Here is a 113,372-nt window from a genome sequence, read left to right on the forward strand (position 1 = left end):
GGTGCGCTCTAATGGACTCGAACCATCGACCCCCACCATGTCAAGGTGGTGCTCTAACCAACTGAGCTAAGAGCGCATACTAAATATTGGTGCGTCCGAGTGGACTCGAACCACCGACCCCCACCATGTCAAGGTGGTGCTCTAACCAACTGAGCTACGGACGCACTTGGTGCGCTCTAATGGACTCGAACCATCGACCCCCACCATGTCAAGGTGGTGCTCTAACCAACTGAGCTAAGAGCGCAACATGCTGTCAGGGCGACAGCGGGGACGAATATTAACGGCAGTGTGTAAGCCTGGCAAGGGGAAAATAGTTTTTTCGCCATGACTGAGCAGCAACTGTGCTAACCGTCGTTTTTTTCGACATTGCGGGCCACGAATGACCCGCGTTTAAAGCTATCGCGCTGCACGCGTCAGGATGATGTCCGCCGGTAACTGCTGTAACCGTCTGATACGCCAGAGCATCATCAGCGCCGCTGAAGTCAGACCGATAATAAAACCGCACCAGAAACCCGCCGGACCCATCCGCGGCACAATCCAGTCGGTCAGTGCCAGCAGGTAGCCCGCGGGCAGTCCCAGCAGCCAGTAAGCAATAAAGGTAATAAAGAAAATCGACCGCGTATCTTTATAGCCGCGCAGGATCCCGCTGCCAATCACCTGAATCGAGTCCGAAAACTGATAAATGGCCGCCAGCAGCATCAGCTGTGCCGCCAGTGTCACCACCTCGGGATTATCGTTATAGAGCAGGGCGATCTGATGACGAAACGTGACGGTAAAAATCGCGGTCAGCGCGGCCATGCTGATGCCCACACCCTGGGCGGTCCAGGCCGCGACCCGTGCCTGCTCGGTGGATCCCTGACCCAAACGATAACCGACGCGAATGGTGGTCGCGACACCCAGCGACAGCGGCAACACAAACATCAGTGAACTGAAGTTCAGCGCAATCTGGTGACCCGCCACATTGACGATACCCAGTGGCGAGACCAGCAGAGCAACAACGGCAAACAAGGTGACCTCAAAAAAGAGTGCCAATGCCACCGGCAATCCCAGCGTCATCAGGCGGCTCAGAATCGGACGCGAAGGAGGCGACCAGCGGCTCTCAAGCCGGATATCACGCATGCTGCCCATCCGGCGTACCCAGAAGCGCATACAGATAAACATCACCCAGTAAACAGAGGCGGTCGCTACACCACAGCCGACACCACCCAGGGCAGGCATGCCGAAGTGCCCATAAATAAAGACATAGTTGAGCGGGATGTTGAACATCAAGCCCAGAAAGCCCAGCACCATGCCGGGTTTGGTTTTCGACAGCCCCTCGCACTGATTGCGCAGCACCTGAAAGAAGAGATAGCCAGGCGCGCCAAACAGCAGGGCATGCAGATAGCCTTCTGCTTTCAGCGCCAGCGCAGGATCGATGTCATGCATCGCCCGGATGAGATAGCCTGCATGCCATAACAGCACCATAATCAGCAGCGAGACGAAGAAAGCGAGCCAGTATCCCTGGCGAATCTGTTCGCCGATGCGTTCGCGGCGACCTGAACCGTTGAGTTGCGCAACGGTGGGCGTCAATGCAAGCAGAAGACCATGACCAAACAGGATGGCCGGAAGCCAGACAGAGGTGCCGACAGCAACGGCGGCCATATCCGTGGCGCTGACTGCACCGGCCATAATGGTATCCACAAATCCCATTGCGGTTTGCGCCACCTGAGCAAGGATGACTGGAATCGCAAGGGCCAGCAATTGACGCGCTTCTGTTAAATACTTCTGCACGTTAACACCTGACTTGTTGAAAGAATTAAAAGGGCAGAAAAGCCCAGGAAATTGTGCGGGCTAGTGTAACTGGCGCAATAGCATTCGCCAATCTTTGTCACACAATGCGTTTTACGCCGTCATTAAAAAGAGGGCGTCGGCTGAAATCTAACACCTGACCTGAGCTGTGATAAACTAGCGCAAACTTCGCAGAGGCAAAGACTATGTTTACCGGTATTGTGCAGGGCACCGCAGAAATCGTGTCCATTGAAGAGAAAGAACTGTTTCGTACTCACACTGTCCGACTGCCGGAAGCGCTTTTACCGGGTCTGGCGCTGGGCGCATCTGTCGCGCACAACGGTTGCTGTTTAACCGTGACGGCAATTGACGGCGACTGCGTCAGTTTTGATTTAATTAAAGAGACCTTGCGGGTAACTAACCTGGGTGATTTACGTCAGGGTGATGTGGTCAATATTGAGCGTGCAGCCCGATTCAGCGATGAAATAGGCGGTCATCTGATGTCAGGTCATATTATGACCACCGCTGAGATCTGCAGGATTATCCAGTCAGAACATAACCGCGAAGTCTGGTTTAAAATCCAGGACCCGACGCAGATGAAATATATTCTGCATAAAGGTTTTGTCGGCATCGACGGTATCAGCCTGACAGTCGGCGATGTGACGAAAACCAAATTCTGCGTCTATCTGATCCCGGAAACGCTGGAGCGCACCACGCTGGGCGCGAAGACGTTTGGCGATCGGGTTAATATTGAGATCGATCCACACACGCAGGCAATCGTAGAGACCGTTGAGCGGGTATTAGCACAGCGCGATGCCGCAGCAGCGATGAGCATGCTGACCGGCCAGACTGACGCCGAGAGCTAATAAGCGGCAAAGATTGCTGGAGAGCCCATCCGGGTGAATCTGGCAGCGATATAATAGCCTGAAGCACAGGGAACACAGTCAGAAGAGGAAAGCGTCCCCCGCCACGGATAACGGGTTTGTCTCTTTCAAATCTTTCTGTGTTCCTGTGCTGTTACACGCTCAAAACTGAACGGGCCCCTTTTTAAAGCCCCTGGCGCGGCAGAGTCTTCTTAACATGCCCCTACCGCGCCACCCGTAATCCGCCCTCAACACCGCGACTGAACACAATCTGCCACAGCTGAATATCACGCGCCCGGAAGGCACCGGCACAGGCATTGAGATAATAAGAGAACATCCGCTTAAAGCGTTCACCATATTTATCAGCCAGTTCTGGCCAGGCCTGCACAAAGCGTTCATGCCAGGCCATCAATGTTTTGTCGTAATCAGCACCAAAGTTATGCCAGTCTTCCAGAATAAAGTGGGGCTCGCTGGCATCCGCCACATGACGCACTGACGGCAGACAACCATTGGGGAAGATATATTTATCGATCCAGGGATCGACGCTCATATCGGTCTTAATTGCACCAATAGTGTGAAGCAGGAAAATACCGTCAGGTTTTAAATTACGATCGACCACATCAAAATAGGTGGCGTAATTTTTTGGCCCGACATGTTCGAACATTCCCACTGAAACAATACGATCAAACTGCTCATTCAGATCGCGATAATCCTGCAACAGAATCGTGACGTCTAATCCGTTACAGCGCTGCTGCGCCAGTTTTTGCTGTTCGGCGGAAATCGTCACGCCCTGCACTTTGACGCCGTAATGACGTGCAGCAAATTCCGCGAGTCCGCCCCAGCCACAGCCAATATCCAGCAGCGACATCCCGGGTTCCAGCGCTAATTTCCGGCAGATCATATCCAGCTTGGCTTCCTGTGCTGTCGCCAGCGTCGTGGCCTCTTTCCAGTAGCCACAGGAATATTGCATATAAGGATCAAGCATCAGTGAAAAAAGATCGTTGCCGAGATCGTAATGTTCTTTACCGACAATCCAGGCCCGTTTTTTTGATTGCAGATTCGTTAAGCGAGCGGCGGCAATGCGCAACGTATCTTTAAAGTGGTGAGGCAATTGCTGATCGAGTTTATGTTTAAGTACGTGGTGAAAGAACATATCCAGCCGGTCACACTCCCACCATCCATCCATATAGCTCTCACCGAGCCCAAGTGAACCCTCCTGCAGAACACGTTTAAAAAAACCTGGATGCGTAACATGAATATCCCATGGACGTGAACCATTGATTTCGACATCCGCTGATTCCAGCAGTTCATGAACGATGCGATACCAATGGTTCTCTTCCGGGCTCACTACTTCAGCATAAGATGAACTCATAGCTTTTCCACCACCTGTCCAATCTGAACCTGAACAAAGAGTAGCCAATTTCGTCAGGCATTGAGAAACGTTACGGATGACTCCGCACACCGGTTATTGTGTGATACAGAGGACTGGAATAGCCTGCAGCTGGACGGGCAAGATGAGAATAACGCGCGCGAATACCGTCCCGGCAACAGGGTGCCAATCAGATTATTACGTTATTATATTGTTGATTTATTACAGATTTGTTGACCCGAATGAGTATATTCTCACGCGGGTCAATATTCAATGACTTATTGTTAGGATGCTAACTAAGAAGTCAGTGTGTCAGTGATTATCCTGGCAGGCAGGTTGCGCTGAGGCAACAACACTTTGTGCGCTGTCGGCACGCTGCATGGCGAAGCCGAACAGCGCGAGCACAATGGTCGCCGTCATCGTGAGTGTGGTGGTAAACAGCGCCTGAGTTAATCCGGCTGATACCGCCAGGCTTGCGGCGAAGCACAGACCTAACTGCAGTGTGTTCTGCAATGCGGCCGCTTTGCCGGTAGCATTCGGGAAGGGCATTAATGCACTGGAGACCACAATCGGATAGATCGCGCCGTTCGCCAGCGCCATGCCGCAGAATGGAACCATCAGGCTAACCAGCGTGCTGTTGCCGGCAAGCGCAACAGCAAACAGCGCCAGAATGCTCAGGCTGTAGATACCCAGTAACCAGGGCAGCAACTGTGAACCGTTAAAGCGGTTGAGCAGGGCGCGACAGCCGAAGCCACCTATCAAAAAGGCGAGGGTCTGTGGCACATAACTCAGGCCGATGTCGGCAGGCGAGAGACCTAAATCTGCCAGAATAAACGGCGAACCCGTCAGCCAGGCAAAGAAGCTGGCAGAACAGGCTGAGTAGATCAGCACGTTGCCGCTATAAACCCGCGATTTGAGCAGGGTAAAGAAACCCGGCTGTGCCTTTTTTTCACCTGCGACTTTGCGAACAGTGGGCAGACGCAGCGTGGTCAGAATCAGCGCTACCGCAATCAGGGTCAGCACCAGGAAGATTGAACGCCAGTGGAAATGACCAATCAGCCAGGCGCCCAGCAACGGGGCCAGTGCCGGAGAGAGTGCAACCAGCGGCATAATGGTGGCGAAAACTTTGTTGGCACGTGCGGCAGGGTAGCGATCCACGACCAGTGCCTGCCAGCTAACGGCAGCAGCACAGACGCCAATCGCCTGAACAAAACGTAGCGCCAGCATCAGATAGATATCATTGACCCACAGCATGCCTGCACAACCGATCCCAAACATGGCCAGCCCGGTCAGCAGCACAGGTTTACGGCCAATGCGATCGGAAAGGGGTCCCCAGAAGAGCTGACCCACAGCGAAGCCTCCCAGAAAAAGACTCATACTGGCGCTGATCAGGCCGGGTGAGGTGTTAAACGTTTGCTGCATCGCGCCGAAGGCGGGCAGGTACATATCGGTGGCTAAAAAGCCGAGCATGCTCAGCAGGGCAAGGTAAGGCATAAATCCTTTATTCGACAACATCTCATTCTCATTTTTGCAGGATAAACGCGGCAGAGTGTAAAAGGTGCGTTTGCTGCTGTGAAACGGTAATATTTGCCGCTTGCTGTTAAAAATTTTGAAGGCAGATTATGTGGTCAGAATATGCATTAGAAGTGGTTGACGCAGTCGCCCGTGGCGGCAGCTTTAGCGCTGCTGCGCAGGAGTTACATCGGGTGCCCTCTGCCATCAGTTACACGGTGCGGCAGCTGGAGAGCTGGCTGGCGGTGCCGCTGTTTGAGCGTCAGCACCGTGAAGTGGTACTGACTCCGGCAGGCGAGCATTTTGTCCGTGAAGGGCGCAGCGTCATCAAAAAAATGCTAGCCACACGACGACAGTGTCAGCAGCTGGCCAACGGCTGGCGCGGTCAGCTCAGCATCGCGGTTGACCGTATCGCTAAACCTCAGCGCACCCGGCAACTGGTTAAAGATTTCTATCGCCATTTCCCCGACATGGAGCTGATCATCAGTTATGAAGTTTTTAACGGCGTCTGGGATGCGCTGGCCGATGGCCGGGTAGAAGTGGCCATTGGGGCCACCCAGGCGATTCCGGTGGGCGGACGTTTTGCGTTTCGCGATATGGGCACACTCAACTGGCGCTGCGTGGTCGCGCCCGATCATCCCCTGACGCAGGCGAGCCAGATCGATGACGACACGCTGCGTAGCTGGCCGTCACTGGTGCTGGAAGATACTTCACGCGCACTGCCGCGCCGAATGACATGGACGCTGGATAACCAGCGCAGGCTGGTGGTGCCGGAATGGCAAACCGGGCTGGAGTGCGTGCAGGCGGGATTGTGTGTGGCGATGGTGCCCGGTCATCTTGCCAGGCCACTGCTCGACAGCGGCGATCTGGTTGAACTGACTCTGCCGGTGGCGTTTCCGGACAGTCCCTGCTGTGTCAGCTGGGCTGAGGATCGCGCATCACCGGCGACTGGCTGGTTGCTCAGCTACCTGGGTGATGCGCAAACGCTTAATCAGGAGTGGTTAAGCGAGGATTAACGGCGATAGTCGCGGAATGGACCGTCGGCCACCGAGCGGCGCTCAATCAGCGTAGGGTGTACTTCAATCGTCTGTGACACTTCACGCTTACTGGTGATGCGGTCCAGCAGCATATCCAGCGCTTTTTCACCTAACTGAGCTTTAGGCTGATGCACGGTGGTCAGGGCCGGTGCGAAATAGCGGGCGTTGCGCACATTATCATAACCGATCACCGAAATATCCTGCGGTACGCGCAAACCCATTTCGTCGGCGGCGCAAATTGCACCCATTGCCATGATATCACCACCGCAGAACACCGCCGTCGGGCGCTGTTTCTGTGACAGGATCTGCTGCATCGCCTGATAGCCCGACTCCGGCTCAAAGTCACCCTGGACAATCCACTCGGCGCGCGGCTGAATGCTGGCTTCTTCCAGCGCCTTCAGGAAACCGGCATGACGTCCGCCACCGGTATTACGCTCCATCTGACCGGGGATAGCACCAATGTCGCGGTGACCGCGTTCAATCAGATAGCGTCCTGCCAGATAGCCGCCCTGGAACGCGTTATCCAGAACCGTGTCGGTGAAGTCGGCGCGCGATTCGCCCCAGTCCATTACCACCATCGGGATGTTACGGTTCTCTTCCAGCATCTGCAGCAGGTCGTCTGGATATTCTGAGCACATCACCAGCAGACCATCGACACGCTTCTGCGCCATCATGCTGAGATAGGCGCGCTGTTTTTGCAGATCGTTATGCGAATTCCCCAGAATCAGCGTATAGCCTTTGTCAAAACAGTGATTCTCAATCGCTTCAATAATCTCTGCGAAATAGGGGGCTTCGCTGGAGGTCGCCAGCAGGCCCAGCGTTCTGGTGTGATTCACTTTCAGGCTGCGCGCCACGGCGCTTGGCGAATAGTGCAGTTCTTTTATCGCCTGCCAGACCGCGTTACGCGTCTCTTCTGCGACAAAGCGGGTTTTATTGATGACGTGCGAAACCGTCGTCGTTGAGACGCCAGCGCGTTTCGCCACATCTTTAATTGTTGCCATGAAAATCGGACTCCAGTGCTTATCTAACTCTATGATAAGCGTAGTGTTAAACGTTTGCGTCTGCTCAGGGTTTTTTCCGCAAAAATGCCGCGTTTTTGGCCGGTTTACAGGCCGCTGGCGAAAATAAAACGCCTGAAAACCGGCGCAAACGGAATCAGGATTGCGCGCGTTGCGCAACAAAGGCGGGATTCTAACAAGGCTGAACGGATAAAACGAGATTTTTACCGGGCCCTGTGGGAAAATGCGATATCCCCACAAATTGTGTGACTAAGGAGCAAACAATGAGTACCGATCTTAAACTGGCTTTAATGACGACTGCGGGCTGTCTGCTGATGATTGTAGCCTTTAGTTTTACCGCCATTCTGCACTAAAAAAAAGCCGGGAATCTCCCGGCTTTTTACGACTGTTTTCTGGTTAGCGTATGGTTTTCGGCGTCATCACACGACGGGCACCAATGTAATGACGCTGCCAGTAATCTTCCCCTAATGCGCTAATCTGAATGTCTTTTCCGGTACGCGGTGACTGGATAAACTTGCCATCTCCCAGGTACACGCCAACGTGATCCGCTGTACCGCGACCATTAATACGGAAGAAGACCAGATCGCCTTTCTCCAGCGACTCACGCTTGATGGGTGCGGCGTCACGCAGGTGATACATCTCATTAGCGGTACGCGGAATCTTAAACTTCACCAGATCTTTATAGGCGTACCAGACCAGGCCGCTGCAATCGAAGCCGGTATGCGGCGAAGTGCCGCCCCACTGGTAGGGTTTACCCAGCTGGCCCATCAGTTTGGTCATCGCGGTTTCGCGAGCCTTCTGATAACGCTGACGGTGGGATTTGCTCATTTTAATCGTGCCCGGCTCGCTGGTGGTGACCTCAGCGGTTTTTAGCAGGCGCTGATGGCCATAGCGTTTCTTCTCTTTGTTCTTTTGCTGGCTTTTGCTTATACGGGCGGTTTTAAGCGAGGTCTTCTTAGCAGGCGTCTGTTTGGCAGTGAGTTCGACTTTTTTCTGTTTTTTCGTTTTAAGTTTTTGAACAGGGCTGAGGCGAGTCTTTTTCGTCACCGTTTTTACCTGGCGACGTTTGCGGCGTTCATCGTCGCGCGCACTCTTTTTTTCTGCTTTATGCGTACTGACGTTCACCGGCGTGTGCGGTGAAGCAGCAGCGACGTTGAAAAACAGTTGCGCAATGGCCAGCATGAAAAGCGTAATGATTAAACGCATAGTCCGTTGATTAGTTAAGTTGTCAGGGCCACTACGCACCGCGACAAAGTTGAGATTAATCTGATCCAGGATCAGGGCCGAGGCCATTCTAGTCCAGTTCGTTTAAAAACTGTAATGCCTTTTAATATTAATCTGTGCAACCCACGTAATCGCGCTGAAAATGAACATTTTCAGCGTCTTATATCAGCGAAATTATTACGAATTATTAAACTGTTACCCGCTGTTAATAATCAGAGGGTCGTGCATCCCGCTGCAGGACTTAACAATGATGGCGGTATAATCGGTAGCGGACAAAATCTCGTTTTCAGTCACGCTGCGAAGTCGCTACAATAAACAAACACGAAGTCACGATTTAAGGAAGGCAATTATGAGTACTGTAGAAAAAATTCAGCGCCAGATCGCAGAAAATCCGATCCTGCTGTACATGAAAGGTTCCCCGAAACTGCCTAGCTGCGGTTTCTCTGCACAGGCGGTACAGGCGCTGTCAGCCTGTGGTGAGCGTTTTGCTTACGTGGATATTCTGCAGAACCCGGACATTCGTGCCGAGATGCCGAAATTCGCTAACTGGCCAACCTTCCCGCAGTTGTGGGTTGATGGCGAGCTGGTCGGTGGCTGCGACATCATCGTTGAGATGTTACAGCGTGGTGAACTGCAGACGCTGATCAAAGAGACTGCAGAAAAATTTAAAGAAGCAGAATAAAAAAAGGCCGACATCACGTCGGCCTTTTCCATTGCAGCATCCCTTATGCGGATGCACTGGCTTCTGCATCGCCTTCCGCGAAAGGCAGTGGCCAGCCGCCTAAGCGTTTCCAGCGGTTCACCAGCTCGCAGAACAGTGTTGCTGTCTGCTGCGTGTCATAAAGCGCCGAATGCGCCTGGGTACTGTCAAACTCCATTCCCGCCGCAATACAGGCTTTCGCCAGAACCGTCTGACCCAGCACCAGTCCGCTGAGTGCCGCGGTGTCAAAGGTGGCAAAGGGGTGAAACGGATTGCGCTTCAGGCTGGCACGCTCTGCCGCTGCTGACATAAAGTTCAGGTCAAAAGTGGCATTGTGCGCCACCATAATGGCGCGATTGCAGCCACTGTCCTTAATCCCCTTGCGCACCATTTTGAAAATGGCATGCAGCGCTTCATATTCACTGACTGCTCCGCGCAGCGGATTGCTGGGATCGATACCGGTAAACGCCAGCGCTTCAGGATGCAGCAGCGACCCGACAAAAGGTTCGACATTGAAATGCAGCGTCTGGTCAATCTGAATCCAGCCCTCTTCATCCATTTTCAGCGTGATGGCAGCAATCTCCAGTAACGCATCGGTTTGCGCGTTGAAACCTGCGGTTTCAACGTCGATCACCACCGGATAGAAGCCACGGAAACGTTGATTGAGTGCATTAGGGGAATTCGATTCAGACATCAGGATCTCGTTGCAGAAAAAGGGCAGCGCGTATTATGGCAAAAAACGGGGCCGGGTGCAGCAGATGAAGCGCAGAGAAGGGGATTCAGCCCACCCGAACGGGCAGGCTGAGGGGCAGGTTTAGTTGCCCAGGCCGTTGCCGGCATCTTTGTTTTCGATCAGCTCGATTTTGTAACCATCGGGATCTTCAACAAAGGCAATAATGGTAGAGCCGCCTTTGACCGGGCCAGCCTCACGCGTCACGTTGCCGCCATCTTTACGGATGCGTTCGCAGGCAGCTGCCGCGTCATCCACGCCCAGTGCAATGTGACCATACGCATTACCGAGGTCATACTTATCGACGCCCCAGTTATAGGTCAGTTCGATTACCGCACCTTCGCTCTCGTCGGTGTAGCCCACAAAGGCCAGGGTATATTTATATTCGGTGTTTTCGCTCTGACGCAGCACGCGCATGCCGAGCACACGAGTGTAGAAATCGATTGAACGTTGCAGATCGCCAACGCGCAGCATGGTATGAAGTAAACGCATAACATCCTCTTTTAAATAAAACGCCATCGCCGGATGACCCAGGCGATAAGTATAGCGATGAAAATCGCCATTGAATAATGGCTGCCGTCATCGTCCCGGACGGCAGCCCAAAACGATTACAGCGTCGGGTAGTCGATATACCCTTCAGCGCCGCCGCCGTAGAAGCTTTCCGGGCGCTGTGGATTGAGCGGCGCATCCTGCTGCAGACGCTCAACCAGGTCCGGGTTAGCTATGTAATCGCGACCAAAGGCAACGGCATCGATCAGACCACGACCAATCAGGTCATCGGCTTTCTCAACGGTGTAGGCACCCGCACCGATGATGGCACCCGGGAAGAGATCACGCACTTTCTGGCGGAAAGCGTCGGTGTAAGGCTGACCACCGGCCCAGTCTGGCTCAGAGAGGTGCAGATAGGCGATATTGCGTTTTGCCAGCTCGCCGATGTACCACAACGCCGCTTCTTCTTCGTCCGGACCGTTATCCAGATTCTGGAAGCTGCCGATAGGTGATACGCGAATACCAATGCGATCGGCAGACCAGTTAGCAATGACCGCATCAACTACTTCAAGCGCAAAGCGACCGCGTTTTTCAATGCTGCCACCGTATTCATCGGTACGCTGGTTGGAGTCTGGTGCCAGGAACTGGTGAATCAGATAACCGTGCGCCGAGTGCAGCTCAAGCAGATCAAAGTCCGCTTCACGTGCGTTGGCCGCAGCCTGACCGAAATCGGCCACGATCTGCTTGATCTCCGGCACGGTCAGTTCACGCGGTGTTGAGGTATCTTCGCGATAAACGCTGCCATCTTCCGCACGCAGTGAAGTACGGGTGCCTGCAGCAATCGCCGAGGGAGCCACCGGTGCTTTACCTTCCGGCTGCACGCTGTTATGAGAGATACGACCGGTATGCCAAAGCTGCACGGCGGTGTGGCCGCCAGCCTGATGCACGCCTTCGTTAATCGCTTTCCACGCTGCAATCTGTGGCTGCGTATGTAAGCCTGGTGCACCAGCATAGCCTTTCGCCTGGAAAGAGATCTGGGTTGCTTCAGTGATGATCAGACCGGCGCTGGCGCGCTGACGGTAATATTCCGCCATCATCGGGGTAGGGATGTCGCCAGGCTCGATGCTGCGCAGACGGGTCAGCGGTGCCATGAATACGCGGTTTGGGACGGTAATTGCGCCGACTTTCAGCGGATTAAACAGCTGGGTACTCGCCATAATAGCTCCTGATTAGTAGACCAGTCGTCTACAAATGCGTTTTTTAAAAATTAGTGGCTCTTAAGCCACTGTTCGATGGTACTCAATGCCAGGCGCAGTGGCTGCGCCTCACGGGAAATTTTGCTCTGCAGGCTGGCGCCAAGCCACAGCAACGACAGTAATTCCGCCATCTGCGCGGGAGGCTGTGGCAGGTTCATCGACTCCTGCTGTTCTGCAGCGATCAGCGTCCGGGCGTAGAGGGCCGTGATTTTCGCTGCGCCCTGCTGCAGTGCGTCACGCATTGGCTCAGAAAGATCGCATACCTCAGCGGAGACCTTAACGCCCAGACAACCCATAATGTGACCCTGCTGCACAAACAGCTCAACGGCCGCACGAAAGTGGTTCAGCAGACGCTCACGCGGGGTGCCGCTGGTCTGGTTGAGCTGCAGCTCGACATCCTGCAGGAAACGCGCAAAGTAACGTTCCAGTAACGCCACGCCAAACGCTTCTTTAGAGCGGAAATAGTAGTAGAAGGAGCCTTTCGGCACCGCCGCCTGCGTCAGCAGCTCACTGAGGCCCATTCCGGCAAAGCCGCGCTGAAGACAGAGTGTCTCCCCTGTCTGGAGCAGGTGTTCACGGGTTTCATTACGTTGCAGCGTCTTATTCATGGCTCTGAGATTAGTAGACCAGTCGGTCTAACGCAACTCAGTCTGTTGCATTTGGCACAGAGTGTTCACCCCAGAGAGAAAGAAAAGGATAATTCTGACCGGTCAGGATTTTCTTCCTGCGCAACCAGGCTACGCTTTTGAGTGGACTGATTTTGCTTTTTATTTAATGAATCTGGAGTCGTGGTGGCCGAGCAGCTTGAGTTTTTTCCGGTTCCCAGCCCCTGTCGCGGCATCTGCCAGACGGATGCACGCGGTTACTGCCTGGGATGTTTACGCAGCCGCGATGAGCGGTTCAACTGGCTGCGCTTTAGTGATGCGCAAAAGCGTGAGGTGATACGCCTTTGTCAGCAGCGTCGACAGCGTCTGCAGCGTCAACAGAAAGGCGACGAGCCACCCGAGCCACAACAGCCAGAGTTATTCTGACGACTTTGCGCTTTCCGTTATACTCTCTGACACATTAATTACAGCCCACGCGCAACAGGGAGAACGTCATGTTAGAACCGCAAGCCATCGCTTCACAGGGGCCAGAATTTTCACCGCTGGTTATGGGGTACTGGCGCCTGATGGAGTGGGGCATGTCACCTCAGGAGCGCGTCGCGTTTATTGAGCACCATCTGCGGCTTGGCATTACCACCGTTGACCATGCCGACATCTACGGTGACTACCAGTGTGAAGCGGCATTTGGCGAGGCGCTGAAACTGGCACCCGGACTGCGCGACCAGCTGCAGATTGTGACCAAATGCGGTATTGCTACCCGCGCCCGGCCTGAGCATCAGATTGGCCACTACATCACCGATAAAAACCATATCCTGCAGAGCGCTGAAAACTCGCTGCGCCATCTCCACACCGATCGCCTTGATTTGCTCCTGATCCATCGCCCCGATCCGCTGATGGCGGCTGACGACGTGGCTGAAGCCTTTATGGCATTGCATCAGAGCGGCAAGGTTCTGCATTTTGGCGTCTCAAACTTCACACCCTCTCAGTTCTCCCTGCTGCAATCCCGCTTGCCGTTCTCGCTGGTCACCAATCAGCTGGAGATTTCACCGGTTCAGCAAAGCGTGCTGCTGGATGGATCGCTGGATCAATGCCAGCAACTGCGCATTCGTCCGATGGCCTGGTCCTGTCTGGGAGGAGGCCGCCTGTTTAACGATCCGCACTATCAGCCACTGCGTAACGAACTGGAAGCTGTGCGGCAGGAAACCGGCGCCACCAGCCTGGATCAGGTCGTTTATGCCTGGATACTGATGCTGCCGTCGCGCCCACTGCCCATTATCGGTTCAGGTAAAACATCCCGGGTCAGCGAAGCCGCTGGTGCACTGAATGTCATGCTGACACGTCAGCAGTGGTTCCGCATTCGTAAGGCGGCGCTGGGTTTTGATGTGCCCTGAAGCGTAAAAGTGCGTCAATCTTCAGCAAAATAGCGCAACAGCGACCAGACTTACCTCAATCCCTGGGATGAAAAAGGAGTCATCATGAAAATGAAAGCTGTTGCGCTATTCGCCCTGATCGCCTGCGGTGCAGCACAGGCTGCCAGCGAGCAGGTTACGATCCATCAGGTTACCGCTGAAGGCATCGGAAAATCGGTTGGCACGGTAAAAATTGACGAGACACAGTATGGTCTGCAGTTCACGCCCGATCTGAAAGGCCTTCAGCCAGGCATTCATGGTTTCCATGTCCATGCTAAAGGCAGCTGTGAGCCGGGCGAGTCTGAAGGCAAAGTGGTCGCCGCCGGTGCTGCGGGCGGTCACCTTGATCCTGCCAACAGTGGCAAACATCTGGGGCCTTACGCTGAGGGACATCTCGGGGATTTGCCTGCGATTTATGTCGATGACAAAGGCAATGCAACCTATCCGGTGCTGGCACCTCGTCTGAAATCCTTAAACGAGATCAAAGGAAAAGCGCTGATGGTGCATGCTGGCGGGGATAACCACGCCGATCATCCTAAACCGCTGGGCGGCGGCGGGGCGCGTTATGCCTGCGGTGTAATCTGAGTGTCAGGGCGGCAGATAATGGCCGCCCGATTTTCTCCTGACTGTTTATGAAATGTTGTACCATCCCTGACATTTCCCCCCTATGATGTTGATTCAGGTAAGAAAGCGTGATGGGGAAAGGAGCAGGATAATGAAATTCAAGGGCGCATTACTGCTATGTCTGCTGCTGGTGGGATGCGATAAACCCAATGATACGCAGCTGGTGACCGAAACCGGTCGGGAACTTCAGCGCACCATTGATACCAGCCCGATGCGTGCCACCTGTGAAAAGATTGCTCAGGGTCGTGAATGGCTGAGTCGCAGCAGGGTGCGTAAGCTGGAGGCACAGGGTTGTGATCAGGTTTTTCGTAGCGCAACCGAAACCAATTTCACGGATACCACCATCTATCGTCGCACCATGACGATGGTGTGTGGTGGCATCCACGGTCAAAGTTTTACCGGCACTGAACTGACACGCCGGTTCATCTTTTCACCCGACGAGAAAGCGCTGGTCATTGAACCGATGACCGAGATGGATAAAACCCGCTTTGAAGGTCATAAAACGCTGCAGCAGTTGCAGGAAGATTTTAACCGGCAGCAACAGCAATATTGCCAGTAATCACGCCGGCACCGCCTGTTTCAGTTGTGCGAGCGAACAGCGCAGACGCCAGATAATGCCAGCCAGTTCGCTGGCTTCGTTGTTTTCCAGCGCCAGTAATGCGGTGATACTCTCCTCCAGTTCCCTTAGCATCTGATCCAGCGAGGTGTGGCGCACGCCACGGCTGCTGATGATCTGCTGCAGATTGTGCAGACTGCTATCACGAAACCTTGTCAGGGCCGCCGAACCGGCGCGCCATTCACGCAGTTGCCAGACAATATGTGAGCAGTTGAGTAGCACTACGCCCCAGCGAAGTAGCCAGGTGCGCGCCTGCTCATCCCGGCTATGGCTGAGCTGGCTGATGCGGTGGTAAATCTGCGATTCGAAGCGACTCTCACTGAGTCGGGGCCGCTGCCGCAGCTGATCGAGAAATGCCAGCCGCAGCGCGCGGATATGGCGTCGGCTGCGCCGCGCATCAGAGCTGGGCCGCAGAATCTGGAACGCCAGCCAGGCGAGCAGCACCCCGCAGACTTTGGCAATGTTATCGTTGAAAAAGTCCTGGTAATCCCAGGTCGGTGGGTTCGTCACCGCGATAAACGAGCCCATAAAGACGATGAACTGTCCCCACATCCCGGCGCGCTGTTTCTGCTGCAGCTTGAAGAGTTGTAACGTCACCAGCAGCGGAAAGAGAAACAGTAAAAACGGCCACAGCTGACTGATCTGCACCATCAGGCCAAACTTCATCACAAAACTGAACGCAAACAGCCACAGCAGGGTTTTCAGCAGCAAGGTGACGCTGCCGCCGGGTGAGGGCACGGAGGCGTAAAGCACGCAGGCAATAGCGGTCAGGGTGAGCGCGGAAGCGCCTGAAGACCATTGCGTATTGATCCAGAAGGCGCAGCCCAGCACGATCACACAGAAGGTGCGCAGGGCGCTCCAGCCCGCTTCGGCACTGTCACTGTCGCGCGCCAGCGCCGGAACCGGCGGGGGTTGAAAGCGGGTATCGGCATCGGCACGATCCAGCAGACGAATCCAGCGCAGTACGTTGAGGTACATCCAGCAGAAGTAGCGCAGCCGCTGACAAAACGCGCGCTGCCGGTAGTCGCCGTCTGCGCCAGGCGTCACGCTGCGCAGGATTTGCGCAAGACGATATTTATCACACGCCGGTTTCGCCAGCTCAGCCAGCAGGCGCTGCAAGGCTTCAAACAGCGGCTCTGGCGCATCGGGCCAGTTCAGCAACATGCGCCGCAGGCTCGAAAGCACGCTGGTGAGTCGCAGCTGCTGATGCAGCACATAGTTCAGGACGTTGTTCTGTCGGCGAAAGCGGTAGTGGCTCCAGAACGCCTGAATCCGCAGCAGATTCATGGTCAGGATCTGGCTGATGACGTTTTCATGCGCGACACGAATGGTATCACTGGCCGAGGGCTGCAGCAGTAACACCGCATGCTCCAGCAAACGGGCATGCATCTGCTTCAGTGAGGTAATCAGCGCCTCGCCATCCGAGGTACTCGGCAGCACCATCATCATCAATCCGGCGCAGAGAATGCCGGAGATCACCTCGCAGACGCGTGCCTGCGCAATCGTCCACAGCGTGGTGATATCGGTGATATTCACGCTGCTGAAAGCGATGATGGCAGCGGTGTAACCCGCCAGTGAAAACGCGTAAGCGACGTTGTTCTGGTAGTGGTTCGAAATGCCGGTGCAGAGCGCCAGCCAGCCGGCAATGGCAAAGGTAAACAGCCAGGGCTCGTTCAGGGTGTGGCCGGCGATCAGCAGTGCGGCGGTGGCCCCCAGCAGGCTGCCGACAATGCGGCCAAGACTTTTGCTGATCGCGCCGCCAACGGTGGGAAAGCTGATCACGGCGGCAGAGGTCATCGCCCAGTAGGGTTCATCGAGATCCAGTCCATAGGCGATGCTCAGTGCCAGACACATGGCGATCGCGTTACGTAACGCATAGCGCCACTGGCCTCTGTTCGCTTTAATCCAGGGCAGTTGATCCCAGGCCAGCCACTGAATATTCATGGCTGGATGGTGATGGTGCAGCTGGTGCCGGCCACCAGATCAGCATTGGCCGGAAGCGAATCGAGACGAATGCGTACCGGTACCCGCTGCGCCAGCCGCACCCAGGGCACGTTTGGCTTGATATCGGGCACCAGGCCGCTGTCAGTCTCAATGCTCTGGTCATAGATGGCGCGGCCAATGCTGTCTACCTTGCCCTGCAGCCGCATGCTACTGCTGTAGAGCACCACCTGTGCCGTTGCGCCTGGATGAATATGGCGCAGCTTGGTCTCTTCGAAATAGCCCATGACGTAGTAAGAGTGGCTGTCGACCAGGGCAAACAGAGGCGAACCCGCAGTGGCATAGCTGCCGGGCCGAAGCGTGAGATTAGTGATCCAGCCATCCGCCGGTGCGGTCAGCGTTGTCTGTTGCAGATTCCAGCGCGCCCGTTCCCACTCCGCCTGCGCGGCTTTAGTGCTGGCAGCCGCAGCTCCGGCGCTTAAGCGTGCCGCATCGAGATCCTCGGCAGAGATGATGTTGCGCGGCAGGCTGCTGCGCCGGTTAAACTCGTGCTGCGCTTTCGCCAGGTCCGCTTGCGCTTTGCTGAGCTGAGCGGCGGCGTTGTCGAGCGCAATCTGCCACGGCACCGTGTCCAGCGTGACCAGCAGCTCGCCCTTGTGCACAAATTGATTGTCTTTGACCTTCAGTTCCGTAACCCGGCCCGAGACCTGAGGCGTGATATCCACCAGCTCTGCCCGCACTTTCCCGTCACGGGTCCAGGGCGACTGCATGTAGTAGTTCCACAGCCAGCCGCCGGCCAGTAACGCCAGTGCAAAGACAATGAGCGTTGAAAAATATTTTACCGCGTTAAATTTCATATCGATTATCCATGACCGATGAGCCAGAGAGCGGCGGTGACGCACAGCACAAACAGCGAGAGATCAAACAGGGTGGGATGCCAGATATCACCGGAGTAGATCCAGCCGCGCACCAGCGGGTGAATCAGCAGCCAGAAAAAGAAACCGAGGATCACCGCCTTGAACATCGGCGGGAAAAAGAGTGAGGCGCCAACCACCAGATCGGTCAGCGGGTTCTCACCTGAAAAAGCAGGAGTGAGCACGTGATAACATCCTTCGTTAACCCAAACAGCAGACGGGATGCGCTGCCGCGTTATCGTGGCCTGGCCCGGGATTTGTAATTTGTCCTGTAAACTCGCAGAATAGTGTAAAATCTGGCTTGATAGCTAGCAAGCTAATTATAAGGAGATGAAATGGATACGCCCCTCGGAACGGATTTATCTCGCCTGGTGCGCATCTGGCGCGCGTTGATTGATCAGCGGCTGAAACCGCTTGAGCTGACTCAGACACACTGGGTGACGTTGCACAATATTCATCAACTGCCGCCAGAACAGTCGCAGATTCAGTTAGCCAAAGCAATTGGGATTGAACAACCTTCGCTGGTGCGCACGCTGGATCAGCTGGAAGAGAAAGGACTTATAACCCGTTCGACCTGCGCTAACGATCGTCGTGCCAAGCGAATTAAGCTGACGCAGCAGGCTGAGCCAATTATCGAACAGGTTGAGACGGTAATTGATGAGACGCGGGATGACATTCTTTCCGGCATCAGCCAGGAAGAGATCCGTCAGATGGTGACGCTGATCGCCCGGCTTGAGAAAAATATTCTCGAACTTCAGAACAAAGAGAAATAAAAAAACCGACGCACAGGCGTCGGTTTTTTGTTTCACAACATCAGCGAGGTGAAACCGTCACCTGGCTGCCGTTGGATGCCATTGCAACACGCTGGCCAACAGAATAGCGCGAGGCGGCCTGCTTCTGAACCACCATGATGGTGTTGCCATCATCCTTACGGATTTCCAGCTCTACGCCATCCGTTTTATTCACTGCGCCCTGAACGCCCTGACCCGCAACGCCACCCAGAACGGCACCACCGGCTGTCGCCAGGCTACGTCCGGTGCCGCCACCAATGGTATTACCCAGGAAGCCACCTAACACCGCACCACCAATGGCACCGATGACGTTGCTCTCATCGCCGCCCTGGATCTTCACAGGACGAACGGAGACTAAGGTACCGTACGAAACGCTCTGGATTTGCTTTGCTTCACTGGCACTGTAGGTATCACCCGACAGCGTACTGGTATTGCTACAACCTGCGAGCATAGCACCGGTCAGAGCGACCACAATTACACGCTTAATCATTTGAAACTCCTTTAGTCGAGAAGGCGCCACGTTTACCGCTGTATCCTGCACACAGTATAAGACACAAACCTGGCAAATTAATCCCTGTCCGAATAAAACACGGTTGAACGAAGCATAGACTATGCAGGATTAACAATAATTCAATCGTGGTCTAAAAATAGTCCCATAACGTTATCAGTGAGCACGATTGGATAAAAACAATTTAATCATAGAATTAGCGATCATTATTTGTCAGGCTAGCCGCAGACGAATTGCACTTCCTGCCGGAAGTAAGGAATAGCTATGAAATCAAGACGCTATATCGGTGTGATGTCAGGCACCAGCCTGGATGGGGTGGATGTGGTGCTGGCTGCCATTGATGAAAATATGGTGGCACAGCAGGCAAGCTACTGCCATCCGATGCCAGCCGCGCTGCGTCAGGCGATTCTGGGAGTGTGTCAGGGGCAAACTCTGACGCTGTCGCAGCTTGGCCAGCTTGATACCCGCCTCGGCCAGCTCTTTGCTGAAGCCGTGGTGACATTGATGAAGCGTGAAGCGCTGGAGGCCAGTGACATCACGGCGATTGGCTGTCATGGTCAGACCGTCTGGCATGAGCCCCAGAGTGACGCACCTAATACGCTGCAGATAGGTGACAATAATCAGATTGTCGCGGCGACCGGCGTGACGGTGGTGGGTGACTTCCGCCGCCGTGACATGGCGCTGGGTGGGCAGGGTGCGCCGCTGGTGCCTGCCTTTCATCAGGCGCTGCTGATGGATGCCACTGAACGCCGCATGGTGCTGAATATTGGTGGCATTGCCAATCTCTCGCTGCTCATCCCGGGTCAGCCAGTGCGCGGCTTTGATACCGGCCCTGGGAATATGCTGCTGGATGCCTGGATCTGGCGCAATCAGGGGCAGCCGTATGACAAAGATGCACAGTGGGCGCGCAGCGGAACCGTGATTCAGCCACTGCTGGAGGCGCTGTTGCGTGAGCCATGGTTTGCGTTGCCGCCGCCGAAAAGCACCGGGCGCGAACACTTCAATCTTGGCTGGCTTGAACAGCATCTGCGCTATTTCCCGGGGCTGGCCCCACAGGATGTGCAGGCCACACTGGTTGAGCTGAGCGCCATCACTATCACGCAGCAGGTGTTACTCAATGATGGCTGCGACCGTCTGCTGGTGTGTGGCGGCGGGAGTCGTAATCCCCAGCTGATGGCGCGCCTGGCGGCGCATCTTCCTGGAACGGAAGTCACCCCTACTGATGCGGCGGGAATCAGTGGCGATGACATGGAAGCGCTGGCATTTGCGTGGCTGGCGTTTCGCACACTCTCCGGCCTGCCGGGCAATCTGCCTGCGGTAACGGGCGCACGGGAAAAGAGTGTGATTGGCGCAATCTATCCGGCCAATTCTCTCTATCGCCGTTAAGCGGGGATGGCGGGGGCACTTTGCCCCCGCGCTATGACAAGCGGCCGTCAGGCGGCGCCGGAGAGGTGCGTCAGATTGCGGACTCCGGTAATGACCGTAGCAACCATGGTTTCGCGTCGGGTAATCACCTCAACCTGGTAAAACCGGCTGCGGTAGGCGATAGAATAGATAATGGGATGGTACTTATTACCTTCTCCGTAGCGTGAGTAGTGCGCTTCAAGCGCACGGGTCGCTGCCAGGATATGGGAGGGCTCTTTATCACCGCGGATGATTTGCTTCATTCAGTTCCTCAAATGCTGTCCCTGGAGTCACGTCGCACGCATGGCGCGTAGCGCTGGCCTAAACACTGAACATCTGACTGCTAAACATTTAATCACTGACTGGGTAAGGTCTGACTGTGACGCGGGAAGATGACAGAAAGATGATCCCCCGGCGCTGTTAATTATTTAGCAGCCGCCGGGAAATCCAGCAAGGCAGGGGATTGAAAATTCATCCAAATCGCAGTGGAATTAAACCAGCTCGGGCCAGGCGACGGCTGCAAGGCCATTAAGTTGCGGTTGTGAGAACAGGAAACCCTGGAACTGAGTCACGCCTGCCGCTTCAAGCCACATCCACTCTTCTGGCTTTTCAATGCCCTCGGCGATAACGCCGATCTCCAGCGAGGAGCAGCATTTCAGAATGGCATGAATGATCGCCTGCTTGGGCCCGCTTTTATGCACATCCGAAATGATGGCACGATCAATCTTAATCTTGTCGGGCTGAATGCGGGTCAGCAGCGAAAGCCCGGCAAAGCCGGCACCAAAATCATCCAGCGCCAGGCTGATGCCGGCGGCTTTCAGCTGCCTGATAGCGGCTTCAAATGCCTCAGGTTGCGAGATGATTTCATTCTCGGTGAATTCCACCATAATCTGCTCCGGTACCAGCCCCTGGGCAGCAATCTCAGCCAGCAAAAACGGCACCGCGTCGGGCATTTCCACCAGAGTCATCGGCAGCAGATTGATCGACAAGGTCATCCCCTCGATCCCCAACTGCTTTGCCTGGGCAAACGCGACCTTTTTAGAGGTCAGATCAACCTGATAGAGCTGCTCCCGAGACAATCGGGAAAAATAGGCCAGCGGGGATTCACCCTGTGGGCCACGCAGCAGGGCCTCCAGCGAGACAATTTCGCAGGCAAAAGGATCGACGATAGGCTGAAAAGCAAAGCTGACGGCATTCTCAGCCAACAGTGCCGCGTCGCCTTCGCGCTGTTCTGATTCGTTACGGATAAACGTCCAGCCGCTGGCGGCTGGAATTTCAAAATAGTTCTCTTTTTCCCGCGCTTCGACAAAAGTTCGCAGGAACTGCAGGGCACGATCAGCGTAGGTCAGCTGATATTTCGTGGTGCATTTTGCCAGCACCGCTTCCAGCACCGTCTCTTTATCATGCAGCCGCAGATCGAACAGCTCCATTCCGACGTGACCAAAACGACGCGCTGGGGCGTAGTCACGCAGCAGTTCGACCAGATTATGATGGCGCGGGTCCTGGCAAATCCGGCTGTAGACCGCCTTAACCGCCGCCTCTGGACCTTCGAGCAGTTGGAAAAAGTGCGTGCCATTGAACAGCAAAATTCCGGTGACATTGGATGATTTATTGATTTTATTCGCTTTTAACGCCAGATCATTCAGGGTTTTCAGCGGCACATTCTCTGTAATGTGGCTGCGATAAATGATTGTCGACAACATAAAGTTTTCCGGAATTTTTAATTTTTGTTAACACACTTTACCAGAAGGTTCTCTACGGGAGAACGTGGGGCCGTGTGCCTTTCTCGCCAGCGCAATATTTAGTCTTTACTCGGTAACGCTGAATCGCCCAGTCCCAGAGTACGCTGCATAAAAACGGTATCCAGCCAGCGGCCCTGTTTAAAACCCACCGATCGCAGAATGCCGGTCATTTCAAAGCCCGCGGCGCGATGCAGGGCAATCGAACCCTGATTCTCGCTGTCACCAATGTTAGCGATCAACTGGCGATATCCTGCCTGCTCAGCCCACCTGATGGCATGTGCTAACAGATGTGAACCGGCTCCACGCTTTTGAAATCCGGGATCGATATAAATAGAGTCTTCCAGCGTATGCCTGTAGGCATGCCGTGGACGATAGGGGGCCAGATAGCAAAATCCACGGACGTCACCTTCACTGACAGCGACGAACCACGGCAGGCCCGCCTGCTGAACTTTACCTATCCGCTCGCCAATCGCGTCAGCGTCGGGCGGCACGGTCTCAAAGGAGCCGGTTCCGTTAATGACATGCCAGGCGTAGATTTGCTGAATCGCTGTGATGTGGCGCTCATCAGCCTCAAAAATTTCCATTATCTGGTTTTACCCCAAAAATCTGCACCTGGTGAAAAAACAACGGTATAGCGAGAGGTAAGAGGTCGCAATATAAATATTTCGCCTTTCAATGATTTTTTATAGCGCCGTTCTCCAGGAAAAGTCCTGGCAGGTATAGTTAAATAAAACAGGTGGATTTAGTGCCACGACTCAATGGCGGTTAAGCCTATTCTGAAAACGGTGTTCGTCAGATGATCCGGGCCAGAGTTAACGTTATTATCTTTGCAATCAGGGCAGGGGCGATTATTTATCTGGAGGCGTGGCGTGATGCGATTTGTGGATTTTCTGAACAGTAAGCAGGGGCTGCATGCAGCCAGAAATCACTGCTTTGAATTAAATGGCGTGGTGCTGGGCCATTTCACGGCGCTATTTCTGCACGACAATCAGATTATTTTCACTAAAGACGGTAAGCAGTGCGCTGTGCCTTATTACCTGGGTCCTGAAGACGATTTACTCCAGCAGCAAATTAATCCTCGCATTAAAAATATCCGCGCTATCTGATTCGCGCGGGTGATTGTTATCACGCGATAGAGTCCGCCACGTAAAATTATTACGCCTCATTCTCCGGATACCTATTTTCGGGCTGTCTGGCATGGCACGTTAGCGACTATTAATTACGTTTGCCGGCGATTTTATTTCTTTCATCTCCGCCTGTTTATTTAACCGCCTCACCGCTGTTCTCTGCCGGTAAAACAAACAGCAACAGCAGAGCAACGATCGCAAAGAGCGTTAAGGCCGTAGTGGCACCCCAGCAGGCGTAGAGCTGGCCAAACAGCAGCGATCCCACAACCTGACCTACCGCCAGCATAAAAAACAGGATGCCGACGCCAGTCGCCGGGTCTTCGGCGGTGGCGCGAGCGCCCCAGACCAACAGCACGCCCGACAGGGTAACGTAACCTGCGCCGCAACAGGCAACCGCGATACCTAAGCCGATAGATTCACCATGACTCAGGGCCAGCACCAGCAGCGGCAGTGCCATACCACACAATGACAGCCGGTAAACGCCATTTAGCCCTATACGGGCAGCGACCAGGCCGGTTGCCGCACCCACAATGCCTGCACTTCCCGCAATCAGCCAGAGTAAGCGGGCGGTATCTGCATCAACACCAACATGCTGACGCAGAAGCGCCGACCCAAAGCTCCATCAGGCTGCACTGACCAGGCCCGACGTCAGCGCGATACCCATCAGCTGACGCATAGCGCGGCGATACAATCGCTGCTGCCAGTGACGCACTCTGGAGGTACGTTCCGCCGCTTGATCCTTTAACACGCGTATTACCGGCAGCACACAGAACAGTGATAGCAGGGCAAACAGCAGGCAGGCCGCGCGCCAGCCGCCTGGCAGCATGCTCAGGATCACTACCGTCAGGATAATGCCCGCGCTGGTACCTGTATTAATCAGCGTATTTATGCGCGGCTGACGTGCTGCAGGAATTCTGTGACTGACTGCCGCGGCCAGTGCGGGTGAAGCCAGACCAGAACTCAATCCGGCGATAAACAGTCCGGCCGCCAGCATCAGTACTGACGAGGCACTGGCGAGCAGAAGCAGACCTGCCGTTGCACTGAGTGAGGCCAGCAGCGCGGTCACGCGTGTGCCATAGCGATCTGTCAGCGCGGCTGAAGTGAGAATAGTGAAGCAGTAAGCCGCAAAGCTGCATGCCGACAGCAGCCCCGCCTGCTGTGGGGTAAACGGGATATCTGACGAGATAGCGGGCAGCATCAATCCCCATGAGAAGCGGGCCATGCCATAAGTCGCGGCGATCAGACTGAAGCCGGTGAGTGCCAGGGCGGTAGACGATCTCATCCGGTCACGCCGTTTTGACGCAGTAGCTGACGGGCGACCTGAGCCGCCTGTCGGGCTGCGGCGGGACCGGTGAGCAGCGCCGTAGTAATCGCGCCTTCGAAGAGTATCCAGATGGCATCACTCAGTTGCCGATCTTCAGCACCGTACAGATGCGTCACACACTGTGTTATGTAGTGGCGCATTGTGGCACGGAAGGCCAGTGCCTGAGCGGCCAGCTCACTGTCACGCTCAGCGTATTCCCCCCAGGCTTTCAGGAAGAAGCAGCCGTGGGCACCGTTCGCCCTGGTCCAGTCGCCCAGCACCACAAACAGCTGCTCTATCGCCTCTGGCTGTTGCGGTGGCAGCAGTTCAGCCATAAAACGCTGCTCGCGCGCACTCAGCACGGCAGAGGTCAGTGCTTCGCGTGAAGCGAAATGATGATAAAACGTACGCGTAGAGACGCCGGCTTCCCGACAGAGTTGATCGGTGCTGGTGGCGTGAAAGCCATGTGTGTAGAAGAGCCGCTCGGCAGCCTGAATGATATCGTTTCTCTTTTTCATGACTCAAAAGTAAACCGATCGTTTTACTTTTTCAAGCCCATTCCTATTCTTTGCACACGGCGGTATTGATAAATCCCCGACGGCGGGCACACTGGCGCTTCGCTTAAAGGGGCGCTGGAGGCTGCTTTTTTTTCTTTTTCAGTCTCTGTTTATCAATACTCATACTTACCCCGGCGGGGGTTAATTTTGTTAGTTGTGACTCTAATCATAACGGAGGGTACTTACAGGGAATGCTTGCCGGTTTAATCATTAGACTGTTGTTTTTAATGCATTATTTTAAGTTTTGCTGATTTATTGATGCATTAGCATTACAAATACAATCGGGGGTGTAAAACGGGTGGGAATGTTTCAGTGCGTCGAATGCCTGAAGCGATTTAAACGGCAAAAAAGGGTATATTCTCAAAGTCAGTTTGAGTTACGCAATAAAGTGGTTTTAGGGATAATTCTCAGTTAGTTTAGTAACACTTCAGATTACAACAAAAACCTCTTGCGAATTTTGGTTCGTTTTTTAAGATACATACAGCAACTATCAGGATGACTACCATGCTTAAAGCCAGCTATTATTATCTGTGCCCGCGCCCCATGGGTGGATGGATTTTACACAAAGAAGGTTGCGTTAATCTGTCAAAGAACGACAAACGCATTTTTATTGGTTCACTTTATACCCGCCAGCAGGCGCTGGCCGTGGCAAAAGTTCATCACACAAATGCTATGCTCTGTAATGCCTGCCTTAGCACGTTTATTTGCCCGACCAGTAGCAGTACGGCAATTAAAACGGCGCGTGCGGCAACGCCAACCCGTCATACGCCAAGACATTAATGTTTTCACATTAATTTGCTGTATAAAAAAGAGAATAAAGCGAATTAATCAGGACAGGTGCTCAGAATATACAGGCAGCGTAATAACGCTGCCCTGATATTTATGCCTGCTTAGGCTGACCATTTGATGCGGTAATTCCGCCATCGACCGGCAAATTAACACCTGTAATATAACTGGCTTCTTCGCTGGCAATAAACAGAATGGCATGGGCGATATCATCGGCTTTCCCGGCGCGCTGCAGCGGAATACGATCGTAAAAGCGCTCCATCAACTCCTGGTCCTGACTGGCATCTTCAGTCAGATCGGTTAAGGTAAAGCCAGGACAGATTGCATTGACCCTTACGCCATCTGCGCCGTAGTCCATAGCCAGCGCACGGGTGAAGTTGGTAATCGCCCCTTTGGCTGCATTATAAATGCTCATGCCCCAGTCGCCGCCTAAGCCGGAAACGGAAGAGATGTTGACCACGTTGCCTTTGCTTTTTAGCAGGGCAGGCATGAAATAGTGCACACCATGGAAAACGCCATCAAGGTCGGTTTTCATCAGGGTTTTCCATGCGTCGAGTCCGACTTCATGAACGCGGCCCTGCACGATAACACCTGCATTATTCACCAGCACGTCAACACGGCCATATTTCTTCAGCACGGTTTCTGACAACTGCTTAACCTGTTCGGCTTCTGAGACGTCGCATGCTGCCACCAGGTGGTCGCCCGGTGTCATCCCAGCCAGCGTCTCTTCCAGTTTCTGTGCGGTACGTCCCACCAGCACCACTGATGCCCCTTCTTCAGCGAAGCGCTTCGCGCTGGCTTCGCCAATGCCGGACCCGGCACCTGTCACAACCACAACTTTCTGCGTAAATCTGGACATCATGCCTCCTTATCAGCATCAATTCTTACTATTAACAACCGGTTAAGCCTGGCACCCATTGGCAGAAACACAAGCGCAGCGCGAAATGCGCTGCGCCAGATGACGGCTTTTTAACCGGAGTTAACGGCTAGGGACGTCTGAAAAGGGCGAAACTGCGTCCTTCCAGTTCGAAATCCTTCTCTTTGGTGATCACCAGACCGCGCTTCGCGGTGTCGCTGGTGGTCAGCTCCAGCACCCAGCCACCTTCACCGAACTGCGGAATGCGGAACGGCACATTGCCTTCAAACGGGTTAAGCAGCATCAGTACGTCATGCCAGATGCCTTCCTCGGTCTGCAGATCCGGCCGGCCGATATAAACCCCCAGCGTTGAGCCTTCATCCCACTGCTCAGACTGCTGGAAGCCGCCACCGGCGTTGAACCATTTGATATCCATACCGTCGCGCCAGTTTTCGCGGCGCAGCAACGGCTGTTGAGCACGCAGCGTCAGGATCTGACGAGTGAACTCGCGCAGTGCCTCAGCAGACTCGGGCAGGTTATCCCAGTGTACCCAGGAGATTTCGCTGTCCTGACAGTAGCCGTTGTTGTTGCCCATCTGGCTGCGGCCAAATTCGTCGCCTGCCAGCAGCATCGGCGTGCCGTGAGAGAAGATCAGCGTTGCAAGGAAGTTACGTTTCTGACGCTCACGCACCGCGTTAATGCCTTCGTCATCGGTCGGGCCTTCAACGCCGTAGTTGTATGAGCGGTTGTCGTTGTGACCGTCGTTATTATCTTCGCCATTCTCATCGTTATGTTTGTCGTTGTACGACACCAGATCGTTGAGGGTGAAGCCATCGTGTGCGGTAATGAAATTGACGCTGGCCCACGGACGACGGCCGTGCTGATCGTAAAGGTCGCCAGATCCCAGCAGGCGGGCGGCAAAGTCGGTAGAGACGTTGTTGCCTTTCCAGTAATCACGCACGGTATCGCGGTACTGATCGTTCCATTCTGCCCAGCCAGGCGGGAAGCTGCCCACCTGGTAGCCGCCCGGACCGATATCCCAGGGTTCGCCAATCAGCTTTTTCTGCGACAGGATTGGGTCCTGCATGATGGCATCGAAGAAGCCGCCGCGCGGGTCGAATCCATCGGGCTCACGACCGAGAATGGTGCCGAGGTCAAAACGGAAACCGTCGATATGCATCGACTCTGACCAGTAACGCAGGGAGTCGAGCACCATCTGCAGCACGCGCGGATGTGAGGTGTTGACGGTATTGCCGGTGCCGGTGTCGTTGATGTAGTAACGATGCTGGTCTGGCATCGTACGGTAATAGGAGAAGTTATCGATGCCCTTAAACGACAGCGTCGGGCCCAGCTCATTGCCCTCGGCGGTGTGGTTGTAGACCACGTCGAGGATCACTTCGATACCGGCATCATGGAAGGCGCGCACCATGTCACGGAAGCCCTGAATGCCGCGCGGCCCGAAATAGCGGGTCGCGGGCGCAAAGAAGCCCAGCGTGTTGTAACCCCAGAAGTTTTTCAGCCCTTTATCCAGCAGATGCTGATCATCCGGGAACCAGTGCACTGGCAGCAGTTCAACCGAGGTAATGCCCAGGCTTTTAATGTAGTTGACGGTCGATTTATGGCTCATGCCGTCAAAGGTGCCGCGCATCTCCGGTGGCAGTGCCGTGTTGAGCTGCGTGAAGCCTTTGACGTGGGTTTCATAGATGACGGTTTTCGGCCATGGCACGTTCGGGCGGTTTTGATCGTGCCAGTCGAATTCATTAGGATCGATAACCCGGCACTTTGGTGTAAACGGTGCGCTGTCGCGGGTGTCGAACGTCAGATCTTTATCGTCGTGGTAGAGATCGTACGCGAAGTGTGCCTCGTTCCAGGCGATATCACCTGCCAGTTCACGCGCGTACGGGTCGAGCAGTAACTTGTTCGGGTTAAAGCGATGACCATTTTCCGGATCATAAGGGCCATAGACGCGATAGCCATAGAGCGCGCCGGGTTTCAGCCCCGGAATGTAGCCGTGCCACACTTCATGGGTATATTCCGGCAGTTCCAGACGGGCAATTTCCGTTTTGCCGCTGGGATCGTACAGACAGAGTTCAACCCGCTCGGCGTGGGCGCTGAACAGGGCGAAGTTCACGCCCTGACCATCAAAGTTGGCCCCCAGTAAATGGCTGTAACCCGCCGTAATTTCAAAACGCTGACTGTTTGACATTTATGCCTCGTTATTCAATGAACAGATTGACGCGTATAAAACATTAATGCCGGTTTTCATTTTGCGACCAGCACAGCGCACCACTGTGCCGCCAGCGCTGTAAGCGGCAACTGGTCGCCTGCATCAAGCGTTTTACCGCTCAGGACATCCTGATACTCACGCTGGCCCAGTGCTGCAGGCAGGGCGATAACCGTATCAGCCCAGCGCGCGGCGGGTGGCTGATCGAGATTCTCTGGCAGCGCGTTAAACACCCGGCGTGACACAATCACAATCACCGCCTGATCCTGAAGCGTGCGGGCAAAAGCCAGCACCTTATCCTGCTGCTCGCCCTCCGCCGACAGCGCCAGATAGTCGCCGCGACGGAACAGCTCAGGCTGCTGCTGACGCAACGCCAGCAGCTTCACAATTGCCTGCTGATTGACCTGACCATGCAGCCAGTGCGCTTCGCTGCCGTCGTGCTGTGGCGCCGTAAGCATCGCCGCCAGGGCATCGAAATCAGGCTCGCGGCGGTTATCGGGATCGACCAGGCTGAAGTCCAGCGCCTCGCTGCCCTGGTAAATATCGGGTACGCCAGGTGCGGTAAGTTTCACCACGGTCTGGGTCAGACTGTTAACCAGTCCGGCACGCATAAAGGGTTGCAGCGACTGGCAGAAGTCATTGAGGAATGCGCTGTTAGCGGGCGCGAGCAGGTGACGGGCATAACCCAGCACCGCCTCTTCATAGGCGTCGTTGTTGTCGGCCCAGTCGGTGCGGAGTTTGGCTTCACGCAGCGCTTTCTCCACATAGACCACAAAGCGGGCTTCCAGCGCCGCCAGGCCGTCGGCATCCTGCGGCTGAAGCGTCGTGGGCCAGACCCCGGCCAGTGCTTCATACAGCATCCACTCGACGGCCGGCTCCGGTGCCGGACCATCTTTCAGCCGAACGACATGGTCCTGATTCATCTCCCGCCAGCGGCTGACGCACTCCGCCCAGCGCTGCGGCGCTTCGGTCAGCGTATAGAGACGCGCACGGGCATCTTCACCGCGCTTGGTATCGTGCGTTGAGGTGCCTGACAGCGCATCGGGCTGATGTTCGCGCCGCGCCTGCATCTCGGCATGAAACTGATCCAGCGAGAAGTGACGTGCCAGCGGTTCAGCGCCGACTTCATTCAGCGCCAGCGCCATATGCTGACGGAAGAAGAGGGTGTCCTCGACTGATTTCGCCATCAACGGCCCGGTCAGCTGCTGGAAGCGGGTGCGGAACTGCGTGGCATCGTCGCGAGCAGCGTCGGCAACGTCAGCGCGCAGAATACGCGTCAGGAAGTCGAGCGCCTGGGTGTCTGGCGCGTGGTCGCTGGCTTTGACCTCGCTGACCACCTGTTGCAGCAGCGCGGTGTCGGCGGGTGTCAGGCCTTCTGGCGTGCCATAGGTGCGATAAACCGGAAAGGCAACCAGCAGTTCCCGCAGCGCATTTTTCAGTTCCGCCTCCGGCTGTGGTTTGCCGTCTGCATCGGCAATCTTCAGTGCCAGTTGTTGTAACCGGTTAAATTCACCGGCGAAATTGCGGTTCGCCATCAGTAGTTTGGCGGCACGCAGCTCTGCTTTCATGTCAACGGTTTTGCCGATAACGGCCTGATACGCCTTGCGCAGGCCGCTCAGGCGGTCGCTGTCGACCAGCAGATTGGCGAGAGCAGCCATAAACTCATACCCGGTGGTGCCGGAAACCGGCCACTCGTCAGGCAGCTGTTCATTGTCGCCGAGGATTTTCTCCACGGTAAGATAGCAGTCGGGACCGGCAGCCTGGCGTAACTGCTCCAGATAGCCGCGCGGGTCGGCCAGACCATCCACGTGGTCAACGCGCAATCCCTGCACCGCGCCGCTGTGGACCAGTTCGAGGATCAGCTGATGTGCGGCATCAAAGACCGTTTTATCTTCCACACGCACGCCCACCAGACCGGTCACTTCGAAGAAGCGACGGTAGGAGAGATTGTTGGGCGCATCGCGCCAGGAGATCAGTTGCCACGGCTGCTGGTCATGCAGTTCAGCAATCTGTGCGGCATCACGCAGGGCCAGTACGGCCTCTTCCCGATCCTGCCAGGTCTCCGGCTTCAGCGGATAGAAATTATCGAAGTAGGCCAGCGCCGGCTTGCCGGTTTGCGGATCCCGCTGCACGCTGATTTCACCTTTTTCCAGCACCGCCTCAAAAGTGTCACCGAGGAACGGCAGCGTCAGGCGGCGTGACCAGTCGATATCGAAATAATGGGCATAGCGACTCTGTTCGCCATGCTCAATAACGTCGCGCCACCAGGTGTTCTCCAGCGAGGCGGCCATATGGTTAGGGACGATATCGAGAATCAGCCCCAGACCGGCGGCTTTCAGTGCGCCAGCCATGCGATCAAAGCCTTCACGGCCGCCAATCGACGGCTCGATCTGGTTAACGTCGGTCACGTCATAGCCGTGAGTCGACTCTGCGGTCGCGCTGAAGATCGGCGACGCATAGAGATGGCTGATACCCAGCTGTTTCAGGTAGGGCACCAGCGCCGCCGCACGGTCAAAGGTCATGCCGTTGCGGAACTGAATGCGGTACGTTGCGGTTGGAATATTCATTCTGCTTCTCTCTTTTCCAGACGCACGACAATCGCGTTGGGAATCAGTTCGGTGGCGGTCTGCGGCCAGGCAAACAGGGTTTCGCCCGGTAAATCCGGGATCGGCTGCGTGCTGTCGCCGACGTTCAGCGCCAGTGACAGTGTGCCCAGCGGGAAGTCCCAGCGAACGGCCAGGAAACCTTCTGACGTTTTCACTATCTGACCGGCATCACCCCCGGCCGTCTGCAGCAGCGGCACAATATGTTCCTGACGCAGTGCCAGCAGATGACGCGTCAGCGCCAGCCACTGCTGACCTTCCGGCGTTTCTGTGCGCGGCCAGTTAAGCTTCGACTGTTCAAAGGTGGTGACATCATTGGGATCCGGCACCGTTTCACCGTGACCGGCATGGCCTTCAAACTCGCGGGCGCGACCTTCACGCACAGCTTTCGCCAGATCGCCGTGGAAATCGGTAAAGAACAGGAACGGCCGGGTTTCACCATACTCTTCACCCATAAACAGCAGCGGGATGTGCGGCGAGACCAGTAACATGGCCAGCAGCACCTGCGTCCGCTCTGCACCTGCCAGCGAGACCAGCCTTTCGCCCTGTGCACGGTTACCCGTCTGATCATGGTTCTGGATAAAGTCGACAAAGGCGACAGGTGGCTGACGGCTGCTTTTCACGCCGCGTGGCTCACCCGACTGCGGTGAAACCTCGCCCTGATAGACAAAGCCTTCGGCCAGCGCCCGCGCGACCCGCTGTTCCGGCTGGTCGGCGAAATCCTGGTAATAAGCGTGCGTTTCACCGGTTGCCAGCACATGCACGGCGTTATGGAAGTCATCGTTCCATTCGCCGGTGAACAGCGGCGCTTCTCCGTTTTCATCACGCGGATGCAGGAAGGTGACGTTACGGCAGTCTTCGGTAGTGAGATGAACAGGGCGGTCGGTAATGGTGGCGCGGATGCGCTCAGCAATCTCAATCAGCACATGTTTTTCGCTCGGATCATCAATCTGATCGATGGCGTCAAAGCGCAGGCCATCCAGATTGAACTCCTGCAGCCAGTAGAGCGGCGCTTCCACGATATAGCGGCGTACCGCATCCACGTCATAGGCGATACCCGCGCCCCACGGCGTCTGGCGCTCTTTGTGGAAGAAGTCTGGCGCCAGCAGCGGCAGATAGTTGCCCTCCGGGCCGAAGTGGTTCAGCACGATATCCAGCACAACAGACAGACCATGGCCGTGCGCCGCATCGATAAAGGCTTTGAAATCATCGGGCGAACCGTAGGCAGCATGGGGTGCATAGAGCAGCACGCCATCGTAGCCCCACCCGCGATTACCGCCAAACTGCGACACCGGCAGCACTTCAATCATGGTGATGCCGGTTTCAGCCAGCATCGGCAGTTTTTCAATTGCCGCCCGGAAGGTGCCTTCAGGCGTAAAGGTGCCGATGTGCAGTTCATACACTACCGACTCCTGCCACGGACGGCCCTTCCAGCCTGTGTTTTGCCACTGATACGCATCAGGATCGATCACCAGCGACGGGCCGTTAACCTCCGCTTTCTGAGCACGGGCGGCGGGATCGGGCACGGCCGTGCCATCCGCCAGCACAAAATCATATTCGGCATTTGCTGCCACACCCGCGACCTGGGTTTCAAACCAGCCATCTGCCTGCGGTGTCATTTCAATGTCTTTGCCGGAGAGCCGCAGCGTCACGCGTTGCTGACCGGTTGCCCAGAGGCGGAAACGCACCTCATCACTGGCAACCCGTTCAGCGCCCCAACTTTTAAAAAAAGATTTGGATTCCATTCAGTTGCCTCATTTAGCCTGGAAATACGCGATGGCGGCCACCGCGTGAAAAGGATGTCGATGACGTAAGCGTCAGAAATCATAAACCGTGCAGCGAGACCAGGATGCCAGGTGGGCTGGCGCGTCTCTTCAGCCAGAACGCAGGACTGATGTTCAGCGTTATGCGGCGGGAAGGGGGGAGTGAGACCGCTTCCACGCGGCATACAGAAAGTAATCATAGACTAAGATGTTGCAATCGCAGGGCGGCGAGGTGTCTGGTGGCATTAATTTGCGTTAATTACCCTGAATCGGCCTCTGCCTGGGGAAAGGAGACGGTGCAGGCGCAGAAAACCCTGCCGGATAGCGAGGATTCGCTATAAGCTTAAGCGCGATCGCGCAGGTCGTACTGGATGACCTGCGGCGCTGAACACTTCAAAAGGATGTTACGTGAGGAAATGCGTTCTGTTAGCCACGCTTTTACTGCTCGCCGCCTGTTCTAATCGGGTCGGACATCGGCTGGACAACAGTAATCTGCAGCAGATTCATGCCGGTCAGACCACCAAAGCTCAGTTGATTGCGCTGTTTGGTCAGCCTGACAGTGAAACGCCTTACCCGGACGGGCAGCGGCTGCTGAAATGGACCTACAGCGAGGCGCGCACCCTGAACACCACCGAGGGGCAGACGCTGACCGTGCAGATGAAAAATGACAAAGTGCTGAACTATGCGCTCAGCAAGAGCTAAGGCTTAGCTAAGTTTACTACGGCGGTGGCAGGAGATTGCCACCGCGCATCATCGGTTACTGTATGCCGCTCTGCTGCGCATCCCGGCTCTCGGGCCGTGGCTGAGCCAGTCGGGCGAAATCGGAACCTGCCGGATGCTGGTAGATTTGCAGTTCAAACACGCGGGCTATTGCATAGATATACTCAAAAATCGCCGCCTGGGTATTTTCATAATCCGCCCAGAAAATTGATGAGGTGAAGCAGTAGATCTCCACCGGCAGCCCATCCGGCGACGGCTTCAGCGGTCGTACCACGATATACATCTCTTTCATAATGTCATCGCGTTGGGCCAGCCAGGCAGACAGGTATTTGCGGAACACCATCAGATTGGTGATGCCGTTCTCCATAAACCAGCGTTCGCCGACGGCATTGATATCGCGTCCATCCAGCAGTTCAGTGATCGTTTCGCCTGCAAGGCGGATCTGGCTCATCGATTGCAGCATCTCCTGATTCACAAAGGTGATCGACTTCTGATCCAGATGAAAGCTGCGCATGATGCGGCGCGCACCCGACGAGAACATCGCCTGCCAGTTGGTGTAGGTTTCGGTCAGGAAGTTCTTGGTCGGAATACGTGAAATAGTGTTATCCCAGTTGCGGATGGTGATGGTATGCAGCGCAATGTCGATCACCTCACCGCTGATGTTTCTGTCCGGCATCTCAATCCAGTCGCCCAGTTGCAGGACATCGTTGGAGGAGAGCTGAATGTTCGCCACCAGCGACAGGAGCGTATGCTGGAAGATCAGCATCAACACCGCGGCAACCGCACCCAGCGAGGAGATAATAATGGCAGGTGACTTATTGGACATAATCGCCAGAATCATGATTGCGGCGATGATATGCACCAGGATTTTGCCAATCTGGATATAGCCCTTGATCGAGTGATTCTTGCGCTTGGATTTGCGCGTATAGGAGTTGTTAACAATCTCCAGCACTTCGTTGAAGAAGATCGACAGATAGACAAAAAACAGGATGCCGCAGATGGTCTGAATCGCCACTTTCAGGTTTTCAGGCAGGCCTGGCATAAATTGCAGAAAGTTGTAGACCACAATTACCGGCACAAAATTTGACAGCTTCTGAGAGAGGCGAATGTCCTTATCCAGTGGCACACCCTTTTTATGGCTGCTGAAAAAGACCTTCCTGATCACTTTGACGATGAAGAATTTGCAGATCAGGTGAGTGACCAGCCCGGCCACGATCAGCAGCAACAGGCTAAAGCTGATCGACAGCACTCTGTTTCCCTCTATAAAACTCATCAGACTCTGAATGTAATGCATGTTAACCACGTGCGAAAAAGTAAGGGGCGAATTCAACCACAGCACAGGGTCGGTTGTTAAGCGTCAAATGCGTTCAGGCAGAGCCGCAACTTTATTCTGTCCTGAGCGGCGCGCTGGCTGCGCCCGGCAGGTGGCGTCTTGTTAACTTCTTTGTTCGCAGACTCAGATAAATCTCAAGCCAGCCGATAACCACTCTAACTTCTCTGATATGAGCCTGCAGACATGCTTAAAAATCTTAAAATAACCCACGGTATTCTGGCGGTGCTTGCCGTCTTTATTACGTTACTGACCCTGACCGGATTTCTGTTTTACAACGGCGTCTCAAACGCCGACAAAAACTTCGTGGCAGCAGAACAGCTGACCCTGCAGCAGCAGCACCTGAGCGATGCGGTGAAAACCCTGATTAAAACCCGCGTTACCATCAACCGCGTCGCTATCCGTTTCCTGAAAAACCAGCAGGATCCTAAATCACTGGCCGCCATCGCCACGCTGCTGGAGCAGGCGGGCCAGTCTGCGGACAGAGCCGATGCCGACTTTAAAGCCTGGCAGGCGATGCCACGCAAAGAGGGGCAGAGCGAAGCGCAGTCGGCGCAGGTTCAGACCGCCTATCAGCAGATGCATGAGACCATGCTGGCCTCAATTACCTTTTTAAAGCAGGGTAATTACGCGGCCTATGGCAACCTCGAAGCACAGGCGGCGCAGGACCAGCTCGACAGTGCCTATGAGGCCTGGCGTGCGGTGAACATCCAGCTGATGAAAGATACTTCAGAACATAACCAGCGCAGTCTGACAGATGCGCTCTGGGCGCTGCTGACGATTGGCCTGATCACTGGCGTGATTGGCGTGGCGGTCTGGATGGGACTGCAAAAATTGCTGATTAGTCCGCTGGCCAGGCTGACAGGGCATATGCGCACCATTTCGGCAGGTGATTTAACCTCTGATATTCAGCACGAAGGCCGCAATGAGATGGGCCTGCTGATTCAGGAACTGCAACAGATGCGCGATGCGCTGGTGGTGACCATTACTTCGGTCGATGACGCGACCCGCTCTATTTTTACCGGTGCCGCGGAAATTTCTGCTGGCAGCACCGATCTCTCTTCCCGTACTGAACAGCAGGCTGCTGCACTGGAACAGACCGCCGCCAGCATGGAGCAGCTCACCTCAACGGTGAAGCTCAACGCAGACAATGCGCAGCAGGCGACAACGGTGTCGAAAGAGGCGTCAGCCACCGCCCTGCAGGGCGGCGAAACCGTTGCCCGCGTTATCGCCAACATGGATCAGATCAGCGAAAGCTCGAATCAGATCGCCGGTATTATCGCCATTATCGACAGCATCGCCTTCCAGACCAATATTCTGGCGCTGAACGCTGCGGTTGAAGCCGCGCGTGCCGGTGAGCAGGGGCGTGGATTCGCCGTTGTCGCAGGTGAAGTACGCTCGCTGGCCGGACGCAGCGCCAGTGCCGCGCAGGAGATTCGTGGATTGATTGACCGCTCAGCCGAGCGCATTAAAACCGGTGCCGGTCACGCTTCCCAGGCGGGCATCGCCATGGAGAGCATCGTGAAGTCGGTGAGCCGGGTGACGCAGCTGATCGAAGAGATCGCTGCCTCCTCCACTGAACAGACCCGCGGCATTGAGCAGGTCTGCATTGCGGTTTCTGAGATGGATGGTGTAACGCAGCAGAACGCCGCGCTGGTAGAGGAGTCCGCGACTGCTGCTGCCTCACTGGAAGAGCAGGCGAGCTACCTGCGTAAAACAGTATCGGTCTTTAAAACCGGCAGCATGCACGCCGCGTTCTCCGCCGCACCGGTTGCGAAGGCGATTGCCGTGCCCAAACGTCAGCCTGTCGCCGTGACAGACAATGAGAACTGGCAGACTTTCTGATAACGGAATATCTGACGGATCACTGCGCACGCGGCCGTGCTACAGTTTCAGCATAAAAAAACCGCCCCCAGGGGCGGTTTTTTATTCACTTAACGCATCAGGCAGGAACGGACTGTGCCTTCTGGCTGCGTGACCAGACGCGGTGCGCTTTCATCGCCTGCGTAAAATCAGACATCAGTGCGTCCTCCGCCGCGTCGCCCTGCACAATGCCTTCTTCCTGATCGGCATCTTCCAGACCGAACTGCGCTTTAAAGCGACGCGCGTCGCCCACCAGACCAATCACCTTGAGGTGTTTGTAGGCTTCCAGCAGGAAGTAGCGGGCATCGCCGCTTAACAGCAGGGCATCAATATTACCATTCGGCACCATCACCGCATCAAAAGTCAGAGACGGCAGGCCGGCAAAGGTGGCATCGATCGGCAGCACAGAACCGTCATCCGCGCGCACCTGGCCCATATGCGGCGCCAGCAGTTTTGTGTGCACACCTTCCGCTTTCAGCGCCTGCAGAATCGCCAGCACATCCGCCGCCTTCACACCATCGCTCAACAGCAGCGCCACCTGACGGCCTTTAATCTCACCATCCGGGATAGCGTAGAGGCTCAGGCTGTCATCTTTCGTCAGGCCATTCACCGCCGCAGGAGGCTGGATATTGCGCTGCTCATCGGTCAGGGCGAGGCCCAGATTATCCGCTACGCCCTGTGCCAGTTTAGTATCGATACGCGCCAGAAGATCCACCACGCGCTCACGGATGTAGGCACGGCCCACTTTACTCAGTTCAAATGAGTAGGCACCAATGATGTGCTGCTGTTCGACTTCTGTCTGGCTGTTCCAGAACAGGCGCGGCTGGGAATAATATTCACCGAATGACGGGCTGCGCTCGCGCACTTTGTGACCCTCAACCCGCTCCTGATAGCTCTCGAAACCGCCGCCTTTCGCAGCCGGTGGCGTTTCGCGCGGCCAGTTGTCGTTGATCGAGTTCGGCTCGTAGTTCGCCGGGTTGGTGTCGATGTCCTGGCGATGCATGCCCTGACGCTGGAAGTTATGGTACGGGCAGGTCGGACGGTTAATCGGGATCTCATGGAAGTTCGGTCCGCCCAGACGACTGATCTGCGTGTCGGTATAGGAGAACAGACGGCCCTGCAGCAGTGGATCGTTGGAGAAATCCAGGCCCGGCACGATATGGCCCGGGTGGAACGCCACCTGCTCGGTTTCCGCAAAGAAGTTATCCGGGTTACGGTTCAGCACCATCTTGCCGACAATTTCCACCGGCACCAGCGCTTCCGGGATCAGCTTGGTGGCATCCAGAATATCGAAGTCGAATTTGAATTCATCCTCTTCCGGGATTAGCTGCAGACCCAGTTCATATTCCGGGAAATCACCGGCTTCAATCGCTTCCCACAGATCGCGGCGATGGAAGTCGGGATCGCGACCGGTCAGTTTCTGCGACTCATCCCACAGCAGCGAAGCTTTACCGGCCACCGGCTTCCAGTGGAAGCGGACAAAGGTCGCTTTGCCTTCGGCGTTGATCAGGCGGAAGGTGTGAATGCCAAAACCTTCCATGGTGCGATAGCTGCGCGGAATACCCCGGTCAGACATCGCCCAGATGACGTTGTGCATGGTTTCCGGCTGAAGAGAGACGTAATCCCAGAAGGTGTCATGGGCACTCTGACCCTGCGGGATTTCATTGTGCGGCTCCGGCTTAACGGCGTGCACAAAGTCAGGGAATTTATGGGCATCCTGAATAAAGAATACCGGCGTGTTGTTACCGACCAGGTCAAAGACACCTTCTTCGGTGTAGAACTTGGCGGCGAAACCGCGGATATCACGTACGGTATCCGCAGAGCCAGCGCCACCCTGAACCGTGGAGAAACGCACGAACACCGGCGTGGTCTGCTCGGGGTCGCTCAGGAACTGCGCTTTGGTCAGATCTTTCAGTGAGCGGTAAGGCTGAAAATAGCCGTGTGCGGCAGAACCACGGGCGTGAACGATACGCTCCGGGATACGCTCATGGTCAAAATGCGTGATTTTCTCACGCAGTATAAAGTCTTCCAGCAGCGTCGGACCTCGCGAACCCGCGAGCAGTGAGCTTTGGTCATTGGCGATGCGCGTGCCCTGATTCGTGGTGAGAGCCTGATGGGTGCCGTTTTTACGGCTGGCTTCAAGCTGGTCAAGTTTGGCGCTGTGTGTCTGCGGCGCTTTCAGACTGCCCGGGGCGGTGGGCTGTTTGCCTGGCGGGGTCGGTTCGGCTGGGGGCTGATGCGAACCATCTTTCGGTGCCAGCGATCCCAGACCCGGTTCTGATGATTCCGGACCGGTGGTGGGGGCGTGTTCGCTCAGGGGTTTCTTCTCTGTTTCTTTCGACATGAATCTATGCTCCAGCTGTTATTTTACTTTCGACGACACTAAATATAGAACAACCTGAACAATACTGAGGGTAAACCGGCCATTTAACCGCTGTCACTGTCCCTTTTTTGTCCGGCAGAAAAACCAGGCTTACGTCTGAATGCCTGTTATCGCTTCGCTTATCCACGCCTTGTGCCGTCTGGCTTAGCGGCGTGTCAGCCCGCACCCACTATGCTGGCTACCTGCTTTGTAACCCTGTCAGATTCGCCTCTCGCCGGACTGCGTGATATTCCGCGAGAGGGTGAAAATCTATAAATAAAATTAATAAGGAGAGGTGTCATTCCTGATTGAGTTTGGAAATGTTATATCATAACATTTCATTTTGTAATGTTGACTGAGGATCAGGCTTTGACGAATCATGCAGGTAAATGGATGGGGATCATGGGCGCGCTGCTCATCAGCCAGCAGGCGCTGGCACATGGCACGCATACACATGGCAAATCGCTATCAGTAATGGAGCAGAAAGCAGCCGAAGGGGTTTTTGCTGACAGCGACGTGAAAGATCGCCCACTCTCTGACTGGGACGGGCTGTGGCAGTCAGTTTATCCGCTGCTGCAAAGCGGCGAGCTGGATCCGGTCTGGCAGAAGAAAGCGCAGCAGGACAAGAGCAAAACGTCAGAGGAGATTAAAGCTTATTATCGCAAAGGCTACGCCACCGACGTCGATACTATCGGTATTGAAAACGGGGTAATGGAGTTCCATGTCGGTGATCGGGTCAGCGCCTGCCACTATCGCTATGCAGGCCACAAAATCCTGACCTATACCTCGGGTAAAAAAGGGGTGCGTTACCTGTTTGAGTGTCAGGACGCCAGCAGCAACGCCCCGAAATATGTGCAGTTCAGCGATCATACCATCGGCCCACGCAAGTCTGCTCACTTCCACATCTTTATGGGTAATCAGTCTCAGCAGACGTTGCTGGCTGAAATGGACAACTGGCCAACTTATTACCCTTACCAGATGACAAATCCACAGGTCGTGGAAGAGATGCTGCACCATTAAGTGAAGGGCCGGGATCGGATGGCCCGCTGATGACAGCGGGGTTTCTGTGACGCGCTGTCACTGCCTTTATCCCACCCAGGCCGGACGGCGTGAGGCGGGGATGCCGCGCACTACTCGCTGATACGACCCTTCAACCAGTTGCTGAATCAGGCCGGGAGAGAGGCCGTCACCCGGATACACCGTGATCCAGTGACGTTTATTCATATGATAACCGGCGGTGATCGAGGGATAGATCACCCGGTGCAGCTCTGCCTGCTGCGGTTCACACTTCAGGGTGATAATCGGCACGCCCCGCAGTTCCGTCAGCAGTAAAAACACTTTTCCACACACTTTATAAACCTGATGTTCCGGCCCGAAAGGATAGCCTGATTCGGCGGCGGGCAGCCGTTCAGCCGCGTCGATAGCGGTGCGCTGGATCTGGTGACCCTGCATGGTGATTCTCCCTGTCATGGTTAACCCCCGATCTCTGTGGCCCGCGACTGGCTGGTCGCCAGAGGCCTGTTACACTTCTGATAAGCATAAATCAGGAGCAGACATGAAATTAGGTTTTGCATGTAAGTATCTCAATAGCGACGGTAAACAGTTTTTCCCGTTTCGCGCCACCACCCGTAAACGATTTCTGAGTTTACCTCAGGCTGAACGTCATCAGCTGATTCATGAGATTACCGTTACTAACCTTAATAATCTCTACCTGACACTGGAGCATCTGGCTACGTTACCGGCGCCACTCAGAATGATGCGCATCGGCAGCGACCTGCTGCCGCTCTATACGGTTCCCGAAGCCACGCCGCTCTTTGCGGAATTTCTGCCTGAGCTTTATCCACTCTTTGCCCGCTGTGGCGAGCTGGCGCGGACGCATCAAATCCGGCTCTCATTCCATCCGGGACAATATACGGTGCTGGCTTCCGATAATCCGGATGTGGTGACGCGCGCACTGGAAGATGTGGAGTATCACGCGCTTTGCGCCTGTCTCATGGGCTACGGTAAGACCTTCCAGGATTTTAAAATCAACATTCATATGAATGGCAGGGCGGGATTCGACGGTTTTAAACACGCGTTTAATCAGCTCAGCCCGGAAGCGCGGCGGATGCTGACAGTTGAAAATGATGAGATTTCCTGCTCGCTGGATGATGTGCTGCAGGCAGCACCCCTCTGTCCGGTGGTGCTGGATATTCACCATCACTGGGTAAAAGAGAGTGAGTTTATTCAGCCGGATGACGCGCGTGTTGCCAGCGTCATTGACTCATGGCGGGGTGTGCGGCCGGTGCTGCACTATTCGATTTCTCAGGAGGGGATTATTCCGCAGGAGGGCTGGCCCGATCAGCAGCAGCTGGGTGTGAGCAAAAGCAAACTGCGGGCGCACTCCGACTACTTCTTTAATCCGACGCTGAATGCGTGGGCACTGTCGTTCCAGGATTTCGATATCATGTGCGAAGTGAAAATGAAGAATCTGGCGCGGGAACCGCTTTATCAGTGGGGGATCGCGCAGAAACTGATAGGAAATTCCCTGGCCGAAGAGACCAGGGAAGCGGCGAACGTTAAATAATAGCCACGCCGCCCGTAACGGCGATAGTCGCGCCGGAAATGTAGCTGGCTTCGTCACTGGCCAGCATCACGTAGGTGGGTGCCAGCTCAGCAGGTTGACCGGCACGCTGCAGCGGCACTTCACTGCCAAAGTTTTTCACCTGTTCAACCGGCATGGTCGAGGGGATTAGCGGTGTCCAGATAGGACCGGGCGCGACCACATTAGCTCGGATACCTTTCTCTGCCAGCAGGGCAGCCAGGCCTCCGGAGAAGTTAATAATGGCGGCTTTAGTCGCGGAGTAGGCGAGCAGCTTCGGTTTCGGCTGGTCGGCATTGATCGAGGCGGTGTTGATGATCGATCCGCCCGCTGGCATGTGCTTTGTGGCCGCTTTAGTGATGTAGAACATCGCGTAAAGATTCGTTTTCATGGTGCGATCAAACTCGTCGTCGCTGATCTCCTCCAGCGACTCGCGTGTCATCTGATATGCCGCATTATTGACCACAATGTTAATCTCACCAAAGGCTTCAACGGCTTTATCAACCAGCGCATTACAGTGTGAGGCATCGGTGATGTCGCCTGGCACCAGCAGCGCTTTCTGACCGGCGGCCTCGACAAGCCGGGCGGTGTCCTGCGCATCCTCATGCTCATCAAGATAAGAGATCAGCACATCGGCACCTTCCCGGGCAAAGGCAATGGCCACGGCCCGGCCAATGCCAGAATCCCCGCCGGTAATAATCGCTTTTTTACCCGCCAGACGGCCGGAACCCTGATAGCTCTCTTCACCGTGATCGGGCTGCGGCTGCATCGCGGCAGTACTGCCTGGCCACGTCTGCTGCTGCGCGGCAAAAGGGGGGAGTGGACGCTGAGTGGATGACATGACTTTTCCTCCGTAAAAAGGGATCAACCCTGTCAGGGCATTGGACCCTGACAGGCGAGGGATTAAGGTTTTGGTGGGGTGACGCCGTCGATCTGTTCTGACTGTGCACCGGAACCGGGACGGGCATTGCCCAGCACCGGCTCATCGCCCAGAATGTCGGGCTGCTGTTTCGCGCTGAACTGACCATGACCATCGTAAGCTGGACCACTGCTCCAGCGACCTTCCGGCAGCGGTTTATCCAGCGAGGTATTCAGACAGTAGTAAGAATGCTCCTGCGCCTCATGTTCCTGCGGGAAGCTGTTCGGGATTGGCAGCGACGCGTTCAGTCCGCCCATCTCTTCGATCACTGCCAGCCACTGCTGCTGGTGCATGGTGTCACGAGCAATCAGGAAGGAGAGGAAATCCTTCATGCCTTTGTCTTCGGTCATGTTGTAGAGGCGGGTAGCCAGCACACGGCCCGTGGCTTCTGCGGTGACGTTAGCCAGCATATCGGCGGCCACGTTGCCGGATGCGTAGATGTGGCTCATGTCGAAAGGCATGCCGTTGGCATTTACCGGCATCGCTGCCAGACCGGAAGAGAGGATATGGCGTGGGTTCATGCCGCCCAGAATGGCATTGACCACCGGATCTTTCGCTGACGCTTCCTGGTAAGAGAGCGGTGCACCTTCAAGGTTCAGCGCCACAGCGTAGCCCAGCATTTCGATATGACTCAGCTCTTCGGTGGCGGTGGAGATCAGCAGATCCCGAATCCGCGCATCACCTCGCGCGCCCATCGCCTGGAAAAAGTATTGCATCGCTACACGAATCTCACCTTCGACGCCGCCGATGGCTTGCTGTAACAGCATGGCAAACTCTGGGTCGGGCTTCTCTACACGAACCGGGAATTGAAGTTTTGATGAATGATGAAACATAGCTATTTTCCTCGCCTGTGTTTGCAGTAGATGCAGGAAAAGCCTGGACACAGATATCGGATAAATAAAGCGAAACGAGAGCAATTAATCGGAATTTACGGTAAAAAAAGCGGGGAAATAGGTCATTTTCGGAGCTATATCTGGTACGACAGGACAGGCAATATCAACGATGAGAAAGTGACATATGACTCAGTGCAGAAGAGATAAAAAAGCCCCCATTAAAAGGGGCTGATTCAGTACGGGAAAGCATCCTCACTTCCGCTATAGCTGTTTAACAATTCAGCTTTCACTGGTGGCCGTTGCACGTTGCAAAACGTGTTCCAGAGCCTGACGGTAAATATCCTGCTTAACTACGTCACGCTCGCTCTCCAGGCGATGAATCAGGCCCAGCACAATGTCTTTATCTGAGACATGGGCTTTTGAATGGGCGAGTTCAGCGTGAACCGCAGCGATAACCTGTTTTTCTGTCGTCATCGCGGCGCCAGAGTTCATAAAGTAATCAGAAATCTGAGACTCTGTATTCATTGTTGTTTGCATGTCAGGCCTCATAAAGAATTGGGGAGTGTGCGTCGGTTGATAGCCGGTTGCCGGCTGACGCAAAAAAATTGCATCTGAAGGTGGAAATCCACAACACCTTCAGATGCGGTGCAAAGCACCTCGTTACAAGTGATTTAACATCACGAGATAAAGTTATACAGGAATTTAAAAGTTGTACAAGAAACTTTGACAGAATATTTCATTTTTTTAGCCTGGTATAAGCCGTGGTAAAGTGCGCTGAATGCGATTTTTTTATTTAATTCAACTAATACAATAAGTTATGATTTTTTTGTCAGGCGGTTTTTTTTGAGGCGGCCGTTTCTGCGTTTTTTACCCGGATTGTCTGACGGGGTGAAAACGGTTTTTCAGGAGAATTTTAGCAAAAGCTGTACAGCTTTTTACACCACAAATGGAGAGCAGTGTCAGAGTGCGGTGGCAGGCTGCTGCAATCTTGTGCTTCTGACGGCACAGGCTGCATAATTCACTTCCCACGCCTGATGCAGAAAGCTAAGGTGGCCTCTTATTCATCACAAGGAAATGATCATGGTTCACGACTATTTCGCGATTCCGCCTGCGGGCGTGACTCAGGAACAACATAAACGTTCAGTCGCTGTGGCGGCCGCGCTGTCAGTGGCAAAGGAGTCCGTCAGCGCTTCTACGTCGGCAACCGGCTCAAAAACCTCCTGGGACCTGCAGGCTGTGGCGAATGAAATTGGTAATCTGGCCGATGCGATTCAGGATGCGCTGGAGAGTGACAGCCAGCCTTAATCTTTGACCGCTTCGCCTGAAACGGCTGCTGAAGCAGGCCGATCAGGGAAGGGCAGCGTTCAGGAGCCGATAACGTCGTCGGCAAGCGGACGTTGCCCAGCGTTTGCTTATTCCATTGCGGGCGGTTCATATTTAATATATTCACGCAGGGCATCATGGATGGCCTGATTATTACCTTCCTCCAGACCGCGTTCGGCATATTCTTTCGCCAGCGCCGCCAGTACATCGTCAAACTTCCCTTTGTAATTGAGATTATTCAGTGCAATTTGCTGACCGAGTATCGCTTTTAATACCGTCGTCTCAACGGTTAACTGTGCGACTGCCTCTTCCAGATGTTTGATGCGATCGTCGTCTGCCATAACCCCTCCATGCTTTAAAAAGGCAGAATAACCAGCCCGCGCTAAATATTCAAACCTCACCCCATGCCAGAGAGTCGTTGTCGGATTTTCCTTAAGTCAAAATAATCGGCGGATTAATTTATAAGAGGCGTGACTGTAAGTAAAAAGCGAGACTATTACCGCAGTGCGGCGAAAGTAACCTGTTTCCGTTTATTCTCACACCAGTAAGAGAAAAACGGTTAAAAAAAAGTGCATTACCATCAATCTCTTCGCGTAAAAGGGGTCCACGTCACTTGATTAAAAGGGGGATTAGCTATTACTGTATTTATATACAGTAATCTGAAAAAGGAGTGTAATTGTGGAATTCATTAAACCTGCGGACGTCCGCGCCGTCATGTCTTTACCGCTTTATATCGAACGTGTGCCGTGTGGATTTCCCTCACCGGCGCAGGATTATGTCGAACAACGTATCGATCTCAATGCGCTCATGGTTCAGCATCCCAGCGCCACCTATTTTGTGCGGGTCAGCGGTGAATCAATGATTGAGGCGGGCATCAATGATGGTGACATGCTGGTCGTCGACAGCTCGCTCACCGCCTCACACGGCGATATCGTGGTCGCTGCCGTCGACGGTGAATTCACCGTTAAACGTCTTCAGCTTCATCCCTGCCTGCAACTGATGCCGATGAACACCAAATTTAAACCGATCGCTATCCAGACCGAAGATGCGCTGGAGGTGTTTGGCGTAGTGACGTTTGTGATTAAAGCGACACATTGAGCATGTTCGCGCTGGTGGATGTGAACTGCTTTTATGCGTCGTGCGAAACTGTTTTCCGGCCTGACCTTAAAGGCAAGCCCGTCGTCGTGCTATCGAACAATGACGGCTGTGTGATTGCGCGCAGCGCCGAGGCGAAGAAAGCCGGCATCAAAATGGGCGCGCCCTATTTCAAAATGCGCGAAGCGCTGACCCATCACAATGTACAGGTTTTCAGCTCAAATTACGCGCTTTACGCCGACATGAGCCTTCGGGTGATGACGATTCTGGAAGAGATGGCGCCGTCGGTGGAGATCTACTCGATCGATGAGGCCTTTATGGATCTCACCGGCGTGCAGAACTGTATGGCGCTGGAGAGCTTTGGTCACCAGGTCAGAGAGCGGATACGCAAAGAGACGCATCTGACGGTGGGCGTTGGCATTGCACAGACCAAAACGCTGGCCAAACTGGCGAATTTTGCGGCCAAAAAGTGGAGCAAAACCGGCGGCATTGTCGATCTGTCGGATCCCGAACGGCAGAAAAAGCTACTGGCACTCGTCGATGTGGCTGAGGTCTGGGGTGTCGGTCACCGTATCGGCAAGCGGCTCAACGCCATGGGCATTACGACGGCGAAAGATCTGGCCTGCCAAAGCACCGAGTCTATTCGCAAACAGTTCAGCGTAGTGCTGGAACGTACCGTCAGAGAGCTGCGTGGTGAATCCTGCCTGGAGCTGGAGTCGGTGATACCGGATAAACAGCAAATCATGTGTTCGCGTTCGTTCGGCAGCCGTATTTCCAGCTACGATCAGATGCGCGAAGCCGTCTGCGCCTATGCTGAACGTGCGGCAGAGAAACTACGCCGTGACAATCAATATTGCCGTCAGGTAGGGGTCTTTGTGCGTACCAGCCCCCATGCTACGGATGAACCCTTTTATGGTAATCAGTCTACCGGTCAGTTGCTGATCCCGACGCAGGACACGCGCGACATTGTCGGCGTTGCGATGGCGTGTCTGGATAACATCTGGATTGAGGGGCATCGCTACATGAAAGCGGGCATCGTACTGGGAGATTTTTTCAGCCATGGCGTGGCCCAGCTTGATCTGTTTGACGAACATCAGCCACGCCGCAATAGCGAAGAGCTGATGACGCTGATCGATAAGATTAACAAAAGCGGCAGCGGCAAACTCTGGTTTGCCGGGCAGGGGATCAACAAGGCCTGGGCGATGAAGCGCGAGATGCTGTCACCTGCCTATACCACGCGGGTAACGGATTTGCCGGTGGCGGCGGTTAAGTAGGTTGGGTGGTTTTCCTCAGCTACTGAAACCGCAAGGTCTGCTAAATTTCTTTTAACCTGGTTTCTTCCGCAAAGCACTGCTCCAGCGCCGTAATCACTGCCCTGATACGTGCGACTTTTTGCAGATCCGGATGGAGCACCAGCCAGATATCAACCGGGTCGCGCTTTTCAGGAAATACCGGGATTAATTGCGGATCGCAGTTAGCTAAAAATGTCGAAAGCAGGCCGATGCCAATCCCGCGTTTAATAGCGGATTGCATCAGCAGTTGTGTATTACATTCCAGCACGACTTGCTGGCTGTTTACTGCAAAGCCACACAGGTTTTGTCGATGACGAGGCACCATGTCTGCCGGAAACATGACCAGTTGATGATCAGTCAATCCGCTTTCTTGCTGCGGTTCTCCGAGCCGATCAAAATAACGCTGGCTGGCGTAAAGCCCCATATCAATGGTCGCTAGTCGTTTAACTATTAATTCTTCAGAATCGGGTCGGGCACCACGAATGGCTATATCCACACTACGGTAAGAGATATCGGAGAAGCCTATTCCGGTCAATAAGGTTACGGTGATATCCGGGTATTGTTCGCGCAGGCGCTGAATGGCAGGTATGACAAACACAGTGGCGAGTGTGTCTGTGCTGGCGATGCGAACGTTACCTGCAGGGATGCTATCGCCGCAGGCGGCTTTACGACTCATCGCCTGCATAGCGCTTTCCATAGCACTGGCTTCTGCCATCACCTGTTCGCCAAACTCGCTCAGCATAAAAGCGCGGGGCGTACGTATAAATAACCGGGAACTGAGCGCGCTTTCGAACGCGGTGATACGGCGCCCGACTGTCGCCTGATCGACGTTCAACGATTTTGAGGCACCCCGCAACGTTTTTTGTCTCGCTAATGCGAGGAAAAAGCGAACATCATCCCAGTTCATCCACTGCTCCATGTTATTTTTAATTAAACGGATATCTTCAACGTGGCTAAAAAATTATCAAAACTCATAAGCCATATCATAAACAGCACCATAAAATTATAAGTATTTCTGCATTGTTGTGAAGCATTAATGCAACTTTAAAAATTTCGAATTGTGACTATGATGGGCCGTTTTTTGGATATAGGCGCGATGTGTTTTGTTATGTGAAGCCTTTCATATAACGCACATTTTTTCCTCATTACTTCTGATTATCTTTATTTTTATTCTAATGGATTTAGAAAATGAAATTTTTTGAAGATGATTTTTTTAACACTACCTGCCCGGCGTTTACCTCAGATAAAGTTGTTGGAAGAGAAACTATCAAAGCAGATGTTGCTTTGAATTATGCCGAGGCCCTTATTGCTCAATTACAGAATAAGCAAATCAGTCACATTTATACGAGTGGTTATCTATCCTTCCATATGTTTGAGCTTATGGGGATCGAAAAGCGGTAGTTATAAATGATTAATAGCAGCGCTAATTAATCATTTTTTTATGGGCAGGCCTTATTAGCGATTTGCATTGCTATAACCCGTATCCAGCGTAACACGACACATTCAGTGCGGATTATCAAGCTGCATAAATGAATGCTTGTGATGCAATCTTGTCTCTACCATAGGGAATAAGCAGGTTTTATCATCACTTTGTTTGCTGCTCTGTGGTATTCGCATTCGCTGCACAGAGTTGATTTATCTACAGCTCAGGAAATAAAAATGTCAGAAGTGTTAACTATTGATAGTCGTCCGACAGACAAAAAGAATTCTGCTTCCAAAAAGAGCGTTTTATTCTTTCTTGCACTGGCGCTAGTCGCTGCCTTATTGAACAGCAGTGCACCAACGCCGCTTTATCCCCTCTATCAACAGCAGTTGGGCTTAACCGCCGTCAGCCTGACAATCATTTATGGCGCGTATGCGGCAGGTGTTTTGATTGCGTTGTTCAGTGTAGGAAATCTTGCAGGGAAAGTTGCTGACCTGCGCAGCCTGATGATGCCTGCACTACTGGCCGTCTTCGCAGGTGCATTGCTGTTTTCACTCGCCGATTCGTTTGCCTGTCTGTTTATGGCACGCCTGCTGGCGGGCGTAGGAACCGGGGCATTAACCGGCGCAGCTAATATTGCCCTTTTGCGTTTTGGCCCTAAAGATGGCGGTAAAGCTGCAGCTCTGCTCGCAACGCTTTCTTTCACCACCGGTCTGGCACTGGGGCCAGTTTTTAGCGGCGTGGCGATTCAGACAAATTTCCACAGCCAGACGTTGCCGTTTCTGCTGATTATGATCACGGCTGCGATTGCCCTGATCGGATTACGTTTTAGCTGGCCAGCGCGTCATCACGACCAACCCAAGGCTGCGCCATCCTCGTCTGCCATTTCAGCGGGTACGACACTTAAAGCCGGACTGAAAGCGACTGGCATACGTTTTTTCCTGTGCGCTGGCGCTCTGTTTATGAGCTGGGCGTTTGCCGCCAGTATTTTGTCGATTGGACCGGCAGTATCGGAGCATCTGCTCGGCATTCATAGTCAGGGCGTTTATGGCTATGTGATTGCGGTATACTTAATGGTGGCCGGTATCAGTCAGATTTTGAGCCGCCGGATTAGCGCTCGCACATCTCTTGCTGCCGGCTGTCTTACTCAGGCCATTTCGATTGTGTTTTTTACCTGGGCTATTAGCACCCACTCTTTAGTATGGGCATGCACAGGACTGCTTGTGGCTGGATATTCCTATGGCGCCATCTTTGTGGGAAGTGCGACCCTGCTAAATATGATCTCTCCTGCAGCCAGTCACGCAAAACTGATTTCATTGTTCTACGTCATTGCCTATATCGCTAACTGGGTGCCCGTGCTGTTAGGTGCGGTGGTGGATCATGCCAGCCTGAATCTGGCTGTTGATTTGCTGTTCAGCGTCGGTGCTGTTATCTGTCTACTGCTGAGCATCGCGGTATTTTGGATAAAGATGGAAAAACGCGACTAATTCAGAATCAGACCGTGCCTGATTCCTCCCAGGCCGGTCTGAGGACCGTCGAATGGACGCTTAAAATCACATCAACTGACTGTCTCGATCAGCAAAGCCGTGCTTCACATCATTTTGCTATTGAGGAATACACCACTCATCGTCTGATGCCGCTGATTAATAAAATTAACAAACCTGGCAGCGTAAAACTCTGGTTTGCCGGGCAGGGGATCAACAAGGCCTGGGCGATGAAGCGCGAGATGCTGTCACCTGCCTATACCACGCGGGTAATGGATTTGCCGGTGGTTGTGCTGAAGTAGGTGCTGGCCCGCCATCATCATGAATATGAGCTTTACGCGGTCGACGATAACAGCGATATAAAAAACCGACTCTTTTTATATTTTGCTGACAATGAGAACCACGCCAGGCTGTTAATTAAGCCGCTCAGATTATGGCTGACCATAATAAACACACAGCAACGGGCTGATTGCCGCAAAAAAAACGCGTTACTACCTGAGTGAATCATGAGCGGTTTGTCCTGTAACCTGAGCCGGATTGCAGGTCACAACCGGTTACACCCCCTCTGCCATTCAGCGACAGGAACAGAGATCTGTCCGAATGTATGCTGCGGGCTGATCGCCGCCAGCTATACTTGTTACCCGAGCCTGGGATAGAATCCCTGTTGATTCTGACAGGAACGCACTTCTTCAGGCCGGTAATTAATGAGCACGACAGCGACAGCGCATAAAAACAAAGAGCGGGGACGGCCCAGGGAGTTCGACATTGAACAGGCTCTGGATCGTGCCATGATCGTTTTCCGGCAAAAAGGCTATCACGCGGCATCAATAGGCGATCTGGGGGAGGCGATGAACCTCTCCGCAGGCAGCATCTATAAAGCGTTTAAAGACAAACGCTCCCTCTTTCTGCTGGTGTTCGAACGTTATCTGTTGCTGAGAAATACCGAACTGCGCCGCCGTCTGGCACCCTGTGTCAGCGGACGGGATAAAATCACGGAGTTGTTACAGTTCTACCTGGATTCGGCGCGTGCCATTGAGGGGCGATGCGGCTGTCTGGTGGTGTCCAGCGCCATTGCGCTGCAGACGATGGATGAAGACCTTGCGCAGCGCATTGATGATGTCATCAAGCGTAGTCAGCGCTTCCTGGTTTCATTGCTGGAGTTGGGACAACAGGATGGCTCTATCAATCGCACGCTGGACAGTGAAGCCGCAGCCGGTTTAATTCTCTGCATCGCATACGGTATGCGCGTGTCGGGCAAAGTCAGTGATGTGATCCATGAAGAGCAGACGCTGGCGCTGGCATTGAAAATACTGGGATAAGTGTTCTGAGTGGGGACCGCAGCATCCGTAAACAGGCGCTTCTCTGATATACGCTTTCCGGACAGAGAAATTCTTCCGCTTCCTTTCCCCGGGTCTGATTATGTGCCAGGCTTTTACGCTTTATTCTATTGCGTGGAAAATTAAGGCCCGTTTCGTGAAAACTTCAATCTTACTGACACTCGTGGCAGCCATTGGCTGTTCTGTTTTTGCCGCCCGTGGTGGGTTTGAAACCCAGACAGCGAAACATCCTCAGGCACAGCGGGTGACGGAGAGTGGGGAGCCACTGACGCGCTGACCGGGGCGAAGCGTGGCGATGATTAACGACCAAACAGCAGGCTGATGAGCGCGCGATAGTGGCGCTCTTCTTCCTCAGTGGACGCTGTTTCGAGGCGACGCAGGAGTTTGGTACAGATCGACTTACGGTTCACATTCCCGCCGGCATGCAAAATTTCCACGACTACCTGTCCCAGTGTCTCCTGCTGTGAGGGCAGGCTTGCCGCATTGAAATAACGGGCGATATCGTCTGCCGTCCGCGGCAGTCTCGGGTTCGGGTACATGGTGCGTTTCCTGGCTGTTGATGTAAAAACGATCGAATAGCCGCGAAGTTATACGCAAAAAGGGAATCTGTACAGTTATTTCAGCGTAATGATGAATGACGTTTTTTGGTCAGGATGCCCGGCAGCGAGAGAGCGGCCGTAAAGAGAAGCAAAGGGACAGCAGTATGAAGCGCATGAGAGCCAGAAGGGCGTCCGGCTCTCATGAGAAATGAACGTCGAAGCCTTATGAATACCGATAATCTTTCAGGGAAACCGGTGCCTGCCCGGTCTCGACCAGCCAGTTTAATTCGGCGCGGTCACGAGGCGAATCTTCAATGAAACCTTTGAGCCAGTGTCGTGCATCAGCAATCTGCTCTACACGTTCATCGCTGCACTCCTTTTCGGCCATTTCGCCCAACTGACGAATCAGCGATACCAGCGTAATATCCTGTTCTTCAAATGCCAGATTAATTGCTGCTTCACCAAGAATCATATGACCAGTCGTTGTATCGTGATAAATCATTTATAGCCTCCTGATTGATAGCGATATAAATAGTCTAGTTAAAGAGGCGCTGGACTAAAAGGTCATAAGTTACAGACGGCACCAGATAATTTTTTTAAAAATAAAGGGAACCTTTGTGTCATGATATAACTTCATGATAGTAAATAATAAAAAACAATAGATTATTTTTGAAGTGAACAGGTTGAACTATTGTTCTGGTTAAAGAAGCAGACGTTTGCCTGAAATTCAGATAAGTGAAGTGGCCTGTGCGCAACAGCATTTTCCAGTCGGTTTTTTACGCCTGTATAAACGATAAATTGCACAGTTCCTTATAATGCTCTGCAATATTATTGCCATATCGCATCGGATATTTCTGATTTAAAAAAGCCCGCTCTGAGAGGGGGGCTATATCAGGTAAAAGGCGAAAAAAGGCAAAAATAAAGCCGCTCTTAAGCGGCTTTATTAACGCGAGAACAGCATTGCGATTATTTGTGCGGAACTTCAGAGACGGCTTTAACGTCTGCTTTATTAATCTGCTGCTTCACACCATTGGCATCGGTATAGGCCAGCAGGCCAGCGTCCGATTCAGAAGGCTTGCCATCACTAATAATGGTGCGTCCATCGTTAGTCTGAATCGCATAACTGGTACGGGTGCAGCCAGTTAATACGGTCATACCAATCAATGCGGCGAGAGGTAAAATCAGCGCTTTTTTCATCGTCTTCACCTTATATTAGTTGTCGAGTTCGCTCATATTACTGATTTCATTACGATTGATCTGCTCAGTTTTTCCTGTCTGAGCATCACGGTAAGAAACAAGACCGGTATCTGAATCAATCTGCGGTTTGCCGTCAGTCACAATCGTGCGGCCATCGGTCGTCTTAATAGACTGATTCGAGGCGCAACCTGCAAGCGTACCTAAAGAGAGTGCCAGCAGCGCGATGGCTGACAGGGTTTTCATTTTCATTTTTCTGCTCCATGAAGTATATCCAGACGTTTACAGCATAGACGGCTTTATAAATTTTGCTGGCTCTGTCACGCGCCGATGCCTGTTTTTTATACAAAAACAGAGTGTATTGCGTTAATTAGCTGGCATGGCGCCGGCGAATAGCATTTATTGCAAATGCATACGGCTGTTTATACGTTTCAGCTGAGCCCTGACCGCATCGAAATAAAAAACGGAGCAAAAGCGGGAAATAGAGAGCGCAGATAATTCCGTTAACGCGGAAGAATCGCATGCAGGATGCCACATCGATGGCGGCACCTGGCGCTATTCGCGGGTCCGACGCCTGAAGGGCTATCGGACCCGTGAAAAAAGGATCAGAGAATAGAGTCTTCGCCCGCTTTGGCGGCCGCTTTTTCCGCTTTCATGGCGCTGACCGGGTCAGATGCGCTCAGCCAGCGGTCAAACTTCTGGTAGGTGTCGATAAAGGTTTTAAAGTAGCTGCTGGCGATGGTGGCATTCTCTTTATGGTTCATAAACGCCACGGCCAGCTTAAATGCATCTTCGTTATCAAATTTCATGTTTGTCTTCCTCGCTTAAGATCTATAGAGCGTAGCCTGATAACACGGCCTGTGCATTCAGACAACCGTCTGAAAAGGCGCAATAATTCAGCCTGGCTGACAGCATCCTCCAGATTGGCGCGGATTCCCACTTACTTCGCGACAAATCCTTCTTATAATGCCAGCTTCACTCGTGAAGGAGACCCGCTTATGTTGAAAGGATTAACCGTTGTCGCGGTGCTGCTATTGTCAGGCTGTAGCCTGATGCATAAACAGCCGGCATCGCCACAGACCCTGCATTATCGCTGCGGAACAATGCCCCTGACCGTGACGCTGGACGAGGCGCAGGAGCAGGTAAGTTTCATTATGGATGGCAAGCCTTTAACGTTGAAGCAGACCGTCTCCGCCTCCGGCGCGCGCTACAGCGATGACACCTATGTTTTCTGGTCCAAAGGAAACGGCGCATTTATCGAACGTGACGATAAAATTGTCGTGAATGATTGTGAGCTGCAACCTGCCAGCTGACTTTATCTCTGAATAGGCGAGCATTAATGAGCGACAGCGAAACGCTACACACCATTGCCCATCTGCGGCGTGAATATACCCGCGGCGGATTGCGTCGCAAGGATCTGCCGGACAATCCGATCGCGCTGTTTGAACAGTGGCTGAGCCAGGCCTGTGAGGCAAAACTGCCCGATCCTACTGCCATGACCGTGGCCACCGTGGATGAGCAGGGTCAGCCGTGGCAGCGTATTGTGCTGCTGAAACACTTTGATGCGCAGGGCATGGTGTTTTACACCAACCTCGGCAGCCGTAAGGCGTTACAGCTGGCGCACAATCCGCGCATTTGCCTGCACTTCCCGTGGCAATTTCTGGAACGTCAGGTGATGGTGCTGGGCGAAGTGGAAAAACTGTCGCCGCTGGAGGTGCTGAAATATTTCCACAGCCGCCCGCGTGACAGTCAGATTGGTGCCTGGGTATCGAAGCAGTCGAGCCGGATTTCGGCGCGCGGGATTCTGGAAGGGAAGTTCCTTGAGCTTAAACAGAAGTTTCAGCAGGGCGAGGTGCCGCTGCCCAGCTTCTGGGGCGGTTACCGGGTGAAATTTCACACAATGGAGTTCTGGCAGGGGGGCGAACATCGTCTGCACGATCGTTTCATCTACCAGCGCGACAATGACGGCTGGAAAATCGACCGTCTGGCTCCCTGAATCTGCACGATTTCTCCCTATCAGCGCTGGCACAGAAAGCGCCAGCGCTTTATGCTATAGCCCTGATTTTTTTCGATTCCGCAAGTCAGCGGAAAGCTGTGTACCAGCATAGGTGCAGTCTGATCAATTTGGAGTCAGTAATGACCAGCAGTAACCTGATACAACAATTGCAGGAGAGGGGCCTTATCGCCCAGGTGACGGATGAAGCCGCGTTAACAGAGAAACTGGCACAGGGGCCAATTTCGCTCTATTGCGGCTTCGACCCCACTGCTGACAGCTTGCATTTGGGTCATCTGGTACCGCTGCTCTGCCTGAAGCGTTTTCAGGATGCCGGCCACAAGCCGGTAGCCCTGGTCGGGGGTGCAACCGGCCTGATTGGCGATCCAAGCTTTAAAGCCGCAGAGCGTAAACTTAATACCAGTGACACCGTCAACGAATGGGTTGAAAAGATCCGCCAGCAGGTGGCGCCATTCCTCGACTTCGATTGCGGCAGCAACAGCGCCATCGCCGCCAACAACTACGACTGGTTCGGCAGCATGAACGTGCTGACCTTCCTGCGTGATATCGGCAAGCACTTCTCTGTTAACCAGATGATTAACAAAGAAGCAGTGAAGCAGCGTCTGAACCGTGACGATCAGGGCATCTCCTTTACCGAGTTCTCCTACAATCTGCTGCAGGGTTATGACTTTGCCTGCCTGAATGAACTGCACGGCGTATCGCTGCAGATCGGCGGCTCCGATCAGTGGGGTAACATCACCTCTGGTATCGATCTGACCCGTCGTCTGCATCAGAACCAGGTCTTTGGCCTGACCGTTCCGCTGATCACCAAGTCTGACGGCACCAAATTCGGTAAAACGGAAGGCGGCGCAGTCTGGCTGGATGCGAAGAAAACCAGTCCGTACAAGTTCTATCAGTTCTGGATCAACACCGCGGATGCTGACGTCTATCGTTTCCTGAAGTTCTTCACCTTCCTGAGCATAGAAGAGATCAACGCGCTGGAAGAAGAGGACAAAAACAGCGGTACCGCGCCACGCGCGCAGTATGTGCTGGCTGAGCAGGTCACGCGTCTGGTGCATGGCGAAGCGGGCCTGACGGCGGCGAAACGCATCACCGCCAGCCTCTTCTCCGGTTCTGTAAGCGAAATGACGGAAGCTGACTTTGAGCAACTGGCGCAGGATGGTATGCCAACTATCGCGCTGGGCGCAGACGATGACCTGCAGCAGGCGCTGGTGAAAGCGGAGCTCGTGCCGTCTCGCGGCCAGGCTCGCACCATGATCGGTTCGAATGCCGTCTCACTGAACGGTGAAAAACAGTCCGATGCGGAATACCGCTTCAGCGACAGCGACAAACTGTTTAACCGCTACACGCTGCTGCGTCGCGGTAAGAAACATTACTGCCTGATTAACTGGCAGTAAGATTTAGGGCCGGTTTCCGGCCCTTTTTTATGGCAAGGCAGGACAGGGCAAACTAGTGAAAAATATCTTAGCGATTCAGTCGCACGTTGTATTTGGTCATGCAGGTAACGCGGCAGCTGAATTTCCGATGCGTCGCCTGGGTGCAAACGTCTGGCCGCTGAACACCGTGCAGTTTTCCAACCATACGCAGTATGGGCACTGGACCGGCACGGTCATGCCTGCAACGCATTTAACCGACATCGTTAAAGGCATTGCGGATATCGACCGCCTGAAGACCTGTGACGCGGTGCTGAGCGGTTATCTGGGCTCGGCGGAGCAGGGCGAGCAGATTCTGCAGATTGTTCGTCAGGTCAAAGCGGCTAACCCACAGGCCTGGTATTTCTGCGACCCGGTGATGGGTCATCCGGAAAAAGGCTGCATCGTGGCACCGGGTGTGGCGGAGTTCCACTGCAAGATGGCGATGCCAGCCAGCGACATTATCGCCCCGAACCTGCTTGAGCTGGAAATGCTAAGTGAACGTACAATCACTGACGTCGACGCGGCGGTAGACGCTGCGCGGGCACTGATTGCCCAGGGACCACGTGTGGTACTGGTGAAGCATCTGGCACGCGCAGGGCGTCGCAGCGACCGTTTTGAGATGCTGCTGGTAACAGCAGAAGACGCGTGGCACATCAGCCGTCCGCTGGTCGATTTCGGTGTCCGTCAGCCCGTCGGCGTGGGCGATCTTACCAGTGGTTTGCTGCTGGTTAATCTGCTGCACGGCAAATCACTGCAGGATGCGCTGGAGCACGTCACTGCCGCGGTGTATGAGGTGATGCTGAAAACTCATGAGATGGGCGAGTATGAGCTGCAGCTGGTGGCGGCACAGGATGCCATTGCCCGTCCGACGCAGCACTTCACGGCAGAAAAGCTGTAACGCATCAGGGCCGGTTAACCGGCCCTGTTCTCTCAGGCTAAGCCTTCCGCTTTCAGCGCCGCCTGCACCGCAGGACGTTCCGCGACACGATCAAACCATGCCCCAAGTGCCGTAAAGCCGGACAAATCCAGCCCCAGCGCTTTTGCCCAGCGCGTCACCACAAACAGATAAGCATCCGCGACGCTGAAATGCATCCCCATCAGCCACTGCCTGTCACGTAATGACTCATCGACATAGCGGAATTTCGCTTCCAGCTGGTTGCGGGTCTGCGCTTTCACCTCATCGGAGTATCCGGGGCGAAACAGCGGCCCAAAGCTTTTGTGCAGCTCGCTGCCGATGTAGCTCAGCCACTCCAGAGTGTGATAACGCGTCAGGCTGCCAACCGGCGCCAGAAGATGGCGATCGGGTTTGAGGTCTGCCAGATACTGTACAATCGCGGCGCCTTCCGTCAGCACGGTACCATCGCTGAGCTGCAGCGCGGGCACCTGACCTTTAGGGTTGATTTGGCGAAAATCGTCGCCCCGTTCGGTGAGTTTGGTTGCCAGATCAACATTCACCTGCGTGAAGTCCAGCCCGCATTCGCGCATAACAATGTGGGGAGAGAGAGAGCAGGCTCCTGCTTTGCAAAACAGTTTCATGACCATGTACTCCTTGTTGCAGTGGGATCACAGCATAGTAAAGACTCAGGATGGAATTACCAGTGATAAGGATCAGGGATCTGTTAAGGGGGAGTGTGAGGCATAAAAAAGCCGGGCAGAGCCCGGCTGATTTGTCACGTGGCAGCGATTACGCTTTCACATCGTTTGATCTGGCGTCGCTATCCTGCGCCTGTGTCATGCGGTTCAGCAACGGCGCCGTAATCAGCATCAGCAGAGCAATCACCGCCGTCACGATACCAATCTGCTGGAATACGCGACTGTAGGTTGCCAGCGAAATCAGCGGATCGGTTACGTTTTCAGGCACGGCCATCAGGTTTGCTACTTTACCTGCAATCACAGCTGCACCTGCCGTGGTCAGGAACCAGGAACCCATAATGAAGCCCATCAGGCGCTGTGGCACGAGCTGCGCGACCATCGCCAGGCCGAGGCCGGAGATCATCAGCTCACCAATACTCTGCAGCGCATAGCTCAGGATCAGCCAGTTTACAGAAACGATGCCTGCATCACTGGCGAACTTTGCACCCACCGGCAGCACCAGGAACGCAGCGGAGCAGAGCACCATACCAAAGGCAAACTTGTGCGGCATGGGCAGTTTATCGCCCAGCTTGTTATAGAGCGCCGCCAGCAGCGGACTGGCCAGCATGATCCAGAACGGGTTCAGTGCCTGGAACTGCTCTGGCGCAAACGTAATACCAAGAATGGTGTGTTCAACGTTACGGATAGCAAAGAAGTTGAGCGATGTTGGCATCTGCATATAGAGGACGAAGAACAGAATCGCTTCGACCATCAGCAGGAAGGCCACAATCATCTTACGACGCGCCGCGCCGTGCAGCGCAAAGGCTTCTTTGGCAAACACCAGCAAAATACCCAGCGCAATCACCGCCAGCACCAGTCGTGCAATAACCTGATGATGCAGCATCCAGTTGGCCAGCGCGATCAGCACAACGACGCCCATAAGAGTCATCAGCAGTTTACCGACCTGCAACGGCGCAAAGTCTGGCTTAGAGCCGTAATCCTTGACCATATGTTTACAGAACAGGAAGTTAAACAGGGTAATAACCAGGCCAATGACGCACAGTGAGAAGGCGACGCTGTAGCCATATTTCGCGGCTAACCACGGTGTCAGCATCATCGAAAACAGGGAACCGATGTTGATCGACATATAGAACATGGTGAACGCACCGTCGAGACGCGGATCATCTTTGTCGTAACAGGTCGAGAGCAGCGAAGAGGGGTTTGCCTTGAACAGGCCGCTACCGACCGCGATGGTCGCCATGCCAATATAGACAATGCTGACGTTATGACCGGAGAACGCGACCAGCGCATAACCCAATGCCAGCACCAGCACGCCCAACACGATGACGCGTTTGGTGCCCAGCACTTTATCACCGAGCCAGCCGCCAATCGCGACCAGCCCATAAACCAGCGCACTGAATGAAGAGAACAGGGTAATGGAGTCTGATTCAGACAATCCCAGTTGCTTCACCAGGTAAACCGCCATAATGGCCTGCAGGCCATAGAATCCAAAACGTTCCCATAATTCGATCGAGAAGATTAAATAGAACGCCTTCGGCTGTTTAAACGCATTGAGACTGACAGCCTCATCAGTGTGTTTGTTTGCAGTTGACACATGTACCTCAGTTTTTTCATACCCTGTTTCGGGACAGGAATTAAGTCCGCGTCATGTGAGTTTTCCATGCGCAAATTGTTATTAGAAGGGAAAAGCGGCGACTAATTTGGCTGATTACGGGCGTCAGGGCAAGAATTTTCTGGCAACCCGTTGAATCCAGGGATGTTGGGTTAAAAAACTTATAACAAATCGTTAATTGGTTTTAAATGTTGAAGCAGCAAAAAATATTAGTACAGATACTCTGAATGAGCACCTTGCACTAGCGAGTAATGATATTAACTGCTAAATCGAAGCTAACCAGATAAATCGGTTGTTGAATAATAATCAGACAGTGCTAATGACAGGTTACTGGCTGAATCGCAGTCAATCTGACGAATTATCAGACATTACCTGCCCGGCATTGGCGAAAAAAGAGTCAAAGGGCGATCCGGCGCACAATCAGATGATTTATTTCAGAAAGCAAAAAAAGAAACCGATTGCGTCGTGAGATCGGGAGGGGAAGTGGAGGTCATGGGGCGGCCAGCAGGAAGTTAAAATGACCTCAGACCGCCGGTGAAAAACCGCGCAGTCATATTAAAATCTTATCAATACGCGGAAGCGCAATGTCACCCTCGACAGAAAATTAACATTACTGTAACCTCTCAATTTCTCCAGGAAGGATCAGTTCATGTCGTCTCCACTGCATTTATCTCTCGTCGGTGACTACCGCGCCGATGCGGTTGCCCATCAGGCTATCCCCCTTGCTATTGAACGTGCTTCACGTCGGCTAAATCTTATCGTTGAAACGAACTGGATCGCTACTGACCACCTCGAACAGACAGACCTGACGCGCAGTGATGCGGTCTGGGTTGTTCCTGGCAGTCCTTACCGCAACGATAATGGCGTATTTGAAACCCTACGCTGGGCGCGGGAGAGCGGTAAACCTTTCCTGGGTTCCTGTGGGGGATTCCAGTATGCGGTGATCGAGTATGCGCGCAACGTCCTGGGCTGGCACGATGCCCGTCATGCTGAAACGGATACCGGCGGACGGATGGTCATTGCCCCGCTGAGTTGCTCTTTGGTGGAGCAGCGTGGCAAGGTGAGGTTTGAAGCGGGTTCCCGTATTGCTCTGGCTTACGGGACGCTGGAGAGCGACGAGGGCTACCACTGTAACTTTGGCGTTAACCCGGAATTCAGTGACGCGCTGGGCGATAATACGCTGCGCATTACCGCCTGGGATGATGCCGGTGACGTTCGCGGCGTGGAGTTACCGGATCATCCTTTCTATGTGGCTACGCTGTTCCAGTCTGAGCGCGCGGCACTGCAGGAAAAAGACTCTCCGCTGGTGATTGCATGGATGCAGGCGGCACTGGCGCAACGCTAAACAAAGCCATCCTGTGACACTGTCACAGGATGGCGGTCATCAGCGCAACAGGGCCGGTCGTTTCGCGTTGAACGTCCAGTTATCAATCAGAAACTGCATGCCCAACGCGTCGTTTCGGTTTTTATCAGGTAGCGAATGGTAGAGTTCATGGGCAGCTTCGACCCGCGCCATGTCCAGGGTAATACCCAATCCTGGCCCCTCAGGCAGTTCCAGAAAGCCATCCCGAATCTGCGGCGCATGCTGCGTCAGCTGCTGACCATCCTGCCAGATCCAGTGGGTATCAAACGCAGTCAGTCTGTCGCCCGGTGCCGCGGCTCCCAGATGCGCCACCATTGCCAGTGATACATCAAAATGGTTGTTTGAGTGGCAGCCGGTTGTCAGGCCCCATTCATGGCACAACTGCGCCACGGTATGTGCATTACGCATCGTCCAGAAATGCGGGTCGGCCAGGGGGATGTCGATGGCATTAAGCTGTAAGGCATGCTGCAACTGTCGCCAGTCATTGGCGATCATATTGGTGGCGACCGGAATACCCGTGGCTCGCTTAAACTCCGCCAGCGTTTCCCTGCCGGAATAGCCCTGCTCCGCGCCGCAGGGATCTTCCAGATAGGGAATCCGGCCCGCCAGCTGTTTACCATAATAAATGGCCTCATCCAGCGACCAGCTGGCATTGGGATCAACCGTTACCCGTGCCTGAGGAAAACGTGTCAGCAGGGCGTTAACCGTTTCCACTTCCACTTCGGCATGATGAACGCCGCCCTTCAGTTTAAAATCCCGGAAGCCATAGCGATCGGCTGCCGCCTCCGCCAGCCGCACCACGCTATCCGCATCCATCGCTTTCTCATGACGCAATTGCAGCCAGGCATCACCGCCAGCGTGGCCCGCCTGATAGTCCATACTGGTCAGGTTACGGTCGGCGATATAGAACAGATAGCCAAGTACCGGCACGCGATCGCGCTGCTTGCCGCTGGCAAGTAACTCGGCAACCGGCAAATTCAGGTGCTGGCCCAGCAGGTCAAGCAGCGCAGCTTCAATGGCCGCGGTGGCGTTGTAAAACTTCTCCGGATTCATCTGCGGAATATGAATGTCGTCGGTGTGCGCGGTCTGCTGGTGTCGTGCGTCGCTGGCAAACAGCGTCGCGACGGTGGCATTCAGCCGCAGCAGATCGCTGCCCTCAATCTGCGGACGAAAGCGCGCCAGCAGCGCCAGTGTTGAGGCGTGGCAGGGACTTTCGCCGACGCCGGTACGGCCAGCGGAATCGGTCAGGATCACCAGAATGCGGGTAAAATAGCAGTTGTGCGCGCCGCCAATGTTCAGCAGCATGCTGTCATATCCGGCGACAGGCACCACCCGCATTGTTTTAATGACTGGACTGTCTGACATTGTGATTCTCCATAGGATCAAGGGAAGGCGGGGAGGGCTTGCGGCGCAGCAGCAGCCACAGCCCGGTCAGCAGCGAGACGCTGGTCAGGGCATAGAGACCGCCGGTGGTGGAGCCTGTCTTCATCTCCAGATAGCCAAACACTGTCGGTGCGAAGAAGCCGCCAAGGTTGCCAACAGAGTTCACCAGCGCAATCCCAGGCGCAACAATTGAGGCAGGCAGTTCTCCCTGCGGCATCGGCCAGAAAAAGGTGGCGCTGACTTTCGAGCCGATACAGGCCACGATCATCGCCAGGAAGCCAAACCATGGAGAACCCAGCGTAGCCATAAAGGTGCCGCAGGCCGCGACCAGCATGGCGACGCCCAGCGCTTTATCGAGTTTGTCGCGGTGGCGGTCTGAAAAGCGACTCAGCAGGTTGATGGCAATAATGGCGCAAAGCCAGGGTACGGCGGTGAGAATGCCGATGCCAAAACTGCTGAAGCCCTGAATACGCTGAATAATCTGCGGCAGCCAGAACACCAGGGTATAGCCTGTCATGGTCATGGTGAAGAAGATCGCGCAGAAGAACAGCAGGCTGCGATTACGTAACAGCGACATTTTACCGGGCGCGCGGTTAAGCTCGTCACGCTGTGCCTCTTCACTATTCAGCTGCTGTATCAGGGCCTGTTTCTCCGCATCGCTCAGCCAGCGTGCGTCGCCGGGGCGTGACACCAGTACCCATGCGGCGAGAATACCGACCAGCACGGAAGCACCGCCTTCAAGAAACATCACCCATTTCCAGCCGGCAATGCCTGAAAAATCGTGCATCATCAGAATGGCGCCAGTGATTGGCCCGGAGAAGAGGAAGGCGCCCGCAGTTGCACTCAGCACCATCGCAGTGGCCCGGCCGCGCCAGGCATTCGGGACCCACTGACGGAAATAGAACAGTACGCCGGGAAAGAAACCTGCTTCAGCCACGCCGAGTAAAAAACGCAGCAGGTAAAACTGGATGGGTGAGGTGACGAAACCCGTCATGACCACCACCAGTCCCCAGGTAATCATAATGCGTGTCAGCCAGACGCGGGCGCCAAAGCGCTTCATCATCAGATTACTGGGAACTTCAAACAGCGCATAGCCGATAAAAAACAGGCCCGCACCCAGACCAAAAGCCGCCGCGCTGATCCCGGCATCGGTACGCAGTTCCGCCTTGATAAAGCCAATATTGGCGCGATCGATCTGGTTAATGATCAGCATCACCACCAGCATGGGGATGATATGGGTGAAGAATTTTTTGATGGCGGAGGCGATCAGCTCATCTTGCTGGGGGGACAAGGCGCTATCCATCGGTCTTCCTCGTAAGAAACGTAAAGAAGAGCAAAGTGTAGGGCGCGCAAAAGGGCAGCTCTATGGGCATTCGCCCAGGACCCGATGGGCGTCCGGCCTGGGTGGCTGTGTTATCAATATGTTATTGGATATAGCTGGCGCAGCGGCTAAGCAAAAGTGTGGCAGCGATCAATGTCGGCATCCCCGCCTCCGCAAGGAGAAAAGCGGAGGACCGACAGCCACAACAGGCAGGTTTCAGCCGTTAACCTGACGGCGTCCGGCAATCTCTTCGGCTCGTAGCAGCAATTCCTGCAGATCGTCTTCATCAATATCCAGCAGTTCACCGCCCTGTAAAGCCTGATGCAGATCGGCGCGCGTCAGCGAGACCGGCATCGCGATCGGCTCCGGTTTAACCTCCTGCGGCGCCAGTGGGTGGGGATAGCGGCGACCGGCCAGATTATTAAACAGCAATGCAAGCAGCGCCAGTGTCAGTGAGTTAAGCATGATCGGCGTCAGGACAAACTGAGAACCCAATTGATCCACGGAAGGTCCGCCCAGAATAGCGGTTAGCGCGACTGCGCCGCCGGGTGGATGCAGACAGCGCAGTTGAAACATCAACAGGATCGCCACGCAGGCCGCGACGCCGCAGGCCATCGCCGGATCGGGGATGAGCTGGCTGACGGTGACGCCCGCCAGCGCGGACAGGGTGTTGCCGCCGACGATGGCCCACGGCTGCGCCAGCGGACTGGCGGGCAGACCAAAGAGTAAAACGGCCGAAGCACCCACCGGGGCAACAAACCACAGATTCAGCTCCCCCAGCATCCAGTGACTCAGCAGACTGGTGAGTACCAGGCCAATGCCCGCACCCAGTCCGGCAATCACCACATGCTTTTTACTGACTGTCAGCGGATGTGGCCAGAATCGTGCCAGAAACAGGCGCAGCGGATGTCTCTCCGCAGAAGAACCTTTGATCATTACTTTACTCACCGTGTCATAACATTTTCTTATCGTCAGGGGCGGCGATTTTCCATCATCAACATCAATGTAACAACCCGACAAACAGTGGAGGTATTCAGACGAGCCAGAGCGTGCGGCGAAAAGGGGGAACCGGACTGGAAAGATGGTTGCAGAGGGTTTAACCAGACAATAAAAAACCCGCCGCAGCGGGTTAGTCAGGCGAATCACTCAACTTTGTCGGGATACTCGCAGAGGTCTTCAATCAGGCATGAGCCGCAACGGGGCTTGCGCGCCACGCAGGTGTAACGGCCATGCAGAATCAGCCAGTGGTGGCAGTCAACCTTATAGGCGGCCGGAACCACCTTCAGCAGCTTCTGCTCCACCTCTTCCACATTCTTACCCGGCGCAAATTTTGTCCGGTTGCTGACGCGGAAGATGTGAGTATCAACGGCAATTGTTGGCCAGCCAAAGGCGGTATTCAGCACTACATTGGCCGTTTTACGGCCAACACCAGGCAGGGCTTCCAGCGCCGCACGATCTTCCGGCACTTCTCCGTTGTGCTGCTCAAGCAGAATGCGGCAGGTCTTAATCACATTTTCCGCTTTGCTGTTAAACAGGCCGATAGTCTTGATGTATTCCTTTACGCCATCCACGCCTAGCGCCAGCATCGCGGCAGGCGTATTCGCCACCGGATAGAGCTTTGCGGTGGCTTTGTTGACGCTGACATCGGTCGCCTGCGCCGACAGCAGTACCGCAATCAGCAGCTCAAACGGCGAGCTGAAGTTCAGCTCGGTGGTGGGATGCGGATTGTTCTGCTGCAGGCGATGAAGAATCTCGGTGCGTTTAGTCTGGTTCACACCGGCTTCCCGACGGCGTTCTGAGGTGCCGCGTTTTCAGCAGCCTGAGCACGCAGAGCTGCCCGCTGTTTCATCTTCTGATCGATCAGGTATTTACCCGCCAGCATCATGCCCAGGCCGATAAACGCGCCCGGCGGCAGCATTGCCAGCAGCATCGGTGAATCGAAATGCACCACTTCGATACGCAGCGATTTCGCCCACGGGCCGAGCAGCTGATCGGCACCGTTAAACAGTGTGCCACTGCCGATAATTTCACGCAGCGAACCCAGCACCACCATGGCGCAGGTCGCGCCCATGCCGATGGCAAAGCCATCCAGCGCGGCAAGCGGGATGCTGCTTTTGGAGGCGACCGCTTCAGCACGACCGACCACAATGCAGTTGGTGACAATGAGCGGGATAAAAATCCCCAGCGACTGATAGAGACCATAGGCGTAGGCGTTGATCAGCATCTGCACGCAGCTCACCACGGAGGCGATGATCATCACATAAATCGGGATACGAATTTCAGACGGCACCCAACGGCGCGAGGCCGAAATAAAACTGTTGGTCAGGGTCAGCACCAGCGTGGTGGCCAGCCCTAAACCCAGCGCATTCGTTGCCGTCGCCGTAACCGCCAGCAGTGGGCACAGGCCCAGTAACTGCACCAGTGCCGAGTTGTTTTTCCACAGTCCACCCACCAGCAGACTTTTAGCTTCACTCATTTGCGTCTCCACATGCCGGTAACGAAGAGAGTTTCTCCGGAAGCGTTTTCATCAACAGCGCGGTGCGTTTGGTCGCATTGACCACCGCGCGTGGGGTAATGGTGGCGCCGGTGAACTGATCGAAGTCGCCGCCATCTTTCTTAACCGCAAACGCTTTATCCGCCGGACCATGAACCACTTTGCCATTAAAGCTGTTGATCCAGTCAGAAATGCGTAATTCAATCTTATCGCCCAGACCAGGCGTCTCATGGTGTTCGATCACCCGCACGCCCAGTACTTTACCCTGGAAATCAGCACCGACCAGCATCTGTATCGCACCAGAGTAGCCGTCAGGCGCAGTTGTCTCCAGTGCGGCAGCGACCGGCTGGCCGCCTTTACGCGCCAGGAAGAGGTGGTGCGGGGCGCTATTCCCCAGTGCAGCATCTGTGACAACGTAACAATCCTGCTGAATATTGTTGTCATAAAGGTCTTCAGGCACCACCTGATCCAGCAAATTTTTCTGCTGCAGCAGGGTCTGATGCTCTACGGTCGGTTTAGTGACCGTATTAACTACTGCAGTAGCAGCCGTGGTAATTGCGGCAAAAATCGCCAGCGTCACACCATTTTTGCGAATCGTCTCCAGCATCGCTTAATCCTTCTGATGGCCGTAAACGCGCGGCTGGGTGTAGTAATCGATGAGCGGCACGCAGATGTTTGCCAGCAGCACAGCAAATGCCACGCCATCAGGATAGCCGCCAAAGCTGCGAATCAGCCAGACCAGCAATCCAATCAGCGCACCATAGATCAGGCGACCCCGATTGGTGGTGGAGGCGGTCACCGGATCGGTGGCAATAAAGAACGCCCCCAGCATGGTGGCACCGGAAAACAGGTGAATCAGCGGACTGTTGAGTGATTCCGGTGAGAAGAACCAGCCCAGCGTGGCGCAGAACGCCAGTGACAGCAGCATGGCTGCAGGGATATGCCAGCGAATCGCACTTTTCCACAGCAGGAACAGGCCGCCCACCAGATATCCGACATTGACCCACTGCCAGCCCAGGCCCGCCAGCACGCCGCTGTAAATCGGCTGGGCCAGCAAATGCTCTGCGCTGTGACCGGCGCGTAAACCGGTTTTAAAGGTATCAAGCGGCGTCGCCTGGCTGATGCCATCCACACCCATCTGCAACTGCTGCATGGTTTCGCCCGCCAGCGTATGGCCACTGAACACCATGCTAAGACTGTCCATCAGCCCCGGTTTGATCGCCTGAAGGGTGTCAGGCGGCAGCCAGCTGGTCATTTGCACCGGGAAGGAGATCAGCAGCACCACATAGCCGACCATCGCTGGATTAAACGGGTTCTGTCCCAGACCGCCATAAAGCTGTTTAGCAATGACCACAGCAAACAGCGTACCGATCACCACCAGCCACCAGGGCGCCAGCGGCGGCAGGCTGATACCAATCAGAACAGCGGTCAGTAACGCGGAGTTATCCGCCAGGGTGCTGCCAACGGGCGCTTTACGCAGCCGCAGAATGGCCGCCTCGGTCAGCCAGGCGGTGAGCGTCGCAAGCAGGACCTGCAAAAAGGTGCCGTAACCAAAGAAATAACATTGTGCAGCAAAACCCGGCACTGCAGCCAGCACCACCAGCAGCATGATGTTGCCTGTGCTGCGGCGGTTATGGGTGTAAGGAGAACTTGCGATACGAAAAGCCATTTAATCCTCAAGCGTCTTAGACGACTGCGCTTTACGCGCTTTGGCACGGGCGATGGCGGCAGCAATAGCGGCCTTGCGCGCATCATCGGGTTGATTCAGTTCAGGTGCCTGTTCAGGTTCAGCATTCGCATTGTTTGCCTGCTCCTGCACCTCTTCAGCTTTCTCCACCGCAAAATGCGCGGCAGTAGCGACTGCTGCGGCATCGCGTGAAGCTGTCTCCGCGTCATTTTCAGCCTGCGCGGCTTTCTTCGCTTTGGCACGGGCAATCGCCGCCTGAATGGCAGCTTTGCGCGGGTCGGTTTCGGCAGGAGCGTCTGGCGCGGCTTCAGTAACGCTCACCGTGTCAGCCAGAGTCGTCGCATCCGCGCCTTCAGCCTGTGCGGCTTTCTTCGCTTTGGCGCGGGCAATCGCGGCCTGCACCGCAGCTTTACGCGGGTCGGTTTCGGCAGCGGCGTCTGGCGCGGCTTCAGAAACGCTCGCCGTGTCAGCCGGAGCCGCGGCTTCAGCCTGCGCGGCTTTCTTCGCTTTGGCGCGGGCAATCGCGGCCTGCACCGCAGCTTTGCGCGGGTCGGTTTCGGCAGCGGCGTCTGGCGCGACTTCACTAACGTTCGCCGTGTCAGCCGGAGTCGCGGCTTCAGCCTGCGCGGCTTTCTTCGCTTTGGCGCGGGCAATGGCGGCCTGCACCGCAGCTTTGCGCGGGTCAGTTTCAGCAGCGGCGTCTGGCGCGGCGTCAGAAACGTTCGCCGTGTCAGCCGGAGCCGCGGCTTCAGCCTGTGCAGCTTTCTTCGCCTTAGCGCGGGCTACCGCCGCTTCGACAGCGGCTTTGCGCGGATCGACGCTGGCTTCAGCCACGGTCTCCACCGCATCAACCGGTGACACTTTCTTCACCTTAGCTCGGGCAATGGCCGCTTCAACCGCGGCTTTGCGCGGATCGACAGTCTGACGCGTTACTGGTTGGGTTTCCGCCTGAGCCTCGGCCTGACGCAGACGCGCCTGCGCATGACGGGCTTCACGTTGCGCTTCAAGCGTCGCTTCATCCGGTTCAGCGGCCTGGCGGGCTTTCACCCGCGCTTTCGCAGCCGCCAGCTCACTGGTATCGGTACGGGCTACACGCTGTTTTGCCTCCTCATGACGCGCTTCACGGGCCTGTTTCTCGCGCTCCAGCCTTGCCTGACGGGCTTCGAAGCGAGCTTTGGCTTCCAGCGTGCGTTTCGCTTCCAGATCGATGGCGCGCAGCTCCGCTTTTTCCTGGCGATAATATTGCACCAGCGGAATATTGCTCGGGCAGACATAGGCGCAGGCGCCACATTCAATACAGTCATCAATGTGGTGTGAGCGCGCTTTATCATGATCGCCGCCCTGGCTGAACCAGTAAAGCTGCTGAGGCAGCAGCTTAGCCGGACAGGCATCGGCGCAGGCGGAACAGCGAATGCAGGACTGCTCTTCATCGTTGTTACCCATCTCACTGGGAGAGGGGGCGAGAATACAGTTGGTGATCTTCACCACCGGCACATCCAGCGACGGCAGGGTAAAGCCCATCAGCGGGCCGCCCATGATCACCATCTGACGCGGTGCTGGTGTAAAACCGACATGGTGCAAGAGATGGCTGATTGGGGTGCCGAGACGACTCCAGACGTTACGCGGCTGGGCAATTGACTCGCCAGTCAGCGTCACGACACGTTCGGTAATCGGCTCACCATTAATTATGGCGCGTTTAACCGCCCAGGCGGTGCCAACGTTTTGCATCAGCACACCGATATCGGTGGAACGTCCGCCGTGTGGCACTTCCATGCCGGTCAGAATACGGGTCAGCTGCTTTGCGCCGCCAGAAGGGTATTTAGTCGGGATGACGCGAATGTGCAGATCGCGTTCGTTACCCAATGCCTGTTTCAGCGCGGCAATCGCCTCTGGTTTATTATCTTCAATACCAATCAAAACCCGCTCAGCCTGCAACACCCATGCGAGAATGCGACTGCCTTCCAGCACTTCGGCGGCGTAATCCTGCATCAGACGATCGTCCGCAGTGATGTAGGGCTCGCACTCGGCCGCATTAATAATCAGGGTTTTCACCCCGCGCAGGCCGCCTTTGAGTTTGGTGGCGGTAGGGAAGCCCGCGCCACCCAGGCCCGCAACGCCGGCGTCGTGAATACGTTGCACAATGTCGGCGCGCGGATGCTGACGGTAGTCAGGCAGAGGATCAAGCGGTATCCAGCGGTCGTCGCCGTCGGGCGTCAGAAAAATACACAGTTCTGACAAACCCGAAGGATGCGCGGTCATATGCTGACCAATATCATCAATGACACCAGAAGTGGGTGCATGGACCGGCAGCATACGGCCCGTGCCAAACGTCAGGGGCTGACCGCGCAACACCTTGTCGCCAGGTGCAACGCAGATCTCACCTTCATGTCCGATATGCTGTTTCAGCGGGATAATAAAACGGTGTGGCAACGGCAGTTCGCTGAGTGGCGTACCGTTAGACTGGGTTTTCATTTCCGGCGGATGAATACCGCCCTGAAAATCCCAGACCTTCTCTTTTTTCAGGAAGTTAAACAGATTAAGCATGAGTATCTACCGGAATCACCCGTACAGGAATGGTATTCAAATCCCACTTCCAGTTAGCTGGTGTGGTGGCAACCGGACGCATTTCAATACAGTCTGTCGGGCAGGGTGCGACGCAGAGATCGCAGCCGGTACAGACATCGCTCAGCACGGTGTGCATGGCGCGGGTTGCCCCGACAATCGCATCCACCGGACAGGCCTGAATACATTTGGTGCAGCCAATACAGTTGGCTTCGTCAATGAACGCCACCGTGCGCACCGGCTCTTTCGCCGATTCATCGCCATCAATCGGCTGCGGATCAATGTTAAGCAGCGCAGCCAGTTTGAGCATGGTCTGCTCGCCGCCTGGCGCGCATTTATTGATCGCTTCGCCGTTGTTGCCGACCGCATCCGCATAGGGACGGCAGCCTGGATAGCCACACTGACCACACTGGCTCTGCGGCAGAATGGCATCAATCTGCTCAACGATAGGATCTTCTTCGACTTCAAAGCGGCGCGAGGCGTAACCCAGCAGCGCGCCGAACACCAGGCTCAGCGCACTTAATACGGCAACAGCAATCCAGATCGCGGTCATCAGAATTTCACCAGACCGCTGAAGCCCATAAATGCCAGCGCCATCAGGCCCGCAGTGATCAGGGCGATGGAGTTGCCTTTGAACGGGGCCGGAACATTCGCCAGCACCAGGCGCTCACGCATACCGGCGAACAGGACCATCACCAGCGAAAAACCGATGGAAGCACTGAAACCATACAGCGCAGCCTGCATAAAGGTGTGGTTGAGGTTAACACTCAGCAGCGGCACGCCCAGCACCGCACAGTTGGTGGTAATTAGCGGCAGAAAAATACCCAGCAGGCGATAGAGCGACGGGCTGGTCTTACGTACTACCATCTCGGTGAACTGCACGACAACAGCGATCACCAGGATATACGCCATGGTGCGCAGATAGACCAGATCCAGCGGCAGCAGGATCAGATGATTGACCAGCCAGGCGCAGATCGACGCCAGCGTGATGACGAATGTCGTGGCGAGGCCCATGCCAATTGCCGTTTCCAGTTTTTTGGAAACGCCCATAAAAGGACAAAGGCCGAGAAACTTCACTAATACGAAGTTATTCACCAGCACGGTGCCAACAAAGAGAAGCAGATAATCGGTCATTTTTTCGCCTGGGAGCCAGAAAGCGGCTTATTATCATTGATAGCGCGACGTATCTCAACACCCGCGCCACCTGCAAGGCGGCAGACCGCACTCAGAATTAAATTCCTGACACAACTCACCGCGTTACGGCGCGATAAAGGTCTTTTTTACCCGTTCTGAGCGTTTGAAATAGGGCACAAACACCGCCGCGGCCAGCAGCGACAGCAGTAATGTCTGAAGGGCTCGGCTATCAGCGACGGGTGTGAAAGCAAAGGTTTTCAGCGCCAGTAGCACGGTAATCAGCAGCCAGAGCAGATAATGGCGCGGCAGGCGTCGGGAGCGCTTCAGGAACAGCCAGCTGATCCAAAGACTATAGGCCCAGACCGCCACGGCGGTAAGCAGGGAAATGGCCCAGTATGAGAAGAGGGTGCTGCCGTGAGAAAACAGCGCCACACGCCACGCCGGATTAAACAGGGGAGTCAGATACATCGCCAGCACCAGAACGGTGGTTAACAGGGTCATTATCAGCCAGGCCAGAGGCAGCAAAAGCCAGCCACCAATGCGCGGCGCAGCAACCTGTTCATTCATCGTAGTTATTCCTGTCTCGGAGAGTCAAAGCGCAGCAGAATAACATGTCCAGAGAGGCACGCCCATCCGGACAACGTCAGCAGTAAACGAAGCGATAAATCAGTGAGAAATCAGACCACGTAGCGCCACACCGTTTTTGGTACGCAGCCCAGATCATATAACCGTCCGCCAGAGACCAGTTCAGCGCGTCGATGGTCGGCAGCCCGGTACATATTGATAATTTCCAAATCATTGGTCAGGGAGTAATTAAGATGATCGAAAAGCTTTTCCAGACTGTCTGAATTATTTACTTTGCGGAATTTAAGCAGGTAATCGTGCGCAGTCATCATTGCCATAATAGATAGAAGTAACAAAGGAGTGCTCAGTATAGGGGGCGGGCTTGGTCTGTCCAGATCATGCAGGTGAAAAAAGCCGAAAATCAGACAAAATCACCTTATTAGTCACTAAAAGTCCATATTCCTCGTTCTGATTATGCACGATGTTGGTAACTCAGCGCCTTAGTTTACTACGTCAGCCTGACTGGTTCGGGTTACTGCGGCAATTAAACGTTAAAAATAAGCAGCACAATATTATTTTTTATTCCATTTGACCCTGACAGCACATGAATACCTTATTTATTACACTTTAACCGCAGGAAATTTAACCGTTAAATAACGAATGCCATAGAAACGTTTCGCGCCTGATTCGTCTTCACCATCGATTGTGCGGACAATCACAAATCCCATTTTTTGTTCACCGCAAACCGGATAACCCATTTTGTACGCCTGCCTGTAATCGTTTCCAGTGGCATTAAACATAAGCGATTCTGTTTATTACATTTATTTAACCGGCATTGTAATTTTACTCAGCGATTTTATCCATAACACCCCTGTTGGAAAACTGCTCGCTCTGCACGTAACTCCTTTAAATTGCTCTGTTTTGTGAAGTGTGTCGCCATTATGCACGCTTTTTTAGTCCAGTCTAAGCAGGCTCTCTACCCTAAACAGCAAACGCCTTTCAGAGGATTAAAAACTATGTGGAAACGTTTACTTCTGACCACGCTGGTCAGCGCCGCGTTAACCGGCCCGGTACTCGCTGCTGATATGACGGTCGGCTTCTCGCAGGTCGGTTCAGAATCTGGCTGGCGCTCAGCGGAAACTAACGTAGCGAAAAGCGAAGCCAAAAAACGCGGAATCACCCTGAAAATCGCCGACGGACAGCAGAAACAAGAGAATCAGATCAAAGCCGTGCGTTCGTTCATTGCTCAGGGCGTTGATGCCATCTTTATCGCGCCTGTGGTACAGACCGGCTGGGAGCCGGTACTGGAAGAAGCCAAAGATGCCAAAATACCGGTTTACCTGCTGGATCGCGCCATCGTGGTGAAAGACAAATCGCTCTATCAGGCGGTGGTGACAGCTGACAACGTGCTGGAAGGCAAGCTGATTGGCGACTGGCTGGTAAAAACCGTAGGCGACAAAAAATGTAACGTGGTCGAACTGCAGGGCACGGTCGGTGCCAGCGTGGCAATCGACCGCAAGAAAGGCTTTGCCGAGGCAATCAGCAACCACCCTAACATTAAAGTGATCCGTTCTCAGTCCGGTGACTTTACCCGCAGTAAAGGTAAAGAGGTGATGGAGAGCTTTATCAAGGCGGAAAACAACGGCAAAAACATCTGCATGGTTTACGCGCATAACGATGACATGGCGATCGGTGCCATTCAGGCCATTAAGGAAGCCGGTCTGAAACCGGGCAAAGATATTCTGACTGGCTCAATTGATGGCGTACCGGATATCTACAAAGCGATGCTGGCGGGTGAGGCTAACGCCAACGTGGAACTGACGCCAAATATGGCGGGTCCGGCGTTTGATGCGCTGGAAAAATTCAAAAAAGATGGCACGCTGCCGCCAAAAGTGATCAAGACCGAATCGAAGCTGTTCCTGCCTGCTGATGCACAGGCGGAGCTGGATAAGAAAAACGGTATGGGTTACTGATTCACCGACCCGTCAAAGACCAGCCGCAGACCGCCCTCCGGGGCGGTTTTTCATGACGTAAGGCGGAGTGAGCAGAATGACCACGCAAAATGAAACACCGCTGCTATCCATCAGCGGCATTAGCAAAGGTTTTCCCGGCGTCAAAGCGCTGAATAATGTTTCCTTTGATATACGCAAAGGGGAGATCATGGCGCTGCTGGGCGAGAACGGTGCCGGTAAATCCACGCTGATTAAAGTGCTGACCGGTGTTTACAGCCGCGACGCCGGCACCATTACCCTGAACGGCGAGCCGATTACACCGCACAATACGGCGCAGGCGCAGGAGATGGGTATCGGCACCGTTTATCAGGAAGTGAATATGCTGCCGAACATGTCGGTGGCAGATAACCTCTATATAGGGCGTGAGCCGCGTCGTTTTGGCATGATTGACCGTCGGAAGATGGTGCGTGATGCCGATGCGCTGATGCGAAATTACGGTTTTTCCCTTGATGTCACGCGTCCGCTGGGCCACTACTCGGTGGCAATGCAGCAGATTATTGCTATCTGTCGCGCGGTCGACCTTTCTGCTCAGGTGCTGATCCTCGACGAGCCAACAGCCAGTCTGGATGCCAGTGAAGTCGAGATGCTGTTTACCCTGATGGCGCAGTTAAAAGCCAAAGGGATGAGCCTGATCTTTGTGACCCATTTTCTTGACCAGGTGTACCGAATTACTGACCGGATTACCGTGCTGCGTAACGGGCAATTTATCGCGACTCGTGAGACCGCCACGCTGCCACAGATTGAACTGATTAAGCTGATGTTAGGACGTGAACTGCTTGAGACGGCGTTACAGCGTCAGGGCAGCACGCTGCGCAGCAATCAGCCGGTGGTGTCATTTGAAGATTACGGCAGAAAGGGCACCATTGAGCCTTTTAACCTGGCCGTGCGTCCCGGTGAGGTGGTGGGACTGGCGGGTCTGCTGGGCTCAGGCCGCACCGAAACCGCAGAAGTGTTGTTTGGTATTCGTCGCGCCGATCGTGGAACCGCGACGATCAAAGGTAAAGTGCAGCGTATTACCAACCCGGCGAAAGCCTCACAGCTTGGCATGGGGTTTTGCCCGGAAGATCGTAAGACAGACGGGATTATTGGCGCGGCCTCCGTGCGCGAAAATATTATTCTGGCATTGCAGGCGCAGCGCGGCTGGTTACGGCCCATTAAAAAACGCGAGCAGCAGGCGATTGCCGATCGTTTCATCAAAAGTCTGGGCATTCGCACGCCGCACGCTGAGCAGCCGGTAGAGCTGTTATCGGGTGGCAATCAGCAGAAGGTGTTGCTGTCGCGCTGGCTGGTGACCAAACCGCAGTTTTTGATCCTCGACGAGCCGACACGCGGTATTGATGTGGGTGCGCACGCCGAGATTATCCGTTTAATCGAATCCCTTTGCGCCGATGGTCTGGCGCTGCTGGTGATCTCCTCTGAACTCGAAGAGCTGGTCGGTTATGCCGATCGGGTGCTGATCATGCGCGATCTGAAGCAGGTGGCAGAAATTCCGCTGGAGCAGCTTTCGGTGGCGTCGATCGTGAATGCTATCGCGGACGGAGGGGCAAAACATGCTTGAGTCACCTATGACATCTGAAAAAACGCCACGTCGTAAGCTGAAACTCCCGCCGGGGATGCCGCAAATCGCCGCGCTGCTGTTGGTGCTGTTAATCGACAGTCTGGTGGCCAATAACTTTTTTGCAGTGCATCTGCAGGATGGCCGTCTGTTCGGCAGTCCGATCGATATTCTTAACCGTGCGGCACCGGTTGCCCTGCTGGCGATAGGGATGACGCTGGTGATCGCGACTGGCGGCATCGATCTTTCCGTCGGGGCGGTGATGGCGATAGCGGGCGCAACGGCCGCCACACTGACCGTCGCCGGGCACGGTGTGCCGTTTATTATTCTCTGCACGCTGGCAACCGGTTTAGCCTGTGGTTTGTGGAACGGGGTGCTGGTGGCGCTGCTGCGTATTCAGCCATTTGTTGCGACGCTGATTCTGATGGTTGCCGGGCGAGGTATTGCTCAGCTGATTACCCAGGGTCAGATTGTGACGTTCGACAGTGACAGTCTTGGCTGGTTTGGTAACGGCTCGCTGTGGATGTTGCCGGTGCCGGTCTGGATCACGCTGGTGGTCGCGCTGGCCGTCTGGCTGCTGACGCGCAAAACCGCGCTGGGTCTGTTTATCGAAGCGGTGGGGATTAACCTGCGCGCTGCCCGCAATGCGGGTGTGACGGGCTGGCTGGTGGTGATGTCCACCTACGCGATCAGTGGCGTCTGTGCGGCAGTGGCCGGGCTCATCGTCGCGGCGGATATTCGCGGTGCAGATGCCAATAACGCCGGTTTGTGGCTGGAGCTGGACGCGATTCTCGCCGTGGTGATAGGCGGTGCATCCCTGATGGGTGGCCGTTTTAATCTGGTGCTGTCGCTGATTGGTGCGCTGATTATTCAGTCGATGAATACCGGGATTCTGCTCTCCGGCTTCCCGCCTGAGCTGAATCAGGTGGTGAAAGCGGTGGTGGTGATGTGCGTGTTGTTACTGCAGTCACCGCGATTTATTGCGATGTTAAAACGGAGGCGTCCGACATGATTAAACGTCATCTTCCGCTGATGATTACCTTGCTGGTGTTTGTGGCGGGTTATCTGTTTTGTCTGAGTCAGTTTCCGGGTTTTGCTTCTACCCGGGTAATTTGCAATATCCTGACCGATAACGCGTTCCTTGGCATTATCGCCGTCGGCATGACTTTTGTGATTTTATCTGGCGGTATCGATCTGTCGGTCGGCGCAGTGATTGCTTTTACCGGTGTGTTTCTGGCGCGGGCAATTGGTGATTTCCATGTCGATCCGCTGCTGGCCTTTGCGTTGATTCTGTCAATGGGCGCGCTGTTTGGTGCCATGATGGGCTGGCTGATCGATGCGCTTAAGATCCCGGCGTTTATTATTACGCTGGCAGGAATGTTTTTCCTGCGTGGCTGTTCTTATCTGGTGTCTGAGAACTCGATTCCTATTGATCATCCGCTTTATACCATGCTTTCCAGTCTGGCGTGGAAAGTGCCGGGTGGTGGGCGTCTGAGCCTGCTGGCCGTGATTATGCTGGTGGTGGTGATTGGCGGGATTATTCTGGCGCACCGCACGCGCTTTGGTAATCGGGTTTATGCTATTGGCGGGAATCTGACCTCCGCTCAGCTGATGGGTGTTTCAACCCGTGCGACCACCATTAAGATTTATATGCTTTCCACCACGCTGGCGACGCTGGCTGGCATCGTGTTCTCGATCTATACCTCGGCAGGTTATGCGCTGGCCGGGTTGGGTGTGGAGCTGGATGCGATTGCATCGGTGGTGATTGGCGGCACGTTGTTGTCGGGTGGTGTCGGTACGGTGCTGGGTACGCTGTTTGGTGTGTTGATTCAGGGGCTGATTCAGACGTGGATTAATTTTGACGGCACGCTGAGTTCGTGGTGGACCAAGATCGCCATCGGGATTCTGCTGTTTGCGTTTATCGCGCTGCAGCGGTTACTTACGGTGATCTGGGATCGTCAGCAGAACGCACCGGTTAAACGCATCCCAACCTGAGTATTGCGTATCCCGGTTAATGGCGGCTCTCAGGAGCCGCCTTTTATGGCGCCAGATGCAGGACCATCACCGTGACTTCTTCTCCCGCTATGTGCCGCTGTTCCACCGCCTGCCATCCTGAACGCTGATAGTACGCCTGCTGATCGGGAGTATAGAGCCAGAGTTCACTAATTCGCTTTTGTCTGGCCCGCGCAATTACCTGCTGGATCAACGCGTTTGCTACGCCCTGACCGCGAAATTTTTTGTCCGTCACCACTTCACCCATCCAGTATTCTCTTGCCGGGATGTCGTCCAGTTCATAGCGGATGACGCTACAGGTCGCGATGACCGTTTCGCCATCCGGCGTAGCAACAAGGGTAAATTCCGCCGAGCCTGTCTGATTCCTTTGGTGTAAACGCGCAAGGATGGTGGGTTGATGTGACCAGGCTGGATGATGTGACCATTCAGTGTGCAGCAGTTGTGCTGTTTGTCTGGCGTAGTCGGGATGTTGGTTCAGATCGACAACTTGCATGGCGCTGGTTACCTTCGTTTTGTCAGTCTACAAGCAATACAGGCTGGTGGGGGAAAGTGCAAGATGATGGCAGGATTGCGTTATAGCAAAGAATTAAGCTCTCTTATGTATGACAGGAAAAACAATCGCTATTGAATGTTGATGCAAGGTCAGGAAATGACTGCCTGATCGCAAAGGATTCCCGCATCCATGCGGATCGGCCGCGCCATCCCTGGCGCGGACGCTTTGCTCTTCAGGCATACCATTCCTTCCCGGTTGGGCTTGATCATTGCTGTAATGGACAGTGCGAGATTGAAAGAATGGAGTGCACAGTTGCAGCGAAATGGGACTTTCGCAGTAAGGGCTTTTATTACATGCTGAGCTTTTGAATATTCGCAAAAATGCAAAATTAAGGAGGGGATGGCGGGCAGTGGAGTAAAGCGTCCGCCGCAGGGACGCGGCGGCCGAGCCTACAGGGATGTATTTACGGCGACTTTACGGAACGCCCGCCATTCCCGACTGAATAGCACGAACCTGCAAACAAACGGCGCTTTATCGATCCTGAACCGATTTCTTTTCAGAACCCCTAAAGCGCCGTTTAATCACTTATTAACGTTTCAGACGGTAATACGCTTCGTTCCAGCGCAGCGCATCTTTAAACGCAGGCAAGGTGGTGTGCTCATCAATCACCAGCACTTCGATATCGTTCATCTCACCGTACAGATACATATCCTCCAGCGTCAGCGCCTGGCTGAACACCGTATGGTGTGCACCGCCGCCCAGAATCCATGCTTCAGAGGCGGTCGCCAGTGATGGCTGCGCTTTCCACAGTGCGCGCGCAACCGGCAACTTCGGCAGCGGTTTCGGCTGTTCGATAGCATCCACCACGTTAACCAGCAGACGGAAACGGTCGCCCATATCAATCACGCTGGCGTTAACCGCACGGCCCGCTGGGGTGGAGAAAATCATACGCGCTGGATCGGCTTTATCACCAATGCCCAGGAACTGCACATCGATTAAGGGTTTCTCTTCAATGGCAATTGACGGGCAGACTTCCAGCATGTGCGAGCCAAGCACTAAATCGTTGCCTGGTGAGAAGTGATAGGTGTAATCCTCCATAAAGGAGGTGCCACCTTTGCGGTCACCGGCCAGCACTTTGAAGATGCGCAGCAGGGCAGCGGTTTTCCAGTCGCCTTCGCCGGCGAAGCCATAACCCTGACCCATCAGACGCTGAACCGCCAGACCGGGCAACTGCGTCATGCCGTGCAGCGTCTGGAAGTTAGTAGTAAAGGCGTGGCAGCCTTCTGCTTCCAGAAAACGCTTCAGACCGAGTTCGATGCGTGCAGCATCCAGCACGTTCTGACGTTTCTCACCGCCAGATGCGGCGACATCGGTAAAGCGATAAAGACTTTCATATTCGTCGATCAGCGCATTCACGTCGCCATCGCTGACGCCATTGATCACCTCAACCAGATCGCCAACGCCCCAGCCATTCACTGAATAGCCGAACTGAATCTGCGCGGCGACTTTATCGCCTTCGGTTACGGCCACTTCACGCATGTTGTCGCCAAAGCGAGCGACTTTCAGCTGCTGGCTGGCCTGTTTAGCCAGTGCTGCACGCATCCAGTTGCCCAGGCGCTGCTGGCTGGCGCTGTCTTTCCAGTGACCGGTCACCACGCTGTGTTGCAGACCCATGCGCGCGCCGATGAAACCGAACTCACGGCCGCCATGTGCGGTCTGGTTCAGGTTCATAAAGTCCATGTCCATGCTGTCCCACGGGATCTCGGCATTGAACTGGGTATGGAATTGCAGCAGCGGCTTATTCAGCACGCTCAGGCCGCCGATCCACATTTTGGCCGGGGAGAAAGTGTGCAGCCAGGTAATGATCCCAATGCACTGCTTGTCATAATTAGCATCGCGACACAGGGCCAGCGCTTCATCCGGTGACTTCACCAGCGGTTTCAGCTCCAGACGCAGTGGTAAACCGGCCTGATTTAAACCCTCGACGACCTGACGTGCATTCTGTTCAACCTGGCGTAACGTTTCCGCCCCATAGAGATGCTGCGTGCCGATAACAAACCACACGCTGTAATTGTTTGACTGTTGCATAAAACCACTCCTTCACTTAGCGCCTACCTGATAGGCTATTTTATTTGTCATTCCGAACCTGGGCAGCGCTCACACAGGCTGCTTTAGCAACCTGAACGCCCGTCAGGGCGGCCCTGAAGGGGCGAGCGCAGCGAGTAATCCTCACGTACGCCCTCTACGCTCCGGTAGCTCCGCACTGTCCGTGTCCAGACTGCCTGCAACAATTACGCCTGTTGGGAGAGGCTCGTCGCGGAAGCGGGGCGGGCGGCGTATTGCGGTTCAGCCGTCACGCACCATTGTTGATAGCGTTGATACAGTTGTTGATAGCGGGCAACGCGCGCCGGATCGGGCTGCAGCGTCACGGCAATCGGACTGGCCATGACCTGCTGAGCATCCGGGACGCTGGCGTGAACACCGGCGGCAACGGCGGCGAAAATGGCCGCACCCAATGCACAGCACTCGTCAGAGGCGACGATATCCAGTGGCCGATTCATCACATCGCAGCAGGCCTGCATAATCGCCGGAGATTTTCGCGCGATGCCGCCGAGAGTCAGAATGCTCTCGACCGGGATCTGCTGCTGCTCGAAGCACTCCATAATGGCGCGCGCGCCAAACGCGGTTGCTGCGACCAGACCACCAAACAATGCAGGGGCATCAGTGCCCAGATTCAGGTCGGTAATCACCCCTTTCAGACGCTGATTTGCATTCGGTGTGCGGCGCCCGTTAAACCAGTCCAGTACCACCGGCAGGTGATCGAGCTGCGGATTGGCAGCCCAGGCCTCGGTTAAATCCTTAATCAGCGTTTTTTGCATCTCAGCCAGCTGAGGCTTCAGTTCCGGATGCTGCTGCGCCGCCAGCTGTAATGGCCAGCCCAGCAAACGGCTGAACCAGGCGTAGATATCACCAAAGGCAGACTGACCCGCCTCCAGTCCGATAGCGCCAGGTACCACGCTGCCATCAACCTGACCACAGATGCCCTTGATATCGCGATCGCCGACCTTTTCTGCGTCAGCAATCAGAATGTCGCAGGTTGAGGTGCCGATGACTTTTACCAGCGTATAAGGTTTAGCTCCGCCGCCGACCGCGCCCATGTGACAGTCAAACGCGCCACCGGAAAGTGTCACGGTCTGCGTCAGACCAAGACGCTGCGCCCATTCCGGGCTGAGGGTGCCCACCGGCATATCAGCGGTCCAGGTGTCAGTAAACAGCGGGGAGTCGAGCTGCTGCGTTAACAGCGGGTCGAGCGCATTCAGGAAATCGACATCGGGCAGGCCGTTCCAGTTGCCGTGCCACAACGCTTTATGTCCGGCGGCACAACGGCCGCGACGCAGCTTATCTGGTGCGGTGGTGCCGCTTAACAGGGCGGGCACCCAGTCGCACAGCTCCACCCAGGAGACGGCGGCTTCGCGCACAGCCGAATCTTCACGCGACACGTGCAGAATCTTCGCCCAGAACCACTCCGAAGAATAAATGCCGCCGATATAGCGGCTGTAATCCTGGAAGCGGCCACTGTGGCAAAGCTGATTAATCTCTTCCGCTTCTTCTATAGCCGTGTGATCTTTCCACAACACGAACATCGCGTTGGGGTTCTCAGCGAACTCCGGACGCAGCGCCAGCACGTTGCCGTCGCGGTCAATAGGCGCCGGGGTAGAACCGGTGCTGTCAACGCCAATGCCGACCACGGCGTTGCGCTGATCTTCACTCAGTGCATTCAGAACGCCGAGCAGCGCCTGCTCCATAGCGTCAATATAATCCTGTGGATGGTGGCGAAAACGGTTGGTGTGCGGATCGCTGTATAAGCCCTGTTGCCAGCGCGGATAGCTGAACACCGCACTCTGCAGCTCTTTGCCGCTATGACAATCCACGGCCAGCGCACGCACCGAATCACTACCAAAGTCCAGCCCAAGGGTGATGGCTCCAGCACGCATCGGAATCTCCTGTAGTTAGTTAACGCCTTTATCCTGGGTTCGGTGCACCAAATCAGTTAGTCATGGCTGGCTGACAATATGCACTTTTCTGTCATCGGCAGTGATTTTGTGATCCATTGCATAAGTTAAGGGCCGGTTAAATTTGCTGAATATATGGATGATTTTGCCGTGATTTTAAGATGTGATACCGCTCTACATTTTTCTTCGCTAATACCGCTAAAACTAGCCCAGCGTCTGGACACTCTGTCAGCACATGCCAGCCTAACGCCCTGATTTATGGCTGTACCCACAAAACAAAACTTACTGGTAGCGTTTACACCGATTCGTTATTAGCAGCGAAAAATAACCTGGTACCGGAGAGCATCATGCATAAATTCACTAAAGCATTCGCGGCCATCGGCCTGGCAGCGGTTATGTCACAATCCGCTATCGCCGAGACCATGAAGCTGGGTTTTTTAGTCAAGCAACCAGAAGAACCCTGGTTCCAGACTGAATGGAAATTCGCCGATAAAGCGGGCAAAGATCTTGGCTTTGATGTCATTAAAATTGCCGTGCCGGATGGTGAAAAAACCCTGAATGCCATCGACAGCCTGGCGGCGAACGGCGCAAAAGGTTTTGTCATCTGTACGCCCGATCCAAAACTCGGTTCCGCCATCATGGCAAAAGCGCGCGGCTACGGCCTGAAAGTCATCGCAGTGGATGATCAGTTCGTCACCGCCAAAGGCAAGCCAATGGATACCGTGCCACTGGTGATGATGGCGGCCACTAAAATTGGTGAGCGTCAGGGTCAGGAGCTTTATAAAGAGATGCAGAAACGCGGCTGGGATGTGAAAACCACCGGCGTGATGGCCATTACCGCCAACGAACTCGACACCGCTCGTCGTCGTACTGGCGGCTCAATGGACGCGATCAAAGCCGCTGGCTTCCCGGCAGCCCAGATCTACCAGGTCCCAACCAAATCTAACGACATCCCTGGCGCGTTTGATGCCGGTAACTCCCTGCTGGTGCAGCATCCTGAAGTCAAACACTGGCTGATTGTCGGCATGAACGACAACACCGTGCTGGGCGGCGTACGTGCGACTGAAGGTCAGGGCTTTAAAGCGGCTGACGTCATCGGTATCGGCATCAACGGCGTCGATGCCATCAGCGAACTGTCGAAAGACAAGGCGACCGGCTTCTACGGTTCGCTGCTGCCAAGCCCGGATATCCACGGCTACAAAAGCAGCCAGATGCTCTACAACTGGGTCAGCAAAGGTGAAGAGCCACCTAAATTCACCGAAGTTACTGATGTGGTGCTGATCACCCGTGACAACTTCAAAACTGAACTGGCGAAAAAAGGACTGATGTAACTGTGAGCCTGCCGGGCTGTTCGTTGCCCGGCATCCTTAATAGCCCATTTCGCGTCGCCCGCCATAACCGGCCGGTGGCGCGAAAGAGTGAGGATTAACATGAACACTGATTCAGCATTTCTGTCGTTTCATGGCATCAGTAAAACTTTCCCTGGCGTGAAAGCGTTGCAGGATATCTCCTTCGACTGCCGTGGCGGTGAAGTTCACGCTCTGATGGGCGAGAACGGCGCAGGCAAATCGACGCTGTTAAAAATACTCAGCGGCAGTTATCAGCCGAGCGGCGGTGAGATTCGTATTAAAGGCAAGCCGATGAGTTTTCAGCGCACGACGGATGCACTGGACGCGGGCGTCGCCATTATTTACCAGGAACTGCATCTGGTGCCGGAAATGAGCGTGGCGGAGAACATCTATCTCGGTCAGATTCCGCACAAACATGGACTGGTCAACCGTAAGCTGATGCGTTTTGAGGCGGGCGTACAGCTGAAAAATCTCGGCATGGATATCGATCCCGATATGCCGCTGAAATACCTGTCGCTGGGCCAGTGGCAGATGGTGGAGATTGCCAAAGCGCTGGCGCGCAATGCACGTATTATCGCCTTTGATGAGCCAACCAGCTCCCTGTCGGCGCGTGAAATCGACAACCTGTTCCGCGTCATTCGCCAGCTCCGCGAGGAGGGCCGGGTGGTGCTCTACGTTTCACACCGTATGGAAGAGATTTTCGCCCTTAGCGATGCCATCACCGTGTTTAAAGATGGCCGCTACGTGCGGACGTTTACTGACATGGCGAACACCCATCACGACGATCTGGTGCAGGCGATGGTAGGGCGCAACCTGGGCGATATCTATGGCTACTCACCGCGTCCCAAAGGGGAAGTGCGGCTGGAGCTGGACAAGGTTGAAGCGAAGGGCGTGCGTACGCCAATTTCACTGAAAGTCCATGCCGGTGAAATCGTTGGACTGTTTGGACTGGTCGGTGCCGGACGCAGTGAACTGCTGAAGGGCCTGTTCGGCGGCACGCGTTTGCGTGGTGGTCAGGTCATCCTGGACGGCAAGCCACTGCCGCTGCGTGAGCCGATTGACGCCATTCGTGCCGGCATCATGCTCTGCCCGGAAGATCGTAAAGCTGAGGGCATTATTCCGGTGCACTCGGTGCGCGACAACATCAACATCAGCGCCCGCCGTCACAACCTGACTGCCGGTTGCCTGATAAAAAACGGCTGGGAAAACAAGAACGCCGACAGCCATATCCGCTCGCTGAATATTAAAACGCCCAGCGCCGATCAGCTGATCATGAACCTTTCTGGCGGTAATCAGCAGAAGGCGATCCTGGGACGCTGGCTCTCTGAGGATATGAAAGTGATCCTGCTGGATGAGCCAACGCGCGGCATCGATGTCGGTGCCAAACATGAAATTTATAACCTGATTTATCAGCTGGCGAACCGGGGCATTGCGGTGCTGTTCGCCTCGAGCGATTTACCGGAAGTGATGGGCCTGGCCGATCGCATCGTTGTGATGCGTGAAGGTGCCATTGCCGGTGAACTGCTGCACGACGACGCCACGGAGCAGCAGACGCTGAGCCTGGCGATGCCCAAAACCACTCAAGCGGCCGCCGTGGCCTGACAGGAGATCATCATGGCTTCATCTACGACCTCAAATACACCGCAGCCCGCTTCACGCGGCGGCCTGCAGTTAGGTCGCATCTGGGACAACTTCGGCATGCTGGTGGTATTTGCACTGCTGTTTATTGTCTGTGCGATTTTTGTGCCGAACTTCGGCTCGTTTATCAATATGAAAGGCTTAGGGCTGGCGATGTCGATGTCCGGCATGGTCGCCTGCGGCATGCTGTTCTGTCTGGCTTCCGGTGACTTTGACCTGTCGGTCGCTTCCGTCATCGCCTGTGCGGGTGTCGTCACCGCCGTGGTCATCAATATGACGGAAAGCCTGTGGATTGGTGTGGGTGCCGGACTGGTGCTCGGCATGATCACCGGCTTTATCAACGGCTTTGTGATTGCGCGACTGAAGATCAATGCCCTGATCACCACGCTGGCGACGATGCAGATCGTACGCGGCCTGGCTTATATCTTCTCTGACGGTAAAGCCGTTGGTATTGAAGATGAGCGCTTCTTTGAACTGGGCTTTGCCAACTGGCTGGGTGTGCCCGCGCCGATCTGGCTGACTCTGGCCACCATGGTGATCTTCGGCTTCCTGCTCAACAAAACCACCTTTGGTCGTAATACGCTCGCGATTGGTGGCAATGAAGAGGCGGCGCGCCTGGCGGGTGTACCGGTAGTGCGCACCCGTATCATCATCTTTATCCTCTCCGGCCTGGTCTCTGCGGCGGCGGGCATTATTCTGGCGTCACGTATGACCAGCGGCCAGCCGATGACCTCCATCGGCTATGAACTGGTGGTGATTTCTGCCTGCGTACTGGGTGGTGTTTCACTGAAGGGCGGCATCGGTAAGATCTCTTACGTGGTGGCGGGGGTATTGATCCTCGGCACGGTAGAGAATGCGATGAATTTATTGAATATCTCGCCATTCTCACAGTATGTGGTGCGCGGTCTGATACTGTTAGCTGCGGTGATTTTTGACCGTTACAAACAGAAAAAAGCCTGATTGAGCGAGCCGTTGGCCTGCGGACGCAGAGGTGTCTGCAGGCTATCCGAACAATAACAGACTGAGTGAGGACGCTATGTATCACCGCGAATTACCGGCTGAGCAGCAAAACCCCTTGTTGCCGGGCTATTCATTCAATGCCTGGCTGGTGGCAGGGCTGACGCCCATCACTGCCGATGGTCCGCTCGATTTTTTTATCGACCGCCCGCACGGCATGAAAGGTTACATTCTGAATCTCACCATTAAAGGCAAAGGGCGGGTATTCGACGGCGAGCGGGCATTTGACTGCGAGCCCGGCGAAATGCTGCTGTTTCAGCCAAAAACTGCCCACTACTATGGTCGCGCGCCGGACAGTCCGCAGTGGTTCCACCGCTGGGTCTATTTCCGTCCGCGCGCCTACTGGCACGACTGGCTGCGCTGGCAGGATGAGCAGGAGGGTGTGGGACGACTGCTGCTGCCTGAGTCACTGCGTGGCGAGTTTGACCGACTGTTTGCCAGTATCGAACAGACCCATAATTCGGGTCGGCGCTTTGCGGAAGAGCTGGCGATGAACCTGCTGGAGCGACTACTGCTACGTGCCGTTGAAGAAGATCCGCGTAGTCATCAGCTCATCCGCGATCCACGCGTAATTGAAGCCTGCCAGTATGTGACCAACCATCTTGCAAGCGAAGTGAAGATTGAAGAGGTGGCGCGTCACGTCTGCCTGTCACCGTCGCGGCTGGCACACCTGTTCCGCGAGCAGATGGGTGTAAATCTGCTGCGCTGGCGTGAAGATCAGCGCGTTATTCGCGCCAAACTGTTGCTGCAGACCACCCAGGAACCGATCGCCTCGGTAGGGCGTGAAGTGGGTTACGACGACCAGCTCTACTTCTCGCGCGTGTTTCGCAAGCGTGTTGGTGTCAGTCCCAGCGATTTCCGCCGCCGCAATCAGGACGCACATGACAACCTGGCGGCGCAGACGGCCTGGCCCCTGGCGCGGAGTGCTATCTCTTAGTTTTTTCGGGAGATTCCGCCTTGTCCTCACCTGGTTAATAGTCTTAAATCAATCAGGTTAGCGACAAAGAGGAATCAAAATGAGCGATAAATTACGTGTTGGTCTGATCGGCTACGGTTTTGCCAGTAAAACGTTTCACGCCCCGCTGATTGCAGGGACACCGGACGTCGAGCTGGCAGCCATTTCCAGTAGCGACGCCAGCAAAGTCCACGCCGACTGGCCTGCTGTTAAAGTGGTGGCCGATCCTCAGGCGCTGCTGGACGACCCTACGCTGCAACTGATTGTTATTCCTACCCCCAACGACACCCACTTCCCGCTGGCAAAAGCGGCGCTGAACGCCGGTAAACATGTGGTGGTCGACAAGCCGTTTACCGTGACGTTGTCACAGGCGCGCGAACTGGATGCGCTGGCGAAAGCCAAAGGGTTGCTGCTATCGGTGTTCCATAACCGCCGCTGGGACAGTGACTTTTTGACGCTGAAATCCCTCCTTGAGACAGGCTCACTGGGTGAAGTGCGCTATTTCGAATCGCACTTTGACCGCTTCCGTCTGGAAGTGCGTAATCGCTGGCGCGAAATGAAGGGCGCAGGCAGCGGAATCTGGTATGACCTGGGGCCACATCTGCTGGACCAGGCGCTGCAGCTGTTTGGCCCGCCGGTCGCTATTAATGTCGACCTGGCCGAGATGCGTCCGGGCGCGCAGACCACCGACTACTTCCATGCCACGCTGACCTACCCGCAGCGCCGCGTGGTGCTGCACGCCAGCATGCTGGTGGCAGCAGAATCTGCCCGTTATACCGTCCACGGCACGCGCGGCAGTTACGTCAAATATGGTCTGGACCCACAGGAAGATCGCCTGAAGTCGGGGGATTTCCCGCCGCAGGAGGACTGGGGTTATGACATGCGCGACGGCACGCTGACGTTAGTTGACGGTGATTCACTGACGGAGACTACTCAACTGACTCAGCCGGGCAACTATCCCGCTTACTATGCGGGCATCCGCGATGCGATTGCCGGACGCGGTAACAATCCGGTGACGGCGGAAGAAGCGATTCAGGTGATGGAGCTGATTGAACTGGGTCTGCAATCCGCTGAGAAACGCCAGACGATGTCGCTGAAGCGCGTCTGATCTGTAGGTGCTTAATGCAGAAAGCAGAACGGGCCGGTTATCCGGCCCGTTTTATTAGCAGCGCCAACTGCAAGACCGAGCCAGCGAAGGGAGCACGGCCAGATCGGAAAGACGCAAAAGCCGCCATCCATGGCATGCTCGGCCCTCGCCGTCCTGGCGCGGGACGCTTTCCTCTTCTCACCGTGTTCCCTGCGCGTCAAGCATATGCGTGGCTGTCAGAATTGCCCGGAGTGTGTTGGGGCAGCAGAGTGACGGGCCGGTTATCCGGCCCGTTTTTTGTCGCTACGCTTCAGGATTACTGCACGCGTGCGCGGATAGCCGCTTTCTCAGCCTCGCTGAGGAAGGCAATCGTCAGACCATTCTCCTGCGCCTGACGCATCTGCGCTGCGCTCAGACCGGCAGCCGGTGCGGCGTGCTGATACTCATGCGCCAGTTCAATGCCCTGAACCGCCGGATCATCCGTGTTGATGGTCGCCAGAATGCCATGCTCCAGGAAGGTTTTCAGCGGATGCTGCGCCAGTGAGGGCACAGTGCTGGTCTGAATATTGGAGGTCAGGCAGGATTCAATACCAATCCGGTGCTCCGCCAGGAAATCCATCAGCGCGCGATCTTCGATCGCTTTCACACCGTGACCAATACGTTCAGCGCCCAGCTCCCGAATCGCCTGCCAGATGCTCTCTGGTCCAGCCGCTTCGCCCGCATGTACGGTAACGCGGAAGCCGGCATCGCGCGCCTGGGTAAAGTGGCTCAGGAACTCGCTGCCCGGGAAGCCCAGCTCATCTCCCGCCAGATCGACCCCAGTGATGTGATCGCGATGGGCAAGCAAACCTTCCAGCTCGCCGAGGCAGGCATCTTCGCCAAAGGTACGGCTCATAATACCAATCAGACGCACGTCGATATCGTGTTGCTGCCGACCTGCGCGTACGCCCTCGATCACCGCTTCGACCACACCGGCAATCGGCAGGTTGTGGGTCATCGCCATATAACCAGGGGAAAAACGCAGTTCAGTGTAGTGAATGCCGGCGCGCGCGGCATCTTCGACATTCTCCTGCGCGATCCGGCGGCAGGCATCCAGATCGCCCAACACTTTCACGCCCCAGTCGAGCTTCTGCAGGAAGCTCACCAGGTCAGGTTCATTCTCGCCGACCTGCACGTGCGGAAGCAGAGTCTCAAGCGTGGTGGCGGGCAGGGTAAGGTTAAACTGGCGACCTAAATCGAGAATGGTTTGTGCACGAATGTTGCCATCAAGGTGGCGGTGAATATCAGTCAGTGGGATTTTTGAATCGATCATGGCGCACTCGCTCAGTTGTCGGTGAAGTGCAGAGCATTATAAAAATATCTTGCGCAACAGCGCCAGCTATTTGCGCAACAGCCTCGCCGGATGCTGCTTAATTACCCATAACCAGCGAGTGAGAGCCACTTCGCCGATGGATGTCAGCCCTGCAACTGATGTATCGCCGCAATAAGGCGCGAAATGCCATCTTCAATCTTACTACGCGGACAGCCAACGTTAAGACGCAGAAACCCGCTGCCTGCGTCGCCGTAGGTTGAGCCGGGCATAATCGCCACCCGTTGCTGGATCAGCGCCTGTTGCAGTGCCTCTTCAGGAATACCCAGCGCATTCATATCGATCCAGGCGAGATAGGTCGCTTCAGGGATGTGCCAGTCAAGTCCGGGAAACTCAGTGTTGAGGCGATCGGCAACCCGCGTGAAATTGCCGTAAAGATAGCTGCGTAGCGCATCCAGCCACGGCTCGCCATGTCGGTAGGCGGCAACGTGTGCCGTGACGGCCAGCACCGCCGGAGACGAAAGGCCGTCAGCATTTTTCAGCGCCTGAAACCAGGCTGCTCTGTCCGCCGCATCCGGGATGATGCCCCACGCACCCGTCAGGCCCGGCACGTTGAAGCTTTTAGACGCCGAGGTAAACAGCGCCCAGTCACTGCGTGCCACGCTGGCCCACGGAGTATGGGGTTGATTACCCATGATCATATCCATATGGATTTCATCGCTGATCACCCGCACGCCGTGACGATCGCAGAGCGCCGCCATCTGTTGCAGCTCCGTTGTCGTCCAGACTTTGCCGGTGGGATTGTGGGGGCTGCAGAGCAACAGGATTTTGCAGCGCGGGCGCGCCAGTCGCGTCTCCAGCGCGGCCATATCACATCGCCAGCGCCCGCGATCCCGCTGCAACGGCATCTCCAGCACCTGTCGCTGATTGCCGCGTACAGTTTTATAAAAGGCATCGTAGGCGGGAGTATGAAGTACCACTTCATCATCCAGGTGACTCCAGCGACGCAGCATCTGCGCCACCATATAGATCACTGACGGGCCATAAACCAGCGTGTCAGCATCGGGCTGGTAGCCGAAACGACTGGACATCCAGTGACAGCAGGCGGAAAGAAAATCGTCATGCTGCCAGCGACTATAACCCAACACGCCGTGTGCCACGCGCTGCGCCAGAGCCTGCTGAACCGCTGGTGCTGTTCTGAAGTCCATATCGGAAATGGTAAATGGCAACAGATCGGATACGCCAAAGCGGTCAGCCACAAAATCCCACTGCGTAGACCAGCTGCCACGGCGATCGATGACTTCGTCAAAGTTAAACATTATCGGCTCCAGCGCATCATGCAGTCACATTCATCAGGTGTGACAGTTCATCTTTCACCGACTGCACCTGCGGGCCAATGACCACCTGCAGGCTGGTCTGATTGAGATGCACAACCCCAATCGCGCCGTTGGCTTTCAGCGCCGCATCGTCCACCTTACTCATATCCGCCATGGTTAAACGCAGACGTGTCAGGCAGTTGTCCAGCGAGGTAATATTCTCAACGCCGCCCAGCGCCGCCAGGATAGCCGGTGAGTTATAGCCCGATTTACCTTTACCGGCATTGCTGACCTGCTGCGCAACCGCACTGGTATTTTCTACTTCCCGGCCCGGCGTTTTGATGTTGAAGTGCAGAATGGCGAAACGGAAAATCAGGTAGTAACCGGCAAACCATATCGCTGCAACAACCGGTACCCAGTACCACTTTGTCGACAGGCCGTGTAGTACACCAAACACGACAAAGTCGATGATATTGCCATCTGTATTGCCGATAGTAACCCCGAGTATCGCCATGATGGTGAAGCCAACACCGGTCAGCAGAGCGTGGATAAGATAGAGGAAGGGGGCGACAAACAGAAACAGAAATTCGATCGGTTCAGTGGTGCCGCCGACCACGCAGGCCACTACGCCAGAGATTAACAGACCTTTAATCTTATGGCGATTCTCCGGCCGGGCGCAGTGATAGATGGCTAGGGCGGCACCAGGCAGACCACCGAGGAAGGCCGGCATTTTGCCCTGAGACAGGAAGCGGGTCGCGCTTTCAGCAAAACCGTGGGTTTCCGGGCAGGCGAGCTGCGCCTGGAAAATGGTTAACGCACCGCTGACGCTCCTGCCACACACATCCAGTGTGCCGCCTGCATCGGTAAAGCGCATGATCGCCACCAGAATATGCTGCAGGCCAAACGGCAGTAGCAGGCGTTCGCCGGTACCAAAAATCATCGGGCCAAAGTCACCCGCGCTATTAATCATCCAGCCTAATCCGGTAATGCCCCGTGCGAAAAATGGCCAGATCAGCGGCACGACCAGCCCCATTAACCCAATCACCAGCGTGGTGATAATCGGGACAAACCGGGTGCCGCCAAAAAAGGCCAGCGCATCGGGTAGTCGGATGTTATGGAAGCGCTCGTGTAGCCAGAACACGACGATACCCACAATCACCGCACCCAGTATGCCTGTATCGATCGACGGAATCCCCATGATCGGCTGAACGTTATTCGCTTTCAGCAGGGCGGCATCAGTGGTCGGCAGAATGCCATTGATATTTAGCCAGAAGTTGATGCTGAGGTTTAATACAGCATAACCCACGAAACCGGCAAACGCTGCAACACCTTTATTCTCGCGCGCCATACCCAGCGGAATCGCAATAGCGAACATCAGCGGCAGATAGCTGAAGGCAAACGATCCCAGCTTGGCCATCCACAGAAAGAGATATTGGAGCCAGGAGTGATCAAGCACAGGTAACAGAGTCAGAACGTCATGGCTGCTCAGTGAACTGCCAATCCCGAGCATGATGCCGCAGAATGAGAGCAGGGCAACCGGCAGCATAAAGGTTTTCCCCAGACTCTGGAAAAATTCCCAGACGGACATTTTTTGGTGAGAGGGTGACATGAACGCTCCTGGATAAAAGGACCATTGAGTAAAGTGGCGGGATGATAAAACGTTTTACCTAGATCTTATGCGCGCTGAATCACAATCCTCAGGTCATGGGTGATATTATTCTGACGTCATAAGGTGTAACGTTTTACCTTGTTTTCTAATGCTGTAGTTCAGTTGAGTAATCTGATGAGTAAAATCACCATCAATGATGTTGCGGCGGCGGCGGGCGTCTCGGTGACCACGGTATCGCTGGTGTTATCCGGTAAAGGACGGATCTCTGTGGCCACCATGGCACGCGTGAATGAGGCCATTGAGCAACTCGGCTTCGTCCGTAACCGTTCAGCGACCATGCTGCGTGGCGGTGAGAGTGGTGTGATTGGATTGATTGTCCGCGATCTCAGTCAGCCGTTTTATGCCGAGATGACGGCAGGTCTGAGCGAAGCGCTGGAGAAGCAGGGCAAATTGCTGTTCCTGACGCAAAGCGGTGCTCAGGGGCAGCATCTGCATCGCTGCTTTGAGTCACTGATCGCTCATGGGGTGGATGGTATAGTGCTGGGAGGCGGTGCCGACAAGGCCAGCCAGATTGTGACGAGAGCCAGCGAACTGAATATGGCGTTAGTCTGCGCCGCGCGCGCCTGTAGCCTGGAAGAGGTGGACGCTATCCGTCCCGATAATGCTCAGGCTGCGCGTCTTGCCACTGAATACCTGATTCGTCAGGGACATCAGCGGATTGCCTGGCTGGGCGGCCATAGCGCTTCACTGACGCGGGCGGAACGGCTTGGCGGCTATTGCGCCACACTGCTGCAATATGGTCTGCCGTTCAGGCCTGAATGGATTATTGAATGCGGCAGTACCCAGAAAGAGGCTGCCGAAGCGGCGGTCCAGTTGTTTCAGCACCATCCCCGATTGACCGCCGTGCTGGCTTACAATGCCACTACCGCGCTGGGGTGTTATTTTGGGCTGATGCGCACCGGGCGCACATTTTCCCGTGGTGCAGTCGACAGCTATTACGATCAACAACTGGCTTTAATGGGGTTTGGCGATGAACCGCAGGCGGAACTCACCGATCCCCCTCTGACGTTTGTCACCAGTTCCGCACGGGAGATTGGCCGCGTGGCCGCAGATCGTATCCTGCAGCGGATGGCGCATCCTGACGCCGCCCGGCAAAACGTGATTATGCCGCCACAGCTGGTTATTCGCGGGTCGGCATAAAAAAGGCGACCCGGAGGTCGCCTTTGATGGAAGACAGCGCAATTACTGTGGCATGCCTTCGCTGGTGGGCATGCCCAGCATATAGCGGGACATGAACTGCTCCAGCGTCATCTTGTCGCCGTTCATGTTCACCTGACCGTTGGCATACTGCAGGCTGGTCACGATGTTGTTATCCTGCTGCTGAGTCAGGCGGAACATCTGACCCATCGCCGCCAGACCCTTCACCTGCTGATCCGCCAGCTTTTGCGCGTCGTCGGCCTGATAACCTTCAGCCAGACCTACCTTACGCATGGTTTCGGTGGCCATCGGCATGTTGATGACCAGTTTGCTATCCAGGCTTTTCAGCACCCGATCAACCATGGCGCTGAGGGTCTGCGCTTCGCCGGTGACGGTGGACGGATCGTTGAAGCTGGCGGTCAGATTGAAGGTACTTTCACCTTTATCGTTTTTCCAGCTCAGCGGAGCGATGCTGATGGATGGCGAGCCTTTCAGCAGCATCGACAGGTTGTTCATCAGAATCTGATGAACGCCCGCCTGATAGCGAATAGGGTCTTCCGCAACGCCAGGCTGGCTCAGCAGTTCCTGCATCTGCGCGTTGTAACGATCGGAGAAGGCTTTGACTGCCTGGGCATCAAACTGGGACAGCTTCATTTTCAGGGCTGCCTGACCAAAATCCTGTTTCTGCAGCTGAACGCCTTCAACCTTGTAATCGATATTGCCGCCAATCTTACCGGCACTATTATCGAACGAGGAGGTGCCTTTCATTTTATTCAGCGTCAGGGCATCCTGACCATTGATGCTGGCATTCACCTTCTCAATGTCTACCGACTGGTCGCCGATACGCACGCCTTCCGGGCTGAGATGTGTGTTACCGCTTAGCTTCAGACCATTAATGGTGAAGAGGACAGGCTGGCCCATCTCATTTTTGCTGGTCAGCGCGAGGCTATCAACGTCACCGTCCAGCGACACTTTATCGCCTTTGTTATCTGCACTGACGTTGAAGGTGCCGCCATTGGTGGCCAGGCGTTCGCCGGTTTGGGCATTCTGATAGTCAACCGGCAAGACGCGCAGCGCGGTATCCGTGGCGCCGCTGTAACCAATGCGGGTGTCTGCGTTAATCAGAGACTTGTTCCCGGTCAGTTCAAACAGTTTTTTCACCGCATCGGTGTTAGCCAGTTCGGTATGAACGGACGCCATGCTTGGGATCAGATTGAAATGCTTCAGCTGCGCGAACGGGAAAGGACCATGATCGATAGTCTCATTCAGGATGATGCTCTGACCCGGTTTCAGCAGCGGATTATCTTCCGTCTGTGAGCTGGCCTGAACCACCAGATTTACTTTGCTGCTGAACACGCCGCGCTGATAGTCCTGATAGCTGATCTTCAGTCGGCTGTTCGGGGCATAAGCATTCAGCTGAGCGTTGGCGTTTTGCACCAGCTGGTCCCTGTGGCTTTCAATCTGCTTGCCGGTGAACCATGCCGCGCCAGTCCAGACTACGCCCAGTGCGATGATCACACCTACGGCAACATTGGTCTTTTTCATTGCTGATTCGTCCTTATCCTTGAGTCCGCTTATGCCGCAGGTTTAGCCTGGCGACCGAAGAAAAACGCCCGCAGGCGTTTAAAAGCTAATAGGTTGAAATAATAGCAGTTAACAGGCATGCCGTCAGCCGCTTCACCCTAAGTCGTTAAACACCCGCGCCAGTCGGCCCGTGCCAGCCGCCGTAACCGGTGATTCGCTGGCGGCAATGAAGCAGGACTCGCCAGGCTTCAGCGTCACCTGCTGCTCGCCTTTGGCGATCACGGCCTGGCCTTCGATGCAGAACATTATCGCGGCGCTCTGCTGCGCCAGCGACTGGGGTTGTGCATTGAGACTGTGAATAGCAAAGGCAAAATCGTCGACCGGAATCGGGAAGCGCAGTGTGTTGCCCTGGTGCTCCGGCGCTGTCAGCAACGCATTAGCGGGCTTCTCATCGAACTTCAGATTAGCCATCAACTCGGCAATATCGATATATTTCGGGGTTAAACCGGCCCGCAGGACGTTATCGGAGTTTGCCATCACCTCCAGTGCCACGCCTTTCAGATAGGCGTGCGGGGTTTCCGCGTAGAGGAACATCGCCTCGCCAGGTTGCAGGGTAATGACATTCAGCAGCAGCGGTGAAAACAGGCCACTGTCGTCAGGATACTCTGCCGCAATCATACGGATGGTTTCCCATGGCTCGCCCTGTTGCACGTCAAGCGCAGATTTCAGCACGCCCAGCGCCAGCGATTTCGCCTCGCCCTCCAGTGACAGCAGGGTAGAGAACAGCGCGGCCAGCGTATCCTTTTCAGGGTGCTGCAAAAAATGCGCAATCTGTGGATGTGCGCCCGCCACCGGTTCCAGCAGTGAAACCATCTGCGTCAGTGTGCGAAAGCCATTCATCGCCTGAAACGCAGTCAGCGCGTAGACCAGCTCTGGCTTGTGGTTGGCATCTTTATAATTGCGCTCAGCCGCAGCCAGTGGAATACCCGCTGCATTCTCACGCGCAAAACCCACTTCGGCGGCATGCTTGCTGGGATGAACCTGAATCGACAGCGGTTGATCGGCACATAACACTTTGAACAGGAAAGGCAATTCACCAAAACGCTGCGCCACCGCATCGCCCAGCATCGCCGCAGGCGAAGCATCAATCACGTCAGGCAAAGAACGCTCGCTGCCCTGATCAATAACGGTTGAAGGGCTTTTCGGATGTGCGCCCATCCAGAGTTCCGCCATCGGCAGCCCTTTTGGGTTCTCAACCCCATAAAGTTCAGTCAACGCAGTTTTGCTGCCCCACGCGTAGTTTTGCAGCGAATTGTTCATTTTTTGCATCGCATAATCCTTTATCACGGGAAATTATTGCGGCTATTAAAGCAGAAACTACCGGTAAAAATACATATCCAGCGCAAAAGGACGCTAAGCTCTGATAATGTTAAATTATTGTATATTACTATTCTGACTGCCTGGCAGCCGATCGTGATCACGGACCAGGCGGTCATTCTTTAAAACAAGGTGAAGGAGACGTATTCATGGCAGCCAACCGCATTGAGAAAGATTCAATGGGCCCCATCGACGTACCGGTAGACAAACTGTGGGGCGCGCAGACGCAGCGCTCACTGGAACACTTCCGCATCTCAACTGAAAAAATGCCGACCGCGCTGGTGCATGCACTGGCACTGACCAAGCGCGCCGCCGCCAGCGTGAACCGCGATCTGGGCCTGCTGCCCGCAGATCGCGCCGATGCGATTATCAGCGCGGCGGATGAAGTGCTGGCGGACAAGCATGCGGATGAATTCCCGCTGGCAATCTGGCAAACCGGTTCCGGCACGCAGACCAATATGAACATGAACGAAGTGCTGGCGAATCGCGCAAGTGAAATCCTCGGCGGCGAGCGCGGTATGTCGCGCCTGGTCCATCCTAACGACGATGTGAACAAGAGCCAGAGCTCCAACGATGTCTTCCCGACGGCGATGCATGTCGCCGCCGTGATTGCCCTGCGCGAACAGCTGATCCCACAAATTCAGGTACTGAAAAAGACGTTGAGCCAGAAGTCTGACGCCTTTAAAGATATCGTCAAAATTGGCCGTACTCACCTGCAGGATGCGACGCCGCTGACGCTGGGCCAGGAGATTTCCGGCTGGGTGGCGATGCTGGAGCATAATCTGAAGCATATCGAACAGAGCATTCCGCACGTGGCGGAACTGGCGCTGGGCGGAACCGCAGTTGGCACCGGCCTGAACACCCACCCGGAATATGCAGTGCGCGTGGCGAAGGCGCTGGCCGACCTCACGCAGCAACCGTTTGTCACTGCGCCAAACAAGTTTGAAGCGCTGGCCACCTGTGATGCGCTGGTGCATGCGCATGGCGCGTTGAAAGGGCTGGCTGCTTCACTGATGAAGATCGCCAACGATGTGCGCTGGCTCTCATCCGGTCCGCGCTGCGGCATCGGCGAAATTGCTATTCCTGAAAATGAACCTGGCAGCTCCATCATGCCAGGCAAAGTGAATCCAACGCAGTGCGAAGCGATGACCATGCTTTGCTGCCAGGTGATGGGCAATGATGTCGCAATTAATATGGGCGGCGCGTCCGGTAACTTTGAGCTCAATGTGTTCCGTCCGATGGTGATCCATAACTTCCTGCAATCGATTCGTCTGCTGGCAGATGGCATGGACAGCTTTAATCATCATTGTGCCATCGGCATTGAGCCGGTGCGCGAGCGTATCGACCAGCTGCTGAACGAGTCACTGATGCTGGTGACGGCGCTCAATACCCATATTGGCTATGACAAAGCGGCAGAAATTGCCAAGAAGGCGCACAAAGAGGGGCTGACGTTAAAAGGCTCCGCGCTGAAGCTGGGTTATCTTACCGAAGAAGAGTTTGATGCCTGGGTCCGGCCGGAAGAGATGGTCGGCAGCATGAAGTCCTGATATGCAGGATGAGTCAGAGGCCAGCAGATGCTGGCCTTTTTTATTCAGAGGGGGCAATCAACCCACAGATGCAGGCGGGGTATCAGCAGATTCAGCGGCTCAGCGGCCGGTTTATGACGATGCGTTATGTTATCGGCGTCGTAATTGAGTAACTCGCCCAGCACCGGAACCTGAGTGCGATCGCGACAGATCACCAGTATTGGCGACGGGCAGGCGAGTTGCGTTTGCTTCTGTTCATCCGCGCGCCAGACACGAGCCACCGGCTGAACTTTTACGGGACGCTTGATTTTCAGCCGTGCCGAAGCGGGCAGGGCGCGTACGCTTGCAAGCTCCTCCTGCACTTTTTCCGCCCACTGTTCCCGTGACCACGGTGCCTTCGCCCGTCCCGACTTCAGGCTTTTTTCCAGCTGGGCGATCACCTCTTCGCGCCTGAGATTCTTGATAATGTGCTTGTTGGCCCAGCCGAAACGCAGGCTGTCTGGCGCGCTCAGCAGGGTAATGGTGCGATAGGCATTCAGGGTAATCAGCCCGCGCAGGTGCTGGTGGACAAACTCAAAACGCGCTTCACTCGGCAGCCCTGAATCCACGGTAATCAGCTGCTCCAGCCTTGCTTTCAGCTGATTGATAAGTTCGACCAGCGAGACGATTTCCGCTTCCTGTTGCGCATCACATTCAATACAGAGTGCGCCGGGTAAGCGTACGGCTGCTTTCGTGCTCAGCTGTTCAGACTGGTGCTGCATAAAAAGGCGGCAGTAGTGGTCAAGCGCCATCTTTAACGCGCGCTCACCGAGATGCTGCTCAACGGCAATCCGGGTAATCGCCTCATGTTCGCGGCCTTTCACCACCGGCGGCAGGCTGAATACACGGGCGATCAGCAAGGGTGTCGCTTCAATCTGCTGACGCAATTCACCCAGTGCCAGTTCCAGATCGTTAACACACTGATGCATATCAGCCACTAAGTCATAGCGCGTCATGTTGTGCCTCCATAGTTACAACGTCCACAATGTGGCAGAAGCGTCGGAAGGATGCAAGCGCCATATAGTTACAACATACTATAAGGTTTAATCAAAAAACCGTGCGGTCTGTCTGGCCTGCCAGCGAAAAGGAGATCACACATTTTGGCTTATCGCAGAACATGTTATAAAACGGTTCGCCTGCTAATGAAGAGACCCCTTGTGAATCAGAACATCAAACCCGGCATCGCCGCCATTTTTACCCTTGGCTGGGTACAGATACTTTCCTGGGGCGGGTCGTTCTACCTGATGGCGGTAATGGCGAATCCGATTGCCGCAGAGACCGGCTGGTCACAGCAGTGGATTTACGGCGCGCTATCAACCGGCATTCTGGTGTCGGGCCTGCTGTCACCGCTGGCGGGCAGAATTATCGCCCGAACCGGTGGCCGCCTGCTGCTGGCACTGAGTGGCGTCGTGATGGCGGTGGGGCTGGTGATAATGGCTTACAGCGTCACGCTGCCGCTGTTTCTGTTCGCATGGGTAATTATTGGCATCGGAATGGCGATGGGCCTCTATGATGCGCTGTTTGCCACCCTCGGCACCTGCTATGGCGGTAAGGCGCGTTCCGCGATTACCAGCATTACACTGATTTCGGGCTTCTGCACCACGCTGGTCTGGCCAGGCACGGCGTTGTTAATTCACGGCTTTGGCTGGCGGGATGCCACGTTGATTATTGCAGCCATGATGGTGGTCTGCGTTTTGCCTGCTTATCTGTTTGACATACCGGCAAATCACGCGAAGCAGCCTGTGAAAAGACGGAGCAGGGAGCCTGCCTCAGCGGAGATCGAACCTGCGCTGTTCTGGCTGCTGTGCGCCATTTTTACGCTGGCGTCCGTGATCATGACAGCGATTTCGGTCCAGCTCATCGCTTTGTTGCAGGCGACGGGCCATACGCTGACCTCGGCGCTGGCGATCAGTGCTGTGATGGGTCCGTGTCAGGTGGGATCCAGACTCGTCGACATCGCCTTTAAGCGCAGTCATCCCATTCGAACCACCTTTTTCTCCGTCGGACTGGTCGCCGCAGGCTTGCTGCTGCTGGCGATCTTTCCACAGATGGCGCTACTGAGCATGGTGTTGTATGGCGCAGGAAATGGCTTACGTGCCATCGTGCGCGGAACTTTGCCGCTGGTGATGGTCAAACCAGAGTCTTACGCAATCGTGGTGGGTAAAATGGCCCGCCCGGCATTGATGGGACAGGCGCTGACACCGCTGATTGGCGGATATGTGTTTGAAAGAATGGGTGCGCCGGCGACGCTATGGTTGCTTTGCACCTTAGCAATCTTTAACGTGGTACTGGTTATGGCGCTGAAGCAGCGATTACCGGCGGTATCGGTCACCACCGCCCGATAGCTGGGGCCATTAAGTTTTGAGAGAAGCGGGCCGTTAGCAGGCTAAGCACCTTGTGCTATCGGGCCTCCGCCTTTGGTGAATACGTGCCTTGTCACCGCTGGCTTGCTTCAAAAAAGCAACAGTGTTTGTTATATTTATTGCTCATTGATTGTTCACTTATGCGGCAATAAAACAATAAGATCCACCGCAACTCAGGATAAATAAATGCTTGATTATCGCTTCCCGACAGCTTTGCAAATGGTTCTGAGCGTAGCGATGGCGGAGCAAATGGGTAAACGCTCTACCAGCGCGATTCTGGCCTACGGGCTTGAAGCGAATCCCAGTTTCATACGAAAATTAATGGTTCCGCTGACCCGTGACGGCATTATCGTCTCGACGCTGGGCCGTACAGGCTCCATTCACCTGGGCCGTCCTGCTGCGGAAATTACCCTGCGGGATATCTATGTCTCCGTCATCGAAGACAAAAAAATCTGGGCCGCGCGTCCTGATGTTGCACCGCGTTGTCTGGTCAGTGCCAACCTCTGCTGGTACTTTAAGTCGATAGCTGATGAAGCCGAGCAGGCGTCGCTGGATGTGCTGGCAAAACGCACCGTGGCAGACGCGCTGAATGAGCTGAAGGTACGCGATACCAGCAACTGCACTGCCGTGCCGGAGCCTGAACCCGAAGAGATTGATGATCTCTGCAAAAAGAGCCGCTGATAGCGGCTTTTTTTATGCCTGCTGATCCGTAACAGCCTGCCTCAAAACCACCATAAGCCAATAACTCACTTCCTGGGGCGGTTATCACGCTGAACCTGAGGGATCATTTGAAAGTTCAGCATCCATCAAAATATAAATGTTGTTTTCGTTTTCTGAAATGACAAGAGAACACGTTCACGAAAATCTGTTTTCTGGCTTTTGATGGATGTAAAATTTGAGGGGAAGAGAAAATTAACGGAAAACCCTATTATTTTCTGACTTCATATCCTTCTTTCTGAGGCTATCAATGAATAAAAGCTATAAAAATACTGGAACGCTTATTCGGGTTTTTTTTGGTCAGGATTATGATCTTTTTGGGGAAACGGTAGAAGAAATACTGGACAGTTATTTAGAAACTGAGAATCCAAAAACAGCAGCAAAAGTCTGTCAGGAAGCAGAGTATTTACTATTGTTGAATGATCAGGTACTTACAGAGACGTTTGAATCCATCAGCCAGGGAGAGTTCTATCCTGAACCCTGGGGGGAAACGGTGCGAACTTTTCTGGAAAAGATAAAAAGTCATTTAAGTGCCAGACTTTAACTCTCATGATTAACGGGTCATGTGGTTAATGACTGTGAGTAGAGTTTTTGCCCTAGTGAATAGCGAATGAAATGAGGGAGCGTAAGATGAGTCAGGAACACGTTCGCTTCCACTGAAGTGTACCGATATATGTGTGGTAAATTTTTTATTATTAATCAATTTATTATTTAGAAAATCCATTGCTGATATTCAGGTAATCAGAATGCAGGAGGCCAAAGATGGATAATCATTCAGATCTGGCTAACGTCGCCGGGCAACCCGCCGTGATCACCTATGTCCCCGAACTCAACATGTTCCGTGGACGCTTTACTGGCCTGTCAGGTTACTGTGATTTTGTCTCTGACAGCGTACAGGGCCTCTACAAAGAGGGCGAGATTTCGCTGCGCGAATACCTGGAAGATTGTGCAGCCTCCGGCATCAATCCTTACGCTGAGCAGGAAAAAATCAAAACCTTCACGCTGCGATACCCTGAATCACTGGGAGAGCGCCTGTCTCAGGCGGCAGCTGAAAATGAAACTTCACTCAATGCGTTTATCATCGAAACGCTGAATGAAAAATTAAGACAGCGTTAACCGCGAAGCCGGATTGACAGGCAATCAATGAATCACAAATAAAAAAAGGGCGATCAGTTGATCGCCCCGGTTAACATCTGTGGTTTACACCGTCACTGACTCTGCATTGCCAGACCGGCGCGTCACCAGTTTGCGCAGGGCGACATAGAACACCGGCGTCAGGAACAGGCCGAACAGCGTCACGCCGAGCATACCGGAGAAGACGGTGATGCCGGTCACGCCGCGCACTTCTGCACCTGCGCCTTCACCCAGAATCAGCGGGATGGTGCCGGCGATAAAGGCGATGGAGGTCATCACAATCGGACGCAGACGCAGGCGACACGCTTCCAGCGCCGCTTCCACAATGCCTTTGCCCTGAATCTCCAGCTCCCGTGCGAACTCCACGATAAGAATCGCGTTCTTACAGGCCAGCCCCATCAGCACCACCAGTCCGACCTGCACGAAGACGTTGTTGTCACCGCCGGTCAGCCAGACGCCAAACAGCGCAGAGAGCATCGTCATAGGGACAATCAGGATCACCGCCAGCGGCAGCGTCCAGCTCTCATAAAGCGCCGCCAGCACCAGGAACGCCAGCAGGACAGCCATCGGGAAGACAATCAGCGCGGTATTGCCCTGAGTTGACTGCTGATAACTCAGGTCAGTCCACTCGATGTTCATGCCGTTCGGCAACAGCTGACCGGACATCGCCTCAAGCTGGCTCATTGCCTGCGCTGAAGAGAGCACGCGCGGGTCGGCATCACCAATCAAATCCGCCGCCGGATAGCCGTTATAGCGGATCACCGGGTCGGGGCCATAGGTGGTGGTGATGTTAACCATGCTGCCAATCGGCACCATCTCACCGCGGTCGTTTCGGGTGCGCAGGTTAGCAATATCTTCCACGCTGTCGCGGAAATCGCCATCCGCCTGCGCCATTACACGCCAGGTGCGGCCAAAGCGGTTGAAGTCATTCACATAGGACGAGCCAAGATAGGTCTGCAATGTGCTGAACAGGGCAGTCAGCGACACGCCCTGTGCCTTGGCTTTATCCCGATCAACCTTCACATCAAGCTGCGGAACGTTGGCCTGATAGGAGGAGATAGGGAAGTGCATCCCTGGAGTCTGCATGATGCTGCCCGACAGCGTATTGATTGCCGTCTGCAATGCGCCATAGCCCAGACCGGCACGGTCCTGCACATAGAGCGAATAACCGGAACCCTGACCCAGCCCCAGAATCGGCGGTGGCATAATTGAGAAGCCAAACCCCTGCTGGATTTGCGAGATCTTCGCATTGATCTCCGCGTTGATCTCCGCTGCCGTATGTTTGCGCTCATTAAACGGTTTCAGGCCGAAGAAGACCGTTCCGCTGTTTGGCGTATTAGTGAACTGCAACGCATTCAGGCCGGGGAACGCCACCGCATAGGCGACGCCTTCGGTCTGCATACCGATTTCACTCATCTTACGAATCACTTCATCGGTGCGCGCCAGTGACGAGCCTTCCGGCATCTTCACGCCACCAATCAGGTAGAGCTTATCCTGTGTTGGGATAAATCCACCTGGCACGGTGTGGAACATAAAACCGGCACCGGCCAGCAGCAGCACATACACACCAAACACCGCACCACGGCGACGCAGCGTGCGACCGACCAGTGATTCATAGCCATGCGCACTGCGCTGGAAGAAGCGGTTAAACGGACGGAACAGCCAGCCAAACAGCGCGTCAATGATCCGCGTTAACCGATCTTTCGGCGCATCATGACCTTTCAGCAGCATCGCTGCCAGCGCAGGCGAGAGCGTCAGCGAGTTAATGGCGGAGATCACCGTGGAGATCGCAATGGTGGTGGCAAACTGTTTGTAGAACTGCCCGGTAACGCCCGACAGAAACGCCATCGGCACAAACACTGCGCACAGCACCAGCGCAATCGCAATGATCGGCCCGGAGACCTCTCGCATTGCCTGATGCGCCGCAGCACGTGGCGAAAGTCCCATCTCAATATTACGTTCGACGTTCTCCACCACCACAATGGCGTCATCCACCACGATACCAATCGCCAGCACCAGCCCAAACAGGCTCAGGGTGTTCAGCGAGAAGCCGAGCAGATAAAGCACGCTAAACGTACCGACAATGGAAACCGGCACCGCCAGCAAGGGAATGATCGAGGCGCGCCAGGTCTGCAGGAACAGAATCACTACCAGCACGACCAGGATCACCGCTTCAAGCAGAGTCTGAACCACCGCTTTGATCGAGTCCCGGACAAACACCGTCGGGTCATAAGGCGCGGCCCATTTCACATCGTTGGGGAAGCGGGTCGCCAGCTCATCCATTTTGGCGCGAACCGCATTAGAGAGGTCAATGGCGTTAGCACCAGGCGCCTGGAAGATACCAATACCAACGGCGTCTTTGTTATTCAGCTGCGAGCGCAGGGCATAACTGCCTGAACCCATCTCAATCCGCGCCACATCACGCAGGCGCACCAGCGAGCCATCTTCTGAGGTTTTCAGGATGATGTCGCCGAATTCCTGCTCGCTCTCCAGTCGTCCCTGCGTGTTGATCGACAGCAGGAAATCGCTCTGCTTTTTCAGTGGCTCGGCACCCAGCTGACCAGCAGAAACCTGCACGTTCTGCTCCTGCATCGCCGTCACCACATCAGAGGCGGTCAGACCACGCGCCGCGACTTTATTGGGATCAAGCCAGACGCGCATCGCATATTCGCCTGCGCCGAAAATCTGGATCTGACCGACGCCCGGCAGACGCGCAAGCTCATCTTTCACCTTCAGCGTGGCGTAGTTACGCAGGTAGAGCGAATCATAGGTATTGTTGGGTGAGAACATGTGAACGACCAGCGTCAGGGTCGGCGACATCTTCTGGGTTGTTACCCCCAGACGACGCACATCTTCCGGCAGACGGGCTTCCGCCTGTGCCACGCGGTTCTGCACCTGCACCTGTGCCTGATCGGGATCGGTGCCAGGACGGAAGGTGACGGTAGTCACCAGCACGCCGTCCGAACCGGCCACAGACTTCATGTACATCATGTTCTCGACGCCGTTAATCGCCTCTTCCAGTGGCGTCGCCACGGAGTCTGCAATCACCTTCGGGTTAGCGCCAGGATACTCAGCACGCACCTGCACACTGGGTGGCACGACGTCGGGATATTCACTGATCGGCAGTAACGGGATAGAAATGACGCCGGTGACAAAAATCAGGATCGACAGCACCGCAGCAAAAATTGGCCGGTCGATAAAAAAGCGGGAAAAGTCCATAGCGGCCTCGAATTATTGAGCGGCTGCCGCACGCATGGCGACCTGCTGAGCAGTGACCGGCATGCCGGGCATAAACACTTTTTGCAGACCGGCGATGATTACCTTGTCACCGGCGTGCAGACCCGACTTAACAATACGCAGGCCATCTATCATCGCGCCGGGCTGGATATCGCGCCGCTGCGCTTTGCCTTCTCCATCCACCACGTAGACATATTTCCGATCCTGGTCGGTTAACACCGCTTTATCATCGATCAGCACCGCCTCGAACTGCGCGCTGCCTGGCAGACGCACGCGGGCAAACAGACCCGGCGTAAACTGACGCTGTTGATTGTCGAGCAGGGCGCGCATCCGAATAGTGCCCGTGCTGGCGGTCAGCTGGTTATCCGTGAAATCGATTTTGCCCTGATGCGGAAAACCCTGTTCGCCAACCAGCGCAATCTCGACCGGCAACGCATGACGCTGCTGGCCCTGACGCGCCATCGCCTGATAGTTGAGGAACGTGTTCTCATCGACATCGAAGTAGACATACATCTGCTGCTGCGACACCAGCGTGGTCAGCACGCTGGCGCTGTCGCCAGCGGTGACCAGGTTACCAGCGGTGATCTGCGCGCGGCTGGCGCGACCATCAATCGGTGCGGTGACGCGGGTAAAGTCCAGGTTAAGCTGCGCCATATCGACCGCGGCTTCTGCGGCCAGCACATCGGCCTGCGCCTGACTGGCAGCAGAACGACGCTGTTCCCACGCTTCGCGGGAAATCGCCTGTGTGCCGATCAGCTTCTCGCTGCGGCCGGACTCACTGCGGGCCAGACTCGCCTGGCTGCGTGCACGAGCCAGTTCCGCTTTGGCCTGCTCCAGCGCCGCGCGGTAACTCCGGTCATCAATGGTAAACAACACCTGACCTTTTTTGACTTCATCGCCTTCCCGATAGTTAACCGAGTCGATGTAGCCCGAGACGCGCGGACGCAACTGCACGCTTTGCACTGCTTCCACCCGTCCATTGAAGTTGTCCCACTGACTGACTGGCTTGATCAGCACGGGTGCGGCGCTCACTTCAGGCGGTGGCGGCGGGGCGTTTTGCGCCACACCCTTGTCGCAGCCGCTCAGTTGAGTGATGAGCAGTACCATCCCTAAGAGGGTTAAACCCTGACGAACCCGGTTCGTAATCATTGTTGTTATTCCGCGATAGATATAAACAGGCGGCCTGCAGGCCAATATTTGCAACTTTTAAGATTGCAATTAATCGCGGTGAGTGTAGGCTTGCGGGGCTGGCAACTGCAAGAATAACAGATACACTTTATGTGCGGTTTAGGGCAGGGCGATGAAGACCTGAACAGATCAGCATAAACCCTACAAAGAGTGCGGCATTTAATGTACTAATAAAACTTGCATTAAATGGCATAGTCAGCCACCCTTAAGTGTAACTGCAACTGATACTAATACTTTTCGCCACGGCGACAGGAGAGACTGGAATGATGAGTGATGCCTTTATTCACGATTTAATCGACTGGATTGATAACAACATCGAAGCACGTCTGGATCTGGATACTGTTTCAGAGCGCGCGGGTTACTCCAAATGGCACCTGCAGCGTATGTTCAAAGAGCACACCGGCTATCCATTGGGCGAATATATCCGCGTTAAGAAGCTGAAAAAATCAGCCGATCGCCTGACCACCACCGATGAGCCGATTCTCAATGTGGCGATCTCGTTAGGTTTCGACTCGCAGCAATCCTTTAACCGCAGTTTCAAACGTCAGTATGGTGTCGCGCCGGGTGCATGGCGTCGTCACAGCGGGGAATCGCACGCAGCTTAACCTCGCCAGGGCCAGCTTGTCTGGCCCGCGCTTTTCTCTGTGCATAAAACTGGTATCATCTGCGTCCTGTTGTCTCGGATGCCATCATGTCAAAAAAACTCTGGATTGGACTTTTCCTTGTCCTCGCGGCCTGTTTCTACGGCCTGAAACCTTATCTGAACACGGGTTCTACACCTGCCCAGGCGGATATCGCCACCCTGACCGATGCCCATACCGTGGCCCGCTGGGTGCTGCAGCATCAGCAATTGCCGGACTACTACCTCACTAAAAGCGATGCGCGTAAGCGTGGCTGGAATCCAGCCAAAGGCAATCTGTGCGAAGTTCTGCCAGGAAAAGCTATCGGCGGCGATCGATTTACCAACCGTGAAAAACGTCTGCCATCGCGTGCAGGTCGTCAGTGGTATGAAGCGGATGTGAATTATCGCTGTGGTCATCGCGACGCCGATCGTCTGGTCTACTCCTCTGACGGGCTGGTGTTTCTCTCCACCGATCACTACCGCAGCTTCAGACAGGTACCCTGATCATGCTTAATCTGACCTTTGACCTGCGTCAACTCACCACGCGCGCGGCCTTTTATCAGGCGCTTGCTGATCAGAGCGGCTGTCCGCAGACGTTCGGACATAATCTGGATGCGTTATGGGACTGGCTGACGGGTGGGATGGCGCTGCCTGCTACGGTCTGGCTGCAGCACTATGCTGCGCATCATGCCGATTTAGCGCCAGTGCTGGCGCTGCTGGAAGAGGCGGCGCAGTCGCTGGAGGGCGAACTGCGCCTGATCATTGATTAAGCGCGCAGTGGCCTGAGCAGGGCAACCAGCGCTTCACGGGCTGCCAGTGGCAGATCGCCGCCGCCGGTATAACCATTGTTCTCAATGATGACCTGATTCAGCCCCACCAGCCAGTCGTAGATATAATAGGCAGTATGGTTAGCCGGGGCAGCCGAGAGTTTGGTCAGACGCTGACCGGCACTGAAGCTGACGCTGGGCGCCGGAGGACGTGAGAATATCACCTGACCCCGGTTAACGCGGCTGTCGGGGCGTTCGCTTTCAGGGCGCTGTAAAAAGCCGAGCCAGGCAACAAAATCCCCCAGCACCGTCATCGCCCGCGTCACCTGACGATCGGCGCGTGATTCATGGCTGACGCTCTGCGAATCGGGTTCATGCAGCGCCTGCTGCAGTTTCTGCGCGATATCGGTACGGAAACCGGCCGTGATTAACTCTTCAACCAGCCACTCCATCGTCGCCTTGTCCACGTTGAGCAACGCCAGCAGGCTGCGGTTTTCCGGCAGCTGACGCAGATGATCCAGCCACAGCAGCAGCACCTGACGCGGGAACTGCTGAGCGCTTTGCAGGCTCTGACGCGGCTGAACCGGTGCTTCGGCCGGGCTTTCACTGAACAGGTCAAATTCGAACCCGATGCCGAACTGATTTTCCGGTGCCTGGCTGTTCGCGGGTTTGCTGCCCTGTAATGCTGACTGATTAAGCCAGAGCTGGCGCAGCGCCTCACGCGGCGGCTGCAGGCGTTCCAGAAGTTCGCCATGCAGGCCAGTACGATGCTGCAAACACTTCAGCAGCGTGTCGGCGATGTTCTGTTTGCGTGCCGCCTGTTCCGGACTGGCACCCGCTTCGGTCCAGGGCAGTAAACGCCGCTCTACCACGGTGTGCTGAATCTGCGCCAGCTGAGCCAGCAGCAGGTCGCGGCGGGCTTCCGGCTGCATCTCATCCTGTAACCAGCTTGCCATGCGGTCGACTCCCGCACGATCCAGTGCCAGCATCGATCCCCAGTGCTGACCCGGTTGTCCCATCTGACGCTGCACCGCTTCATCCACATTGACCAGCTGATGACGGGCATCGAACGGGGTAATCGCCCAGATCAGGCGCGGTTTCTCTGCCGATTCCTGAGCGGGCTGCTGACGCTGCCATTCGCGCAGCGTTTCGCTGGCGAGATCCACATCCTGACGGTGACTGGCTGCGGTACAAACCAGCAGCAGGTCAATCGCCTGACGCGCGGCATAAAGACCAGGCAGCAGGGCGCGTTTCTGCGCCAGCAGCTGCGCACGCAGGGGATCCTGCTGTTGCAGACGCTGACGATCTTCCTGGGTGGCCGCATCACCGGACTGACCCGGCGCGGGCAGCTCCAGCATGTCGGCATCATCATAGAGGGCGGTACGCGGCGTCGAACTAAGTGGCGCCAGCACTTCCAGCGTCAGCAGCGCCAGTAATCCCAGCGGAACGTTCTGCGCCTTGCCGATGCGGTTACCGTTCAGCGGGCAGACTTCGACCAGCTGCTGCTGATCCTGCTCGCTGGCTGGCACAATCAGCTGCTCAGCCGGCAGCAGCGAGGTGTCGGTCAGCAGGCTCAGTGGCGCGATTACGCGGGTGCTGTTACGCAGCTGATGACGAAGATGCAGCAGGCTGCGCAGCATCTCGTTCAGTTCCGGCTGAGCTGGCCACAGCAGAGAAAAGAGCTGCACCCGGTCGTCAACGCTGAGCCACGGCGCCAGCTCAACCGCCTGCGGCCAGAAATGACGGTCCAGCCGCACATCGTGGTGTGAACGACGACGGCACCAGGACCAGAGCGTGACCAGTGCATCACCGTCAAGACCGGCCAGCGGCGTAGCGAGGCGATGACGCTGCAGGCGCTGCAGTGCGCTGTCAATCTGCGCGGTGTCAGGCGACGTCTCTCCGGCACACGCGACCATCAGCCGCACAATCTCCGCTTCGCTCAGCAGCGTCAGTTCAACCGGCCACTCATTTGAGAGCGGCTCGCGCTGATGGCTGAAACGGGTCGCGGTAGCAAAGTCGAGATTGCCGGGATTGATGTGCTGAAACCAGCTCAGCTGTTTATCGCCCATGCGGGTCACGAGCTGGCCCTGCGCATCAGCCACCATTTCGTTCAGCAGCCAGGCTTTGCCCGCCTGTGACTGTCCAAACAGTGCCAGCGTCACCGGACGTGCGACCTGCTGCGCCAGTGCCTGCGCCTGTACGCGCGCCTGACGCAGCTGCAGCGTCAGGGTTTCGGCTTCCAGCGCCAGTCGTGGCGACTGCTCGCGGGTAGTTTCAATCCACGTCAGGCTGTTATTCAGGGCGTCCTGCAGCAGGCTAAGGCGTTTTGCCAGCGTTTGCGGCTGACGAGGTTTCAAAGCTTTCATCGTTTACACACGCTCCCGCTGTCAATCCAGTATTGCGCATTGGCATTGCCGGTCGCCGACAGGGTATTCAACTTCAGACTTAACTGCTCCAGCGGCACGCGGGTGCCATCATCCAGGCGCGCATCGCTCAGCACCAGGGTTTCCGGGCCGGAGGCATCGGGGCCGGCTTTTACGGCCAGTTTGATGCGCAGCACGCTCTCACCGGCCACCTTACGCGCCAGCGTGGTGTCGTTCAGCGTCAGGCTATAGAGCGGCGAGGCGGGCCAGCGCTCGTTATCAAGCTGACGGAAGCCGAGACAGACGTTACCACGAATACGGAAACTGCTTTTTTTATCCAGCGCATAGCCAGGATTGTCGAGGTCAATTTCGCTGTAGCACAGGTTCTCATCCGTTAGCGCCTGGTTTTCGTCAAGCATGCCAAGATAGCGAATGGTCGAATAGGGTTCAAAATCGCCCGCGCGGAACCAGAAGCTGCTGAGGCGGAGATCCAGCGCCAGCAGACAGAGCATCGCGCCGACTGCCGCTGTGGATTTCGGGTTGTCGATGCGCCCATGTTTGTTAAACGGATACCAGTCGCTGGTGTGATAGCCTTCCAGCGACAGAATACGGCTGCCCGGCAGCGGCTGCAGATGACGGACCAGCGCCTGAATACCCGGGAAGCGCGACGGGCGACCGGTCAGCAGCAGCACGTCGCACTGATAGAGCGACACCACTTCACACATTGAGCGCAGCGCCGGAATAATTGCCATCCGGTGCTGCATAAATTCGCCATGCAACTGGGCCAGACTGACCACCAGCGGCACCTGCAGCAGGTCAAAACGGCTATTGCCACCCAGTTCGCGCTGAATTTCACCGTTAACAAACGCCAGCACCGCGTCGCCCGGAGGCTGATCGACCAGCTCGCCAAACAGCGCGTTGATCTCGGCGTGACTTTCCAGCGGATCCCAGTTTTCGTAACGCTCCAGCACTGCCTGCGCCAGCGGAATAAACAGCTGTAAGGTGACCTGCTGACGCAGTGTCGCCTGACCGTCCATGCGGCTGTCGTGACCAAACAGCTTGTTCATCAGCGGTTCTGCCAGCGTCAGACCTGCTTTCTGAAGATGCTGCTGCAGCGCCGGTAAAATCCACAGCTGAATCACATCCAGCAGGATATCGTCGCCTGCCACTTTAAAGCCTTCGCGGAACAGCAGGCGCGGGGTGATTTTGACATTGTTGCCCTGACCATCGTCCAGACGATACTGGGTGATGGCGAGGTCAGTGGTGCCGCCGCCGATATCAATCGAGGCGATACGCAGGCTTTTTCCTGGCAGTTCGTCGGCCTCACGCGGACGGTCCGGACGCGCCATGCTGCTGAAGAAGTCTTCGGCACGACCGGCAAAGTTGACCTGGGTTTCATTGAACAGCCAGACCATCTGACCACAGGTCGCTTCATCCCACTCCATCTGCACATCCGGCAGCGGTTTCGGGGTCTGACGCGACAGCGAGGGGGTAAATTCATCTTCGTCCGCCAGCCAGCCTTCCGCTTTCCAGACCAGCGCCAGCGCTTCCTGCATCCGGCGGCGGAAAATTTCACGCTCCGGCTTTGGCATCGCCGATGGCAGCGTCAGGATCACATGGCGCAGCTGACGCGGCGCGTGGCTCTGTGGCATGCGCTGACGCTGTGCCGCGCTGTTCATCTGCATCAGCGCCTGAGCCAGCAGCTCACACAGCATAAAGGTCATTAGCGAACTGCGGCTGTAGTGCGGCGAAAAGACCGGCAGACGATCGTCCGGT

At 55.1% G+C, this 113,372-nt stretch carries 108 protein-coding genes, 3 tRNA genes and 2 pseudogenes (1 of these 113 running past the window's edge); 47 read left to right on the top strand and 66 right to left on the bottom strand.

The window, feature by feature from the left end:
• Nucleotides 1–2: 2 nt before the first annotated feature.
• From Q7C21_RS06795 to Q7C21_RS06810, 4 genes are all read right to left on the bottom strand, one after another.
• Nucleotides 3–76 (bottom strand) — tRNA-Val (locus Q7C21_RS06795).
• A gap of 11 nt (nt 77–87) precedes the next feature.
• Nucleotides 88–164, bottom strand: a tRNA-Val gene (locus Q7C21_RS06800).
• Between the two features lie 3 nt (nt 165–167).
• Nucleotides 168–244: transfer RNA gene (locus tag Q7C21_RS06805), tRNA-Val, on the bottom strand.
• A 152-nt stretch (nt 245–396) separates the two neighbouring features.
• Nucleotides 397–1,770 (bottom strand): MATE family efflux transporter, encoded by a 1,374-nt coding sequence (locus Q7C21_RS06810; protein ID WP_003850300.1) that lies wholly within the window; start codon nt 1,768–1,770, stop codon nt 397–399.
• Between the two features lie 203 nt (nt 1,771–1,973).
• Here Q7C21_RS06810 and Q7C21_RS06815 point away from each other — a divergent pair, with 203 nt between their 5' ends.
• Nucleotides 1,974–2,633 (top strand): riboflavin synthase subunit alpha, encoded by a 660-nt coding sequence (locus tag Q7C21_RS06815; protein WP_078804356.1) that lies wholly within the window; start codon nt 1,974–1,976, stop codon nt 2,631–2,633.
• A 220-nt stretch (nt 2,634–2,853) separates the two neighbouring features.
• Here the strand turns inward: Q7C21_RS06815 and cfa are convergent, their stop codons facing one another.
• Both cfa and punC read right to left on the bottom strand, forming a co-directional pair.
• The gene (gene cfa / locus Q7C21_RS06820; RefSeq protein ID WP_375150538.1) at nt 2,854–4,002 is read right to left on the bottom strand and encodes a cyclopropane fatty acyl phospholipid synthase; all 1,149 of its coding nucleotides are present in this window, start codon (nt 4,000–4,002) and stop codon (nt 2,854–2,856) included.
• Between the two features lie 309 nt (nt 4,003–4,311).
• Nucleotides 4,312–5,514 carry a purine nucleoside transporter PunC gene (punC, locus tag Q7C21_RS06825; protein ID WP_105099223.1) on the bottom strand — a complete coding sequence of 401 codons (1,203 nt, stop codon included), beginning with the start codon at nt 5,512–5,514 and terminating at the stop codon, nt 4,312–4,314.
• A gap of 107 nt (nt 5,515–5,621) precedes the next feature.
• On the opposite strand from punC, the gene punR reads away from it, so the two are divergent.
• Nucleotides 5,622–6,527: a DNA-binding transcriptional activator PunR gene (gene punR / locus Q7C21_RS06830; protein WP_003850292.1), complete on the top strand. Its 906-nt coding sequence runs from the start codon at nt 5,622–5,624 to the stop codon at nt 6,525–6,527.
• Here punR and purR read toward each other — a convergent pair.
• Nucleotides 6,524–7,549 carry an HTH-type transcriptional repressor PurR gene (gene purR / locus Q7C21_RS06835; RefSeq protein WP_003850290.1) on the bottom strand — a complete coding sequence of 342 codons (1,026 nt, stop codon included), beginning with the start codon at nt 7,547–7,549 and terminating at the stop codon, nt 6,524–6,526. The genes punR and purR overlap by 4 nt on opposite strands.
• A gap of 281 nt (nt 7,550–7,830) precedes the next feature.
• On the opposite strand from purR, the gene Q7C21_RS06840 reads away from it, so the two are divergent.
• Nucleotides 7,831–7,920, top strand: coding sequence for a YnhF family membrane protein (locus Q7C21_RS06840; RefSeq protein WP_010245592.1), 90 nt, complete (start codon nt 7,831–7,833; stop codon nt 7,918–7,920).
• A 43-nt stretch (nt 7,921–7,963) separates the two neighbouring features.
• Here Q7C21_RS06840 and Q7C21_RS06845 read toward each other — a convergent pair whose 3' ends face one another.
• A complete protein-coding gene (locus Q7C21_RS06845) occupies nt 7,964–8,773 on the bottom strand; it encodes a C40 family peptidase (RefSeq protein WP_078804509.1) in 810 nt (269 codons plus the stop codon).
• 364 nt (nt 8,774–9,137) lie between these two features.
• On the opposite strand from Q7C21_RS06845, the gene Q7C21_RS06850 reads away from it, so the two are divergent.
• Nucleotides 9,138–9,473, top strand: a complete 336-nt coding sequence (locus Q7C21_RS06850; RefSeq protein ID WP_170933470.1) for a Grx4 family monothiol glutaredoxin — start codon at nt 9,138–9,140, stop codon at nt 9,471–9,473.
• Between the two features lie 43 nt (nt 9,474–9,516).
• On the opposite strand, the gene rnt is transcribed toward Q7C21_RS06850, so the two are convergent.
• The 4 genes from rnt to Q7C21_RS06870 form a co-directional block, all read right to left on the bottom strand.
• Nucleotides 9,517–10,185 (bottom strand): ribonuclease T, encoded by a 669-nt coding sequence (gene rnt / locus Q7C21_RS06855; protein WP_003850282.1) that lies wholly within the window; start codon nt 10,183–10,185, stop codon nt 9,517–9,519.
• Between the two features lie 120 nt (nt 10,186–10,305).
• On the bottom strand, nt 10,306–10,713 hold the full coding sequence (gene gloA / locus Q7C21_RS06860; protein WP_008926200.1) for a lactoylglutathione lyase: 408 nt from the start codon (nt 10,711–10,713) through the stop codon (nt 10,306–10,308).
• A gap of 116 nt (nt 10,714–10,829) precedes the next feature.
• The gene (locus tag Q7C21_RS06865; protein WP_003850277.1) at nt 10,830–11,927 is read right to left on the bottom strand and encodes an alkene reductase; all 1,098 of its coding nucleotides are present in this window, start codon (nt 11,925–11,927) and stop codon (nt 10,830–10,832) included.
• A gap of 50 nt (nt 11,928–11,977) precedes the next feature.
• Nucleotides 11,978–12,574: a TetR/AcrR family transcriptional regulator gene (locus Q7C21_RS06870; protein WP_003850276.1), complete on the bottom strand. Its 597-nt coding sequence runs from the start codon at nt 12,572–12,574 to the stop codon at nt 11,978–11,980.
• Nucleotides 12,575–12,757: 183 nt separating this feature from the next.
• Here Q7C21_RS06870 and Q7C21_RS06875 point away from each other — a divergent pair, with 183 nt between their 5' ends.
• The 4 genes from Q7C21_RS06875 (at nt 12,758) to Q7C21_RS06890 (ending at nt 15,163) form a co-directional block, all read left to right on the top strand.
• Nucleotides 12,758–12,997: a DUF1289 domain-containing protein gene (locus tag Q7C21_RS06875; protein WP_003850275.1), complete on the top strand. Its 240-nt coding sequence runs from the start codon at nt 12,758–12,760 to the stop codon at nt 12,995–12,997.
• A gap of 68 nt (nt 12,998–13,065) precedes the next feature.
• Nucleotides 13,066–13,962, top strand: a complete 897-nt coding sequence (locus tag Q7C21_RS06880) for an aldo/keto reductase family oxidoreductase (RefSeq protein WP_003850274.1) — start codon at nt 13,066–13,068, stop codon at nt 13,960–13,962.
• 84 nt (nt 13,963–14,046) lie between these two features.
• Nucleotides 14,047–14,565, top strand: a complete 519-nt coding sequence (gene sodC, locus Q7C21_RS06885; protein ID WP_375150539.1) for a superoxide dismutase [Cu-Zn] SodC — start codon at nt 14,047–14,049, stop codon at nt 14,563–14,565.
• A gap of 130 nt (nt 14,566–14,695) precedes the next feature.
• Nucleotides 14,696–15,163 (top strand): hypothetical protein, encoded by a 468-nt coding sequence (locus Q7C21_RS06890; protein WP_003850272.1) that lies wholly within the window; start codon nt 14,696–14,698, stop codon nt 15,161–15,163.
• Here Q7C21_RS06890 and Q7C21_RS06895 read toward each other — a convergent pair whose 3' ends face one another.
• From Q7C21_RS06895 to Q7C21_RS06905, 3 genes are read right to left on the bottom strand one after another with little or no spacing between them, the layout of a single operon-like run.
• A complete protein-coding gene (locus Q7C21_RS06895; RefSeq protein ID WP_375150540.1) occupies nt 15,164–17,164 on the bottom strand; it encodes an FUSC family protein in 2,001 nt (666 codons plus the stop codon).
• The gene (locus tag Q7C21_RS06900) at nt 17,161–18,018 is read right to left on the bottom strand and encodes an HlyD family secretion protein (protein ID WP_003850270.1); all 858 of its coding nucleotides are present in this window, start codon (nt 18,016–18,018) and stop codon (nt 17,161–17,163) included. The genes Q7C21_RS06895 and Q7C21_RS06900 overlap by 4 nt, the downstream gene beginning before the upstream one ends.
• 5 nt (nt 18,019–18,023) lie before the next feature.
• The gene (locus Q7C21_RS06905) at nt 18,024–18,260 is read right to left on the bottom strand and encodes a DUF1656 domain-containing protein (protein WP_003850269.1); all 237 of its coding nucleotides are present in this window, start codon (nt 18,258–18,260) and stop codon (nt 18,024–18,026) included.
• A 150-nt stretch (nt 18,261–18,410) separates the two neighbouring features.
• On the opposite strand from Q7C21_RS06905, the gene slyA reads away from it, so the two are divergent.
• Nucleotides 18,411–18,848: a transcriptional regulator SlyA gene (gene slyA / locus Q7C21_RS06910; RefSeq protein WP_003850268.1), complete on the top strand. Its 438-nt coding sequence runs from the start codon at nt 18,411–18,413 to the stop codon at nt 18,846–18,848.
• 40 nt (nt 18,849–18,888) lie between these two features.
• Here the strand turns inward: slyA and slyB are convergent, their stop codons facing one another.
• The gene (gene slyB, locus Q7C21_RS06915; RefSeq protein WP_003850267.1) at nt 18,889–19,356 is read right to left on the bottom strand and encodes an outer membrane lipoprotein SlyB; all 468 of its coding nucleotides are present in this window, start codon (nt 19,354–19,356) and stop codon (nt 18,889–18,891) included.
• Nucleotides 19,357–19,638: 282 nt separating this feature from the next.
• Between slyB and anmK the strand changes: the two genes are divergently transcribed.
• Nucleotides 19,639–20,760, top strand: a complete 1,122-nt coding sequence (anmK, locus tag Q7C21_RS06920; protein ID WP_375150541.1) for an anhydro-N-acetylmuramic acid kinase — start codon at nt 19,639–19,641, stop codon at nt 20,758–20,760.
• 47 nt (nt 20,761–20,807) lie between these two features.
• Here the strand turns inward: anmK and Q7C21_RS06925 are convergent, their stop codons facing one another.
• The 3 genes from Q7C21_RS06925 to Q7C21_RS06935 form a co-directional block, all read right to left on the bottom strand.
• Nucleotides 20,808–21,041 (bottom strand): DUF4060 family protein, encoded by a 234-nt coding sequence (locus Q7C21_RS06925; RefSeq protein WP_003850264.1) that lies wholly within the window; start codon nt 21,039–21,041, stop codon nt 20,808–20,810.
• A gap of 228 nt (nt 21,042–21,269) precedes the next feature.
• Nucleotides 21,270–22,481 carry a diguanylate phosphodiesterase gene (locus tag Q7C21_RS06930; RefSeq protein ID WP_003850263.1) on the bottom strand — a complete coding sequence of 404 codons (1,212 nt, stop codon included), beginning with the start codon at nt 22,479–22,481 and terminating at the stop codon, nt 21,270–21,272.
• 98 nt (nt 22,482–22,579) lie between these two features.
• Nucleotides 22,580–23,104 carry a GNAT family N-acetyltransferase gene (locus Q7C21_RS06935; RefSeq protein ID WP_003850262.1) on the bottom strand — a complete coding sequence of 175 codons (525 nt, stop codon included), beginning with the start codon at nt 23,102–23,104 and terminating at the stop codon, nt 22,580–22,582.
• 288 nt (nt 23,105–23,392) lie between these two features.
• Between Q7C21_RS06935 and Q7C21_RS06940 the strand changes: the two genes are divergently transcribed.
• Nucleotides 23,393–23,626, top strand: a complete 234-nt coding sequence (locus Q7C21_RS06940; RefSeq protein WP_003850261.1) for a hypothetical protein — start codon at nt 23,393–23,395, stop codon at nt 23,624–23,626.
• 154 nt (nt 23,627–23,780) lie between these two features.
• On the opposite strand, the pseudogene Q7C21_RS06945 reads toward Q7C21_RS06940, so the two are convergent.
• Nucleotides 23,781–24,929: pseudogene (locus Q7C21_RS06945) on the bottom strand (sugar MFS transporter).
• Complete coding sequence (locus Q7C21_RS06950) at nt 24,926–25,468, bottom strand: TetR/AcrR family transcriptional regulator (protein ID WP_003850258.1); 543 nt, start codon at nt 25,466–25,468, stop codon at nt 24,926–24,928. The pseudogene Q7C21_RS06945 and the gene Q7C21_RS06950 overlap by 4 nt, the downstream one beginning before the upstream one ends.
• Nucleotides 25,469–26,011: 543 nt before the next feature.
• On the opposite strand from Q7C21_RS06950, the gene Q7C21_RS06955 reads away from it, so the two are divergent.
• Complete coding sequence (locus Q7C21_RS06955) at nt 26,012–26,287, top strand: hypothetical protein (RefSeq protein WP_375150542.1); 276 nt, start codon at nt 26,012–26,014, stop codon at nt 26,285–26,287.
• A gap of 100 nt (nt 26,288–26,387) precedes the next feature.
• On the opposite strand, the gene Q7C21_RS06960 is transcribed toward Q7C21_RS06955, so the two are convergent.
• The 4 genes from Q7C21_RS06960 to treZ all read right to left on the bottom strand — a co-directional run bounded on the left by Q7C21_RS06960 (nt 26,388) and on the right by treZ (nt 33,721).
• Complete coding sequence (locus Q7C21_RS06960; RefSeq protein WP_003850255.1) at nt 26,388–27,152, bottom strand: SDR family NAD(P)-dependent oxidoreductase; 765 nt, start codon at nt 27,150–27,152, stop codon at nt 26,388–26,390.
• Between the two features lie 127 nt (nt 27,153–27,279).
• Nucleotides 27,280–29,355, bottom strand: coding sequence for a glycogen debranching protein GlgX (gene glgX / locus Q7C21_RS06965; protein ID WP_003850253.1), 2,076 nt, complete (start codon nt 29,353–29,355; stop codon nt 27,280–27,282).
• A gap of 56 nt (nt 29,356–29,411) precedes the next feature.
• Nucleotides 29,412–31,940 (bottom strand): malto-oligosyltrehalose synthase, encoded by a 2,529-nt coding sequence (treY, locus tag Q7C21_RS06970; protein ID WP_375150543.1) that lies wholly within the window; start codon nt 31,938–31,940, stop codon nt 29,412–29,414.
• Nucleotides 31,937–33,721, bottom strand: a complete 1,785-nt coding sequence (gene treZ, locus Q7C21_RS06975) for a malto-oligosyltrehalose trehalohydrolase (protein WP_375150544.1) — start codon at nt 33,719–33,721, stop codon at nt 31,937–31,939. Before treZ ends, treY begins: the two co-directional genes overlap by 4 nt.
• A gap of 426 nt (nt 33,722–34,147) precedes the next feature.
• On the opposite strand from treZ, the gene Q7C21_RS06980 reads away from it, so the two are divergent.
• Nucleotides 34,148–34,441 (top strand): hypothetical protein, encoded by a 294-nt coding sequence (locus Q7C21_RS06980; RefSeq protein ID WP_375150545.1) that lies wholly within the window; start codon nt 34,148–34,150, stop codon nt 34,439–34,441.
• 55 nt (nt 34,442–34,496) lie between these two features.
• Here Q7C21_RS06980 and Q7C21_RS06985 read toward each other — a convergent pair whose 3' ends face one another.
• The gene (locus Q7C21_RS06985; protein ID WP_003850244.1) at nt 34,497–35,753 is read right to left on the bottom strand and encodes a mechanosensitive ion channel family protein; all 1,257 of its coding nucleotides are present in this window, start codon (nt 35,751–35,753) and stop codon (nt 34,497–34,499) included.
• A 222-nt stretch (nt 35,754–35,975) separates the two neighbouring features.
• On the opposite strand from Q7C21_RS06985, the gene Q7C21_RS06990 reads away from it, so the two are divergent.
• Nucleotides 35,976–37,634: a methyl-accepting chemotaxis protein gene (locus Q7C21_RS06990; protein WP_110411472.1), complete on the top strand. Its 1,659-nt coding sequence runs from the start codon at nt 35,976–35,978 to the stop codon at nt 37,632–37,634.
• A gap of 97 nt (nt 37,635–37,731) precedes the next feature.
• Here Q7C21_RS06990 and katE read toward each other — a convergent pair whose 3' ends face one another.
• Nucleotides 37,732–39,996, bottom strand: coding sequence for a catalase HPII (gene katE, locus Q7C21_RS06995; RefSeq protein WP_003848945.1), 2,265 nt, complete (start codon nt 39,994–39,996; stop codon nt 37,732–37,734).
• A gap of 387 nt (nt 39,997–40,383) precedes the next feature.
• Between katE and zinT the strand changes: the two genes are divergently transcribed.
• The gene (gene zinT, locus Q7C21_RS07000) at nt 40,384–41,034 is read left to right on the top strand and encodes a metal-binding protein ZinT (protein ID WP_375150546.1); all 651 of its coding nucleotides are present in this window, start codon (nt 40,384–40,386) and stop codon (nt 41,032–41,034) included.
• Between the two features lie 66 nt (nt 41,035–41,100).
• Here the strand turns inward: zinT and Q7C21_RS07005 are convergent, their stop codons facing one another.
• On the bottom strand, nt 41,101–41,466 hold the full coding sequence (locus Q7C21_RS07005; protein WP_110411467.1) for an MmcQ/YjbR family DNA-binding protein: 366 nt from the start codon (nt 41,464–41,466) through the stop codon (nt 41,101–41,103).
• Nucleotides 41,467–41,569: 103 nt separating this feature from the next.
• Between Q7C21_RS07005 and Q7C21_RS07010 the strand changes: the two genes are divergently transcribed.
• Entirely contained in the window at nt 41,570–42,580 is a 1,011-nt protein-coding gene (locus Q7C21_RS07010) for a UV damage endonuclease UvsE (RefSeq protein ID WP_375150547.1), read from the top strand.
• Here the strand turns inward: Q7C21_RS07010 and Q7C21_RS07015 are convergent.
• The 3 genes from Q7C21_RS07015 to Q7C21_RS07025 form a co-directional block, all read right to left on the bottom strand.
• Nucleotides 42,573–43,436, bottom strand: a complete 864-nt coding sequence (locus Q7C21_RS07015; RefSeq protein ID WP_003848953.1) for a glucose 1-dehydrogenase — start codon at nt 43,434–43,436, stop codon at nt 42,573–42,575. The genes Q7C21_RS07010 and Q7C21_RS07015 overlap by 8 nt on opposite strands.
• 62 nt (nt 43,437–43,498) lie before the next feature.
• Nucleotides 43,499–44,347: a manganese catalase family protein gene (locus tag Q7C21_RS07020; protein WP_187512649.1), complete on the bottom strand. Its 849-nt coding sequence runs from the start codon at nt 44,345–44,347 to the stop codon at nt 43,499–43,501.
• Between the two features lie 279 nt (nt 44,348–44,626).
• Nucleotides 44,627–44,821, bottom strand: a complete 195-nt coding sequence (locus Q7C21_RS07025; RefSeq protein ID WP_223296455.1) for a biofilm development regulator YmgB/AriR family protein — start codon at nt 44,819–44,821, stop codon at nt 44,627–44,629.
• A gap of 606 nt (nt 44,822–45,427) precedes the next feature.
• Between Q7C21_RS07025 and Q7C21_RS07030 the strand changes: the two genes are divergently transcribed.
• Nucleotides 45,428–45,652 carry a hypothetical protein gene (locus tag Q7C21_RS07030; protein WP_003848959.1) on the top strand — a complete coding sequence of 75 codons (225 nt, stop codon included), beginning with the start codon at nt 45,428–45,430 and terminating at the stop codon, nt 45,650–45,652.
• Nucleotides 45,653–45,759: 107 nt separating this feature from the next.
• Here the strand turns inward: Q7C21_RS07030 and Q7C21_RS07035 are convergent, their stop codons facing one another.
• Nucleotides 45,760–46,011 carry a hypothetical protein gene (locus Q7C21_RS07035; protein ID WP_003848961.1) on the bottom strand — a complete coding sequence of 84 codons (252 nt, stop codon included), beginning with the start codon at nt 46,009–46,011 and terminating at the stop codon, nt 45,760–45,762.
• A gap of 337 nt (nt 46,012–46,348) precedes the next feature.
• Between Q7C21_RS07035 and umuD the strand changes: the two genes are divergently transcribed.
• Both umuD and umuC read left to right on the top strand, forming a co-directional pair.
• Nucleotides 46,349–46,768 (top strand): translesion error-prone DNA polymerase V autoproteolytic subunit, encoded by a 420-nt coding sequence (gene umuD, locus Q7C21_RS07040; RefSeq protein ID WP_003848963.1) that lies wholly within the window; start codon nt 46,349–46,351, stop codon nt 46,766–46,768.
• 2 nt (nt 46,769–46,770) lie between these two features.
• Nucleotides 46,771–48,039, top strand: a complete 1,269-nt coding sequence (umuC, locus tag Q7C21_RS07045; RefSeq protein ID WP_003848965.1) for a translesion error-prone DNA polymerase V subunit UmuC — start codon at nt 46,771–46,773, stop codon at nt 48,037–48,039.
• 40 nt (nt 48,040–48,079) lie between these two features.
• On the opposite strand, the gene Q7C21_RS07050 is transcribed toward umuC, so the two are convergent.
• The gene (locus Q7C21_RS07050) at nt 48,080–48,964 is read right to left on the bottom strand and encodes a LysR family transcriptional regulator (RefSeq protein ID WP_003848967.1); all 885 of its coding nucleotides are present in this window, start codon (nt 48,962–48,964) and stop codon (nt 48,080–48,082) included.
• A gap of 281 nt (nt 48,965–49,245) precedes the next feature.
• Here Q7C21_RS07050 and Q7C21_RS07055 point away from each other — a divergent pair, with 281 nt between their 5' ends.
• The 5 genes and pseudogenes from Q7C21_RS07055 (at nt 49,246) to Q7C21_RS07075 (ending at nt 52,578) form a co-directional block, all read left to right on the top strand.
• Nucleotides 49,246–49,458: a hypothetical protein gene (locus Q7C21_RS07055; protein ID WP_008926216.1), complete on the top strand. Its 213-nt coding sequence runs from the start codon at nt 49,246–49,248 to the stop codon at nt 49,456–49,458.
• Nucleotides 49,459–49,716: 258 nt separating this feature from the next.
• Nucleotides 49,717–50,967: an MFS transporter gene (locus tag Q7C21_RS07060; RefSeq protein ID WP_003848969.1), complete on the top strand. Its 1,251-nt coding sequence runs from the start codon at nt 49,717–49,719 to the stop codon at nt 50,965–50,967.
• Nucleotides 50,968–51,110: 143 nt separating this feature from the next.
• Nucleotides 51,111–51,266 (top strand): annotated as a pseudogene (locus tag Q7C21_RS07065) (DUF4113 domain-containing protein); the annotation flags it as partial.
• Nucleotides 51,267–51,668: 402 nt separating this feature from the next.
• Nucleotides 51,669–52,283, top strand: a complete 615-nt coding sequence (locus Q7C21_RS07070) for a TetR/AcrR family transcriptional regulator (protein ID WP_008926218.1) — start codon at nt 51,669–51,671, stop codon at nt 52,281–52,283.
• Nucleotides 52,284–52,437: 154 nt separating this feature from the next.
• Nucleotides 52,438–52,578 (top strand): hypothetical protein, encoded by a 141-nt coding sequence (locus tag Q7C21_RS07075; RefSeq protein ID WP_223296456.1) that lies wholly within the window; start codon nt 52,438–52,440, stop codon nt 52,576–52,578.
• 22 nt (nt 52,579–52,600) lie between these two features.
• Here Q7C21_RS07075 and ycgZ read toward each other — a convergent pair whose 3' ends face one another.
• From ycgZ to Q7C21_RS07100, 5 genes are all read right to left on the bottom strand, one after another.
• Nucleotides 52,601–52,840 carry a regulatory protein YcgZ gene (ycgZ, locus tag Q7C21_RS07080; protein ID WP_003848978.1) on the bottom strand — a complete coding sequence of 80 codons (240 nt, stop codon included), beginning with the start codon at nt 52,838–52,840 and terminating at the stop codon, nt 52,601–52,603.
• Nucleotides 52,841–53,063: 223 nt separating this feature from the next.
• Nucleotides 53,064–53,342 carry a hypothetical protein gene (locus Q7C21_RS07085; protein ID WP_375150548.1) on the bottom strand — a complete coding sequence of 93 codons (279 nt, stop codon included), beginning with the start codon at nt 53,340–53,342 and terminating at the stop codon, nt 53,064–53,066.
• Between the two features lie 464 nt (nt 53,343–53,806).
• Nucleotides 53,807–54,037: a YgdI/YgdR family lipoprotein gene (locus Q7C21_RS07090; RefSeq protein WP_003848985.1), complete on the bottom strand. Its 231-nt coding sequence runs from the start codon at nt 54,035–54,037 to the stop codon at nt 53,807–53,809.
• Between the two features lie 15 nt (nt 54,038–54,052).
• Nucleotides 54,053–54,286, bottom strand: coding sequence for a YgdI/YgdR family lipoprotein (locus tag Q7C21_RS07095; protein ID WP_003848987.1), 234 nt, complete (start codon nt 54,284–54,286; stop codon nt 54,053–54,055).
• Between the two features lie 353 nt (nt 54,287–54,639).
• On the bottom strand, nt 54,640–54,843 hold the full coding sequence (locus Q7C21_RS07100; RefSeq protein ID WP_003848989.1) for a hypothetical protein: 204 nt from the start codon (nt 54,841–54,843) through the stop codon (nt 54,640–54,642).
• A 189-nt stretch (nt 54,844–55,032) separates the two neighbouring features.
• Here Q7C21_RS07100 and Q7C21_RS07105 point away from each other — a divergent pair, with 189 nt between their 5' ends.
• The 4 genes from Q7C21_RS07105 (at nt 55,033) to pdxY (ending at nt 58,361) form a co-directional block, all read left to right on the top strand.
• On the top strand, nt 55,033–55,347 hold the full coding sequence (locus tag Q7C21_RS07105; RefSeq protein ID WP_375150549.1) for an MliC family protein: 315 nt from the start codon (nt 55,033–55,035) through the stop codon (nt 55,345–55,347).
• A 26-nt stretch (nt 55,348–55,373) separates the two neighbouring features.
• Complete coding sequence (pdxH, locus tag Q7C21_RS07110) at nt 55,374–56,030, top strand: pyridoxamine 5'-phosphate oxidase (protein ID WP_375150550.1); 657 nt, start codon at nt 55,374–55,376, stop codon at nt 56,028–56,030.
• Nucleotides 56,031–56,170: 140 nt separating this feature from the next.
• A complete protein-coding gene (tyrS, locus tag Q7C21_RS07115; RefSeq protein ID WP_008926220.1) occupies nt 56,171–57,445 on the top strand; it encodes a tyrosine--tRNA ligase in 1,275 nt (424 codons plus the stop codon).
• Between the two features lie 55 nt (nt 57,446–57,500).
• A complete protein-coding gene (gene pdxY, locus Q7C21_RS07120; protein ID WP_003848993.1) occupies nt 57,501–58,361 on the top strand; it encodes a pyridoxal kinase PdxY in 861 nt (286 codons plus the stop codon).
• 32 nt (nt 58,362–58,393) lie between these two features.
• Here pdxY and gstA read toward each other — a convergent pair whose 3' ends face one another.
• Both gstA and dtpA read right to left on the bottom strand, forming a co-directional pair.
• Entirely contained in the window at nt 58,394–58,999 is a 606-nt protein-coding gene (gene gstA, locus Q7C21_RS07125; protein WP_003848994.1) for a glutathione transferase GstA, read from the bottom strand.
• A 148-nt stretch (nt 59,000–59,147) separates the two neighbouring features.
• Nucleotides 59,148–60,650 carry a dipeptide/tripeptide permease DtpA gene (gene dtpA / locus Q7C21_RS07130; protein WP_003848995.1) on the bottom strand — a complete coding sequence of 501 codons (1,503 nt, stop codon included), beginning with the start codon at nt 60,648–60,650 and terminating at the stop codon, nt 59,148–59,150.
• Between the two features lie 667 nt (nt 60,651–61,317).
• On the opposite strand from dtpA, the gene Q7C21_RS07135 reads away from it, so the two are divergent.
• The gene (locus tag Q7C21_RS07135; protein ID WP_003848997.1) at nt 61,318–62,013 is read left to right on the top strand and encodes a CTP synthase; all 696 of its coding nucleotides are present in this window, start codon (nt 61,318–61,320) and stop codon (nt 62,011–62,013) included.
• A gap of 39 nt (nt 62,014–62,052) precedes the next feature.
• On the opposite strand, the gene Q7C21_RS07140 is transcribed toward Q7C21_RS07135, so the two are convergent.
• The 13 genes from Q7C21_RS07140 to Q7C21_RS07200 all read right to left on the bottom strand — a co-directional run bounded on the left by Q7C21_RS07140 (nt 62,053) and on the right by Q7C21_RS07200 (nt 73,976).
• Complete coding sequence (locus Q7C21_RS07140) at nt 62,053–63,396, bottom strand: enolase C-terminal domain-like protein (protein ID WP_008926222.1); 1,344 nt, start codon at nt 63,394–63,396, stop codon at nt 62,053–62,055.
• The gene (locus Q7C21_RS07145; RefSeq protein WP_003848999.1) at nt 63,374–64,717 is read right to left on the bottom strand and encodes an MFS transporter; all 1,344 of its coding nucleotides are present in this window, start codon (nt 64,715–64,717) and stop codon (nt 63,374–63,376) included. Before Q7C21_RS07145 ends, Q7C21_RS07140 begins: the two co-directional genes overlap by 23 nt.
• 234 nt (nt 64,718–64,951) lie before the next feature.
• Entirely contained in the window at nt 64,952–65,671 is a 720-nt protein-coding gene (locus Q7C21_RS07150; protein WP_375150551.1) for an HPP family protein, read from the bottom strand.
• Between the two features lie 206 nt (nt 65,672–65,877).
• A complete protein-coding gene (gene nth / locus Q7C21_RS07155; protein WP_003849001.1) occupies nt 65,878–66,510 on the bottom strand; it encodes an endonuclease III in 633 nt (210 codons plus the stop codon).
• Nucleotides 66,507–67,211, bottom strand: coding sequence for an electron transport complex subunit E (locus Q7C21_RS07160; RefSeq protein ID WP_003849003.1), 705 nt, complete (start codon nt 67,209–67,211; stop codon nt 66,507–66,509). Before Q7C21_RS07160 ends, nth begins: the two co-directional genes overlap by 4 nt.
• Entirely contained in the window at nt 67,204–67,836 is a 633-nt protein-coding gene (gene rsxG, locus Q7C21_RS07165) for an electron transport complex subunit RsxG (protein WP_003849005.1), read from the bottom strand. The genes Q7C21_RS07160 and rsxG overlap by 8 nt, the downstream gene beginning before the upstream one ends.
• 3 nt (nt 67,837–67,839) lie before the next feature.
• Entirely contained in the window at nt 67,840–68,898 is a 1,059-nt protein-coding gene (rsxD, locus tag Q7C21_RS07170) for an electron transport complex subunit RsxD (protein WP_039660307.1), read from the bottom strand.
• The gene (gene rsxC / locus Q7C21_RS07175) at nt 68,899–71,460 is read right to left on the bottom strand and encodes an electron transport complex subunit RsxC (protein WP_375150552.1); all 2,562 of its coding nucleotides are present in this window, start codon (nt 71,458–71,460) and stop codon (nt 68,899–68,901) included. It lies immediately after the preceding gene.
• Complete coding sequence (gene rsxB / locus Q7C21_RS07180; protein WP_375150553.1) at nt 71,453–72,031, bottom strand: electron transport complex subunit RsxB; 579 nt, start codon at nt 72,029–72,031, stop codon at nt 71,453–71,455. The genes rsxC and rsxB overlap by 8 nt, the downstream gene beginning before the upstream one ends.
• Nucleotides 72,031–72,612: an electron transport complex subunit RsxA gene (gene rsxA / locus Q7C21_RS07185; protein ID WP_003853423.1), complete on the bottom strand. Its 582-nt coding sequence runs from the start codon at nt 72,610–72,612 to the stop codon at nt 72,031–72,033. Before rsxA ends, rsxB begins: the two co-directional genes overlap by 1 nt.
• Nucleotides 72,613–72,735: 123 nt before the next feature.
• Nucleotides 72,736–73,179, bottom strand: coding sequence for a DUF2569 domain-containing protein (locus Q7C21_RS07190; RefSeq protein ID WP_003853425.1), 444 nt, complete (start codon nt 73,177–73,179; stop codon nt 72,736–72,738).
• Between the two features lie 110 nt (nt 73,180–73,289).
• The gene (ydgT, locus tag Q7C21_RS07195) at nt 73,290–73,505 is read right to left on the bottom strand and encodes a transcription modulator YdgT (RefSeq protein WP_003853427.1); all 216 of its coding nucleotides are present in this window, start codon (nt 73,503–73,505) and stop codon (nt 73,290–73,292) included.
• 291 nt (nt 73,506–73,796) lie between these two features.
• Nucleotides 73,797–73,976 (bottom strand): hypothetical protein, encoded by a 180-nt coding sequence (locus Q7C21_RS07200; protein WP_140033476.1) that lies wholly within the window; start codon nt 73,974–73,976, stop codon nt 73,797–73,799.
• 216 nt (nt 73,977–74,192) lie between these two features.
• Here Q7C21_RS07200 and ytfQ point away from each other — a divergent pair, with 216 nt between their 5' ends.
• The 4 genes from ytfQ to yjfF all read left to right on the top strand — a co-directional run bounded on the left by ytfQ (nt 74,193) and on the right by yjfF (nt 78,738).
• Nucleotides 74,193–75,149, top strand: a complete 957-nt coding sequence (ytfQ, locus tag Q7C21_RS07205; protein WP_008926228.1) for a galactofuranose ABC transporter, galactofuranose-binding protein YtfQ — start codon at nt 74,193–74,195, stop codon at nt 75,147–75,149.
• Between the two features lie 76 nt (nt 75,150–75,225).
• Nucleotides 75,226–76,746 carry a sugar ABC transporter ATP-binding protein gene (locus Q7C21_RS07210; RefSeq protein ID WP_003853431.1) on the top strand — a complete coding sequence of 507 codons (1,521 nt, stop codon included), beginning with the start codon at nt 75,226–75,228 and terminating at the stop codon, nt 76,744–76,746.
• A complete protein-coding gene (gene ytfT, locus Q7C21_RS07215) occupies nt 76,739–77,755 on the top strand; it encodes a galactofuranose ABC transporter, ATP-binding protein YtfT (RefSeq protein ID WP_008926230.1) in 1,017 nt (338 codons plus the stop codon). The genes Q7C21_RS07210 and ytfT overlap by 8 nt, the downstream gene beginning before the upstream one ends.
• Nucleotides 77,752–78,738, top strand: a complete 987-nt coding sequence (yjfF, locus tag Q7C21_RS07220) for a galactofuranose ABC transporter, permease protein YjfF (RefSeq protein ID WP_003853433.1) — start codon at nt 77,752–77,754, stop codon at nt 78,736–78,738. The genes ytfT and yjfF overlap by 4 nt, the downstream gene beginning before the upstream one ends.
• A 43-nt stretch (nt 78,739–78,781) precedes the next feature.
• On the opposite strand, the gene Q7C21_RS07225 is transcribed toward yjfF, so the two are convergent.
• The 3 genes from Q7C21_RS07225 to Q7C21_RS07235 all read right to left on the bottom strand — a co-directional run bounded on the left by Q7C21_RS07225 (nt 78,782) and on the right by Q7C21_RS07235 (nt 83,244).
• Entirely contained in the window at nt 78,782–79,249 is a 468-nt protein-coding gene (locus Q7C21_RS07225; RefSeq protein ID WP_375150554.1) for a GNAT family N-acetyltransferase, read from the bottom strand.
• A gap of 588 nt (nt 79,250–79,837) precedes the next feature.
• A complete protein-coding gene (araA, locus tag Q7C21_RS07230; protein ID WP_375150555.1) occupies nt 79,838–81,337 on the bottom strand; it encodes an L-arabinose isomerase in 1,500 nt (499 codons plus the stop codon).
• 203 nt (nt 81,338–81,540) lie between these two features.
• On the bottom strand, nt 81,541–83,244 hold the full coding sequence (locus Q7C21_RS07235; RefSeq protein ID WP_375150556.1) for a ribulokinase: 1,704 nt from the start codon (nt 83,242–83,244) through the stop codon (nt 81,541–81,543).
• Between the two features lie 365 nt (nt 83,245–83,609).
• Here Q7C21_RS07235 and Q7C21_RS07240 point away from each other — a divergent pair, with 365 nt between their 5' ends.
• The 5 genes from Q7C21_RS07240 (at nt 83,610) to Q7C21_RS07260 (ending at nt 89,329) form a co-directional block, all read left to right on the top strand.
• Nucleotides 83,610–84,593 carry an arabinose ABC transporter substrate-binding protein gene (locus tag Q7C21_RS07240; protein ID WP_003853437.1) on the top strand — a complete coding sequence of 328 codons (984 nt, stop codon included), beginning with the start codon at nt 83,610–83,612 and terminating at the stop codon, nt 84,591–84,593.
• Between the two features lie 99 nt (nt 84,594–84,692).
• Nucleotides 84,693–86,213, top strand: coding sequence for an L-arabinose ABC transporter ATP-binding protein AraG (gene araG / locus Q7C21_RS07245; RefSeq protein WP_003853438.1), 1,521 nt, complete (start codon nt 84,693–84,695; stop codon nt 86,211–86,213).
• 12 nt (nt 86,214–86,225) lie between these two features.
• The gene (araH, locus tag Q7C21_RS07250) at nt 86,226–87,209 is read left to right on the top strand and encodes an L-arabinose ABC transporter permease AraH (protein WP_003853439.1); all 984 of its coding nucleotides are present in this window, start codon (nt 86,226–86,228) and stop codon (nt 87,207–87,209) included.
• A gap of 76 nt (nt 87,210–87,285) precedes the next feature.
• Nucleotides 87,286–88,203, top strand: a complete 918-nt coding sequence (gene araC / locus Q7C21_RS07255) for an arabinose operon transcriptional regulator AraC (RefSeq protein ID WP_182629769.1) — start codon at nt 87,286–87,288, stop codon at nt 88,201–88,203.
• 79 nt (nt 88,204–88,282) lie between these two features.
• A complete protein-coding gene (locus tag Q7C21_RS07260) occupies nt 88,283–89,329 on the top strand; it encodes an oxidoreductase (protein ID WP_003853441.1) in 1,047 nt (348 codons plus the stop codon).
• A gap of 295 nt (nt 89,330–89,624) precedes the next feature.
• Here Q7C21_RS07260 and add read toward each other — a convergent pair whose 3' ends face one another.
• The 3 genes from add to malX form a co-directional block, all read right to left on the bottom strand.
• Complete coding sequence (gene add, locus Q7C21_RS07265; protein ID WP_003853442.1) at nt 89,625–90,620, bottom strand: adenosine deaminase; 996 nt, start codon at nt 90,618–90,620, stop codon at nt 89,625–89,627.
• Nucleotides 90,621–90,763: 143 nt separating this feature from the next.
• Complete coding sequence (locus tag Q7C21_RS07270; RefSeq protein ID WP_078804374.1) at nt 90,764–91,936, bottom strand: MalY/PatB family protein; 1,173 nt, start codon at nt 91,934–91,936, stop codon at nt 90,764–90,766.
• Nucleotides 91,937–91,952: 16 nt separating this feature from the next.
• Nucleotides 91,953–93,542, bottom strand: coding sequence for a maltose/glucose-specific PTS transporter subunit IIBC (gene malX / locus Q7C21_RS07275; protein WP_003853444.1), 1,590 nt, complete (start codon nt 93,540–93,542; stop codon nt 91,953–91,955).
• A 174-nt stretch (nt 93,543–93,716) separates the two neighbouring features.
• On the opposite strand from malX, the gene malI reads away from it, so the two are divergent.
• On the top strand, nt 93,717–94,742 hold the full coding sequence (gene malI, locus Q7C21_RS07280) for a Mal regulon transcriptional regulator MalI (RefSeq protein ID WP_375150557.1): 1,026 nt from the start codon (nt 93,717–93,719) through the stop codon (nt 94,740–94,742).
• Nucleotides 94,743–94,784: 42 nt separating this feature from the next.
• Here malI and Q7C21_RS07285 read toward each other — a convergent pair whose 3' ends face one another.
• Both Q7C21_RS07285 and manA read right to left on the bottom strand, forming a co-directional pair.
• Nucleotides 94,785–96,284 (bottom strand): YdgA family protein, encoded by a 1,500-nt coding sequence (locus Q7C21_RS07285; RefSeq protein WP_039660294.1) that lies wholly within the window; start codon nt 96,282–96,284, stop codon nt 94,785–94,787.
• A 132-nt stretch (nt 96,285–96,416) separates the two neighbouring features.
• Nucleotides 96,417–97,592 (bottom strand): mannose-6-phosphate isomerase, encoded by a 1,176-nt coding sequence (gene manA / locus Q7C21_RS07290; protein ID WP_375150558.1) that lies wholly within the window; start codon nt 97,590–97,592, stop codon nt 96,417–96,419.
• A 197-nt stretch (nt 97,593–97,789) separates the two neighbouring features.
• Between manA and fumC the strand changes: the two genes are divergently transcribed.
• Entirely contained in the window at nt 97,790–99,187 is a 1,398-nt protein-coding gene (fumC, locus tag Q7C21_RS07295; RefSeq protein ID WP_375150559.1) for a class II fumarate hydratase, read from the top strand.
• Nucleotides 99,188–99,231: 44 nt separating this feature from the next.
• On the opposite strand, the gene tus is transcribed toward fumC, so the two are convergent.
• Complete coding sequence (gene tus / locus Q7C21_RS07300; RefSeq protein ID WP_105099205.1) at nt 99,232–100,161, bottom strand: DNA replication terminus site-binding protein; 930 nt, start codon at nt 100,159–100,161, stop codon at nt 99,232–99,234.
• Nucleotides 100,162–100,347: 186 nt separating this feature from the next.
• Between tus and Q7C21_RS07305 the strand changes: the two genes are divergently transcribed.
• The 4 genes from Q7C21_RS07305 to Q7C21_RS07320 all read left to right on the top strand — a co-directional run bounded on the left by Q7C21_RS07305 (nt 100,348) and on the right by Q7C21_RS07320 (nt 103,401).
• Nucleotides 100,348–101,550: an MFS transporter gene (locus tag Q7C21_RS07305; RefSeq protein WP_375150560.1), complete on the top strand. Its 1,203-nt coding sequence runs from the start codon at nt 100,348–100,350 to the stop codon at nt 101,548–101,550.
• A 204-nt stretch (nt 101,551–101,754) separates the two neighbouring features.
• The gene (locus Q7C21_RS07310) at nt 101,755–102,249 is read left to right on the top strand and encodes an Rrf2 family transcriptional regulator (RefSeq protein ID WP_003853455.1); all 495 of its coding nucleotides are present in this window, start codon (nt 101,755–101,757) and stop codon (nt 102,247–102,249) included.
• A gap of 286 nt (nt 102,250–102,535) precedes the next feature.
• Nucleotides 102,536–102,829: a contact-dependent growth inhibition system immunity protein gene (locus tag Q7C21_RS07315; RefSeq protein WP_140033472.1), complete on the top strand. Its 294-nt coding sequence runs from the start codon at nt 102,536–102,538 to the stop codon at nt 102,827–102,829.
• A 218-nt stretch (nt 102,830–103,047) separates the two neighbouring features.
• A complete protein-coding gene (locus Q7C21_RS07320) occupies nt 103,048–103,401 on the top strand; it encodes a type II toxin-antitoxin system HicB family antitoxin (RefSeq protein ID WP_003853458.1) in 354 nt (117 codons plus the stop codon).
• An 84-nt stretch (nt 103,402–103,485) separates the two neighbouring features.
• Here Q7C21_RS07320 and oqxB read toward each other — a convergent pair whose 3' ends face one another.
• The gene (oqxB, locus tag Q7C21_RS07325) at nt 103,486–106,638 is read right to left on the bottom strand and encodes a multidrug efflux RND transporter permease subunit OqxB (RefSeq protein ID WP_003853459.1); all 3,153 of its coding nucleotides are present in this window, start codon (nt 106,636–106,638) and stop codon (nt 103,486–103,488) included.
• Between the two features lie 12 nt (nt 106,639–106,650).
• The gene (locus Q7C21_RS07330) at nt 106,651–107,805 is read right to left on the bottom strand and encodes an efflux RND transporter periplasmic adaptor subunit (RefSeq protein WP_003853461.1); all 1,155 of its coding nucleotides are present in this window, start codon (nt 107,803–107,805) and stop codon (nt 106,651–106,653) included.
• Nucleotides 107,806–108,107: 302 nt separating this feature from the next.
• On the opposite strand from Q7C21_RS07330, the gene Q7C21_RS07335 reads away from it, so the two are divergent.
• The 3 genes from Q7C21_RS07335 to Q7C21_RS07345 all read left to right on the top strand — a co-directional run bounded on the left by Q7C21_RS07335 (nt 108,108) and on the right by Q7C21_RS07345 (nt 109,236).
• The gene (locus Q7C21_RS07335) at nt 108,108–108,449 is read left to right on the top strand and encodes a helix-turn-helix domain-containing protein (protein WP_003853463.1); all 342 of its coding nucleotides are present in this window, start codon (nt 108,108–108,110) and stop codon (nt 108,447–108,449) included.
• Between the two features lie 86 nt (nt 108,450–108,535).
• Nucleotides 108,536–108,970 (top strand): ribonuclease domain-containing protein, encoded by a 435-nt coding sequence (locus Q7C21_RS07340; protein ID WP_003853465.1) that lies wholly within the window; start codon nt 108,536–108,538, stop codon nt 108,968–108,970.
• A 2-nt stretch (nt 108,971–108,972) separates the two neighbouring features.
• Nucleotides 108,973–109,236: a barstar family protein gene (locus Q7C21_RS07345; RefSeq protein ID WP_286863612.1), complete on the top strand. Its 264-nt coding sequence runs from the start codon at nt 108,973–108,975 to the stop codon at nt 109,234–109,236.
• Here Q7C21_RS07345 and Q7C21_RS07350 read toward each other — a convergent pair.
• A complete protein-coding gene (locus tag Q7C21_RS07350; RefSeq protein ID WP_008926243.1) occupies nt 109,233–111,599 on the bottom strand; it encodes a virulence factor SrfC family protein in 2,367 nt (788 codons plus the stop codon). The two genes, Q7C21_RS07345 and Q7C21_RS07350, sit on opposite strands and share 4 nt — an antisense overlap.
• Nucleotides 111,596–113,372: the 3' portion of a virulence factor SrfB gene (locus Q7C21_RS07355; protein WP_039660289.1), read on the bottom strand. The gene runs 1,187 nt beyond the window's last position; 1,777 of the gene's 2,964 nt are visible here — the last part of the coding sequence; the start codon falls outside the window, past its right edge; the stop codon is at nt 111,596–111,598. The genes Q7C21_RS07350 and Q7C21_RS07355 overlap by 4 nt, the downstream gene beginning before the upstream one ends.

The sequence above is a fragment of the Pantoea sp. ANP04 genome, assembly GCF_041982285.1.
Classification (GTDB): domain Bacteria; phylum Pseudomonadota; class Gammaproteobacteria; order Enterobacterales; family Enterobacteriaceae; genus Pantoea; species Pantoea eucalypti.

What these genes read in the sequence shown, in the direction of transcription:
- anmK (WP_375150541.1), top strand. Translation starts at nt 19,639, where the DNA reads ATGAAATCAAGACGCTATATCGGTGTGATGTCAGGCACCAGCCTGGAT.
- gstA (WP_003848994.1), bottom strand. Translation starts at nt 58,999, where the DNA reads ATGAAACTGTTTTGCAAAGCAGGAGCCTGCTCTCTCTCTCCCCACATT.
- Q7C21_RS06925 (WP_003850264.1), bottom strand. Translation starts at nt 21,041, where the DNA reads ATGAAGCAAATCATCCGCGGTGATAAAGAGCCCTCCCATATCCTGGCA.
- oqxB (WP_003853459.1), bottom strand. Translation starts at nt 106,638, where the DNA reads ATGGACTTTTCCCGCTTTTTTATCGACCGGCCAATTTTTGCTGCGGTG.
- Q7C21_RS07030 (WP_003848959.1), top strand. Translation starts at nt 45,428, where the DNA reads ATGGTTCACGACTATTTCGCGATTCCGCCTGCGGGCGTGACTCAGGAA.
- ycgZ (WP_003848978.1), bottom strand. Translation starts at nt 52,840, where the DNA reads ATGTACCCGAACCCGAGACTGCCGCGGACGGCAGACGATATCGCCCGT.
- Q7C21_RS07285 (WP_039660294.1), bottom strand. Translation starts at nt 96,284, where the DNA reads ATGAAAAAGACCAATGTTGCCGTAGGTGTGATCATCGCACTGGGCGTA.
- Q7C21_RS06815 (WP_078804356.1), top strand. Translation starts at nt 1,974, where the DNA reads ATGTTTACCGGTATTGTGCAGGGCACCGCAGAAATCGTGTCCATTGAA.
- Q7C21_RS07345 (WP_286863612.1), top strand. Translation starts at nt 108,973, where the DNA reads ATGCTTAATCTGACCTTTGACCTGCGTCAACTCACCACGCGCGCGGCC.
- Q7C21_RS07140 (WP_008926222.1), bottom strand. Translation starts at nt 63,396, where the DNA reads ATGTCAGACAGTCCAGTCATTAAAACAATGCGGGTGGTGCCTGTCGCC.
- Q7C21_RS07240 (WP_003853437.1), top strand. Translation starts at nt 83,610, where the DNA reads ATGCATAAATTCACTAAAGCATTCGCGGCCATCGGCCTGGCAGCGGTT.
- araC (WP_182629769.1), top strand. Translation starts at nt 87,286, where the DNA reads ATGTATCACCGCGAATTACCGGCTGAGCAGCAAAACCCCTTGTTGCCG.
- Q7C21_RS07025 (WP_223296455.1), bottom strand. Translation starts at nt 44,821, where the DNA reads ATGACGACAGAAAAACAGGTTATCGCTGCGGTTCACGCTGAACTCGCC.
- Q7C21_RS07270 (WP_078804374.1), bottom strand. Translation starts at nt 91,936, where the DNA reads ATGTTTAACTTTGACGAAGTCATCGATCGCCGTGGCAGCTGGTCTACG.
- Q7C21_RS06845 (WP_078804509.1), bottom strand. Translation starts at nt 8,773, where the DNA reads ATGCGTTTAATCATTACGCTTTTCATGCTGGCCATTGCGCAACTGTTT.
- malX (WP_003853444.1), bottom strand. Translation starts at nt 93,542, where the DNA reads ATGTCACCCTCTCACCAAAAAATGTCCGTCTGGGAATTTTTCCAGAGT.
- araA (WP_375150555.1), bottom strand. Translation starts at nt 81,337, where the DNA reads ATGCAACAGTCAAACAATTACAGCGTGTGGTTTGTTATCGGCACGCAG.
- Q7C21_RS07320 (WP_003853458.1), top strand. Translation starts at nt 103,048, where the DNA reads ATGGATAATCATTCAGATCTGGCTAACGTCGCCGGGCAACCCGCCGTG.
- glgX (WP_003850253.1), bottom strand. Translation starts at nt 29,355, where the DNA reads ATGTCAAACAGTCAGCGTTTTGAAATTACGGCGGGTTACAGCCATTTA.
- ytfT (WP_008926230.1), top strand. Translation starts at nt 76,739, where the DNA reads ATGCTTGAGTCACCTATGACATCTGAAAAAACGCCACGTCGTAAGCTG.
- Q7C21_RS07160 (WP_003849003.1), bottom strand. Translation starts at nt 67,211, where the DNA reads ATGAGTGAAGCTAAAAGTCTGCTGGTGGGTGGACTGTGGAAAAACAAC.
- Q7C21_RS06840 (WP_010245592.1), top strand. Translation starts at nt 7,831, where the DNA reads ATGAGTACCGATCTTAAACTGGCTTTAATGACGACTGCGGGCTGTCTG.
- Q7C21_RS07335 (WP_003853463.1), top strand. Translation starts at nt 108,108, where the DNA reads ATGATGAGTGATGCCTTTATTCACGATTTAATCGACTGGATTGATAAC.
- Q7C21_RS07085 (WP_375150548.1), bottom strand. Translation starts at nt 53,342, where the DNA reads ATGATTTATCACGATACAACGACTGGTCATATGATTCTTGGTGAAGCA.
- malI (WP_375150557.1), top strand. Translation starts at nt 93,717, where the DNA reads ATGAGTAAAATCACCATCAATGATGTTGCGGCGGCGGCGGGCGTCTCG.
- punR (WP_003850292.1), top strand. Translation starts at nt 5,622, where the DNA reads ATGTGGTCAGAATATGCATTAGAAGTGGTTGACGCAGTCGCCCGTGGC.
- Q7C21_RS06985 (WP_003850244.1), bottom strand. Translation starts at nt 35,753, where the DNA reads ATGCATTACATTCAGAGTCTGATGAGTTTTATAGAGGGAAACAGAGTG.
- pdxH (WP_375150550.1), top strand. Translation starts at nt 55,374, where the DNA reads ATGAGCGACAGCGAAACGCTACACACCATTGCCCATCTGCGGCGTGAA.
- Q7C21_RS07035 (WP_003848961.1), bottom strand. Translation starts at nt 46,011, where the DNA reads ATGGCAGACGACGATCGCATCAAACATCTGGAAGAGGCAGTCGCACAG.
- Q7C21_RS07260 (WP_003853441.1), top strand. Translation starts at nt 88,283, where the DNA reads ATGAGCGATAAATTACGTGTTGGTCTGATCGGCTACGGTTTTGCCAGT.
- Q7C21_RS06960 (WP_003850255.1), bottom strand. Translation starts at nt 27,152, where the DNA reads ATGTCCAGATTTACGCAGAAAGTTGTGGTTGTGACAGGTGCCGGGTCC.
- tus (WP_105099205.1), bottom strand. Translation starts at nt 100,161, where the DNA reads ATGACGCGCTATGACTTAGTGGCTGATATGCATCAGTGTGTTAACGAT.
- Q7C21_RS07210 (WP_003853431.1), top strand. Translation starts at nt 75,226, where the DNA reads ATGACCACGCAAAATGAAACACCGCTGCTATCCATCAGCGGCATTAGC.
- rsxD (WP_039660307.1), bottom strand. Translation starts at nt 68,898, where the DNA reads ATGGCTTTTCGTATCGCAAGTTCTCCTTACACCCATAACCGCCGCAGC.
- Q7C21_RS07330 (WP_003853461.1), bottom strand. Translation starts at nt 107,805, where the DNA reads ATGATTACGAACCGGGTTCGTCAGGGTTTAACCCTCTTAGGGATGGTA.
- Q7C21_RS06935 (WP_003850262.1), bottom strand. Translation starts at nt 23,104, where the DNA reads ATGGAAATTTTTGAGGCTGATGAGCGCCACATCACAGCGATTCAGCAA.
- Q7C21_RS07100 (WP_003848989.1), bottom strand. Translation starts at nt 54,843, where the DNA reads ATGAAATTTGATAACGAAGATGCATTTAAGCTGGCCGTGGCGTTTATG.
- Q7C21_RS06950 (WP_003850258.1), bottom strand. Translation starts at nt 25,468, where the DNA reads ATGAAAAAGAGAAACGATATCATTCAGGCTGCCGAGCGGCTCTTCTAC.
- ydgT (WP_003853427.1), bottom strand. Translation starts at nt 73,505, where the DNA reads ATGACTGCGCACGATTACCTGCTTAAATTCCGCAAAGTAAATAATTCA.
- araH (WP_003853439.1), top strand. Translation starts at nt 86,226, where the DNA reads ATGGCTTCATCTACGACCTCAAATACACCGCAGCCCGCTTCACGCGGC.
- Q7C21_RS07315 (WP_140033472.1), top strand. Translation starts at nt 102,536, where the DNA reads ATGAATAAAAGCTATAAAAATACTGGAACGCTTATTCGGGTTTTTTTT.
- Q7C21_RS07310 (WP_003853455.1), top strand. Translation starts at nt 101,755, where the DNA reads ATGCTTGATTATCGCTTCCCGACAGCTTTGCAAATGGTTCTGAGCGTA.
- Q7C21_RS07050 (WP_003848967.1), bottom strand. Translation starts at nt 48,964, where the DNA reads ATGAACTGGGATGATGTTCGCTTTTTCCTCGCATTAGCGAGACAAAAA.
- manA (WP_375150558.1), bottom strand. Translation starts at nt 97,592, where the DNA reads ATGCAAAAAATGAACAATTCGCTGCAAAACTACGCGTGGGGCAGCAAA.
- cfa (WP_375150538.1), bottom strand. Translation starts at nt 4,002, where the DNA reads ATGAGTTCATCTTATGCTGAAGTAGTGAGCCCGGAAGAGAACCATTGG.
- gloA (WP_008926200.1), bottom strand. Translation starts at nt 10,713, where the DNA reads ATGCGTTTACTTCATACCATGCTGCGCGTTGGCGATCTGCAACGTTCA.
- Q7C21_RS07200 (WP_140033476.1), bottom strand. Translation starts at nt 73,976, where the DNA reads ATGTTTAATGCCACTGGAAACGATTACAGGCAGGCGTACAAAATGGGT.
- Q7C21_RS07055 (WP_008926216.1), top strand. Translation starts at nt 49,246, where the DNA reads ATGAAATTTTTTGAAGATGATTTTTTTAACACTACCTGCCCGGCGTTT.
- Q7C21_RS07350 (WP_008926243.1), bottom strand. Translation starts at nt 111,599, where the DNA reads ATGAAAGCTTTGAAACCTCGTCAGCCGCAAACGCTGGCAAAACGCCTT.
- Q7C21_RS07060 (WP_003848969.1), top strand. Translation starts at nt 49,717, where the DNA reads ATGTCAGAAGTGTTAACTATTGATAGTCGTCCGACAGACAAAAAGAAT.
- add (WP_003853442.1), bottom strand. Translation starts at nt 90,620, where the DNA reads ATGATCGATTCAAAAATCCCACTGACTGATATTCACCGCCACCTTGAT.
- purR (WP_003850290.1), bottom strand. Translation starts at nt 7,549, where the DNA reads ATGGCAACAATTAAAGATGTGGCGAAACGCGCTGGCGTCTCAACGACG.
- Q7C21_RS07015 (WP_003848953.1), bottom strand. Translation starts at nt 43,436, where the DNA reads ATGTCATCCACTCAGCGTCCACTCCCCCCTTTTGCCGCGCAGCAGCAG.
- Q7C21_RS06870 (WP_003850276.1), bottom strand. Translation starts at nt 12,574, where the DNA reads ATGAATAAGACGCTGCAACGTAATGAAACCCGTGAACACCTGCTCCAG.
- Q7C21_RS07305 (WP_375150560.1), top strand. Translation starts at nt 100,348, where the DNA reads ATGAAGAGACCCCTTGTGAATCAGAACATCAAACCCGGCATCGCCGCC.
- tyrS (WP_008926220.1), top strand. Translation starts at nt 56,171, where the DNA reads ATGACCAGCAGTAACCTGATACAACAATTGCAGGAGAGGGGCCTTATC.
- slyA (WP_003850268.1), top strand. Translation starts at nt 18,411, where the DNA reads ATGGATACGCCCCTCGGAACGGATTTATCTCGCCTGGTGCGCATCTGG.
- treZ (WP_375150544.1), bottom strand. Translation starts at nt 33,721, where the DNA reads ATGGAATCCAAATCTTTTTTTAAAAGTTGGGGCGCTGAACGGGTTGCC.
- treY (WP_375150543.1), bottom strand. Translation starts at nt 31,940, where the DNA reads ATGAATATTCCAACCGCAACGTACCGCATTCAGTTCCGCAACGGCATG.
- Q7C21_RS06900 (WP_003850270.1), bottom strand. Translation starts at nt 18,018, where the DNA reads ATGAAATTTAACGCGGTAAAATATTTTTCAACGCTCATTGTCTTTGCA.
- Q7C21_RS06865 (WP_003850277.1), bottom strand. Translation starts at nt 11,927, where the DNA reads ATGGCGAGTACCCAGCTGTTTAATCCGCTGAAAGTCGGCGCAATTACC.
- Q7C21_RS07070 (WP_008926218.1), top strand. Translation starts at nt 51,669, where the DNA reads ATGAGCACGACAGCGACAGCGCATAAAAACAAAGAGCGGGGACGGCCC.
- rsxB (WP_375150553.1), bottom strand. Translation starts at nt 72,031, where the DNA reads ATGACCGCGATCTGGATTGCTGTTGCCGTATTAAGTGCGCTGAGCCTG.
- Q7C21_RS07010 (WP_375150547.1), top strand. Translation starts at nt 41,570, where the DNA reads ATGAAATTAGGTTTTGCATGTAAGTATCTCAATAGCGACGGTAAACAG.
- Q7C21_RS07235 (WP_375150556.1), bottom strand. Translation starts at nt 83,244, where the DNA reads ATGCGTGCTGGAGCCATCACCCTTGGGCTGGACTTTGGTAGTGATTCG.
- rsxC (WP_375150552.1), bottom strand. Translation starts at nt 71,460, where the DNA reads ATGCTTAATCTGTTTAACTTCCTGAAAAAAGAGAAGGTCTGGGATTTT.
- Q7C21_RS06940 (WP_003850261.1), top strand. Translation starts at nt 23,393, where the DNA reads ATGCGATTTGTGGATTTTCTGAACAGTAAGCAGGGGCTGCATGCAGCC.
- rsxA (WP_003853423.1), bottom strand. Translation starts at nt 72,612, where the DNA reads ATGACCGATTATCTGCTTCTCTTTGTTGGCACCGTGCTGGTGAATAAC.
- Q7C21_RS06930 (WP_003850263.1), bottom strand. Translation starts at nt 22,481, where the DNA reads ATGTTGTCGACAATCATTTATCGCAGCCACATTACAGAGAATGTGCCG.
- Q7C21_RS07340 (WP_003853465.1), top strand. Translation starts at nt 108,536, where the DNA reads ATGTCAAAAAAACTCTGGATTGGACTTTTCCTTGTCCTCGCGGCCTGT.
- Q7C21_RS07095 (WP_003848987.1), bottom strand. Translation starts at nt 54,286, where the DNA reads ATGAAAATGAAAACCCTGTCAGCCATCGCGCTGCTGGCACTCTCTTTA.
- Q7C21_RS07150 (WP_375150551.1), bottom strand. Translation starts at nt 65,671, where the DNA reads ATGATCAAAGGTTCTTCTGCGGAGAGACATCCGCTGCGCCTGTTTCTG.
- Q7C21_RS07190 (WP_003853425.1), bottom strand. Translation starts at nt 73,179, where the DNA reads ATGAATGAACAGGTTGCTGCGCCGCGCATTGGTGGCTGGCTTTTGCTG.
- punC (WP_105099223.1), bottom strand. Translation starts at nt 5,514, where the DNA reads ATGTTGTCGAATAAAGGATTTATGCCTTACCTTGCCCTGCTGAGCATG.
- umuC (WP_003848965.1), top strand. Translation starts at nt 46,771, where the DNA reads ATGTTCGCGCTGGTGGATGTGAACTGCTTTTATGCGTCGTGCGAAACT.
- Q7C21_RS07145 (WP_003848999.1), bottom strand. Translation starts at nt 64,717, where the DNA reads ATGGATAGCGCCTTGTCCCCCCAGCAAGATGAGCTGATCGCCTCCGCC.
- Q7C21_RS07090 (WP_003848985.1), bottom strand. Translation starts at nt 54,037, where the DNA reads ATGAAAAAAGCGCTGATTTTACCTCTCGCCGCATTGATTGGTATGACC.
- rsxG (WP_003849005.1), bottom strand. Translation starts at nt 67,836, where the DNA reads ATGCTGGAGACGATTCGCAAAAATGGTGTGACGCTGGCGATTTTTGCC.
- sodC (WP_375150539.1), top strand. Translation starts at nt 14,047, where the DNA reads ATGAAAATGAAAGCTGTTGCGCTATTCGCCCTGATCGCCTGCGGTGCA.
- Q7C21_RS06990 (WP_110411472.1), top strand. Translation starts at nt 35,976, where the DNA reads ATGCTTAAAAATCTTAAAATAACCCACGGTATTCTGGCGGTGCTTGCC.
- Q7C21_RS07020 (WP_187512649.1), bottom strand. Translation starts at nt 44,347, where the DNA reads ATGTTTCATCATTCATCAAAACTTCAATTCCCGGTTCGTGTAGAGAAG.
- Q7C21_RS06895 (WP_375150540.1), bottom strand. Translation starts at nt 17,164, where the DNA reads ATGAATATTCAGTGGCTGGCCTGGGATCAACTGCCCTGGATTAAAGCG.
- araG (WP_003853438.1), top strand. Translation starts at nt 84,693, where the DNA reads ATGAACACTGATTCAGCATTTCTGTCGTTTCATGGCATCAGTAAAACT.
- Q7C21_RS07105 (WP_375150549.1), top strand. Translation starts at nt 55,033, where the DNA reads ATGTTGAAAGGATTAACCGTTGTCGCGGTGCTGCTATTGTCAGGCTGT.
- rnt (WP_003850282.1), bottom strand. Translation starts at nt 10,185, where the DNA reads ATGTCTGAATCGAATTCCCCTAATGCACTCAATCAACGTTTCCGTGGC.
- katE (WP_003848945.1), bottom strand. Translation starts at nt 39,996, where the DNA reads ATGTCGAAAGAAACAGAGAAGAAACCCCTGAGCGAACACGCCCCCACC.
- slyB (WP_003850267.1), bottom strand. Translation starts at nt 19,356, where the DNA reads ATGATTAAGCGTGTAATTGTGGTCGCTCTGACCGGTGCTATGCTCGCA.
- Q7C21_RS07135 (WP_003848997.1), top strand. Translation starts at nt 61,318, where the DNA reads ATGTCGTCTCCACTGCATTTATCTCTCGTCGGTGACTACCGCGCCGAT.
- Q7C21_RS06890 (WP_003850272.1), top strand. Translation starts at nt 14,696, where the DNA reads ATGAAATTCAAGGGCGCATTACTGCTATGTCTGCTGCTGGTGGGATGC.
- ytfQ (WP_008926228.1), top strand. Translation starts at nt 74,193, where the DNA reads ATGTGGAAACGTTTACTTCTGACCACGCTGGTCAGCGCCGCGTTAACC.
- Q7C21_RS07225 (WP_375150554.1), bottom strand. Translation starts at nt 79,249, where the DNA reads ATGCAAGTTGTCGATCTGAACCAACATCCCGACTACGCCAGACAAACA.
- Q7C21_RS07005 (WP_110411467.1), bottom strand. Translation starts at nt 41,466, where the DNA reads ATGCAGGGTCACCAGATCCAGCGCACCGCTATCGACGCGGCTGAACGG.
- yjfF (WP_003853433.1), top strand. Translation starts at nt 77,752, where the DNA reads ATGATTAAACGTCATCTTCCGCTGATGATTACCTTGCTGGTGTTTGTG.
- fumC (WP_375150559.1), top strand. Translation starts at nt 97,790, where the DNA reads ATGGCAGCCAACCGCATTGAGAAAGATTCAATGGGCCCCATCGACGTA.
- Q7C21_RS06955 (WP_375150542.1), top strand. Translation starts at nt 26,012, where the DNA reads ATGCTTAAAGCCAGCTATTATTATCTGTGCCCGCGCCCCATGGGTGGA.
- Q7C21_RS06880 (WP_003850274.1), top strand. Translation starts at nt 13,066, where the DNA reads ATGTTAGAACCGCAAGCCATCGCTTCACAGGGGCCAGAATTTTCACCG.